This is a genomic window from Pseudomonas sp. NFACC04-2, from assembly GCF_900119265.1.
GTDB classification, from domain to species: Bacteria; Pseudomonadota; Gammaproteobacteria; order Pseudomonadales; family Pseudomonadaceae; genus Aquipseudomonas; species Aquipseudomonas fluorescens_AA.
Genome location: NZ_FPJC01000007.1, coordinates 57,477 through 172,819, shown reverse-complemented (window position 1 = coordinate 172,819; position 115,343 = coordinate 57,477). Strand labels below are relative to the sequence as shown.

Below are 115,343 nucleotides of genomic sequence, written 5' to 3'. Positions count from 1 at the left end.
AACGGCGAAATCGTCTCCCAGCCCAAGGTGGTGACGTCCGACAAGGAGACGGCAAAGATCCTCAAGGGTACGGAAATCCCTTACCAGGAAGCCAGCTCCAGCGGTGCCACCTCGGTGTCGTTCAAGGAGGCCTCGCTGTCGCTGGAGGTGACCCCGCAGATTACCCCGGACAACCGCATCATCATGGAGGTCAAGGTCACCAAGGATGAGCCGGACTACCTGAACAAGGTGCAGGAAGTGCCACCGATCAAGAAAAACGAAGTCAACGCCAAGGTCCTGGTCAATGATGGCGAGACCATTGTGATTGGCGGAGTTTTCTCAAATACTCAGAGCAAGGTCGTAGATAAGGTGCCATTTCTTGGCGATGTGCCGTATCTTGGCCGCCTTTTCCGGCGTGATGTGGTTTCGGAGAAAAAATCCGAGCTGCTGGTGTTCCTCACTCCGCGTATCATGAATAACCAGGCGATTGCTGTGAGTCGTTGATTCTGTGCGAAATTTGATTCTTGTTGGGCCGATGGGCGCTGGAAAAAGCACCATCGGCCGTTTGCTGGCCAAAGAGCTGCGCCTGCCGTTCAAAGATTCCGACAAGGAAATTGAATTGCGCACGGGTGCCAATATCCCATGGATCTTCGATAAGGAAGGCGAGCCGGGCTTTCGTGACCGTGAGCAGGCGATGATCGCCGAGCTGTGCGCGTTCGAGGGTGTGGTGTTGGCCACCGGCGGCGGCGCGGTGATGCGCGAAGCCAATCGTCGGGCGCTGCATGCCGGCGGACGAGTGGTCTATCTGCACGCCTCTGTCGAGCAGCAGGTCGGCCGCACCGCTCGGGATCGCAACCGGCCGCTGTTGCGCACCGCCGACCCGGCCAAGACCCTGCGGGACTTGCTGGAGCTGCGTGACCCGCTGTATCGGGAGATCGCCGACCTGGTGGTGGAAACCGACGAGCGGCCGCCACGGATGGTGGTGCTGGACATTCTCGATCGCCTGCAGCAACTGCCGCCCCGTTAATGCGCCTGGCGAAATGCGCTATCCTCGACGTCCCGTCATGGCCCGCCTGGAGCGTGGCGGATGGCCATCCCATGGTGTCATGGCAAGCACTGAGACCTGTGGCGAGGGGATTTATCCCCGTTGGGCACTTTCGTTAATTGCAGGCAGGACGCCTGATTCCATCTTCACTGTGGGGACACATGCAGACACTTAAGGTCGACCTGGGCGAGCGCAGCTACCCGATTCATATTGGCGAAGGCTTGCTGGACCAGCCCGAACTGCTGGCGCCGCATATCGCCGGGCGGCAAGTGGCGATCATTTCCAATGAAACCGTCGCGCCTCTGTATCTGGAACGTCTGACCCGCAACCTGTCGGCTTTCTCGGTCATTTCTGTGGTGTTGCCCGACGGCGAAGCCTTCAAGAACTGGGAAACCCTGCAACTCATTTTCGACGGCCTGCTGACCGCACGGCATGATCGCCGCACCACGGTGGTTGCCCTGGGCGGTGGCGTGATCGGCGATATGGCCGGTTTTGCCGCCGCTTGTTATCAGCGCGGCGTCGACTTCATCCAGATCCCCACCACGCTGTTGTCCCAGGTCGACTCGTCGGTGGGTGGCAAGACCGGGATCAACCATCCGCTGGGCAAGAACATGGTCGGTGCGTTTTATCAGCCCAACGTGGTGCTGATCGACACAGCCACCCTCAATACCCTGCCGGCCCGCGAACTGTCCGCAGGGCTGGCGGAAGTCATCAAGTACGGGCTGATCTGCGACGAACCGTTCCTGGGCTGGCTCGAAGAGAACGTAGACCGCCTGCGTGCGCTGGATCAAACGGCCCTGACCTACGCCATCGAACGCTCCTGCGCCGCCAAGGCCGCCGTGGTGGGGGCCGATGAGCGTGAATCGGGAGTGCGTGCCACGCTCAACCTGGGCCACACCTTTGGCCATGCCATCGAAACCCACATGGGCTATGGTGTCTGGCTGCATGGCGAGGCCGTTGCGGCCGGTACGGTCATGGCCCTGGAGATGTCTGCGCGCCTGGGCTGGATCAGCGAACAGGAGCGCGATCGCGGTATTCGTCTGTTCCAGCGCGCCGGGCTGCCGGTGGTTCCGCCTGAAGAAATGACCGAGGCGGATTTTCTTGAACACATGGCAATCGACAAAAAAGTGATCGACGGTCGTCTGCGTCTGGTGCTGCTGCGCCACATGGGCGAAGCGGTGGTGACCGACGATTATCCGAAAGAAGTTCTACAGGCCACGCTGGGAGCGGACTACCGCGCCCTGGCTCAGCTTAAAGGTTAATAAGATTCCGATGACTAGTTTGCATGCCGACGAGGCTTTCCTCGGCCATTTCCAGTTGAGTCATGACCCTTTCGCTCCGCGGGTCCCAGGCTTCAAATTCTTCCCTGCCCAGCGCAAACCCGTGCTGGGCCAGTTGCATCACCTGGCCCGCTACAGTCAGTTGCTACTGGTGGTCACCGGTCCTCAAGGCAGTGGCAAGACCTTGCTGCGCCAGGCCCTGGTGGCCAGCACCAACAAACAGTCGGTGCAAAGCGTGGTGGTGTCGGCCCGCGGTGCCGGCGATGCCGCCGGTGTACTGCGTCAGGTGGCCCAGGCGCTGAACGTCGAACAGGCCGAAATCGGTGCAATCCTCGATCAGATCGTGCAACTGGCGCTGACCGGACAGGAAGTTTATCTGCTGGTGGACGATGCCGAGCAACTCGACGAATCGGCCCTCGAAGCCCTGCTGGCCTTGGCGGCCGGTGCGCCGGAGGGCAGGCCTCACGTGTTCCTGTTCGGCGAGTCGTCGCTGATCGCCGACCTGGACCAGTTGAACCTCGAGGAAGAGCGCTTCCACGTCATCGAGCTGGCGCCCTACACCGAGGAAGAAACCCGTGAATACCTGGCCCAGCGTCTTGAGGGCGCGGGCCGGGGTATCGAACTTTTCACCGCCGATCAGATCTCTGAGATTCACGAAAGCTCCGACGGCTGGCCTGGCAACATCAATCAGGTTGCCCGCGATGCTCTGATCGAAGTCATGATTGCCAGCCGCTCAGCGGTGAAGCGTCCAAGTATGGGGTTCAACATGCCGAAGAAACACGTATTGGCAATTTCCGCCGTCGTCGTGGTCGCGGTTGCCGCCGCCTGGCTTATGCCGGGTCGCACCAAGGCACCTGCCACGGGGGCCCCTGCCAACGAACAGGCGCAACTGCCCCTCGGCCAAGGTACGCCGCAACCCAACGGCGGCGCGCCGGCCGTGGAATTCGCCGGTAACACCCAGCCGATGCCGCTGCCGCTGGTCGGCCAGTCGCAGCCGGTCATGCGCGGCCCGCTGGCCGAAGCGGCCGGCGGTATCACCGAAGGCGACGACGGCGCAGCGCCACCGATCGACGACAGCAGCGACACGCCGCCGACTGTGACCACCACCGCACCGCCTGTGGGCGTGCCGGCCGGCGCGGCGCCAACGCCTGCCCCGACCGCCAAGCCGACTCCGGCGCCGACCCAAGTGGCCACCGCCAAGCCGGCACCGGTTCCGGCGCCTGCGGCCAAGCCAGTGGCGCCAGCAGCACCGGCGGCCAAGCCTGCTGCTGCCCCAGCCAAGGCCGCGGGCGGTAGCTGGTACGCCGGCCAGGCGCCGGGCAACTATGTGGTGCAGATCCTCGGCACCAGTTCCGAAGCCGCGGCGCAGAACTTCGTCAAGGAGCAGGGTGGCGAGTACCGTTATTTCAAGAAAGTGCTCAACGGCAAGCCGCTGTATGTCATCACCTACGGCAGCTTTGCCAACCGTGATGCGGCTGTTTCCGCCATCAAGGCCTTGCCAGCGAAGGTTCAGGCTGGTAAACCTTGGCCTCGCACTGTCGCCAGCGTCCAACAGGAACTGGCAGCAACTCGCTGAAGATTCGGCGGCCTTACCCAGGCCGCCTCTCCCGGCAACCTCAAAATTTCCGCAAGGGCGGGCGACCTTTCAGGCCGCGCGCCTTGTGGTGTCTGCGTCACAGTAGCGTTTGAGTCGTAGCGGTCAAACCCAAAAAAGTTTTGACTAGCACAGCATATAGCTTTAAACCTTTCACAAATGCGACATGGATTTGCGACAGTTCGTCGTCAAATTTGTGAGCCCCTGTGTCGGTGTGTACAATGACCTCCCTTTTGCCCCCGCAAAGCTGGCGTACGTTCGGCGCGGCATGCAACCGGTTGAATTGAAAAGAAATTTGCCTCGATTAGAGGCAGCCTGGTGAGAAAGTGTCTATGAAAGCAGGTCTGTACCAACCAGATGAATTCAAGGATAACTGCGGTTTCGGCCTGATAGCTCATATGCAGGGCGAGCCCAGCCATACCCTTTTGCAAACGGCCATTGAGGCCCTGACCTGCATGACCCACCGCGGTGGGATCAACGCCGACGGCAAGACCGGCGACGGTTGTGGCTTGCTAATTCAAAAGCCCGACGAGTTCCTGCGTGCCGTAGCCCAGGAAACGTTCGGCGTGACCCTGCCCAAGCAGTACGCCGTGGGCATGGTGTTCTTCAACCAGGACCCGGTGAAGGCGGAGGCGGCTCGCGAAAACATGAATCGCGAGATCCTGGCCGCCGGCCTGCAGCTGGTCGGCTGGCGCAAAGTGCCGATCGACACCAGCGTCCTCGGTCGTCTGGCGCTCGAGCGTCTGCCGCAGATCGAACAGGTGTTCATTGCTGGTGATGGCCTGAGCGACCAGGAGATGTCGATCAAGCTGTTCAGCTCCCGTCGTCGTTCGTCCGTGGCCAATGCCGCCGACACCGATCACTACATCTGCAGCTTTTCCCACAAGACCATTATCTACAAAGGCCTGATGATGCCGGCGGACCTCACCGCCTTCTATCCGGACCTGAGCGACGAGCGCCTGAAAACCGCGATCTGCGTGTTCCACCAGCGCTTCTCCACCAACACCCTGCCGAAATGGCCGCTGGCCCAGCCATTCCGGTTCCTCGCCCACAACGGCGAGATCAACACCATCACCGGCAACCGTAACTGGGCCGTGGCCCGTCGCACCAAGTTCGCCAACGACCTGATGCCGGACCTCGAAGAGCTCGGCCCGCTGGTCAACCGCGTGGGTTCGGACTCCTCAAGCATGGACAACATGCTGGAGCTGATGGTGACCGGTGGCATCGACCTGTTCCGCGGCGTGCGCATGCTGGTGCCGCCGGCGTGGCAGAACGTCGAGACCATGGACCCGGACCTGCGGGCCTTCTACGAATACAACTCCATGCACATGGAGCCGTGGGACGGCCCGGCCGGTATCGTCATGACCGACGGTCGCTACGCCGTTTGCCTGCTGGACCGTAACGGTCTGCGTCCGGCGCGCTGGGTCACCACCAGCAACGGGTTCATCACCCTGGCGTCGGAAATCGGCGTCTGGAACTACCAGCCCGAAGACGTCATCGCCAAGGGCCGCGTAGGCCCGGGCCAGATCTTTGCCGTGGACACCGAGACCGGTCAGATCCTCGACACCGACGCCATCGACAACCGCCTCAAGTCCCGTCATCCGTACAAGCAATGGCTGCGCAAGAATGCCCTGCGCATCCAGGCGACCATGGAAGACAACGACCACGGCTCGGCTTTCTATGACGTCGACCAGCTCAAGCAGTACATGAAGATGTACCAGGTGACGTTCGAGGAGCGTGACCAGGTCCTGCGCCCGCTGGGCGAGCAGGGCTACGAAGCGGTCGGCTCCATGGGCGACGACACGCCGATGGCCGTGCTGTCGCAACGCGTGCGCACGCCGTACGACTACTTCCGCCAGCAGTTCGCCCAGGTGACCAACCCACCGATCGACCCGCTGCGCGAAGCGATCGTGATGTCCCTGGAAATCTGCCTGGGTGCCGAGCGCAATATTTTCCAGGAGTCGCCGGAACACGCCTCGCGGGTGATCCTCAGCTCGCCGGTCATTTCCCCGGCCAAGTGGCGCTCGCTGACCAACCTCGACCGTCCAGGCTTCGCACGCCAGGTCATCGACCTGAACTACGACGAAAGCGTCGGCCTGGAAGCGGCGATCCGCAACGTGGCCGATCAGGCTGAAGAAGCCGCGCGCGCCGGGCGTACCCAGATCGTCCTCAGCGACCGTCACATCGCCCCGGGCAAGCTGCCGATCCACGCCTCGCTGGCCACCGGTGCGGTGCACCATCGCCTTACCGAAAAAGGCCTGCGCTGCGACTCCAACATCCTGGTGGAAACCGCCACCGCCCGCGATCCGCATCACTTCGCGGTGTTGATCGGCTTCGGTGCTTCGGCGGTGTATCCGTTCCTGGCCTATGAAGTGCTGGGCGACCTGATCCGCACCGGTGAAGTCCTGGGCGACCTCTACGAGGTGTTCAAGAACTACCGCAAGGGCATCACCAAGGGCTTGCTCAAGATCCTGTCGAAGATGGGCATCTCGACCATCGCCTCGTACCGTGGCGCGCAACTGTTCGAGGCCATCGGCCTGTCCGAGGAAGTCTGCGAGCTGAGCTTCCGTGGCGTGCCGAGCCGCATCAAAGGTGCGCGTTTCGTCGATATCGAAGCCGAACAGAAAGCCCTGGCCGCCGAAGCCTGGAGCCCGCGCAAGCCGATCCAGCAGGGCGGCCTGCTGAAGTTCGTCCACGGTGGCGAATACCACGCCTACAACCCCGACGTGGTCAACACCCTGCAAGCGGCCGTGCAGCAGGGCGACTACAGCAAGTTCAAGGAATACACCTCGCTGGTGGACAACCGTCCGGTGTCGATGATCCGCGACCTGCTCAAGGTCAAGACCCTCGACACGCCGCTGGACATCAGTGAAGTGGAACCGCTGGAATCGGTGCTCAAGCGCTTCGATTCGGCCGGTATTTCCCTGGGCGCCTTGTCCCCGGAAGCCCACGAAGCCCTGGCCGAGGCCATGAACCGCCTCGGTGCGCGTTCCAACTCCGGCGAAGGCGGCGAAGACCCGGCGCGCTACGGCACCATCAAGAGTTCGAAAATCAAGCAGGTAGCCACCGGCCGCTTCGGTGTGACGCCGGAGTACCTGGTCAACGCTGAAGTGCTGCAGATCAAGGTTGCCCAAGGCGCCAAGCCCGGCGAGGGCGGTCAGTTGCCCGGTGGCAAGGTCAACGGCTTGATCGCCAAGCTGCGTTATGCGGTCCCCGGCGTGACCCTGATCTCGCCACCGCCGCACCACGACATCTATTCGATCGAAGACTTGTCGCAACTGATCTTCGACCTCAAGCAGGTGAACCCCAAGGCGCTGGTCTCGGTGAAGCTGGTGGCGGAAGCCGGCGTCGGCACCATTGCCGCCGGTGTGGCCAAGGCCTATGCCGACCTGATCACCATCTCCGGCTACGACGGCGGCACCGGCGCATCGCCGCTGACCTCGATCAAGTACGCCGGCGCGCCGTGGGAACTGGGCCTGGCCGAAACTCACCAGACCCTGCGCGGCAACGATTTGCGCGGCAAGGTCCGGGTGCAAACCGACGGAGGCCTGAAAACCGGCCTGGACGTGATCAAGGCGGCCATCCTCGGTGCCGAGAGCTTCGGCTTCGGCACCGCGCCGATGATCGCCCTGGGCTGCAAGTACCTGCGCATCTGCCACCTGAACAACTGCGCCACCGGCGTTGCGACCCAGAACGACAAGCTGCGCAAGGACCACTACATCGGTACCGTCGACATGGTGGTGAATTTCTTCACCTACGTGGCCGAAGAGACCCGTGAGTGGCTGGCCAAGCTGGGCGTTCGTTCGCTTGAAGAGCTGATCGGCCGCACCGACCTGCTGGAAGTGATCGAGGGCCAGACCGCCAAGCAGCAGCACCTGGACCTGACCCCGTTGCTGGGCAGCGATCTCATCCCGGCGGACAAGCCACAGTTCTGCCAGGTCGACCGTAACCCGCCATTCGACAAGGGCGAGCTGGCCGAGAGGATGGTCGACATGGCCGCCGCGGCGATCAACGACCTGAGCGGTGCCGAGTTCGACCTGGATATCTGCAACTGCGACCGCTCCATCGGCGCGCGGATATCCGGCGAGATCGCCCGCAAGCACGGCAACCAGGGCATGGCCAAGGCACCGATCACCTTCCGCTTCAAGGGCACCGCAGGCCAGAGCTTCGGCGTCTGGAACGCCGGCGGCCTGAACATGTACCTGGAAGGCGATGCCAACGACTACGTGGGCAAGGGCATGACCGGCGGCAAGCTGGTCATCGTTCCGCCCAAGGGCAGCGTCTACAAGACCCAGGACAGTGCCATCATCGGCAACACCTGCCTTTATGGCGCTACGGGCGGCAAGCTGTTCGCCGCCGGCACCGCGGGCGAGCGTTTCGCCGTGCGTAACTCCGGGGCCCACACCGTGGTGGAAGGCACCGGCGATCACTGCTGCGAGTACATGACCGGTGGTTTTGTCTGCGTGCTGGGCAAGACCGGTTATAACTTCGGCTCTGGCATGACCGGCGGTTTCGCCTATGTGCTCGACCAGGACAACACCTTCGTTGATCGGGTCAACCACGAACTGGTGGAAATCCAGCGGATCAGCGGCGAGGCGATGGAAGCCTATCGCAGCCACCTGCAAAACGTGCTGAACGAGTACGTCGCGGAAACCGACAGCGAGTGGGGGCGTGAACTCGCCGAAAACCTCGACGACTACTTGCGCCGTTTCTGGCTGGTCAAGCCCAAGGCTGCCAACCTGAAATCGTTGCTTTCCAGCACTCGTGCCAACCCGCAGTGATATGCGCCTGAAGAGTTTGATGAGGTTTTAACAATGGCTGAACGTCTGAATAACGACTTCCAGTTCATCGATGTCGGGCGCAAGGATCCGAAGAAGAAACTGTTGCGTCAACGCAAGAAAGAGTTCGTGGAAATCTACGAGCCTTTCAAACCCCAGCAGTCGGCCGACCAGGCCCACCGCTGCCTGGGGTGCGGTAACCCGTATTGCGAATGGAAGTGCCCGGTGCACAACTTCATTCCCAACTGGCTGAAACTGGTGGCCGAGGGCAACATCCTCCAGGCCGCCGAGCTGTCCCACCAGACCAACACCCTGCCGGAAGTCTGCGGCCGGGTGTGCCCGCAGGATCGCCTGTGTGAAGGTGCCTGCACCCTCAACGACGGTTTTGGCGCGGTGACCATCGGTTCGGTGGAGAAATACATCACCGACACCGCGTTCGCCATGGGCTGGCGCCCGGACATGTCCAAGGTCAAACCGACCGGCAAGCGCGTGGCGATCATCGGTGCCGGCCCGGCGGGCCTGGGCTGTGCCGACGTGCTGGTGCGCGGTGGAGTGACCCCGGTGGTGTTCGACAAGAACCCGGAAATCGGCGGCCTGCTTACTTTTGGCATCCCCGAGTTCAAGCTGGAAAAGACCGTGCTGAGCAATCGTCGCGAAGTCTTCACCGGCATGGGCATCGAGTTCCGCCTGAACACCGAGGTGGGCCGGGACGTGACCATGGAGCAACTGCTCGAGGAATACGATGCGGTCTTCATGGGCATGGGCACCTACACCTACATGAAGGGTGGCTTTGCCGGTGAGGACCTGCCGGGCGTCTACGACGCACTCGACTTCCTGATCGCCAATGTCAACCGCAACCTGGGCTTTGAAAAGTCGCCGGAAGATTTCGTCGACATGAAAGGCAAGAAGGTCGTGGTGCTCGGCGGTGGCGACACGGCGATGGACTGCAACCGCACGTCGATTCGCCAGGGCGCCAAGTCGGTGACCTGCGCCTATCGTCGCGACGAAGCGAACATGCCCGGTTCGCGCAAAGAGGTGAAGAACGCCAAGGAAGAAGGCGTGAAATTCCTTTACAACCGCCAGCCGATCGCCATTGTCGGTGAAGACAAGGTCGAAGGCGTGAAGGTGGTCGAGACCCGTCTCGGCGAACCGGACGCCCGCGGTCGTCGCAGCCCCGAGCCGATCCCCGGTTCCGAAGAGATCATCCCGGCCGACGCCGTGGTCATCGCCTTCGGCTTTCGCCCGAGCCCGGCCCCCTGGTTCGAGCAGTTCAGTATCCAGACCGACAGCCAGGGCCGCGTCGTGGCCCCGGAGCAGGGCCAGTACAAGCACCAGACCAGCAATCCGAAGATCTTCGCCGGTGGCGACATGGTCCGGGGTTCCGACCTGGTGGTGACGGCGATCTTCGAAGGCCGCAATGCGGCGGAAGGGATTCTGGATTACCTGCAAGTCTGACCGCTGTTGATCGTTCCCACGCTCTGCGTGGGAATGCAGCTCGGGACGCTCTGCGTCCCCCTGGAACGCGGAGCGTCCCTTGAGGTATTCCCACGCAGAGCGTAGGAACGATCATTTCAACCGCGACAAATTGCCCCGATAGATAAAAGGCACGGCTCTTGCCGTGCCTTTTGCGTCGCGCTCTGAGAAAATGCCCGCACTTTTTTTCCGGATGCCGACATGACTGCCCTGAAGAACGACCGTTTCCTTCGCGCCCTGCTCAAGCAACCCGTGGACGTCACCCCCGTCTGGATGATGCGCCAGGCCGGTCGCTATCTGCCGGAGTACCGCGCCAGCCGCGCCAAGGCCGGTGACTTCATGAGCCTGTGCATGAACCCCCAGTTCGCCTGCGAAGTCACGATGCAGCCGCTGGACCGTTATCCACAGCTGGACGCGGCGATCCTGTTCTCCGACATCCTCACCATTCCCGACGCCATGGGGCAAGGCTTGTACTTCGAGACCGGCGAAGGCCCGCGTTTCAGGAAAGTCGTCAGCACCCTGGCCGATATCGAGGCCCTGCCGATTCCCGATCCGCAGAAGGACCTGGGCTACGTCATGGACGCGGTCAGCACTATTCGTCGTGAACTCAACGGGCGCGTGCCGCTGATCGGTTTCTCCGGCAGCCCCTGGACGCTGGCGACCTACATGGTCGAAGGCGGTTCGTCGAAGGACTTCCGCAAAACCAAGGCGATGCTTTACGACAACCCGCAAGCCATGCACCTGTTGCTGGACAAGCTGGCCCAATCGGTCACGTCCTACCTCAACGGCCAGATCCTCGCCGGTGCGCAAGCGGTGCAGATCTTCGATACCTGGGGCGGCAACTTGTCGGCGGCGGCCTACCAGGAATTTTCCCTGGCCTACATGCGCAAGATCGTCAGCGGCCTGATCCGCGAGCACGAAGGTCGCAAAGTCCCGGTGATCCTGTTCACCAAGAACGGCGGCCTGTGGCTGGAAAGCATCGCCGAGGCCGGCGCCGACGCCCTGGGCCTGGATTGGACCTGCGACATCGGCAACGCCCGCGAACGTGTCGGTCACAAAGTCGCCCTGCAAGGCAACATGGACCCGACCGTGCTCTACGCCAAGCCTGAAGCCATCCGCGCTGAAGTCGGACGCATCCTGGCCAGCTACGGCAGTGGCAGCGGTCATGTGTTCAACCTTGGACATGGCATCACCCCGGAAGTCGATCCGGAACACGCAGGCGCCTTCCTGCGGGCGGTGCATGAGTTGTCGGCGCAATTTCACGTCTGATTGCGGCCCCTGTCACCCAGCCTGTCCGGACCTGTGCCGGACAGGCTTTTTATTGTTCGCTTGTTTAACGAGCCGACATAAACCCCAGTTGTTGGTTATGCCTGACGTGTTTGTTTGTGTTTATTTGTCTTTTTCTAGATAGCTATTTCTATTCGTAAGAAGTTTCTCAAGTTATGTAGGGGGAATTGATTCAGAGATCATTCCTTCTGCGTTGAGAGATTTGTCCTACACATGAAACATTAAACTTTCTATAAGGTTCCGGGCACTTGCAAGGGCAGGCGCTGAGCGGTCTGGCGCACCTTTCAAGAGGACGGTGATACGTCTTTCATTTTTTGATGACTAGTCTGGAATTTTATATGAAGAACAACTTCAACAAGAGCAAAGTATTAACGGGGTGTGCGTCCTCGCTAGTTCTGTTGTCGGCCATGGCGGCATCCCAAAGTGTGCTGGCTCACGGTTTCGTCGAAGTACCGCCTTCTCGCGCATTGTTGTGCCAGAAAGGTGTCAACCAGAACTGCGGCGACGCGCAATACGAGCCGCAGAGTACCGGCGAAACCTTCAAGGGTTTCCCGAATGGAGCCGGCGGCGGGCCATTGCAAGGCCCTATCGATGGCAAGATCGCCAGCGGCGGCAGCGCCCTGTTTTCTGCCCTTGATGCGCAATCGGCTTCGCGCTGGCACCTGACTGAAATCAAGGACCGCAACATTGCTTTCCAATGGCAATACTCGGCCGCGCACCCGGCGACCAAACATGAGTATTTCATTACCCGCGACGGTTGGAACCCGAACGAAGTGCTCAAGCGTGCCTCGTTCGACAACACGCCGTTCTGTACGGTGGATGGCGGTAATCAAGTCCCGGTAGGAGGTGCCCCGCACAACTGTGTCATTCCCGACAGCAAGACGGGTCATCACGTCGTCCTGGCGGTCTGGACCGTGGGCGACACCGACAACGCGTTCTACAACCCGATTGATGTGAACATCCTCGCCGAAGCCGCGTTGCCGGGCGGCTGGTCGGCGGTGGGCAGCATTACGCCATCGACCACGCTGCTGGTGGGCGACAAGGTCAAGGCCCGGGCATTCTCCGCCACTGGCGAAAATGCCGAGTACAGCCTGGAAATCAGCATCGACAACGCTGAGGAAGGCAAGGCGGAAAACTGGTCGTTCAAACTGGCCGAGGCCCTCAACAGAGCCTATCCGCTCATTCGGGCCGGTGTTCGGGACGAGGACGGCAACATCGCGCCAGTCAAGGGCGCCAACAGCCTGTATGCCCAGAAAGAAAGCGGTGTGACGCGCTACGAAGTGCAACTGGACATGCGCGAAGACGCCGGCGCCAACATGGAGATTGCTTCCCTGCAGCCAGAGTACGTCCTCGATAAAGGTCGGGTCAGCATGGCGTTCACTGCGCAGACCAACCGCAGCATGAATCTGGAAGCCACTTTGTTCGATGAGAAGAACAAGCAGGTGGGTGTCGTCAGCCAGACCGTGGGCGCAGGCAGCACCGGCCTGAACCTGGACGTGCGCAGCGCCCCGGGCGCGCACACCCTGACGCTGGTGGGGACTACCGAAGACGGCCGCACCACTCGCCAGGAGACCCAGGCGGTCACCCTGACCGGCGAGGGCGCAGGCATCGAGTATGACTTCATCTTCCCTGATGGCATCAGCGAGTACACCGCCGGCACGAAAGTGCTGCAGCCCAAGACTGACGAAGTCTTCGAATGCAAGCCGTTCCCAGCGTCCGGCTACTGCAAGCAATACACCCCGACGTCGAACGGTTTCGAGCCAGGTGTCGGTGCGTCGTGGCAAAGCGCCTGGGACAAGCTGTAAGTCCTGACAGGCACGGCCCCGGGCGACCCGCACAGGTAGCCTGGGGCCTTCAGACGAGAACGCAGTGATGTCTATCAATTACTCAAGGCGGCGTGTGCTGCTGCACTGGCTGTCGGCGGTCATTATCCTGTGGGCGTTGGCGTCCGGTTTTTATGTGGCGTTCAACCCGGTGTCAGCTTCGACCCAACAGTGGGTCGGGTCATTCAATGTGTCGCTGACCACACTGTTCATTCCGTTTTTCGTATGGCGGACCTGGTTGTTCGTGTGTGAACGGGAGGCCCATGGGACGGCGCTTTCATTGAACAAGAGGCTGGCCTTGGCGGTGCACGCGCTGATCTACCTGGTGATCGGCGTTGTGCTGGTGACCGGCGTGCTGATGATGAAAAGCCCCATCAGTGTCTTCGGCCTCGTTCGATTTCCTCAGCCATTGGCTGATCCGGCGTTGATCGAACGGGCCAACACGATCCACGCATTGTCTTGCATGGTGCTTTCGATGCTTGTCGCGTTGCACCTGTGCGCGGTGCTCTGGCATGAGTTTTCCGGGCGCAGGGTGGTGCGACGGATGTCCTTCGCCAAGCCGGCGATCACACTCACGCGAGCGCAAAGTTGAGCCTGTTTTCTTTGCGGGTAGGCAGCCGTTTTCCGACGCTGGCGCTGGTGCTTGTGCTGCTGCTCTACGGGGCATTGCTGGCCGGGCAGGAGTGGCGTTTTCGCCAGGCATTGGGCCGTGACGTGCCGGTGGTGAACGCCTCGCCGGTGGTGCCGTATCGCGACTTGCCCAACGTCCAAGCGGTGGCGACTGTGCTCGGCCTGGCGCCCGAAGGTGCCCAGGCTCCAAGCGCCGAACCGATCACGTTGCAAGCCAGTTTTGTCGCTGGCCAAGGTTTGTCGCGGGCATTGCTGGCGGACGCCGCTGGCCCGCGTATTTACCAGGTGGGCGAGCGTTTGCCGGGTGGCAGCGTGCTGCGCCGGGTCGAGGCCAGCCATGTGACGTTGTGGCGCAACGGACGTGAAGAGCGCTTGGCCCTGCAACCGGCAGCCAAACCCTTGTTGCGCCGGCTGAGCCTCGAAGACGGGGGCCATGCCGCGCCGCATTCCTCGCAATACCTACGCCCGGTGGCCGGGCAATCAGAGTGATCGAATTCATGAACAGCTTTATCCGGGACCGTGTTTCGCGTGTCCTGTTCTGCCTCGCCGTGTCTTGCCTGCTGACGCCCGCCGGTTGGCTGCAGGCCGAAGAGGCCCAGTGGCAACTGGCGATGAACAACGCGGAACTGCGCGACGTGGTCGAAGAGTTCTCCGCGATCCTGGGCAAGACCGTGGTGCTCGATCCCCGGGTGTCGGGGCGCATCACGGTCATGTCCCGGGAGGCGCTGGACCGCGAAGGCGTGCGACGGTTGTTCTATTCGGTACTCGATGCCCATAACTTCACCGTGATCGACGAAGGCGAGCGGATCCTGATCACGCCGGTCAGCGATGCCAAGACGCGTGCCGGTGTCGCCGATGAACACAGCGCCACGCCGTCGCAGTTCGTCACCCGGGTCCTTGACCTGCAATCGAGCATCGCCGCCGATGTTGCCGGGCTGATCCGCCCCCTGGTATCGGCCAATGGTTATGTCGGCCCCTCGGTCTCGTCCAACGCCTTGGTGGTCACCGACACGGCGGCCAACGTCCAGCGCATCGCCGGCGTGGTGCAACGGTTGGATTCAGGACACAACCGCAATCACGTGGTGGTGCGTTTGAAGCACGCCCAGGCCGGGGACATCGCCCCACTCGTGGAAGCCTCCGGCGGCAGGCGCGAGGGGGATACGGCGGGGGTTGTGATCGCCGATGCCCGCAGCAATCGGCTGGTGATCATCGGCGCGCCTGCGGTGCGTCAACGCCTGGTCGACCTGGCTCGGACCCTGGACGTGCCGGCAACCGCTTCCCAGGACAACGCGCGGGTCATTCGTCTGCGTCACAGCGATGCCAAACAGTTGGCCGAGGTACTGGAGGGTGTCGGGCAGGACAGGAAAACCACGCCGGTCCTCGCTGGCCAGCGGGAAACCGCGGGAGCCAGCCCGTTCAGGATCAAGGCCGATGAAAGCCAGAATGCCTTGGTCCTGATCGCCGAACCGGCCCAGGTCCGCCTCATCGAAAACATCGTCCGGGAGCTGGACCAACCCCGGGCCCAGGTGCTCATTCATGCGGCCATCGTCGAGGTAAGCGGAGATATTTCCGAAGCGCTGGGAGTGCAGTGGGGACTCAAGAGCGGTAGCGCGGCAGGGAGCATCAACTTTCCGGGAACCGATATCCCGATCATCGGCCTGGACTTCAACAAGCTGGATAAAACCAAGGAAAGCGCATTCCTGCGGCTGGGGGGCGATCGCTTCAGTGCGCTGGTCTCGGCGTTGGCGAGCAATGCCCACAGCAACCTGCTTTCCACCCCCAGCCTGCTGACCCTGGATAACCAGGAAGCGGAAATCATCGTGGGCCAGAACGTTCCGTTCAAGACGGGTTCCTACGCCACCAGCGGCAACGGTGCGGACAATCCGTTCACCACTGTGGAGCGCAAGGACGTGGGTATCAGCCTCAAGGTCAAGCCTTACATCAACGAAGGCTCGACCTTGCGCCTTGAAGTCGAGCAGGAGGTGTCGGACATCGCGCCGTCAGTCTCCGGCGTGGACTCCTCGGACCTGATCACCAACAAGCGCGCCTTGAAGAGCACGATCCTGGCGGACGATGGCGAGATCATCGTGATCGGTGGCCTGATCCGCGACAGTGTCCGCAGCCAGCAAAGCGGTGTGCCGCTGCTGCGCAGTATTCCCTACCTGGGCGCGTTGTTTCGCTGGAGCCGCGACACCCAGACCAAAAGCAACCTGATGGTGTTCCTGCGCCCGACCATCGTGCGCAGCAGCGAAGACCTGGCCGATGTGAGCCGGCAACGCTACGACGCGCTCCGGGAACTGAGCAAACCGGGTTCGCGGAAAAACAATTCGCTGCTGCTGCCCCGGGACGCCCGCCAGTTATTCGAAGCGTCTGCGCAGGAGCCGGCGGTCGATTTGCGTCCACTGCAGCCGGAGGGCCTGTGAGCGAGCCGTTGCCCTTTGGTTTCGCCAGGCGTCTGGGCGTGCTGCTGGAAGGCGCGGGGCCGACCTTGAGCCTGGCGATGCGCAGCGACACGCCACTGACTGCGGTGGCTGAAGTCCGGCGCCTGTGTGGGCGGGATCTACCTATCCAGGTCCTGGAGCCGGCGCAGTTCGCCGCGCGCCTGGCCAGCGTCTATCGCCAGGGCCAGAGCGCCGCCGAGCAGGTGGCCCAAGGCCTGGACGAGGAGCTGGACCTGCTCAGCCTGGCCGACCAAATGCCGCAGACCACCGACCTGTTGGAGCAGCAGGGGGATGCGCCGATCATCCGCTTGATCAATGCGCTGCTCAGCGAGGCGGTCCGCGAGCACGCCTCGGATGTGCACCTGGAAACGTTCGAGCAATACCTGTCGGTGCGCATGCGCATCGATGGGCAATTGCAGGAAATGCTGCGCCCGCGCCGGGAACTGGCGAACCTGTTGGTGTCGCGGATCAAGGTCATGGCGCGCCTGGACATCGCCGAAAAACGTGTGCCGCAGGACGGCCGGATGGCGCTGCGCCTGGCCGGGCACGAGGTCGATGTGCGGGTCTCGACCCTGCCTTCGGCCCATGGCGAGCGGGTGGTGTTGCGCCTGCTCGACAAGCAGGCCGGGCGCCTGGACCTGCAACGCCTGGGCCTGCCCGACGACACCTTGGCGAGCCTGCGCCAGTTGCTCGGCAAGCCCCACGGCATCGTGTTGGTCACCGGGCCCACCGGGTCGGGGAAGACCACCAGTCTGTACGCGGCGCTGAGCAGCATCAACGACCAGAGCCGCAACATCCTCACTGTCGAAGACCCCATCGAATATCACCTGCCGGGCATCGGCCAGATGCCGGTCAACCCGAAAGTCGACATGACCTTCGCCCGCGGTTTGCGGGCCATTTTGCGCCAGGACCCGGACGTGGTGATGGTCGGCGAAATACGCGACCGCGAGACCGCCGAAATCGCCGTCCAGGCATCGTTGACCGGGCACCTGGTGCTCTCGACCCTGCACACCAACACCGCCGTCGGCGCGGTCACGCGGCTGGTGGACATGGGCGTGGATGCGTATCTGCTGGCATCGTCCCTGGTCGGCATCGTCGCCCAGCGTTTGTTGCGCTGTCTGTGCCTTTCCTGCAAAGCCCCTTATGTGGCCGACGCCGCCACGTGTCGGCGCCTGGGTCTCGATGCCGATGCGGCGCCCAGGCTGTTCAAGGCCCAGGGCTGCGAGCAATGCCAGAAAGGCTATCGCGGGCGCTTCGGCATCTATGAGCTGGTGCATGTCAACGCTGCGCTGTCGCAGCTGATTCACCAGGGCGCCACCGAGCAGGTGCTAGCCGCCGAGGCCCGCAAGACCTCCCGCAGCCTGTTCCAGGACGGTCGCCAGCGCGTGCTGGAAGGCTTGACCAGCGTCGACGAATTACTGCGCATTACCCAGGAGGATTAGCGCCATGCCGACCTTCGATTATCGGGCCGAAAACACCCAGGGCCGACGCTGCAAAGGCCGCGTGGAAGCCGACAGCCCCCGGCATGCTCGCCAGTTGTTACGCGAGCGCGGTTTGCTGCCCAGCGAGCTGGCGGAAGCCAAGGAACAGCGAGTCCTGGGCGGGCGCCATGCCGGGGGGCGCCTGGGGCCGGCGGATCTGGCCTTGCTGACGTTGCAGCTGTCCACCTTGATCCAGGCCGGCCTGCCCCTTGAGGAATCCCTGGGGGCGGTGGCGCAACAGAGCCAGAAACGGCGCGTTGCCCACCTGCTGGCGGCGGTGCGCAGCCGGGTGATGGAAGGCCACGCGCTGGCGACGGCACTGAGGGCCTTCCCTCAGGCGTTCCCCGAACTGTTCTGCGCCACGGTCGCGGCGGGCGAGCAGTCGGGTCACCTGGGGCAGGTGTTGGAGCAACTGGCGAGCTACACCCAGGCGCGCCAGGCCTCGCGCCAGCATATTCAACTGGCGTTGGTGTACCCGCTGATCCTGATGCTGGCCTGTGTCGCGATTGTCGCGTTCCTGCTGGGTTACGTGGTGCCGGATGTGGTGAAGATTTTCATCGACAGCGGTCAGCCATTGCCCTGGCTGACCCAGGCGCTGATCGTCGTGAGCGATGGCTTGCGCCGCCATGGCCTGGTGCTGCTCGGTGCCCTGGCCGGGCTGTTCGGGTTGTGGCGCTGGAGCCTGCGCCAACCGGCGTGGCGCCTGCGCTGGCACCGCTGGTTGCTGCGGTTGCCGCTGCTGGGCGAGGTGTTGCGGGCGATGGAAGCGGCGCGATTCGCCAGCACCTTGGCGATCCTGAGCAAAAGCGCGGTGCCGCTGGTGGAGGCCTTGCACATCGCCGCCCAGGTGATCGGCAACCTGACGATCCGCGCCCGCATGGCTGACGTTGCACGTTCGGTACGTGAGGGCGGGACCCTGACCCGTGGCCTGGAGCAGGGCGGTGATATTCCGCCGCTGATGCTGCACATGATCGCCAGCGGTGAACGGGCCGGCGAACTCGACAACATGCTGGCCCGGGCCGCCGAACAACAGGAAGCCAGCCTCGCGGCGCGCATCGCGCTGGTGGTGAGCCTTTTCGAACCGGCCATGTTGGTACTGATGGGCGGCGTCGTGCTGCTGATCGTCATGGCCATTCTCCTACCGATCCTGAGCCTCAACCAATTGGTGAACTGACCGATGAAACTTCAAAGCAACCGACCCACACGCCATCAACAACGTGGTTTTACCCTGATCGAAATCATGGTGGTGGTGGTCATCATTGGCGTGCTGGGCGCTATCGTGGTGCCGCAGGTCATGAGCCGACCCGACCAGGCCAAGGTCACGGCCGCCCGCACCGACATCCAGGCGATCGCCACGGCCCTGGAAATGTACCGCCTCGACAACTTCCAGTACCCCTCGACCCAACAAGGGCTGGAGGCGTTGAGCAAACGCCCGTCCGGTACCCCTGCGGCCAGGAACTGGAACCCCCAGGGTTATCTGAAAAGCTTGCCGGTCGACCCTTGGGGCACGCCCTATCAGTACCTCAACCCTGGGCACAAATCCCTCGATGGCGGTTATGACCTCTACTCCCTGGGCGCCGATGGCGTGTCAGGTGGTGAAGGGATGGCGGCCGACATCGGCAATTGGGCCGAGTGAACATGCCGCGTCGTTGCCGGGGCTTCACCTTGTTGGAGCTGATGGTCGTTATCGTCTTGATCGGCGTCCTGGCGGGCATGGTCCGCTTCGCCACGGGGCCGGGCCCGGCGCGTGAAGCCCGCCAGCAAGCCCGGGACTTCGTTGCGCTGGTGCAACAGTTGCGCGAGCGGGCGGTACTGGACGGGCAGGAATATGGTGTGCACGTACAGCCCGGCGGTTATCAGGCGTTGCGACTCGGAGTCCAGGGCTGGGCGGCCGTGTCGGTGCCGCATCGATTGCCCGAGGGCTTGACGCTCGGGTTGGAGCTGGACGGTCATGTCCTGTCGCTCTATGCCGTTCAAGACTCACCTCAGTTACTGATGCTCAGCAGTGACGAGATCAGCCCGTTCAAGCTGTTCATCAACGTCGCTGGGCAGACGGTTGTCCGGGTGTCGAGCGATGGCCTGGCGGAGCCGCTGATCGATGAGTAATGCACGCAGGCAGGCCGTCGGTTGCCAGGGTTTCACGTTGTTGGAAGTCATGATCGCCCTGGCGATTTTCGCGACGCTGGCGGCGGCCGTACTCTCGGCCAGCCAATTCGTGCTCAAGCAAAGCGCCGGGCTTGAGGAGCGTCTGTTCGGCGCTTGGCTGGCGGACAATCAACTGAGCGAACTGCGCCTGGAAGTCGTCACGTCTCCCGGACAACAGCGACTGAGCCGGTACCTGGATCGCCGCGATTGGGTCTTGCAGCAGCGTATTGCCCCGGCCCGTGATGGGCGTCTGTTGCAGGTCGAGATCCAGGTCAGCCGCGACGACAGCGCAACCGTCGCGCACCGCACCATCGGGTGGATCCGCAGCCATCATGAATAAGCAATCGGGTTTCACCTTGTTGGAGCTGGTCGTCGCCATCGCCATTTTTGCCTTGCTCGGCCTGGCCAGTTGGCGGTTGTTCGATGGGGTCGTGCGGACCCAGCGGGGGGCCGGTCAGCATGAGCGCGACATCAGGGCCTTGCAGCGCGCTGTCGGCGTGATCGAACGGGATGTGTGGCAGGCGGTTGCCGGCTCGGTCGCGCTCGCGCCCGGGCATTTGCAGTTGCAGCGCAGTCATTGGCGCAACCCACTGGACCAGCCTCGCAGCGAACGGCAGACAGTGAGCTATCAGCTCGAGGGCGGCACGTTATGGCGCGAGAGTATCGGCGAAGGCATGACGCTTGTGCAGCGGCAGATATTGCTCGACGACGTCCGCAGCCTGAGCTGGCGCGTATTCGACCGGCAACGGGGCTGGCGCGGCGAAACCGCGAGCGGCACCGCGCCTTTGGCGTTGGAGTTGAGCGTGTCTGTGGGGCGTTTCGAACAGATCCGCCGGGTGCTGCTGTTGCCGGAGGCGTTGCCATGAAGTGCCAACGCGGCGTGGCGCTGATCAGTGTGCTGCTGGTGTTGAGCCTGGCATTGCTGCTGGTCGGTGGGCTGTTGCGCAGCCATCGCCTGCTGTTGCACAGCAGCGCGCAGCAACTGCAACAGGTCCAGTTGCGGCAATTGGGATTGGCTGGGGAAGACTGGGCGCGGGTGGTGTTGGAAAGCAGTGGGATAACGCCGTCCGGGCCCGTTGACCTGAGCCAGGATTGGGCCTGGCTCGGGCCTGTCGTGGAAATGGACGGTGCCGAGTTGCACATCGGTATCGAGGATTTGTCCGGGCGCCTGAATCTCAATGGGTTGCTGGCCTTGGGGCAAATCGATCCGGTCACCCTCGGTCGCTGGGCCCGCTTGCTGGCCTCGCTGGATCTGCCGCCGCTGTCGTTGCCCCAGGTCGGACCGATACAGGAGTTGAGTCAACTGCGCCTGTTGCCGGGCATCGACGGCCCGACGCTACGGCGCCTGGAGCCCTGGGTGGCGTTGTTGCCCAAGGACGCGCGGATGAACATCAATACCGCCCCGCAGCGCGTTCTGATGACCCTCGATGGCATGGAGGCGGGGGCCGCCCAGGCGTTGATCAACCAGCGGCGCCAGGCGCCATACCCCAGCGTGCAGGCGTTTACCAACGACCCGTTGCTGTCCGGCATGGGCCTCAGCAGCCATGGGTTGGGAGTGGGCAGTCGCTGGTTTCGAATCACCGTGAGCGTGATCCATGCCGACAGCCGTCTGCGCCTGGCCTCGGATATCGAGCGTGATTCTGTCAGCGGGCGCTGGACGGTTCGCCAGCGACGTTTCTTACCCTTCAGCCCCAGTGAGCTTCCTTGATGAAAACCTGGCTTTACCTGACCGCCGAGGGCCTGTCCGCGCCTTGTGCCAACTGGCCGTGCTGCGTGTGGTCGCCCAGCGGCGAGCGTCGTCGCCTGCCGTTGCACGAGGCGGCCGGCGAGTTGAGCGGCCGGCCCGTCGATGTGCTGTTGCCGATGGAAATGTGCAGTTGGTTGCGCAGCGATCCGTGGCCCTCCCGACGCCGGCCCCGGCCCCAGGCCCTGGCATTCGCCATCGAAGAGCAGTTGAGTGAAAACCTGGAGGCGCTGCACATCAGCGTCGGCCCGCGGGACCGTGAGCACCGCTATCCGCTGATGGTGACGGAGCGCGCCCGGTTCCAGGCGCTGATGGCGCTGCTCGCCGAACAAGGCATCGATACACGGGCAGTGCATGTCGACGCCGACCTGCTTGCCGATGAGCAGGCATTGGGTGTGCGTTGGTTCGGGCGCTGGTTGTTGGGCGCTGGGCTGCCGGCGCGGCTGGCGTTGTCGGCACGGGCCCTGGCGACGCTCAAGCCCGGCTTGCCCGAGGACATTCACTGGCTGGACGAAGAGCGCGATTGCCCTGGCATCGATGAGTGGCTGCTGAGCGCGGGTGGACGTCCCATCGACCTGTTGCAAGGTGAGTTCCGTCGACGTGGTCGAGCGCTGCCATGGCGTGGCGTTTCGGCGGTGGCACTGGGCATGTTGGTGCTCAACTGGGCTTTCTGCGACGCCCGCGTACGTTTTCTTGAAAGTGAAACCCGGATTTTGCATGCCCAAAGCGAACAGCGGTTCAGGTCGCTGTATCCCGGGCAGGAGCGGATCGTCGACCTGGCGGCGCAGTTCCAGGCATTGCAGAGTCGGCGTGGGCAAAGCCACGACACTCAGGTCGCGCGCCTGACCCGTCTGACCGAGCAGGTCATTGGCGCCAGCAACGTCGAGGTGCAGCGCATCGATTTTCGTGAAGGCGAAGGCTGGAAGATCCAGTTGACGGCGAACAGTTTCGTCGAGCTTGAACAACTGCGTGAACGCGGGCAGCAAAACGGCTTGCCCGTCACCCTGGGCAGCGCGAGTAAACAGAGCAATCGGGTGCAGGCCATCCTCACACTGGAGAACAGTTGATGAACGTCGATCGATGGAGGGTCTTGAAACAGACGTGGGGAAACCTATCGCGCCGAGAACAAGGGCTGTTGCTGGGGCTTGCCGGGGTGTTGTCGGTGGCGTTGGCCTACAGCGCGATCTGGCAACCGACCTGGCAACGACGGGAGGTTGCCGAACGCCGGTATCAACAACAGGCCGAACTGAACGCCCGGATCCAGCGTGCCGAACCCACCCGGGACATGACTGTCGCCGCGCGGCCCTTGTCGGTGCGCGTCAATGAAAGTGCGACAGCGGCGGGGTTGGACATGGCGGAAATGGAGGTCGACGGCGACTCGCTGCGACTGGCCGTCCGTGGTGACGCGAGTGCGTTGCTTCATTGGTTGGATCAACAGGAGCGAGAGGGCGCGGTGCTGCGGTCGCTGACGTTGGAAGTGGAGAATGGTGTGTTGGGCGCGCGAGTGGTTTTGCGCCAATGACACACGGCAGTTTTGATCAGGGCACAAAGTGTCCACTTTGTTCCCGATGTGGATAGCGATGGCTAGACCTGCACATTCCCCGGCAACAACGGCAATTTCGCCAGCTTCACCGCCACCCACAACGCAATCACCAGCAAGCCACCGATGAACAGGCCGATCCCGTTCCAGCCGCCCAGGTGCCAGGCCACGCCGCCGGCTGTACCCGCCACGCTGGATCCGGCGTAGTAGCTGAACAGATAAAGCGACGAAGCCTGGCCCTTGGCCCTGAGGGCGCGGCGGCCGATCCAGCTGCTGGCGACCGAATGAGCGCCGAAGAAACCGAAGGTGAACACCAGCATGCCCAGGACCACTAGCCACAGCGGGGTGGCCATGGTCAGCACGAGGCCGGCCAGCATCAGCGCGATGGTCGCCCAGAGCATTTTGCGGCGACCGAGTTTGTCCGCCAGTGCGCCGACTTTGGCCGAGCTGTAGATGCCCGACAGGTACACCACCGACAGCAACCCGACGAAGGCCTGGTCCAGATGATAAGGCTCGGCCAGCAGGCGGTAGCCGATGTAGTTGAACAGCGTCACGAACGCGCCCATCAGCACGAAGGCTTCGAGAAACAGCAGCGGCAACCCGGCGTCGCGAAAGTGCAGGGTGAAACCCTCCAGCAGACTGCGTGGGTGCAGCGAACGGGGACGGAAGTTGCGTGACTCGGGAAGGATCCGCCAGAACACCGCTGCCGCGATCAACGCCAGGCCGCCAATCACCAGCATTGCGGTGTGCCAACTGACGAAGTCGATCAAGACCCCGGTAATCAGGCGCCCGCACATGCCGCCGATGGCGTTGCCAGCGATATACAACCCCATCGCCAGACCGATGTGCTTGGGATGAATCTCTTCGCTCAGATACGTCATCGCGACCGCCGCCAACCCGCTCAACGACAGCCCGACCAAGGCGCGCAGCACCAGGACGCCTTGCCAGGTCGGCATCATGGCGCTGGCAATCGTGCACACCGACGCGGCGAACAGCGCCGTGACCATCACCGACTTGCGGCCGATGCGGTCGGAAATCGGGCCGGTGATCAACAGGCCGATGGCGAGCAGGCCGGTCGCCACCGACAGGATCAGGCTGCTCTGCGCCGCGTTGATGGAAAACTCCCTGGACAGCAGCGGCATCATCGGTTGCACGCAATACAGCAGGGCAAAGGTCGCAAATCCACCGCAGAACAGCGCCAGCACCGTGCGCATGAACATCGGCGTGCCTTTCTCGATGTAGATGTCCTTGAGTTCGGCGACGACATCGTCCTGCGCACGCGGCGGGATTTCATGGGCCAATGGAGCGACAGCAGTTTTCACGGTGGACCTCGCAAGGACACGATCAGACAGGCAATGAAAAAAGCATATAGCTGGCTAATGTTTCTATCCAATATATTATTCGACCTGTTTAAGACGTTTTACGACCTATTGGAGGGCCCATGGAACTGCGACACTTGCGTTACTTCATCGCCGTGGCCGAAGAACTGCATTTCGGCCGCGCCGCGCTGGCCCTGGGCATCTCCCAGCCGCCTTTGAGCCAGCAGATCCAGGCACTGGAACAGGAGATTGGCGCCCGATTGTTCGAGCGCACCAATCGTCGAGTCGAATTGAGCGAGGCCGGACGGCTGTTCCTTGAAGAAGCGCGACGGGTGTTGATCCAGGTCGACAAGGCCGCCGACGTGGCCCGCCGTGCCCAACTAGGAGAACTGGGTGAGCTGAAAATCGGTTTCACCTCCTCGGCGCCGTTCAACTCCACCATTCCCCAGGCGATTTTCTCGTTCCGTCAGCGTTTCCCCGCGGTGCACCTGAACCTGCGGGAAATGAGCAGCACCCAAGTGGCCGACGCATTGCTGGATGAGGCGATCGAGGTCGGCATCATGCGGCCCTTGCCGCTGCCCGATGCCCTGAGGGAAATCGAACTTAGCCGCGAACCCCTGGTGGCCGTGCTCAGCGCCAAGCATCCCCTGGCCCAGGGCGATGAAAAAGGCCTGTTCCTCTCAGCGTTGGCCCAGGAGCCGTTCGTGTTTTTCCCGCGCAGCTACGGCAGCGGACTCTACGCGCAACTCCTGAGCCTGGCCCGCGACGCCGGCTTCAGCCCGCACTTCGCCCAGGAAGCCGGTGAGGCCATGACCATCATCGGCCTGGTCGCGGCAGGGTTGGGTGTCTCGGTATTGCCGGCGTCCTACCAACGCATGCGTATCGATGGGGTAGTCTATCGACCGCTGCTCGACCCGGCGGCGGTCTCGGCCGTGTGGCTGGTGCAGCGCAAGGAACAGCGTTCGCCGATGGCGAAGGCGTTTGTGGATTTATTGACGCAAGACACTTGCCGTTAATCCCAAACACTCGACCTCGATTAGATCGGCCTATCCTTCCCAGACCGTCGCGGGCCTATTGCCGTGGTAATCATAAAAACCCTGGAGTATCCAGGTGTCGCCCTGGCGTTCGAACGCGGCGCGCCATGCGCCTTTGCCACCGCCGGGGGACAGTTGGGCCATGGTGTACCAGTAATATCGATAGATTCGCTTGGTGGTTATCCTGCCGGCGCGGATATCTGCCAGGATTTCCCCGACCTTGGCTTCAGCCTCCTTGGGAAAGCTGGCGTATGACATCTGTGTTTCGGCCAACGCGCTGGTGCTGGTTTTGAATTTATCCGGTACAGGCTCCGGAAGGGGTGAAACCATGGGGGCGGTGGGTGAGGGTGTCCCTGTCACTTTGTTGGACTTGGCCTGTGTAACGATTTCGATGTCGAAGGGTTCATAGTTTGCGAGCGAACTGGTGAAGTTTGTAATGTCTTCGCCGGTGAGCAGCATGGTGTTTCGCTGGGTCTTGCCTTTGTTGAGAATGAGATAAGGCACGCGATTGTTCCTTATTTCCGTCAACAGGCCTGGCTTGTGCAGACGCTGCTTCTCTTCCCGAAGCGCAGTGATCATCTCGTTGTAATAATCCTCTGAAGCCATGTAGTTTTCTCGGGCGGCCTGCTCTTGCGGCCTGTCCCCCGGATGTAACGCCTGGGCCTTGGCATTCAATTTGGCTTCCACGGTCTTCAACATGGCCCGGGTGTCCTTGGATATCTTATCCATGGCCACTCTTTTCCTGCCTTTATGGGGCGTGAAGGTCATGAAGACCGCGCCGGTAAGGTTGTCCGTGATCAGGGTGGTGTGCACCTGGATTCGATCTTCAGTAAAGAACACTTTTTTGTGTGAAAGGATCGTGTCATATATCTTTATTTTTTGTGTTTCGCTCAGTTCGACGTCAGGCATGTTGGCTTCGATGTCCTTATAGCTAAGGGTCACGATTCGCCATGTGTTCATCTTGTCCAGCAGCTCGTCGTGGGAAGCCTGATGCCGGGACAGATTGCCCCGGCCCTGGGTCAGGTCCCTTATTTTCGAGAGATAGGCGTTGATGTCGAGCGCGCCTATATCGGCCATGCTTTCGTCCAGTAGGCGTTCGAGCAGCGTGTCGGGCATGGAGTGGAAAATCTCCTTTGCCGTGTTGACGGCTTCAAGGGTGGGGTAGCGATTGTTGACCAGCACCCCTTCTACCAATGCATTGAAATTGCGCTCTCGCGGCGTCTGCGGGGCTCGTCTGAACAGGCTCTGAAGCGCGCCGCCTCCGCGTAGGCGCTGCCGTTCTTCAACCTGCCAACGATCATTCTCCCAAATGACAGTCCGTTGGTTCGAGCGGTTGTTGGGCGCGTAGATGATTTGCTCGCCTGCCTGGACCGCCGTCTTGTAATAGCCGTTCTCCAGCATCAGGTAGCCTTGCCCGCTTGCATCCCGGTACCGGTGGCGACCCTCGTGGATCAATCCATGGCCGTCGAATCCTTTGAGCAGGTACGGCCACAGCTCCGGGTCCGTCATGGGGGGAAGCGCCGATAGCGTCGGGCGTGCTTGTCTGCGACGGCGTCCGGCGCGGGCCATGATCAAATCCTGTCCCGCCTCGGCGATGACCTCTCCCAGCCCGCCGACAAAATCAAGGGTCCACTGCTCCAGGCTGCCGTTCTCATCGTCTATCGCTGACACCGCGGCACCGCCGGCCATGGTCGGCAGGATCGCCCGTCCTAGCAGGCCGCCCAGCCGGCCAGCCGGGAACATCGACATCGCCCCCGTCAGCAGCATGAGGGCGCTGCGGCGTCCCTCTTGGGCGCCGGTACTGTCGCGCTCGGCATGGGTCACCGTCAACATGTCCACCGTCTTGATCCCATGGGCGATTTGCGTCTCATGCAACGCTTTGAACACATCCCCCTCGACGATGGGCGAAGCGATGGTCTTCGCGAAGTCATCCTGTGCCCTGTCCTTGGCCCACGCGAAGACAGACTGTGTGACTTTCTTGATTTTTTCCTCCAGCGTCAGGTTCTCCGAGGTCGATACCATGCTGGCAAGTTGCTCGGCCTGTTTGAGCAGCGGCAGGTGCGAAATGAGCCAACGGGTCATCTCCGGCGTGGCAGTAAGTGTTTGCGTCAAGGTTGTTTCCAACGCCCGCGCGCTTGGCGCATCCACGTCCCTGAACGTCTTGCCATCGGGGGCGCCTGGTGTGTACAGCGTCAACGAGGGGCGGCTCGCCGTCGCCTTCACCCCAAACGCCAGCAATTCCTTCAGCACGCTGTCGCCCCATTGCAGTTGGCGGACCACAACCTGGTGCCCGTTGACCTTCTCGCGCGCCGCCGCGGTCGGGCCGTCCAGTGCCGCCAGCACCAGCTTCAAACCGATATTGTCCCGGTCGTGCCGCAAGTCTCCCGAAATATGCGCGGCCCACACTTGGGCGCGCATCTGTTGCGCTTTCAAGGCCATCCACTGCGCCTGCTGTGCCCGGGCCACGCGTTGCAGCTCGGCCGGAAGCCGGGCGCCGATGTTCGCCCTTTCAATGACGTCCACAATTTGCGCGAAGCTCAGCGGCCCTTCCACGGTTGGGTGAGGGGCATTGCGTTCATCCTGGGTCAGGTTGGACATCGCCCACTGCATCAGGGAGCGACGGTCATCGACGATCCCCCTCACGCTGCCTTGCGAGACCCCGGAACCAAACGGCGAGCTGCCCGTCGGTGCGTGGGGGTCGCTCACGGTTCTTCTGATGCCCAGGGACACGTCCTCAGGGTCGACCGGCGGGTATTTCGCCTTGATGACATCGGCGAGCAACTGACGGGTCCGGTCCCGAAGAGCGTCCATGGTGGCCAGCGTCACCGGGTCCGGCGGCGGGGGCAGATCCGTCAGGGCTTTGTGCAGGTCCCGCGTCGCTGCCCACCATGCCAGGCGATCGCTGGCGGTAACGTGCGGGTTGCCGTGCAGCCAGTCATTGAGTCTCTTGAGGTTTAACCGCAGTTCGCGCTCGCCCATGGCGTTCGCCAGGTCCAGCTTGTGGCCGATGTCCGCCGCCACATCGACCCTGTTCATCCAGGCGCTGATTTCTTCCGCCGCCGCGGGACCATCCAGTACGGCATCGCACACGGCGGTTTTCTGCTCCGCCCGCAGTTCCGTGACCAGGCGAGCGAGGAAGTGCCCGGTCACGGGCGCGGTGTCGACTTCATCCCCAGCGTTGCCGTCTTGCGCCAGGCCGGCCTTGAGCGCCACCAGCGTGTCGTACAGTTGCAACGGCTGGCCCGGGCGGTACAGCACGGCATTTCCTGAATCGCTGGCGTTGTCATACCGCGACAAGGCCACGGCGCCCGACACCGGTACGCTGAAGCTCCACCGGCGGGGTGTGATCTCCAGGCTGAACACCCCGGGTCGGAGCCGTTCCGCCAACTGTGCACGAGACGCTGCGTCCGGCGCCGACAACGCATAGTCGGTCAGCGCCTGGTGCATCTGCGGGCTCATTGTCGTGTCCAGCCGATGCAGATCGGCCTGGGCCTTGAGTTGCCTGGCGAGCTCGTCCGCCAGCCAGTCGCCGACGTTGCGGTCCTGGCTGAAGTCGGCCGGCTTGTTCCAGAACTCATCTAGTGCATGGGTGAGCAGTCGTTCATAAAGCGCCGGTGTGGCGCTGATCAGCCGCTTGATTTCAGCTTTTGCGGCGCGCTCGTTCAGGGCGGCGGGCGCTGCGGTGGTATTGTCCTGGCGCGTGACAATCTCGATGTGGTCCAGGTCATGGAAGAATGCGCGCGGATCGATCCTGCCGGCGACGACTTGCAGCAAAAGGGTTTCGAGCGAGAGAGTGTCCGTCACCGTCTTACCGGTTGCCGGCTCATCGGCTGTGTGCTGCACAGGCGCGATCGTCTCTTCTCGCCGCGTACGCACGGACAGCTCGTGTACCGTCATGCTGCCCGCCAAGGCAGGGAAGGTTCTCCTGAACCAATAATCCAGGTGTTGCCTCATCACGTTGGAAGGCCGTGGGATGGCGTCGTTCAGGCGAATCATGTGTTGCTGCGACGCCTTGAGCTGGCTGATCAGCGAGGCATCCGGCAGCGTGGCGCTGTCGGCGAGCGGTAAGTCATGAGACCTTGTAAGAGGGGTGTGTTCCACTGCTTTTCTTCCTGGAGGAATGTTGGCAGCACAACCTATTCAGGAAAAGTTCGGGCGGGTGGTATATAGGTACCGCATGCGGGGAGGGGCGATAGGGTAGGAACGATCAATGAGCGCTATGACTTGGGCGCTTTCGGATCATTGAGTGGTTGTGAAGATTGCCAAATAATAGCTTCGCGAGTCGCCTGCGATTGTTTCTCCAGCACCCAATGCCCGATATCTACCAATATCAATGAGTGCGGCTGCGTCGCAATGTACTAGATCTGTTCGGCCAAGGTTTTTCCTCTCGAGTGGTCCCTGCCGAGGGTGAGTACTGGCTGTAGGAAAACGCGCATTTCAAGTTGAGACACTTCCTATTCCTTCCAGGTACCACGCCGTTGGGATTGCCACTCGCCTGCGCTGCGACGTCTTATTCATCACTCCGAATCGTCCGGCTCAGCGCTCCTTCCCAGCGGCAAGGGGTGCAGCCTGAAGCCCATGAATAAGGCCCCTGGAAATGCACTCATCTTTGGATGCCCTCTACACCAACGAAATCTCCCGTGAATCTCTCCGTCATTTGGATGACTTGTACTTGGAGCAACGCCACCTGGAGGGTTACGGCGAAGAAGTCGCGGCATTCGTCAATCGACAAAAAGCATTCGTCCAAGCGCATCCGCCAATCGCTATTTATCGAGTGGCCACCGAGGGCAGCCAGACGCGGTACGGCGGAACGATCCAGCAGGTGTCATCTTCGTTGACGTTCACCTTGGATAATGGCTGGAAAGTGTGCGCGGCGCAGAAAGGCGACCAGGTGGTGTACGCCGATGGCAGCACGGCACGGATCATCACTGGGGCCGGGGAAGCCAATAGCAATATCGCGCTGGTCGGCAGTCGTTTGAGCAATGGCGACGAAATCATCAATACGCTTCAGAAACGTTTCCTGATCATCGTGCGTGAAGGCGTGCCGATGGCGGAGGATTTCTTGCCTGCTCTTAAACGGGCGGATGTTCATCGCCTGCACTCGAATGCGATGAAGGAAGACAGCCAATGAACGAGGGGCTGCTGCGCAGCCCAGCGGGAGCACGCTCCCTCGCCACAAGGTTCATGCTGAACACGCAAACAGAGTGAAGATGATCTACCTGATGCCTGTGAAAGCGAGGGTGCCGGTAACATCCGGGTCTGCCATCAAACCCTGTGGGAGCGAGCTTGCTCGCGATGACGGCGGCACAGCCCGCATCACCGGCACTGACCCAGCGCTATCGCGAGCAAGCTCGCTCCCACCTGAGGGGTGTTGGATGGCCTGGCATCAATTGCCAGGCTTCCCTAATGGCTCCAAAGGCGCTTTTTACTGCACCTTCGCCAAATCCCCTTTCAACGCAACACCGGCCATGATCGCGCCGGCGTGGCATTCATAGGTGGTGGGGTCTTTGCGTTCGTTGCTCTTGTAGAAGCTGACGATGTTGGTGACGGCGTTGGCGCCAGCGTTCTTGGCGGCCTGGTGCAGACTGATCAGGGCTGATTGCAGCACCCATTCGCAGGCCACTTCATCGGACTTGTTGAAGGCGTTGGTTTTCTTGTTGGTCACGGCGCCGGGGCTGACCACGGTGACGTTGCCAGCCGGTTTGTTACCGGCCAGGTAGAACTTCACGCTGCCGTCGATCTTGCCGGTGCGGATGGCTTCGGCGACGACCTTGTCGAATGGCAGGAACAGCGCGGTATCACGGGCCTGGCTGAGGCTTGGCAGGGTGCTGAGCAACAGGGCGGCGGTCACGACGATTTTCTTCAACGACATCAGGGTCTCCTTGACGCAGGGGTAACGGGTTTTGAATTCGAGTCAGCGCCAGCGGCGGAAGATCAGCGAGGTGTTGACCCCACCGAAGGCGAAGTTGTTGTTCATCACGTATTCGTTGCTCATCGACCTGAATTCGTTGCGCAGGTAGTCGAGCTGGCCGCATTGAGGATCAACCTCATCGAGGTTGAAGGTGTGCACGTACAGGTCGCTTTTCAGCATTTCGATGCTGAACCAGGACTCCAGCGCCCCGCAGGCACCCAGGGTGTGGCCGAGGAAGCTCTTCTGCGAGCTGATGGGCATGTGCTCGCCAAACAGGCTGCTGGTGGCCAGGGTTTCGGCAATGTCGCCCTGTTCGGTGGCGGTGCCATGGCCATTGACGTAGCCGATGGCCGAGGGTTCGAGGCCGGCATCTTCCAGGGCCAGTTCCATGGCCCGGCGCATGGTGACCAGTTCGGGGCGGGTTGCGTGCTGGCCGTCGGCGTTGCTGCCGAAGCCGACGATCTCGGCATGAATCCGTGCGCCGCGGGCCAGGGCGTGTTCCAGTTCCTCAAGCACGAGCATGCCGGCGCCTTCGCCGATCACCAGGCCATCGCGGCCCTTGTCGTAGGGACGCGGGCTGGTTTGCGGCGCATCGTTTTTCAGGCTGGTGGCGTAGAGCGCATCGAAGACCATCGCTTCGGTCGGGCACAGTTCTTCCGCACCGCCGGCCAGCATCAACGGCAGGCGCCCGAACTTGATGGCCTCGTAGGCATAGCCGATGCCGTGGCTGCCACTGGTGCAGGCACTGGAAGTGGGGATCAGGCGTCCGGTCAGCCCGAAGAAGATGCTGATATTGGCCGCCGTGGTGTGGGGCATCATGCGCACATAGGAGTTGGCGTTCAGGCCCTCGGCCACGCTGTTGAGCAGCATGTTGCCGAATGCCTTGATCTCGTCGGTGCTGCCGGTGGATGAACCGCAGGACACGCCCATGCGCCCGTCCTTGATCGATTCGTCGCCCAGCAGGCCGGCGTCGGCCAGGGCCTGTTCCGCCGACGCGACTGCCAGGCGCGAGACTCGCCCCATGCTGCGCAATTGTTTGCGGGTCCAGTGGGCTGGGACCTGGAAGTCGTCGATGGGGCCGGCCAGGCGCGTGTTCAGTTCGGTGAAACGGTCCCACTCATCCATGCGCCGGATGCCGCTGCGGTTGGCGGCGAAGTTGGCTGCGATGGTTTCCCAGTCGCTGCCCACGGAGGTGATGCCGGCCATGCCGGTGACGACGACGCGCTTCATCAGCACAAGCCTCCATTGACGGCCAGCACCTGCCGGGTGATGTAGCCGGCTTCGGCGGACATGAGGAAGTTCACCGCGCCAGCCACTTCTTCCGGGGTGCCCATGCGTTGGGCGGGGATCATTTTCATCAGTTCTTCCACGGGTACGTTTTCATCGAGCATGGCGGTGTCGATCAACCCCGGCGCGACGCAATTGACGGTGATCTTGCGCTTGCCCAGCTCGATTGCCAACGCCTTGGCCGCGCCGATCAAACCGGCCTTCGAAGCACTGTAGTTGACCTGGCCGCGATTGCCGATCAGCCCGGAAACCGAAGTGATGCAGACGATCCTTCCGGCGGCGCGACGACGGATCATCGGCATCATCACCGGGTGTAGCACATTGTAGAAACCGTCGAGGTTGGTGCGCATCACCACATCCCAGTCGTCTTCGCTCAAGGCCGGGAAGGCGCCATCGCGGGTCAGGCCGGCATTGAGCACCACGCCGTAATAGGCGCCGTGGGCTTCGACATCGGCTTCGAGAATGGCCTTGCAAGCGGCGCGGTCGGCCACGTCGAATTGCAGCACCCGGACGTTGCGGCCCAGGGCCTGGATTTGTGCCTGGACCGCCTCGGCCTCGGCGCGACCGCTGCGGCAGTGCAGCACGATGTCGTGCCCGGCCTGGGCCAGGCGCAGGGCGATGGCGCGGCCGATGCCACGGCTGGAGCCGGTGACCAGTACGGATTCAGTCATGGCGGGGTTCCTGTTGCGGACGGTTCATGAAGGTAATGGGCGGCCTGGGGCGGGCGGAATACATTGAGCCGGGCCGTGGCATGGATGCCGGGGGCGTGGATGTGGCATTCGAACACGCCCATGCCGTTGTCGTCTTCCAGGGAGCGCACGCCATGGATGCTCAGCTCGATACCGACGGGAAAGCAGTCGACGTTGCATTCGAACTTGCGGGTGCCGAGCAAGAAGCCCAACTCCACGGCATCGCCGCGTCGGCGGGCGTGGCAACCGGCAAACGCCGCGACACTCTGGGCCATCAGTTCGATGCCGACCCAGGCCGGCAGTGCGCCGTCGTCGCGGTTGAACAAACCGCCGGGCTTGACGGTGGCGTGGGTGTGGATCTGTTCGTCATCGAACGACAGGATCCGGTCGATGAGGATCATATCGCCGGCATGGGGCAGCAATTCGGCGAGCGGCCAGTCAATCATGGGGCATCTCCGATAATCAGGCTGACGTTGTTGCCGCCGAAGGCAAATGAATTGCTCATCAGGCGGCGGGGGGTGAACGGGTTCAGGCGGGTGCTGGCGGTGACCCAGTTCAGCGCTGGCAGGGCAGGATCGGCCTGGCCGTCCCAGACGTGCGGCGGTAGGGCCTGGGCGGTGTTTTGTGTGCTCAGGGCCAGCCAGCAGAACGCCGCTTCCAGTGCCCCGGCCGCGCCAAGGGTATGGCCGGTCATGGGTTTGGTGGACGAGCAGGGCACGCCCGCCGGGAACAGCCCGGCCACGGCCTGGCTTTCCATGGCGTCATTGTGTTGCGTGGCGGTGCCATGCAGGTTCAGGTAGTCGATCTGGCGAGCGTCGAGGCCGGCACAGCGCAGGGCTTTTTCCATGGCCTGGCGCGCGCCGCGACCGCTGGGTTCGGGCGCGGAGATATGGTGGGCATCGGAACTGGCGCCGTCGCCGAGCAAGGCTATCGGTGTTCCCTCGCCTGGCGTCTTGCTCATGAGGAACAGCACCGCCGCTTCGCCAATGTTGATGCCGCTGCGGTTCACCGAGAACGGATTGCAGCGTTCGTTCGACACCGCTTCCAACGCGGAGAAACCGTTGAGGGTCAGTTTGCACAGGCTGTCCACGCCACCGCACAGCACCGCATCGCACAGGCCCAGGTCCAACAGGCGCCGGGCGCTCATCAAGGCGCGGGCGCTGGAGGTACAGGCCGTGGAAATCACGTAGGACGGGCCGCTCAGGCCGAGCCAGTCGGAAAGAAAGTTGGCCGGCGCGCTGAGCTCCTGTTGCTGGTAGTCGTAGCCGTCGGGGAAGCGCTGCTCGCGCAGGTAGTGGGCAATGCCCTGGCTGGCCTCGTCGATGCCCGACGTGCTGGTGCCCAGAACGATGCCGATGCGAGCGCGACCGTAGGCCTGGATGGCCAGGTCGATCTCGGCGCGAATCTGCAGCCCCGCTTCCAGCAGCAGTTGATTATTGCGGCTGCGTTGCGCCGCCAGGGCAGGGGGGATGGGCGCGAGTTCACCCGGCACCGCGGCGACCGGCAAGGCCCGTTCGGCCACCCAGCCATCCTCGCTGCGCACGCCCGAGCAGTCGCCGGCAAACAGGTTGCGCGCGACAGTGTGCTTGTCGCGGCCCAGGGCGCAGATCACCCCGAGGGCATTCAGGTAGGCGGTCATGGGGCGTTCTCGGTCAACGGTGTGATGCGGTAGCGGGGGCCTTGGGGCAGGCTCATTTCGAAATCCAGCGGCTGCGTGTAGCGCACCTGCCAGCGATCATCGAGGGCCCGTTGCGACGCCTGTCGCCGGGCCGCCGGATAGTTGCCGGACAGCTCGGCTTCGGGGGTCAGGGCGAACAACAGCGCGGCGAACAACTCCCGGGCCTCGGCATTGGGTGGCAGCAGACCGTCGGCCTGCCACTGGCCGTCGACCAGTCGCTGACGGGCCACGGGAATGCCCAGGGGGTCCATCATCGACCAACGGATGCCGGTGTCTTCGCGCTGGATCACCAGCAACCAATCCTGGCGTTGGCCGGCCAGGGTCCGCTCGATGTGCAGTTGCATCGGCAACGCCAGGGTCGGCGTACGGGCGGGCAGCGGCGCCTGGCTGGCGCAGGCGCTGAGCAGCAACACACAGGCGATCAGCAGGCTACGGATCATCCGGCAGCCCCTTCGCCAGGCTTGCGCGCCACCACATTGACCAGGGTTTCCTCACGCTCGCCAAATGGCTTGGGCCGGCGCAGGCCAAAGCGTTCCAGCAGGCCGAAATCCTTGGCACGGCTCCACCACAGGTACGGGTAGGAGACGTTGCGGTCTTCGAACCGGAACCCTTGATCGCGGATCATCTGCAGGTACTGCGCGGCACTTTTCTGCACATGCATGGGATGACGGAACAGCCAGCGGATCACCCAGGTATCGATGTAGGCTTCGGTGGATTCGGCGAACATCAAATAGCCGCCGGGCTTGAGTACGCGGTAGAACTCGGCGAGGGCTTTTTCCTGCTCCACCAAGTGATGGAACGTCTGGTGGCAGAACAACAGGTCGACGCTGGCGTCGGGCACCGCCAAGGTCGCGCAGTCGCTGCCGATCAGTTCCACGCTCATGCCTTGGCGCGTGGCTTCCTCCCGGCTCAGGTCCAGGCTGTGAGGGTCGGCATCCACGCCGATCAGGCATTGTGGCGCGAACACTTGGCGCAGGTACTGGAATGATTTGCCCTGGCCGCAGCCGGCGTCCAGCAGCACCGGGTTGGCCGGCAGCGCGGTGCTGAACAGGCTGCGCAGGTCGTTGATCGCCACGCGCAACACGTGGTGCTGCCAGGTGTGGCTGCGCAGGAACCAGAAGCCGAAGCGGGTTTCTTCGACGTAGTTGTCGCTCAGGTAGCTCATGGTTGCTGACTCGGCGCCGGGCTTGCGCAGATTTCCGAGAGCATGCGCAGGCGCCGCTTGGGTTCGCTGACAAACGGGTTGCGCTGATCCCAGGCGTAGCCAGCCAGGATCGAACTGATCATGCGGCGGATGTCGTCTGAGCCTTCGGTGTAGAAAATCACGTCCTGGAAGGTGCCGGCGTACCAGCCCTCGACATAGCAGCGGAAGGTGTCGACGCCGCGCTTGAGCGGCTCGGCGAACTCGCTTTGCCAATCGACACTTTCACCTTGCAACTGACGGTGGAGCACGTCGGCGGCCATGCTCGCCGAACGCATGGCAATGGTTACGCCGGAGGAGAACACCGGGTCGAGGAATTCCGCGGCGTTGCCCAACAGGGCAAAGCCCGGGCCGTGCAGGGTCTTGACGTTGGCCGAGTAGCCGCCGATGGTCCGCGCCGGGGTGTCCCACTGCGCATTTTGCAGCACGCCGGCCAGGCTTGGGGTTTCGTCGATGAAACCACGCAGGCAGGCATCGAGGTCGTCGGTGCGGCCGGCGAAATGTTCCGCCGCCGCGACCACGCCCACCGAGCAGCGCCCGCCGCTGAACGGAATGGTCCAGAACCACACGTCACGTTTGCTCGGGTGGGTGGTGATGAGGATCTTTTCCCGGTCGAACGCCGGAGCGTCGATGCGATCCTCGATGTGCGTGAACACCGCCTGGCGCAGCGGGAAGTTCGACGGCGCCTCAAGGTCCAGCAGGCGCGGCAGGACGCGACCATAGCCGCTGGCATCGAGCACGAAGTCGGTTTCGACGCAGTACTCGCTGCCGTCTTCACGCTGCACGCCCAGTCGTGGTTTGGCAAGGGTGAAGTCGGCACTGGCAATCGCTTGGCCGTAGCGGATCTCCACACCTTGCAGGGCGGCCTGGTCGGCCAGCAACTTGTCGAAGTCGGCCCGTTGCACTTGGAAAGTGGTGGGCTTGCCGTTGCTGAAGGTATCGCCGAAGTCGAAGGCGCTGTAGCGCTCGCCCCAGGCAAATGCGGCGCCGTTCTTGCGCTGGAACCCGGCGGCATTCACCGCGTCGAGCATGCCGGCTTCTTCAACGAAATCCAGGCAATGGGACAACAGGCTTTCACCGATGGAGAACCGTGGGAAATGCTGGCGCTCGATGACCAGCACGTCGTGGCCCTTGCGCTTGAGCAGCGCGGCGGCGATGGCCCCGGAGGGGCCGGCACCGATGATGACGACCTGGCGATATTCCGTTTCAGTCACAGGCATTGGGATTCCTTGAATATCCGTAATCATCGTTGGTCTTCTTGAGCGGGTGTGGGGTGTTCGTGACGCCCGGCCCATGGCGCCAGCATGAAACTGAAGGCCAGCCCCAAGCTCACCGCCAGGCCGAAATTACTTACGGCCGGTGTGCTGGAAAGCGCCAGCAGGCCGAACGACAGCCAGGTGGTGATCGCTGCCAGGAAAGTGCCCAGCAGGCTCACCGCCGCGCCACCAATCTGCTCGCGCATCAGGATCGCGTAATCGACGCCAATGGCCGTCACCAGCAGCAGGCCGAACAGGCTGAACAGGGTCAGTGGCTGCCCCAGCCAGCCGAGGCTCGCCAGGCTGCACAGCGCGGCCAGCAACGGCAAGGCGACGATGCGCAAGGCCGCACCGACCCCGAACGGCCAGATCAGCACCAGCACGATCAGCACGCAGGAGGCCAGTTTCAACTCGGCGGCGCTGATCTGCGTGGCGGCGAAGACCCGGTTCAGGTCGCCCAGGCGATCCACCAGTTGCACCCCCGGAAGGTCCACGGCTTGCACCCGCAGCAGCGCGGCATCGTTCAAGCCTTGCAGGCTGATCATGGCGGCCACGCCTTGGGCGGTGGGGCCGAGCCAGAGCGTGCGGTACGGCTCGGCCAGGGGGCCGGCCAGCGCGGCATCGATGTCGGTCACCGGCAAGGCCTGCAATTGCGCCAGTTCCGCTTGCAGCGCGGCGACCGGCACGCCCAGGTCCAGCAACGGCTGCCAGACAGCCGGCAACCGGGCCAAGGCCTCACGCACCTTCTGTTGATCGGCGGGCGGGCTCACCAGTTGGTTCAGCGACAGGTAGCCCTGGAGTTTTTCCAGGGCGATCAACTGATCCAGCCGCTCGTTGAGAGCGGTCTGGCGCTCCAGCAGTTGAGACTGATTGTCGGCGCGGATCAGGAAGAACTGGCTGGTGGGCTGGAAGCCTGTGATGCGCGCGATGTCGCGGGCTTCGTCGGTGAGGTGCTGAGGCGTGCCGATCCACTGGCGGATGTCGTTTTTCGTGGTCAGGTGCCAGAGGCCGCCGGCGCAGAAGCTCAGCAGCAACACCAGCAGCACTGGCGTGGGCACCCGTGCCAACAACGCCTGGCGGATCTGGAGCAGGCATTCGCACAGCCGCAGCGGCCACTGGGCCGGACGCAAATCCGCACCGTTGAGCAGCGCCGGCAACAGGCACACCGCGGTCAGGTAGGCACCCACCAGCCCGGCGGCAGAAAATATCGCGATCTGGGTCAGGGCCGGGAACGGCGTCCAGGCCAGGGCCAGGTAGCCGATGCAGGTGGTCGCCAGGCTCAGGCTCAGCCCCGGCAGGGTCAGGCGCAAGGCCGGCCAGCTGCGCCATGGCTTGAGGCTCCAGCTCTTGGACAGGTAGTGCAGGGGGTAATCCACCGCGACGCCGATCAGGCTGGAACCCAGTACCAGGGTCATGACATGCATGCGCCCGAACAAGGCCACGCACGCCACGGCGCCGAACAGCATGCCCACCAGCACCGGCACGAACGCCAGCCACACGCGCAAGCGTCGGAAGGCCAGTAACAGCAGCAGCAAGATGCCGACCGTCGCGCCACCGCCGACCCAGGTGATTTCCCGCGACGCCTGTTGCTGGCCGCTGGCGGCGTACAGCAGGCCGCTGGCCGCCAGCAGTTGCCCTTGGGCCTGGCCCGCCTGGTCGCGGCCGCGTTGCAGCAGCTCGGCCACTTGCAGCGGCAGGTTCATATCGAAGGCGGTGCCCTGGGCACGGGCCCGCAGCATCACCCAGCTTTTACCGTCGGCATCGGCGACCAGGGCCCCGCTGCCGATGTCGAATTTGATCGCGCCGCGTTGGGGCTGGCTGTTCTGGATGCGCCCGGTCAGGCCTAGCCAATCGTCCTGGTTCGGCACCAGGCTGAAGCCGCTGAATGGGTCGAACAGGGCCTGCACCCGTTGCTGGATGAACGCCTGGGGCTGTTCGATCAGTTGCTGCCGGTCCGCCGCCGAGAGCATCGCCAACCGCCCGTTGAGCAGTTGCGTACGCAGCGCCGGCAAGTCGGCCTGCAATGTCCACTGCACCTTGTCGAACAGGCCGCTGGCCTGCCATTGCTCGCCCAGGGTTTGCGCCAGGGCGATGGCTTGCTGGCGATCGGCATGACCCACCAGCACCAGCACCTCGCGATTCAACGGTTCCTGCATGCGCTGCTCGGCGATCAGTTCCAGGGCATCAGGCGACGTGCCCGGCACCAGCTCCATGAGATTGGCCGACAGCGGCGCGCCGTTGCGCCACTGCCAGCCGGCGAGCGCGAGCACTGCCAGCAGCAGGATCAGGAACAGCCGTGGCAGCATCCGTTCACTCGGCAAAATCATGTTGCTCCGTTTCGCTCAAGGGCTGTGCGCTGGTGCTGTCCTGCATGCGCAGTACAGTGCTGTCGCCCTGGGTTTCCAGCAGTTCGATGCGCTGGACCAGTTCGCCGCCATCGATGTTGATCTGCTTGAAGACCTGTTTGAGCAGCACCGAGCGCGGGGTCAGGGTGAGTTTCCACTGCTGTGGCTCGCCCGACAGGCTCAGCTCGAAATCCCGCTGCAAGCCACTGCTATCACCCTGCAGGACCGCCAGGAACAGACGGTTCTGCTCGGCGCCAGCGCTCTTGTTCGGCAGCATCTGCCAGGCATTGCCGTCCCGTCGGGCGATGCCTTGGGCGGTGATGCGGTAGTCCTGTTGCAGCGGGGTTTGCAGCAGCCACAGCAGGCCGTGGTTTTTCGCCAGCACGAAGCGACCCTTGCTGGTGAGGGGTTGGGGCAGGGCGCGCAGGTGTTTTTCCTGGATGAACTGGCCGTGGATCACCTCCGGGCGGGCCAGTTGGTCGCTCAATTGCTGCAGGTCGAAGGCCTGGGCCAACGGCGCCAGGCAACACAGCAGCAGGCAGATCGACAAACGTTTCATGGCAGTTTCCTTTCGACGGCTTCGACAAAGACCCGGGGCGAGGCCAGCAACATTTCGCGGCTGGCGAGGTCCACGGCCACCTGCACCGAACTGGCGCGGGTCAAGCGTTCGCCGGTGGCTGCGTCGCTGATCAGGTAATTGATCTTCAGCCGGTTTTCCCACTCCACCAGGCTGGCACGCACGGTCAGGGCCTGGCCGAACACGGCGCTGCGCACGTAGCGCAGTTGCAGGTCGATAACCGGCCACGCATGGCCGGATTCGAGCATGTCGTTGTAGTTGTGGCCGATCAGGTCGAGCAGCGCACAGCGAGCCACTTCCAGGTATTTGACGTAGTGGCCGTGCCAGACCACATTCATCGAATCGACGTCGAAAAACGGCACCACGATGTGGGTGTCGACGTGCAGAACGCCTTGGCTACGCATGCAGCCTCCAATGTTGTTCGGCGATGCGTTGCAGGCACAGGCGCAGTTCGCCTTCCAGGGCGCGGTCTTCGATGACCGGGGCGAAGTCCTCGGCCAGTTGCTGGTGCATGGCGGCCAGGGCCGGCGGCAGCGGCCGCGCGTCTTCGGCACGACTGCGCAACCATACGCCCTGGTTGGCCGCCAGCAGCGTGGCGGCAGCGACTTGTTCGGTCAGCTCCAGCACGCGGATCGCGTCCCGGGCGGCGATGGTGCCCATGCTCACCTTGTCCTGGTTGTGACACTCGGTGGAGCGTGAGAACACGCTGGCCGGCATGGTGTTTTTCAGGGCCTCGGCGGTCCAGGCGCTGGTGCCGATCTGCACAGCCTTGAAGCCATGGTTGAGCATCGCCCGCTCGGCGCTGGCGCCGGACAGGTTGCTCGGCAGGCCATGGTTGTAGCGCTCGTCCACCAGCAGCGCGAGTTGCCGATCCAGCAAATCCGCGACGTTGGCCACCAGATTCTTCAGGCTGTCCATGGCGAAGGCGATATGCCCGCCGTAGAAATGTCCGCCGTGGAGCACGCGCTCGGCTTCGGCGTCGATGATCGGATTGTCGTTGGCGCTGTTGAGTTCGGTCTCGATGAACGAACGCAGCCAGCCCAGGCTGTCGGCCAGCACGCCGAGTACATGGGGCGCGCAGCGCAGGGAGTAGCGATCCTGCAGGCGATGCAGCGGCGCCGTCGGCGCATCGATCGCCAGGTCCTTGCGCAGCCACGCGGCGACTTGCATTTGCCCTGGGTGTGGCTTGGCGGCGAACAGGCGCTCGTCGAAATGTTCCGGGTTGCCTTGCAGGGCGACGACATTCAACGCGGTGATACGGGTCGCCAGTTGCAGCAGGTAGTCGGCCCGGGCGAAGGCCAGGCAGGCCAGGCCGGTCATCACAGCGGTGCCGTTCATCAGCGCCAGGGCTTCCTTGGGCCGCAGCACCAGTGGGGTCCAGCCCAGTTCACGGTGCACGTCGGCGGCCAGGCGCCGCTCGCCGCGGAACATCACTTCCCGTTCGCCGGACAGCGTGGCCGCCACATAGGACAGCGGCGTCAGGTCGCCGCTGGCGCCCACCGAGCCTTCTTCCGGAATCAGCGGCAGGACGTCGTGTTTGAGAAAGGCCTGGAGCCGCTCCAGCAGTTCCACCCGCACCCCGGACACGCCTTGGCACAGCGACTGCAAGCGCGCCGCCAGCACCGCGCGGGTGGCCTGGGCGTCCAGCAGCTTGCCCAGGCCACAGCCGTGGAACGTGTACAGATGACGCGGCAGGGCCTCGACGTGGTGCAGCGGCACCGCCACCACGCAAGAGTCACCGTAGCCGGTGGTCACACCGTAGATCACGCCTTCCTTGTCCAGCAAGGAGTCGAGGAATTGCGCACCCTTGGCGATGCGCTGGCGGAACGCCGGATCCTCCTGCAACTGCGTCGGGGCCTGACGGTTGGCCAGGGCCAGCACATCTTCGATGCGCAGGGGGCGTTCGCCGAAAGTTACCGGCTCAAGAGTGGGCATCGTCATCGGTCTTCCAGAAAGGGTAAAAGTTGAACCACTGTTGGGGCCCCTGGAGGCAGTACTGCGCCAGGCGCTCGGCATAGTGGCCGGCCCAGTGGGCGATCACTTGCTCGCGGTCGTTGCGTTTCCACACCACGGCCTCGGCGAAGGGTTCGAGGGTGACGCGATAGCGCCCCTCGTGCTTGAGGCACATCAGCAGGTTGACCGGGCATTTCAGCAGGCCGGCCAGCAACCAGGGCCCTTGGGGGAATGCCGCCGGGTGGCCCATGAAGTCCACGGTCACGCTACGACCGCCATGCAGCGGCACGCGGTCGCCGGCAATCGCCAGCCACTCGCCGCGCTCCAGGTGCTCGCTCAGTTGCAACATGATCACCGGGTTCAGCTCGCTGACCTGGATCAGCCGCAAGTGCGTGGCGCCGGCCTCGCCCAGCAAACGGTTGAACTGCTCGGCATGCTTGGTGTGCACCAGCACGTTCATGGTCACTTTCTCGCCCAGCTCGGCCAGGGCCCGGCACATCTCCAGGTTGCCCAGGTGCGCGCCCACCAGCATTTGCCCGCGGGCATCGCGCAGGTGATTGCGCAGCAGCGCCGGGTCGACGATTTCGATCTGGTCGATGCTCAGCTTGCCGTTCCAGACGTCGAGCTTGTCGAGCAAGGAATCGGCGAACGCCATGAACTGCCCGAACACCCGCCAGCGGGTCGGGCGCAGTTCGGGGCGTGCGCTCCAGTCGGCCAGGCGTTGCTGGTATTGCCAGGCTGCCTGGCGCGCGCTGCGGCCGAAAATGAAAAAGTACAGGACGATGCCGTACAGCACCGGGGTCAGCAAGCGTCGGCCGAGCACCTTGGCGGCGAGCGCGGTGAGTTTCATCAGCCAGAAACTGCCGCGTTCCTGGCGGTCGGCCCAATGTTGTTTGTCTGCCTGAAGGCTCATGCCCGCCACCGTCGCCAAAGAATCAGGGGGGCGCGCACCAGCATGCCGAAGAACAGCCGGGTGTGCATGCTGGAAATCAGCACATTGTCGTGGAACAGGCGAAAGTGCGAAACGCCGTCCTGAGGGTAATGGACCCGGGTGTGCAGCCAGTGCATCGGCTGGTTGCGCCAGGCCAGGCGCACCAGGATGTCCGAGTCGAAATCCATGCGCTTGCCGATATTGGCCGAGTCGATCAGCGCCAGGGTCGGTGCCAAGGGGTAGACCCGAAAGCCGCACATCGAGTCGCGGATTTGCAGGGAGAGGCTGTTGATCCAGACCATGACGTGGGTCAGGTAGCGCGCGTACAGGCGACCTTTCGGCACGCTGGCGTCGTAGTGCGGATAGCCGCAGATCACTGCGTCCGGGTGGGCACGGGATTGCTCGATGAAGGTCTTCACGTCGCCCAGGTCGTGCTGCCCGTCAGCGTCCACTTGCAAGGCGTGGCTGAAACCCAGGCGCGACGCTTCCCGCAGGCCGGTCATCACCGCGCCGCCCTTGCCCTGGTTGACGGCCAGCCTGACCAGATGCACGTGCGCGCCCTCGGCCAGCCGTTCCAGTACGGCGGCACATGCCCGGTTGCTGGCGTCATCCACCAGCACACAGGGCAGGCCGTTGGCGAGCAATGCCTGGACCACCGCCGAAATGGCGGTTTCGTGGTTGTAGACCGGGATGACGGCGCAGGGGTTATGCATCTTGCCTGTCCTCCATCGATCCATTGTCACCAGGAAGCTTATCGTGGCGAGGGAGCTTGCTCCCGCTGGGCTGCGAAGCAGGCCCCTGTGTTTGAGAACGCTGGGCGAGCGCTGCGCGCTCGAGCGGGAGCAAGCTCCCTCGCCACAGGGATTTGATTGCAGGCCTAGGCATTGTTTTCCCCCAACACAATCCGCCCGCTGGAACAGGCCGCCGTGGCATTGCGGTAGGCAAAGTACAGCTTGCCGCGTTCGCGGTCGAAGCGCAGGTGCAGTTGAAGGTCATCGCCGGGGCGCACCAGTTGCTGGAATTTCAATACTTCCATGCCGACGAACCGGGGCGGCAGATTCAGCAATTGGCGGCCGATGCTCAAGGCCCAGTCGACCTGTACCACGCCGGGCAATACCGGTGCGGTGGGGAAGTGGCCGCTGAAGTATGCAAGGTCAGGCGGCACGACCAGTTGCAGGCTCCACTCACCGTCGGTTTCGACTTGCTCCAACACGTCAGGGGCTTTGGGGCGTGGCGCGAGCAGCAGCGCCTCGACCTCGGCCTGGGGCAGCTTGCCCTGGGCGTTGAGCGGCAACTGCCGTACCCAGCGCCAGCGCCGTGGCAGAGCCAGGGTTTCGCAATGTTCGCTCAGGTGGCGGCGCAGGCCCTCGGTTACGGCGCGCCGGCCCTGGTTACGCAAGGCTCGCAGGCCTGCGTCGCTCAGCACCAGTAGCGCGCCGAGGGAGGCGCGATTCTCCTGCACGACGCCCAGCCGCGCTTCGCTGACCCAGTCGTGGGTTACCAACGCCTGTTCGAGCATGGGCAGGGAGATGCGCTTCTCTTCGAGCTTGACGATACGGTCCAGTCGCCCCAGCAGCTCGAAGCGCCCATCTTCGGCGATTCGCGCCGCGTCGGCGGTGTGTTCCACATGCCCGGAGGGCAGATAGGGCGAAGCGATCAGCAAGGCGCCGTCGCTGTCCTGGCTCAGCTCGACGCCGGCAAAGGGCTGCCACCATGGGTCACCCTGGCGCCAGGCGATGCCGCCGGTTTCCGAGCTGCCGAAAATTTCCGTCGGCCATTGCCCCAGGCGTTGCTGCAAGCTTTGCGCGGCCTCGGTTGGCAAGGCGCCGCCGGAGGTGAACACCCGGCGCACGCTGCTCAGTGCCGGCCAATCGAGGTTATCGCCCATGCGCTTGAGCAACGCCGGGCTGGCGACCCAGGCGAACACCGGCTGCTCGCGGCTGGCGCGTTGCAGGTCTTCGGGAAACGCCAATTGCCTGCGCCCGAACGGACGCCCGGCGCACAGCGGCCACAGCACTCGGAACAGCAGCCCGTAGATATGCTGGGTGGCAACGCTGCCGATCATGCAGGCCGGGCCCAGGTCGGCGCCCCACAGCTGTTCCAGGGCCTGGACTTCATTACTCAACTGGCGCAGGGTTTTCTCGATGCGCTTGGGCTCGCCGCTGGAGCCGGAGGTGCACAGGCTCAGCCAGCAGTGATCGAGGTCCAGTACGGCGGCGTCCATCGGCGCGTGTTGCACGTCGTCGGGATGGGTGTCGCCGGGCTGGTCGGTCAGCCACAGGTCCACCTCCGACGCCCAGCGCTGGCGTGTCTGCGCTTGCAGGTCGGCGGGAAGCAGGACGCGCACCCCGGCATGCCATGCACCGAGCAGGGCGGTGGCCAGGTCGGCTGCATCTTCCAGGTGCACCGCCACATGGCGCACGCCCCGGGCTTGCAGGCCGGCCGCCAGGCGCAACGCCGCGCCCCGCAGTTGCGAATGATCCAGCGCCGGTTCGACCGCGACGACGCGTTCCGGCTGAGCCCTGAGCAACATCCGCTCAAGTGTTATCCAATTCATGGGCGGCCTCTTACCCGTTGTCGTATGAGCCATTCAATGGCAAACAGCAGCCCCATCAACCCGTAGGAAATCAGGCCGGTGTACAACATCCACCAGCTCAGCGGCGCCCAGAGGGTCAGGGCGGCGGCGAGCAAACCGTTACACAGGAAAAACACACTCCAGGCCACCGTGACCTGACGCGTATAGACCACCGCCTTGGCCGGCAGCTGCGGTTCGCGCAGGCGGGCCAGGCGTTCGATCATTGGCGGGCCGTATTTCAGGCTCAGGGCGAACAGCCCGAGCATGAACCCGCTGATCAGCACCGGGTACCAACGCAGCAGGAGCGGGCTGTCGAACAGCGCGAGCAACACGCAAAACACGATCGCCGTGGTCGCCATCCAACGGCTGCCGTCGCCGCCCTTGCCTAGCAACGCCCGGGCCAGCCAAAGGCTACCGAGCAGCAACCCGAACTGCCACGGGGCGAAATGCTCCATGCCGAAATACACCGCAAAGGGGTACAGCAGGCCTGCCAGCAGCAGGCCGAGGCCAATCAGCCGAGTCATGCGGCCGGTTGAACCAGTCGATAGACCGCCTCGACCACGTCATTGACGGTGCGCACCGACTTGAATTCTTCGGCGGCGATTTTCTTGCCGGTCTGGCGTTTGATGTGGTCGATCAGGTCAACCGCATCGATGCTGTCGATTTCCAGGTCTTGGTACAGGTTCGATTCCAGCGTCACGCGCTCTGGGTCCAGCTCGAAGAGCTCAACCAGGGCGTCACGCAGGGTGTTGAAAATGTCATCACGAGTTTGCATGGTCCGGTCTCAGGGGCGTTTTGCAGTGACGAAGGCCGCAAGGCTTGCCACATTGCTGAAATGGTTACGAGTGTCCTTGGCGTCGGCATCGATCTTGATGCCGTACTCCTTCTGGATCGCCAGGCCTAGCTCCAGGGCATCCACCGAGTCCAGGCCCAGGCCTTCGCCGAACAGGGTCTGGTGGTCGCCGATGTCGTCGATGCCGATGTCTTCCAGGCCGAGGGCGTCGATGATCAGCTGTTTGATGTCACGGTGCAGATCGCTCATCTTCGGCGAGCTCCTTGATGAAATAGTGATGCAAGAAATCGTTGAGCCTGCGCGAAGCCTGGGGAGGCGGGCCGAGCGCGGCGAACGCCTGTGGGTCTATATCGGCCCCGACCTGAAAACTGAAGTGCACGCGGCGTCGGGGGATGCGATACCAGGGTTCGGCCTTGGTCAGGGTCGTGGGGTTGACCTTGATCGTGACGGGCGTGAGGATTTTCGCACCCCGCAGGGCGATGGCCGCGGCCCCCCGATGAAAGGCCGGTACTTGGCCTGGCTGGGTGCGGGTTCCTTCGGGAAACACGATCAGCGTCTGGCCATCTCGCAGGGTATCGCTGGCGGCATCGAGCATATCCATGCTGCCGTCGTTGCTGATGTACTGGGTTGAGCGCAATGGACCACGGGTAAAGGGATTGTCCCACAGGCTTTGCTTGACCACGCAGTTGGCGTTGGGCACCAGCCCGATCAGGAACACCACGTCGATCAGTGAGGGGTGATTGGCAATGATCATCTGCCCGGGGCGACCGAGTCGTTCGGCGCCATCGATCTGGTAGGTGAGCACTCCAGTACGGGCCATGAACCGGATAAAAAACCAGAACAACCGCCCGACGGTGCGGCGAGCCCTTTGTCGGTGGGCCTGGGCATCGCCGGGCAGCCAGGCCAGCAACGGAAAAACCAGCAAGCGCAGGCACAGCCCGCCCAGCCCGAACAGGGCGAAGCTTGCGGCGGTCGCGATCAGGCGCCAGTAATAGGCGTCGCGATGTTTATCGGTCACCGGTTGCGTTGCCAGGTCCATACACGATTCTTCCAGGCATGTTGGCAGGTGGTTTCGTTGTTCAGCAGGGTACGCAACAGGTCCAGGGCATGGGGCCAGTCGCTGCCAGAACGTTGGCCGGCCTGTGCGGACAGGTCCAGTTGCCAGTCGTCGCCCGGCGTCAGCAGCAGGCCCACGGCATAGGGGAAAGGCACGTCATCGACCCACGGTGCGTAGACTTGCGGCGGTTGTTCTTCGGTGATCACCAGCAACACTGCCGGCGAGCCTTCATTCAACAAGGCGGCGGCCTCCAGTACGCCGTGTTCCAAGCCGTCGCCGGTGGCGGCCAGGGCGGTCATTTCGCTGGTTTCGCCGCGCATGATCGACCACAGGCCGATCACGGCGTTGTGCACCGACAGGCTGAACTGGGTTGGCGACAAGGGCTGATCGGCCGCCAGGTCCTTGAGAATCTCGAACGTGCGCGGGGTTTCGCCGTGGCGGGAAATAAAGACCAACGGTAGGTCCGGCTGGCCTTCGGCCAGTGGCCAGCCGACACTGAAGGCCATCCGGGCCAGGCGGCTAAGGCGGCGACGCTGCATGGCGGGTAGGAACGATACGTCAGGGGCGGCATCGCTGGCCGGCAATACAACCGGCTGTCGGCTCCAGGCCTGCCAGTCGTCCACGCTTTCGAGCCCAGGGGCCCACGCGCGCCATTGGGCGATATTGAAATTGATCAAAACTCATCCCACCCCTGCGGGGCTTTTATTGTCACGGTTCAGTGGTTTGACCCGCGTCCTACCCTGCATGGCCTTGCGACCCAAGTGGCGCGCATTATCCCGGTGCGGTTGGCTTGTAGCAAATACTGGTTACATTTTGCCCAGCAAAATGTACGGGTCGGTCCGCTCAATGCCTGGCTTGGACCATTGTCGCGATCTTCACGGGCTTGTCTGTCGGTTGTTTGTGTCTTTATCCGGGCACAATTGACGTCTGAATCGTTGGAAAAGCCACTGCTGCTGTAGTCCTTCTGCGCAGAAGGTAGCTAAGCAGTGTCGCGGCCTACTACACTCGGGAATCTTTGATACACGGAGGTTTTGACATGCGGCGTGTGGTGTTCAATCAGAAAGGTGGCGTGGGCAAGTCCAGCATCGCCTGCAATCTGGCGGCAGTGAGCGCCAGCGAGGGCTATCGCACGCTGTTGGTGGACCTGGATGCCCAGGCCAATTCCACTCAATACCTGACTGGCCTGACCGGCGACGATATCCCCATGGGCATTGCCGACTTCTTCAAACAGACCCTGTCGTCCGGGCCTTTCTCGAAAAAGAACAAGGTGGATATCTACGAAACGCCGTTCGACAACCTGCACGTGATCACCGCCACGGCGGAGCTGACGGACCTGCAGCCCAAGCTTGAGGCGAAGCACAAGATCAACAAGCTGCGCAAATTGCTCGAAGAGCTGGAGGAGGATTACGATCGGATTTACCTGGACACCCCGCCAGCATTGAATTTCTATGCCGTTTCAGCGTTGATCGCCGCTGATCGGGTGCTGATCCCGTTCGACTGCGACAGCTTCTCCCGTCAGGCCTTGTACGGCTTGCTGGCGGAGATTGAAGAACTCAAGGACGACCATAACGAAGGCCTGGAAGTCGAAGGCATCGTGGTCAACCAGTTCCAGGCCCGTGCCAGCCTGCCGCAGCAGATTCTCGACGAACTGATCGCCGAAGGCCTGCCGGTATTGCCGGTGTACCTGAGCAGTTCGGTGCGCATGCGCGAATCCCACCAGGCCAGCCTGCCGCTGATCCACCTTGACCCGCGGCACAAGCTGACCCAGCAGTTCGTGGAGCTGCATGGATTGCTGGAAAGCTGAGGGCTGGCCGCCGACTGTGGGCGATCAACTGATTTTGCTCAGGTAGGGTGGCAAGTCCTGCTCAGGCACTACCGATAGTACCTTGAGGCGTTGCAACATGCGTTGCCGGGCGCGTTGCAGATGCTCCTTGAGGTTCAGGGCGGCGGCGTCGAAGGCACCGTGTAGCAACAGTTCCAGGATCAAACGGTGCTCGGCCAGCATGGCGGGGTCCGCGCCGATTCCCAGCAGTCGGGAAAAAATCCGGCTGATGATCATCGGGCTTTGGGCCTGGCGAATCAGTGCTGCCATCTTGCGATTTTGCAGGCCGCTGAGGCAGTGCTGGTGCAGGTCTTCCTCAATGCGCTGGATCGTCTCTTCCGGGCAATGCTCAGCCTGTTGCGCTTGGGTGACCCGTTCCAGCATGGCTTTCAGTTGCTCGCGGCTCAGGCCTGGCGCACTTTGACGTAGCGCTTCGGGCTCCAGGCAGGCGCGCAACTCATAATCTTCGGTGACTTCCCGGGCAGTGAGCGGGCCGGCGAGCCACTGTGAGTAGGGCTCTTTTTCCAGCAAGCCCCGGTCCCTCAGGCGCATCAAGGCTTCTCGCACCACGGCCCGGCTCACGCCGTAATGCTCGGCGGCGGCTTGTTCATCGAGGCGGTAATGGCCGAAGGTAATGCAGGTCAGCAGCGCGCTGCCGATTTCTTCGTGGATCCGCTCGCCCAGTGGCCGCGTGTCCACCAGTTCTTCGCCACTCGCCAGACCCAGGTGAACATGGCTCAAGGGCAGGCGCAGCGGCTCGATGTCCAGGCCCAGGGGATTGATCAAGTACCCACGCCCGTCAAAACGACTGATCAACCGCTCTTCGTGCAACAGATCCAGCGCCTTGCGCACCGGCACACGACTGGTGCCGAACAGCTCGGCCAGCGGTGCTTCCAGTAACACCAAGCCCTGGAGTGCGGTGCCCTCGGTGATTGCATCACGCAATACCTGATGAATCATTGCGTAACGAGACGCGGTGCGCGGGTCTTGGGCTGTCGCTGCTTTCATCGATTCCTCTAGGCATGACGGCGATGGAGGGATTCTCTCACAGTGTCCTGTGTCACTGAGGGTCACATTGGCGCGCCCTTTCATGGGGCTCGCCCCATCAAAACGTTACTTTTATGCACTTAAATGTATCTTTTATAAAAATATACATTAGACAGATATCCCATCCGGGCATTGCCCAAGGCCCCGCTCATCAAGTCACTCACACCGCTCTAAGCCGATATCTCCAGCCCCTTTAGGGACTTCGGCGCTCGGCGGCTATCGACTGCGCAAACGTAGCTGGCACGGAATCTGCTCCAGATAAAATGTATATTTTAATAATAGATACGTTTTTGGATGTCATTGCCCATGAGCTCATTTTCCTCGCTGGATGCCATTGCTCTCGCCGAAGCCTTCGCGTCAAGGCGCACCGATCCGGTCCAGGTGGTGGAGCAAGCGCTGGAGCAAGCCGCGCGCGCCGAACACGTGTTCGTGTCGCTGACTGAGGCCCGGGCCCGGCGTGAAGCGCAGGCGTCGGCGGCGCGCTGGCGTGCCGGGCAACCGTTGAGCGGCTTTGACGGTGTACCGTTGGCTTGGAAGGACTTGTTCGATGTGGCCGGTAGTGTCACCACCGCGGCAGCGGCGGTGCGCCGGAACGCGCCGCCCGCGTTGCTGGACGCGGCCAGTGTCAGCCTGCTCAGCCGAGCCGGCATGGTCTGTCTGGGCAAGACCAACCTCAGCGAGTTCGCTTATTCAGGGCTTGGCCTCAACCCGCACTTTGGCACGCCGGTCAACCCGTTCAGCGATGCACAACCGCGGATCCCCGGCGGCTCCTCCAGCGGTTCGGCGGTGGCGGTCGCGGCGGGGATCGTGCCGATTGCCATGGGCACCGATACCGCCGGCTCGATTCGCGTCCCGGCGGCTTTCAACGCTTTGGTGGGGTTTCGCGCCAGTTCCCGTCGTTACAGTCGCGACGGGGTATTTCCCCTGGCCCACAGCATCGACAGCGTCGGCCCGTTGACTCGTAGCGTGCGTGACGCCTGGATGATCGACGAGCTGCTTCAGGGGCGCGACCCACGACAAACGCCACCGGTGCGCAGCCTGGCCGGGCAGCGTTTCTGGGTCGAGCAAGCGGTGCTGGAGGATACCCGTGTCGAGGCTGCGGTTCGGGCCAATGTGCTGGCCGGTGTCCAGGCGTTGCGCACCGCTGGGGCGCTGGTGGAGATTCGGCCATTGCCGGCTTTCCAGGCCAGCCTCGCACTGATCCGCGACCACGGCTGGCTGGGGGCGGCCGAAGCATTCGCCTTGCACGAGACTCTGCTCGACAGCGCCGATGCCGAACGCCTCGACCCGCGGGTTCGCCGGCGTCTCGAAGCGGCGCGGCCCATGACCGCCAGCCAGGTGCTCAAGCTTTACGACGCGCGATCGACCTTGCAGCGCCAACTCGTCGAGGAACTCGACGGCGCGGTGCTGCTCACGCCGACCGTGGCCCATGTCGCCCCGCCGCTGGCGCCTTTGGAGGCCGACGACGAACTGTTTGTCCGTACCAATCTCGCCACCCTGAGCCTGACGATGCCCGGCAGCTTGCTCGACATGCCCGGCATCAACCTGCCCAGCGGTCGTGACAGCCAGGGGTTACCCACTGGCCTGCTGCTCAGCGTGCCTCAAGGCGAGGATGCCCGGCTCCTGCGAGTCGCGCGCTCGGTCGAAGCGACGCTGGCCAATTCCTGATTGATGTTTGAACAACCACCACAACCGGAGGCCGATCATGGCTAAAGATATTCTTTGTGCATTTGGGGTCGATGTCGACGCCGTGGCGGGCTGGCTCGGCTCCTACGGCGGTGAAGACTCACCCGACGATATTTCCCGCGGCCTGTTTGCCGGTGAAATCGGCTCGCCGCGGCTGCTCAAATTGTTCGAACGCTACGGCCTGCGCACCACCTGGTTTATCCCCGGGCATTCCCTGGAGACCTTCCCCGAGCAAATGAAAGCCGTAGCGGATGCGGGCCACGAGATCGGCGTGCACGGCTATAGCCACGAAAACCCCATCGCGATGACCCCGCAACAGGAGGAAGCGGTGCTCGATAAATCCATCGAGCTGATTACCCAGGTGACCGGCAAGCGGCCTACCGGCTATGTGGCGCCCTGGTGGGAATTCAGCAAAGTGACCAACGAGCTGCTGCTCAAGAAAGGCATCAAGTACGACCACAGCCTGATGCACAACGACTTCCACCCCTACTACGTTCGCGTCGGCGACAGCTGGACCAAGATCGACTACAGCCAGCACCCGGACACCTGGATGAAACCGCTGGTGCGTGGCCAGGAAACCGATCTGGTGGAGATCCCAGCGAATTGGTACCTCGACGACCTGCCGCCGATGATGTTCATCAAGAAATCGCCCAACAGCCACGGTTTCGTCAACCCGCGGCACCTCGAAGAGATGTGGCGCGACCAGTTCGACTGGGTCTATCGCGAACACGAGCATGCCGTGTTCACCATGACTATCCACCCCGACGTCTCCGGGCGTCCCCAGGTGCTGCTGATGCTGGAGCGCCTGATCGAACACATCCAGGGCCATGCCGGCGTGCGCTTTGTCACGTTCGATGAAATCGCCGATGACTTCATTCGTCGCAGCCCCCGCAGCCGCTGATCCTGCATTTATTCGAGGCGTGTTCTCATGTCCATCTACAACAAACTCGACCTGACTGGTTGGAAACCCGAGCAATTGACGCCGGCCCAGGTGCGCTTCGCCACCTGGATCGCTTTTTTTGCCTGGGTGTTTGCGGTCTATGACTTCATTCTGTTCGGCACGTTGTTGCCGGAAATCGGCCGGCACTTCAATTGGAGCGAAGTCGAGCAAGCCGAAATCGCCACCTGGGTGGCGGTCGGCACAGCGGTGGTGGCATTGGCCATCGGTCCCCTGGTGGACCGCTTGGGCCGGCGCATGGGGATCATTTTCACCGTCAGCGGCGCGGCGATCTGCTCGGCGTTGACGGCCATCGGCGGTGCCTGGGGCAAATCCCCGTTGATCCTGATCCGTTCCCTGGGCGGGTTGGGTTACGCCGAGGAGACCGTCAATGCCACCTACCTGAGCGAGCTTTACGCCGCCTCCGATGACCCGAGGCTGGCCAAGCGACGTGGCTTCATCTACAGCCTGGTGCAGGGTGGCTGGCCGGTGGGCGCATTGACCGCCGCCGGTTTGACGGCGGTGTTGCTGCCGACCATCGGCTGGCAGGGCTGCTTTATCTTTGCGGCGATCCCGGCCATCGTCATTGCGATCATGGCGCGCAAGCTCAAGGAAAGCCCGCAGTTCCAGATCCACCAGCGTATCGGCCAGTTGCGCAAGAGCGGTGCGGTTGCTGATGCCCAAGCGGTAGCGTCCACCTACGGCGTTGATTACGAAGAACACAGCAAGGCTGGCCTCGCGGCGGCCTTTCGCGGCACATCGCGGCGCGCGACGTTGGTGATCGGTGCGGCGATCCTGCTCAACTGGGCGGCGATCCAAGTGTTCAGCGTACTCGGCACCACGGTGATCGTCAGCGTGCACCATATCTCCTTCGAAAACTCGTTGATCATCCTGGTGCTCTCCAACCTGGTGGGCTACTGCGGTTACCTGAGCCATGGCTGGATGGGCGACAAGATCGGCCGGCGCAATGTCATCGCGTTGGGCTGGATGCTGGGCGGGCTGTCGTTTGCCGGCATGCTCTACGGTCCGAGCAACCTGCCGATGGTGGTCGGTCTTTACAGCCTGGGTCTGTTCTTCCTGATCGGTCCCTATTCGGCGGCGCTGTTTTTCATCGGTGAGAGTTTCCCCACCAGCATCCGCGCCACGGGCGGCGCGATTATCCATGCCATGGGGCCGATCGGCGCGGTGGTGGCCGGGTTCGGTGCCACCCAGGTGCTGGCGGCAGGCGGCAACTGGCAGACCTCGGCGCTGTACTTCGGCGCGCTGCCTTGTTTCCTCTCCGGTGCGCTGATGTTCGCGGCGCGCCACGTCCGTCCGGAAACCGTGAAATAAGGAGGCCCCTCATGACCCGTAGAGTTGCATTGATTACCGGTGCCGCCAGCGGCATCGGCCAGGCCCTTGCCGTGGCGTATGCCCGCCACGGTGTGGCCGTGGCCGCAGGCTACTTGCCGGCGGACCCTCACGACCCGCAAGACACCCGCCAGCAAATCGAGGCGTTGGGTGGCGAATGCCTGATGTTGCCGCTGGACGTGACCGACACTCGCTCGGTGGATAACCTGGCCGAGCAGGCGTTCAGCACCTTCGGGCGTCTCGATTACGCGGTGGCCAACGCCGGCTTGCTGCGCCGTGCGCCTCTGTTGGACATGAGCGACGAGGCCTGGAACGCCATGCTCGATGTCGATCTGACCGGGGTGATGCGCACCTTCCGCGCCAGCGTTCGCTACATGACCGAGGGCGGTGCATTGGTGGCGATTTCTTCGATCGCCGGCGGCGTATATGGCTGGCAGGACCACGCCCACTACGCCGCAGCCAAGGCCGGTGTGCCAGGGCTATGCCGTTCGCTGGCGGTGGAGTTGGCTGGGCAAGGCATACGCTGCAATGCGGTGATCCCGGGCCTGATCGAGACGCCGCAGTCCTTGGACAGCAAAAACTCCCTCGGGCCCGAAGGCCTGGCCAAGGCGGCCCGGGCGATTCCGCTGGGGCGAGTCGGCCGGGCCGATGAGGTGGCGTCGCTGGTGCGGTTCTTGACCGGCGATGAGTCCAGCTACCTGACGGGCCAGAGCATCGTCATTGACGGCGGCCTGACCGTGCGTTGGCCGGATTGACGCCGGGCGTCACGGTGGTGTTTTCAATTGATGGCCGCCCATGTTTGCCGCGGATCTGGAGGATTGTCCCATGCAACAATTGTTTAATCGCCGCGCCGTGATCACCGGCGCCGGCAGCGGCATCGGTGCCGCGATTGCGCGGGCTTATGCGACGCAAGGCGCGCGCCTGGTGCTGACCGATCGCGATGCGCGACGCTTGTCCGTCATTGCACAGGACTGTCGCGCGTTGGCTGTCGAGGTGTACGAGTGCGTGGCCGACGTCGGCACGGTCGAAGGGGCCCAGGCTGGGGTCGATGCGTGCGTCGAGCAGTTCGGCGGTATCGATATCCTGGTCAACAACGCCGGCATGCTGACCCAGGCGCGTTGCACCGAGCTGAGTATCGACATGTGGAACGACATGCTCAGGGTCGACTTGACCGGCGTGTTCATCGCCAGCCAGCGAGCCTTGCCACATATGCTGGCGCAGCGCTGGGGGCGGATCATCAACGTCGCCTCGCAATTGGGCATCAAAGGCGGGGCCGAGCTCAGCCACTATGCGGCGGCCAAGGCCGGGGTGATCGGTTTTACCAAGTCGCTGGCCCTGGAAGTGGCCGCCGACAACGTGTTGGTCAACGCCATCGCCCCCGGACCGATCGAAACACCGCTGGTGGCCGGCATCAGCGAAAGTTGGAAACAGGCCAAGTCCGCTGAGTTGCCTTTGCGACGCTTCGGCCTGGCCACGGAAGTGGCGCCCACCGCTGTACTGCTGGCCAGTGACCCGGGAGGGAACCTGTTTGTGGGGCAAACCCTGGGACCGAACGCTGGCGACGTCATGCCATGAAGGAGTGCTGAAGCATGTGTGGCTTGTGCGGTCTATTGGGCGAGAACGTGCATTGGAGCGATCCGCTGGGTGATGAACTGCCCCGGCGTCGTGAGCGGTTGCGCCGGATTACTGCGATTAATCGCGTGTTGGCGCCATTACGGCTCAAGGTCGAGGATTTCCAGGGCACGGCGTATCTGCTGATGGGCGCCACCGGGCGGCAGGAACTGGCCAGCGGGCTCGACCAGTTGTGGAGCCTGGCTGAGTCGATGGCGGGCCGGGCAGCGGATCCTCTCGATCCGGCCCTCCTGCGGTCTCTGGAGCATGGCTCATGAGCATCGCCTTGAACGTCATGACTGGCTTTCTCGGCAGCGGCAAGACCACCTTGCTCAACCGTCTGTTGCAAGGCGAAAGCCTCGGTGACACAGCGTTGTTGATCAATGAGTTCGGTGATATCGGCATCGATCACTTGTTGGTCCGGGAGGTGGCGCCGGACACGGTGCTGTTGCCCAGCGGCTGCGTCTGCTGTTCCATTCGCGGCGAGTTGAAAGACGCGTTGCTCGATCTGCTGGCACGGCGTGACCGAGGAGAGATCCCGGCTTTTCGACGGGTGATCCTGGAGACGACCGGGCTGGCCGATCCGGCGCCGATCCTGGCGACACTCAACAACGACGTGCAGTTGCGCGGACGCTTCCACATTGGCTTGGTCGTGACGCTGGTAGACGCCTGTCACGCCGAGTTGCAAGCGCGCATCCATCCGGAGTGGCTGGCCCAAGTGGCCGCCGCGGACCGCCTGCTGCTGAGCAAGACCGATCAGGCCGCTGCGTCGGCTGTCAGCGCGTTGCGTCAGCGGCTGCAAACGTTGAACCCGGGGGTGCCGCTGTTCGACACCCACGACGTGCTCAGTGGCGATCAATTATTGTTGGGCGAAGGCCTGCGTGGCGCCACGCCTGAAGTCGAGGTGGCCCATTGGCAATTGCATCGTCCACAGGGCCAGGCTACGCCGCACGGCCAGGCCCAGGTTTGCTGCCTGACCTTCGATCAGCCGCTGGACTGGATCGGCTTCGGGGTCTGGTTGTCGATGCTGCTAAGATGCCACGGCGAACGCATTCTTCGCGTCAAGGGATTGCTCAACGTGAACAGCCTCCAGGCCCCAGTCGTCATCCATGGTGTGCAGCATTGCCTGCACGCGCCGGTGCACCTGCCCCGCTGGCCCAGTGCCGAGCGCCAATCGCGCTTGGTATTTATCGTCAGGGGCCTGGACCCGGAGCGGTTGCGGCATTCGTTCGATGTCTTTGCTCGTTGCTTCGCGCCGGCGGCTGAGGTGAGTGCCTGATGACCAGCGGCACGCCCATCACATTGCGGGTGCTTGGCACCTCCGTCACCTTGCTCGAATCCCTGCGGGTTCGCGCCGAACAGGACCTTGGTATTCGCCTGGTCTATCAGGTCCACAGCGTCGAGCAGGCCCAGCGCATCGCGGTGATGCAACCGGACAGCTACGACCTGTACGACCAGTGGTTTCACAACGTTGATTTCGTCTGGCCGGCAAGAGCGATCCAGCCCATCGACACCCGGCGCATCGCGCTGTGGCACGAGATCAACAACCTGCCCAAGCGCGGCCGGTTGTCCGCCGCGGATCGCCCGGTCAGCGGCAGCGTGCCCAATGAGCGCTTGTACGTGCAACACGACGGCAGCCTGGGCAGCACCGTCAGCGACTACATCAGCATGTTACCGTTGACCCATAACGCCGACAGTTTTGCCTATCGTCCGGAACGCTTGCCGACGGGGTTTTCCCGTGACAACGAGAGTTGGGGCTGGCTGCTCGATCCGGCCTGGAGCGGGCGTACCGCACTGCAAAGCGACGCGGCGATTGGCGCCATCGACGCGGCGTTGGCGATACAGGGCATGGGTTTGGCGTCGTTCAAGGACATCGGCAATCTCAGTATCGAAGAGATCGACAGCCTGGCCGACGTGTTGGTGCGCAAGCAGCGCGAAGGTCATTTCGCGGCGTTCTGGTCGGATGACGAACAGGCGGCGCAACTGATGCTCAGCCCGACTATCGACATCGAGAGCCTTTGGTCTCCGACGCTCCTGCGCCTGCATCGAGCCGGGATCAAGTACCGCCTTGCCGTGCCCCGTGAAGGTTATCGCGCCTGGTTCGGTGGGTTGTCCGTGTCACGCCATGCCCGGGGAGCGGTGCTGGATGCCGCCTATGCGTTCCTTAATTGGTGGCTCTCGGGATGGCCTGGCGCGGTCATGGCGCGCCAGGGTTATTACATCAGCAACCCGCCCCGCAGCCGCGACCATTTGAGCGATGCCGAATGGGACTATTGGTACGCCGGCAAACCGGCCCGTGAAGTGTTGCCAGGCAGCGATGGCGAACCCTTGATCGACATCGGCGAAATGCGCGACGGCGGTTCGTATGAGCAACGCATGGGCCATATCGCCGTGTGGAACTCGGTGATGGACGAACACAACTACCTGGTGCGGCGTTGGGGGGATTTTTTGCGCGCGGCCAACAAAGGCCGCTGAACATCAAATGCCCTGGCTGCGCAACCAGCTCATCAACTGCGGCAATGGCAATGCCCCGCTCTGGCGCGCCACCTCCCGGCCGTCCTTGAACAGAATCAGGCTGGGAATCGAACGGATCCCCAACTGCGCCGACAGTTGCTGGTTGGCCTCGCTGTCGAGCTTGGCCAACCGGCATTTGCCCGTCAACTGCGCGGCGGCCTGTTCGAACACCGGTGCGAAGGACTTGCAAGGCCCACACCAATCGGCCCACACATCCACCAGCAGCGGCAGGTCACCCTTGATCTGGCTGGCGTAGTCGCCTTGCTTGAGTTCGAACGGTTTGCTCAGTAACACCTGGGCCTTGCAGCGCCCGCACTTGGGCTGGTCGCCCAGGCGTTCGGCGGGTATGCGGTTGAGCCCGTTGCAATGGGGGCAGGGGATCAGCATCAGGTCAGTCTCCAGGAAAATCATTGGCACAGATTGAACACTATATAGAAACCACCACAAAACCCTGTGGGAGCGAGCTTGCTCGCGAAGGCGATGTATCAGACACATAGATGTCGACTGATACACCGCCTTCGCGAGCAAGCCCGCTCCCACATTTTGTACTACGTCGCTGTTATTTAGCGTTGGTCAGCGTGTTGTAGCTGGTCATCAGGTTGCGATAGTCCGGGATGTGGTTGGAGAACAGGGTCGCCAGACCTTCCACGTCGTTGCGCCAGTCGCGGTGCAGTTCACAGGCCAGGCCGAACCAGGTCATCAGTTGCGCACCGGAGGACGACATGCGGTCCCAGGCCGATTGGCGGGTCAGTTCGTTGAACGTGCCGGATGCATCGGTGACCACGAACACTTCGAAACCTTCGGCCAGGGCCGACAGGGCCGGGAAGGCTACGCAGACTTCGGTGACCACGCCGGCGATGATCAGTTGCTTCTTGCCGGTGGCCTTGATCGCCTTGACGAAATCTTCGTTGTCCCAGGCGTTGATCTGGCCAGGGCGAGCGATGTACGGCGCGTCCGGGAACAGGGTCTTGAGCTCCGGCATCAGCGGGCCGTTGGGGCCGGTTTCGAAGCTGGTGGTGAGGATGGTCGGCAGTTGGAAGTACTTCGCCAGGTCGGCCAGGGCCAGCACATTGTTCTTGAAGCGGTCCGGGTCGATGTCGCGTACCAGAGACAGCAGGCCGGCTTGGTGATCGACCAGCAGAACGGCGGCGTTATCTTTGTCGAGACGGTTGTAGGAAGTGGTCATGGCGTAGCCCTCATTAAGTTTTGGTTGCCGAAGGTTTCGGCGTGGTTAAGGTTTTTAATGTCGGTGTAGCGATTGATCAGTGACTCATCCGGTCGAAGCGCCCCGGCTTCGATCCGTGTTGCGTTTCGATGGGTGTAGATTAAAACTGGCACCTTTGATGCGCTAGACTGCAAAAATCCGCCTTAGCGTTCTATTTGGAGAACGATCATCGAAGACCTCAACACGCTTTACTATTTCACCCAGGTGGTCGAGCACCGGGGGTTCGCCGCGGCGGGCCGGGCGCTGGACATGCCCAAGTCGAAGCTCAGCCGCCGTATCGCCCAGTTGGAAGATCGGCTCGGGGTACGCTTGCTCCATCGCACCAGCCGCCACTGTACGTTGACGGAAATCGGCCAGGCCTATTACCAGCGTTGCCTGGCGATGCGGGTCGAGGCCGAGAGCGCGGCCGAGGTGATCGAGCGCAACCGGTCCGAGCCCCAGGGGCTGGTGCGCATCAGTTGCCCGACAGCGCTGCTCAATAGTTGGGTCGGGCCGATGCTGACCCGCTACATGCTCAAATACCCACGGGTTGAGTTGTTCATCGAGAGCACTAATCGGCGGGTCGACCTGATTCACGAAGGGTTCGATATCGCCTTGCGGGTGCGCTTTCCTCCCCTGGAAAACACCGACATGGTGATGAAAGTGCTGAGCAACAGCACCCAATGCCTGGTGGGCAGCCCGGCTTACCTTGAGCGCTTGTCTTCACCCGCTTCGCCGGCGGACCTCAACGGCTTGCCGAGCGTGCACTGGGGTGGGGCGCAACGGGAGTACCAATGGGAGCTGTTCGGCCCGGACGGCACCCGCGCGCTGATTCGCCATGAGCCGCGCATGGTCACCGACGACCTGCTGGCCCTGCGGCACGCGGTGCTGGCCGGCATCGGCATCGCTCATTTGCCCACCGTGGTGGTGCGTGAAGACATAGCGGCTGGCCGGTTGGTGGAACTGGTGCCGGGCTGGACGCCCAAGTGCGGGATCGTCCACGCAATCTTTGCCTCGCGACGCGGGTTGCTGCCGTCGGTGCGTACGCTGATTGATTTTCTGGCCGAGGAATTCAGTCACAGCGACATGGCGTAGCGTGGAGGCAGCCATGCCTGCGGACTCTCCTTGTGGGAGCGGGCTTGCTCGCGAAGACGGTGTGCCAGTCAACATCTATGTGTCTGATACGCCGCATTCGCGAGCAAGCCCGCTCCCACAGGGACTCACACTCCAGGCTTTTCCAAGGACGTTTATCAAGGCTGCCATTCATCAGGTGCGCCGCACTGAAAAGCTGTCAGGGCCTCAAAAAGACACCACGTATCTGTTTGCAGACTCAGGAGGTCCCATGAGCCATCCTCAAGACCCAGCCACTCCCCAAGCAGTGGACAACCCCAACGACGACGGCTTCGTCCTCGGCACCGCCGGCCGCGACGAAGACCCCAACGCCGCCCCGGCCTACGCTATCGACCGCCGCCACGACCGGGACGAGCTGACCCCCGAAGACGCCCGCGGCATGCCCGGCTATCCCGAGGAAAAACCACCGGCAAAACCGACTGACAAGGACAATGCCGAAGCGGAGCCGGGAATCGAGACGCCCGAGCAGGGGAACGATAAGGTGGGGTGAGCTGGGCTCACATCCGTTCACATTTTTTTACCGAAGCCTTAAGGGTTGGCTGGCTAGGCTAATAACGTATTCAGGCAACCCTTAGTCTGTTCGTTGCTATCGCAATTTGCGATGGCTGTAATCTGTATTTAAATCTTCCATATCAAAATGCGATAAGGACATTGCATGCATGTGATCACCGAGAACGCATTTGGGAGGCCAAGGAGAAATGGCCACGCTCAGCCAGTGCGCTGGATCAATGGTATCGACTTATCAAGCGCAACAGCCCTGCTGACTTCGCTGCGATGAAGTCCATTTTTCCCGCAACCGACAAGGTGGGCCCGTTACATGTGTTCGATATGGGTGGCAACAAGCTGCGATTGATCGCAGTGGTCCGTTACCGACCTCAGCGCTTGTACATCAAATGCGTACTGGATCATCAGGAATACGATAGAGGTAAGTGGAAGGAGGAAAAGGGATGAGTGCACTGATTGAACAAGCCGCTGCCCATTGGGAGTTTGTATCGCCCCTGCTGAGAAAACCCAGGAGCGAAGAGGATTATGACCGATTGGCGAGTGCTCTTGATGAGCTGTTGGCGTTGGTGGGCGAAGACGAAACCCACCCTCTCATGAGCCTGGTGGATATTATCGGCGAATGGATCGAGGCATGGGACCAGCAGCACCGGCCGATGCCCAAGACGAGCGGTGTCGAGGCGCTGCGTTATCTGATGCGTGAACATGGCATGAGCCAGAGCGACTTGCCGGGCGCTGGTACCCAGTCGGTGGTATCGGAGGTATTGAGCGGTAAGCGTCAGCTCAATTTGAGGCAGATCCGCTGGTTGGCCGAGCGCTTCGGTGTATCGGTGGAAACCTTCATTTGATGGTTCGGTGTAGCGCTGTGAAATACCGACCTGCTTTTGTGGCGAGGGAGCTTGCTCCCGCTCGGCGGCGTAGCCGTCGTAAAGCCGGTTGACGCGGTCTGTCTGGAAGACCGCGTCAGTCCATCTTGGGGCGGCTGCGCCGCCCAGCGGGAGCAAGCTCCCTCGCCACAGTGTTAACCATGCCCCCGAACAGTATGTGTTGGGCGGGAAGATGATTTCAGCCGTGGCGCCGCGTTACGACGAGCAACTGATTTCCAGGTGCTTGCCCCACTCCGGCGGACGTTGCGCGTAACTGTCCATGCCCGGTTGTTCCTCGAACGGCTTACTCAGCACGGTGTGCAGGCGGCGGACTTCGTCGTAGTCGCCTGATTCGGCGGCGTCGATGGCTCTCTGTGCCAGGTAGTTGCGTAGCACGTACAGCGGATTGACGGCGTGCATGCGCGTGCGGCGTTGGTCTTGATCGACGGGGCCTTCGCGGTTGACGCGGGCAACATACAGTTCGCCCCAGGCGTCGAAGCCCTTGAGGTCGACGAAGTCATCGCGCAGGGTGGTCACGGCTTGCTCGGGTGCCTGGTCGCCCAGTCGGCGGAAGAACAGGCTGTAGTCGACGCCGCTGTTTTGCATCAATTGCAGCAAACGCTCCAGCAGTTTCTGGTCGTCTTCTTCGGCGCGGGTCAGGCCGAGGCGGCGGCGCATCAGGTCCAGGTAATGGGCCTGGTACAGCGGCAAGTACAACCCGAGGGTCTCGCGCAGGGCTTCGACGCTGATGAACGGCGTCAGGGCCTGGGCCAAGGCGCTGAGATTCCATTGGCCGATGGGCACCTGATTGCTGAAGGAGTAACGGCCCTGATCGTCGGAGTGGTTGCAGATGAAGTTGGCATCGAAGTCGTCAAGGAAGGCGAACGGTCCGAAGTCGAAGGTGATGCCCAGGATCGACATGTTGTCGGTGTTCATCACGCCATGGCAGAAACCGTAGGCCTGCCATTTGGCAATCAGCTCGGCATTGCGCTCGACGATTTCGCGGAACATCGCCAGGTACGGCTCCGGTTGTTCGCGGCACTCGGCAAAGTGCAGGTTCAACACGTGCTCGGCGAGGACCGCATGCAGTTCGGGTTTCTTGGTGTAGTAGAAGTATTCGAAATGCCCGAAGCGCACATGGCTGGGGGCCAGGCGCAGCACCATGGCGGCGCGCTCCTGCTTTTCCCGCCATACCGGGGTGTCCGAGCCGATCACGCACAAGGCCCGGGTGGTGGGAATGCCAAGGGCGTGCAGGGCTTCGGAGGCGAGGAATTCGCGGATCGAGGAACGCAGCACCGCGCGTCCGTCGCCCATCCGTGAAAACGGCGTCTGGCCGGCACCCTTGAGGTGCAGGTCCCAGTGCTCGCCAGCCTCGTTGTACACCTCGCCCAGCAGCAATCCTCGGCCGTCGCCCAGTTGTGGGTTGTAGTGACCGAACTGATGCCCGGAATACACCATCGCCCGTGGCTCGGTTTCGGCCCAGAGCTTGTGGCCGCCAAAGATCTCGGCGAACAGCGGTGCCTGGGCTTGCGCCGGGTCCAGGTCCAGCAACGCCATGGCCGCCGCACTGGCGACCACCAAGCGTGGATTGTCGATGGGCTCGGGCAGCACATGGGTCGAGAGGCCGTCGCCCAGGCGGGCGAAACGGTTATCGAAGGTCAGGGTTTCCAGCGTTTTCATGGCCGTCTCCGGCGGGACGCCCGCAGGCAACCCGCGATCAGTCGAGTTTGCCTTGCGGTGGCTCGGACACCGGCTTGATGCTGGCGACAGCCGAAGGCACGGGCGGGATGGTCTTTTTATCAGGCTCGGCGGGTACCAGTTTGTACTCCTGGCCTTGCATGTTCTTCAGATAGATTTCCATCTGCCGGAAGGAGATGTTGATGTGTTCTTTCTTGAACTCACGGTTGATGAAGCGGTTGATCTCGTCCAGCACCGGGTTGCGGTCACCGAGGTCGCGCACATGCATGCGCAGCTCATGGTCCAGGGTGCTTTCACCGAAGTTCAGGAAGTACACGATCGGTTCCGGCTCCTTCAGTACCCGTGGGTTCTCGCGGGCGGCCTTGAGCAGCAGTTCGCGTACCCGATCCAGGTCCGAGCCGTAGTCCACACCCAGTTTCAGGGTTACCCGGGTGACGGTGTCGGTCAGCGACCAGTTGATCAGTTGCCCGGTGATAAAGGTCTTGTTCGGGACGATGATGTCCTTGCGGTCGAAGTCGGTGATGGTGGTCGCACGAATGCGGATCTTGCTCACCGTGCCCGACAGGTTGCCGATGGTGATGGTGTCGCCGATGCGCACCGGGCGCTCGAACAGGATCATGATCCCGGAGATGAAGTTGGCGAAGATCTCCTGCATGCCGAAGCCCAGGCCCACCGACAGCGCGGCCACCAGCCATTGCAGTTTGTCCCAGCTCACGCCCAGGGTGGACAGGGTGGTGACGAAACCGACGCCGGCGATCACATAGGACAGCAGCGTGGTAGTGGCATAGGCACTGCCCTGGGCCAGGTTCAGCTTCGACAGCACGAACACTTCCAACAGGCCCGGCAGGTTGCGCGCCAGGGCGAAGGTGATGCCGATGATGATCAGCGCCCCGAGCATGTCGCCGATGCTGATGGGCACCATGCTCATGTTGGCGCCGGTGCCGCTGGTGTATTCGTAGAGGGTGATGTTGTCCAGGTACGAGAACACGCTGATCAGGTCCGACCAGACCCAATACAGCGCGGCGATGAAACCACCCAGCAGGGCCAGGCGGATCAGACGCAGGGACTGTTCGTTGACCTTCTCGATGTCCAGCGTCGGCTCCTCGACCACCGCTTCGCCATCGCCGGCTTCCTTGGCCGCCTGACGCTTGGCCAGGGCGCGCTGGTAGGCCAGGCGCCGCGCCGCCACCGACAGGCCGCGGACGAAGGTCGCCTCGATCACCAGCCAGAACATCAGCAGGTACAGGGTATTGATCAAGCGGTCGCTGAGTTTCAGCGCGGTGTAGTAGTAGCCAAAGCACACCGCCACGAACAGCGCGATTGGCAGCGCGGTGAACAGCACCCCGACGGCCTTGCGGAACAGCGAAGTGTTCCTGTGCGTCGGACTGCTGAGCAACAGGCGGCTGAGCAACCACGCCATCAGCGCGTAGCAGGTCAGTACCACCGGCATGCCGAGTACGTCATCGGCCAGGCTCGAGGGTTGCAACTCGGCCACGGCCACCACGGCCACCAACGCCAGCACCACCAGCCCGAGCCGGCGGATCCAGCCCTGGAGGAATTCGACCTGGGGTTTCTCCCAGCGGAAATGCAACTCGGCCACGCCGCCCGGCGACAACACTCGATAGGCGGTGTAGAAGACCAGCCAGGCCTGGCCGATCTGCAGCAGCGCCGCGCCGAGGTTGGCGTTCTGGCCACGGGCGTCGATCTGCAAGGCATAGCCGCAGAGGGTCAGCGCCAGGGCCACGGGCATGGCCAGCAGAATATTGATCAGGATCGCCTGGGGGGTGTGCCACTGGCTGTCGCGCTTGAAGTGGCCAACGTCTTGGTGAACCTTGTTCAGGCGGGCATAGAGATGCTTGCGCCGCCACAGCAGCGCACCGATCAGTAGTGCCAGGGGCAGGAACAGCAGCGGTCGCTGGGTCAGGCCATCGGCCAGCTCGCTGAGGCTGGAGGCCCAGGGCAGCGAGTCGATCTGTTTTTCCAGGCGCGTCGGGACGGCACGCATCCATTCGAAATCCAGCGGTTTATTGCTGGGAATCCAGAACATCTGCTCTTCGAGGGTCGCCCGCAGGTTCTGGGCGGTGCTGAGCAGTTGTTTCTGGTTGAGCTGCAAGGTGATGGATTCGTTGAGTACCGCGCTCAACTCACGGTTCAGGCGTTCCAGCAGGTCGACACGGGTCAGGGCCAGTTCCAGCAAGGTCTTGCGCAGTTGCGGCGTAACCTGCTCCGACGGCTGGGAGGCCAGCAGGCTGTCGACGTAGGCGCTGGGGTTGCTCAGCAGCTCACGTTGCTGGCTGACTTCGAACTGGTACAGGCGGATGTCAGCGATCTGGTCGGCCAGGTTCTGGTCGAGCTTCAGGCGCGGCAAGGTCTGGCGCTGCTTGTAGAGAATCTTGGAGAGCAGCAGGCTGCCCTTGAGCACGCTGATCTGCTCGTCCAGGGCAGCGTCGGTCTGGGTCACGCTGTCCAGCAGTTGCTTGGTCTGCAGGTTCTGTTGGGTGACCTCGTTGAGGCGGTCGGTGCTTTTGAGCAGATAGTCGGAGAGCTTCAAGTTGGCCGCGCTTTCGGTCGCCAGCAAGCTGCTGCCACCGGCCTTCTGGGCTTCGATGGATTGCTGGGTCACCGTCTCCTGGGATTGGGCCAGGCGCTTCTGGTTGATCAGGTTCTGCAGGTCCTGGATTTCCTGCTCCATGCGGGCGATTTTTTCCATCAGCAGATCGTGCTGACCGTTGCCCAGGTCCTGCAGTTGGCTGTTGCCGGCCAGTTCCTGGCGGCGCAGTGGGATCAGTGCATTGAGCGCCGCCGATTCGGCGTTGAGCTGGTCGCGCTGCTCGCCGCTCAGGGTCTTGCCGGCGTCCCGGCCGGCCTTGAGGATGGCGTTGATCTGCTGGATACGGGTCTGACTGTTGGAAATTTCCGCCTGGGCACGCTCGGGACGGGTCTGGGCGGTGATGATCAGGCTGTTGGCATCGGCCAGGGCTTTTTGCAGATCACTCTGCTGGGTGGAGCGATCCGTGAGCATTTGCTCGAGCTGGGGAATCGGCAGGTTGGCGTAGCGTTGCGCCACGGGCACCACCGTGGTGCCCTTGAGCCGCGCCAGTTCGCGCTGGTTCTCGATGTTCTGCTTGGGCGCGGTGGCCAGTTGCTGCTTGAGCGCCTGCAGCTTCTGTTCGTAATCGGCCTTGTTGTTGAGCTGGGTCAGCGTGCTCTGCAAGACGGCCTGCAGGGCTTTCTGGTCGGCCTCCGGCAGCTTGCTTTCGGCGATCTTGTCCAGGCTGGCCTGCACCGAAGCGCTGGTGGGAAGATCAGCGGCTTGCAGCGTGCAGACGGAGAGACTCAGGCCCAGCAGGGCGGTGGCGAAAAAGGAGCGCAGGGTAGGCATAGAGACCGGTCAAGCAAATGAGAGTGGGAGCAGTTTAGAGGAACAAGCCGGGACCCGGGCGACTTCCTTCGGGGAATCTGACGCCCACTTTGCCGATCTTGTTCCCGTCCATGGCCGCGACGGTCCAAAGGGTGTTGTTCCAATCCACCTGGTCGCCGACCACTGGCGCGCCGCCCACTTTCTGGGCGATGAAGCGGCCTAGGGACATGTCCGGATCGATGCCGTCCAGCTTCAACCCGTACAGCGCGGCAACCGCGGCCAGCTGGGCGTCTCCTTCGAGTACGAAGTCGCCGAAGAAGCGCAAATCCAGGCCCCGTTGCGGCGCTTGGCTGAACAGTTTTCCAAGGGCCGGCAAATCGTGTTCATGGCCGATAACACACAGCAAATCATCGACTTCCAACACCGTACTACCCGACGGATGGAGCAGTTGCTGGCCACGAAACAGGGCGGCGATGCGGGTGCCTTCGGGCATTTTCAAGTCCCGCAGGGGCGAGCCGATGCACCATTTTTCCGCACCCAGGCGATAGATGAACAGCTCCCACTCGCTGGTGACGTGCACTTCCAGCGCGGCCCGGGAAATCGGCAGCGGCTCGGGCGGGACGGTCACGTGCAGCAACTTGGCGACCCATGGCAGGCTCGTGCCCTGTACCAGCAGCGAGACCAGCACGATAAAGAACGCGAGGTTGAAATAGAGCTGGGCGTGGGGCAGGCCGGCCATCAACGGGAACACGGCCAGGATGATCGGCACCGCGCCGCGCAGTCCGACCCAGGAAATGAAGGCTTTCTCGCGTCCATGGAACGCCTTGAACGGCAGCAGGCCCACCATGACCGACAATGGACGGGCAAACAGGATCATCCACAGCGCCAGGCCCAGGGCCGGCAGGGCGATCGGCAGCAGGTCGTGGGGCGTGACCAACAGCCCCAGCACCAGGAACATGCCGATCTGGGCCAGCCAGGCCATGCCATCGAGCATGTGCAGGATGCCGTGGCGGCTGCGCACCGGGCGGTTGCCGATCACCAGGCCGCACAGGTACACCGCGAGGAAACCGCTGCCGTGCAGGGCGTTGGTCAGGGCGAACACGGCCAGGCCGCCACTGATGACGAGGATCGGGTAGAGGCCGTTGGCCAGATTGATGCGATTGACCAGCTGCAGCATCAGCCAGCCACCACCCAGGCCGAGTACCGAACCGATGCCGAACTCACGCAGCAGGTGCCCGAGCAGGCTCCAGTGCAGGCCGGTTTCACCACTGGCAAGCATGCCGATCAGGGTGACGGTGAGGAACACCGCCATGGGGTCGTTGCTGCCGGACTCGATCTCGAGAGTGGCACTGACCCGCTCGTTCAGGCCCTTGCCGCCCAGCAGCGAGAACACCGCCGCGGCATCGGTCGAGCCGACGATGGCACCGATCAGCAGGCCCTGGATCAGGTTCAGATTGAACAGCCAGGCCGCCGCCAACCCGGTCAGCCCGGTGGTGATCAACACACCGACCGTGGCCAGGGACAACGCCGGCCACAGCGCCACGCGGAAACTCGAGACCCGTGTGCGCAAGCCGCCGTCCAGCAGGATGACGGCCAAGGCGAGGTTGCCGACCAGATAAGCCGTGGCGTAGTTATCGAAAAGAATACCGGCGCCGTCGACACCGGCCACCATGCCCACGGCCAGGATGATCACCAGGATCGGGATGCCCAGGCGGGATGAAAGAGAACTGACCAGGATGCTCGCACCTACCAGCAACGCGCCGATCAAGAACAGGCTGTTGATGGTCGTTGCAGTCAAAGGCGTTACTCCGGGAAAACTGAGGGGCGGGCACAGACTGACCATGCAGTCTGCGTGCCAGCGATTCTAACCTGTTGAAATGTGATGCTGTCAAAAAAGGTTTGGGGTTGGGGGGCTGAACAAGCCCCTTCACTATTGATTAACAGCAATGGATTGGACATAGCCCTTGTGGCGAGGGGATTTATCCCCGTTCGAGTGCGAAGCGCTCGCCTTCTGATTGCATGGCAGCACAGTTGGGGGCTGCTTCGCAGCCCAGCGGGGATAAATCCCCTCGCCACAGGAAGCTCTCGCCTCAAAGGCAGGTGAAGCCTTAAAGGCTGAACCGCCCGACCATGCTATTCAGGTCCACGGCCAGGCGCGACAGTTCGGCGCTGGCGGCACTGGTCTGGTTGGCACCGGTGGCCGATTGCACCGACAGGTCGCGGATGTTCACCAGGTTGCGGTCCACTTCACGGGCCACCTGGGCCTGTTCCTCGGCGGCGCTGGCGATCACCAGGTTGCGTTCGTTGATCTCGACGATGGCCGTGTTGATGGTGTCCAGGGACAGGCCGGCGCCACGGGCGATGTTCAGGGTCGATTCGGCGCGCTCGGTGCTGTTGCGCATCGAGTCCACGGCGTGTTCGGTACCGCTCTGGATGCTGCCGATCATGCGTTCGATCTCGCTGGTCGACTGCTGGGTACGGTGGGCCAGGGCGCGGACTTCGTCGGCCACCACGGCGAAACCACGACCGGCCTCACCGGCGCGGGCGGCTTCGATAGCGGCGTTAAGGGCCAGCAGGTTGGTCTGGTCGGCCAGGCCGCGGATCACATCCAGCACTTTGCCGATGTCACGGGACTCATTGGCCAGGTTACCGATCAGCGTGGCGGTGCTTTGTACGTCGGCACTCATGCGTTCGATGGCACCGACGGTTTCCTGCACCAGATCGCGGCCGTCGCCAGCGGACGTGGTGGCGTGTTTCGACGCTTCCGACGTGCTGACCGCATTGCGTGCGACCTCTTCCACGGCGCTGGTCATCTCGTTGACCGCTGTTGCGGCCTGTTCGATTTCGTTGTTCTGCTGGGTCAGGCCCCGGGCGCTTTCGTCAGTGACGGCGTTGAGCTCTTCGGCCGCCGACGCAAGCTGTGTGGCCGAACCGGAGATCCGTTGCAAGGTATCGCGCAGCTTTTCCTGCATGGTCGACATCGCCCGCAGCAGGCGACCGGCTTCGTCGCTGCCGTCAATGGTGATCGGCCGGGTCAGGTTGCCCTTGGCGATTTCTTCGGCGGCATCCAACGCGTTGGCGATCGGCTTGGTGATGCTGTTGGTCAGCAGCCAGGCGAACAGCAGGGTCAGGCCGGTGGCGATGACCAGCAGGGTGACCACCCAGATGAAAGCGCTTGAATATTGTTGCGCCGCGCCCTTATTGAGCGCCTCGGCTTGCAGGTTGTTGATCTCCAACAAACGGCCGATTGCGGCGTTGATGGCATCGGAGTTGCTCAGCAGTTCAGTGTTGAGCAACGTGCGCAGCTCATCGACCTGATTGTTGCGTGACAGGGTTTTCATGCGCTCTTCGAGCTGACGGTACTGCCCGAGCAGTTGCACATACTGATCGTAGGCGGCCCGTTCGTCAGGGGCGCTGATGAGCTTTTCATAGGCGGCCTGGGCCGCGCGGATCTGTTGGCCGCGTTGTTCGAACAGATCGTAGGTTTTCTGCTGGATGTCCGGCTCGCGGTTGACCAGCAAGCGATAGGACAAGACGCGCAGGCGCAGGGTGAGTTGGGTGAACTCATCCAGGGCCTTGATACTGGGCACGCTGTTCTGGGCGATGATTTCGCCGGAGCCGCGGATTTTGCTCATCTGGGTCAGGGCGAATACCCCAAGGGCCAGCATCAGGGCGCCAATCAAGGCAAATCCGAGGAACGCCCGCGGCGCGATGTTCATATTACGTAGGGACATGGAAAATACCGAAAATAGATGCGTCCGTGCGGGGCTGAGACTGCTGTTAGCTGGCTTATCGGTCATGCGCCCGAAGTCTTGAGGCGTTGCGGGCTTTTGTCGCAGGGCAACGCCTGCCACGCGACGAAGGGTAGGAACCAGATTCTTGAATCGCAGTCTCTACAGCTCGCGAGCCAAGCACCGTCACCTTGTAAAGCGTGGCATCGGCGGTGACTTTTCTTTATCGTACGCGCCCCTTGGAAAAGCCTGGAAATCAATATGTTGGAAACATCCCTCAGCCAACTGGAGCAACTGGTCAACGACCTGGTGCAACAGAACCTGCACCTTACCGGCCTGAATAAAACCCTGAGCGCGGAACTTGCCAGGGCCAAGGATGAAAACGAAAGCCTGCAACTGAGCCTGATGGAGCAGGAAGAACTGCACGGCACCACCGCCGCGCGCATCCAGGCCCTGATCGAGCGCGCCAGCGCCGGCCCTGTCAGCGCATGAAGCACGGCGCCGATGGGGTGACGGTCATCTCGATCCTGGGAGAAGACTATTCAATCAAAGCGCCGGCCGGGCAGGAACAGACCCTGTTGGACGCCGCTTCGATGCTCAAGGCCGCCCTGGCCGACACCAAGAGGAAATACCCGACGCTGATCGGCGATCGCCTGCTGGTGCTGGCGGCGATGAACCTGTGTTCGCAGCAGTTGGAAATGCAGAAGCAACATCAAGCGGAACTCGACCGTTATCAAGAGCAAGTCAGCGCCACGGTCGAGGTGATTGCCAAGACGATCCAGCAGGCCTGAAGTCTTTTAGGACCCAGGGTTGGCGGTGATCTAATTGTGGGAGCGGGCTTGCTCGCGAAGGCGGTATATCAGTCACAATTGATTTGTCTGATCCGCCGCTTTCGCGAGCAAGCCCGCTCCCACAGGATATTTCTGTGGGCACGGAGTTGTGTTCACTGCCGATCAAATGTGGGAGCGAGCTTGCTCGCGATTGGTTTTTAGCCGCACCGCAAGACTCGCCTCAGAACCACTCTTCCCGCATCCCCAGGCACGTATCATCCCGCGCCTCGAGAATCGCCAGCTCATGATGACACCCCGGCACCTCCCAGGTCAGGAAGTAGCGCGCCGCTTGCAGCTTGCCTTTATAGAAGTCGCTGTCCGCGGCATTGCCCCTGGCCAGGCCCTCCTCGGCACGAATCGCCTGTTCCAGCCAGCGCCAGCCGATCACCATGTGCCCAAACACTTTCAGGTACAGCGCCGAGTTGGCGAGGCTGCTGTTGACCTTGCCCTGGGCCAGGTCCGTCAGCAGGCCCAGGGTGACGGTTTGCAGGCGCGCCACCAATGCTTCCAGCGGCTGGCGCAATGGCGTCAATGATGGGTGCGCCTGGGCCCGTTCAGTGGTGTCGGCCACCAGGCGGTTCAACTGCTTGAGCCCGGCGCCGCCGTTCTGCGCCAGCTTCCGCCCCAGCAGGTCCAGGGACTGGATGCCGTGGGTGCCTTCATGGATCGGGTTCAGGCGGTTGTCGCGATAATACTGCTCCACCGGGTATTCGCGGGTGTAGCCGTGACCGCCCAGGATCTGGATCGCCAGTTCGTTGGCTTTCAGGCAGAACTCCGAGGGCCACGATTTGACGATGGGGGTCAGCAGGTCCAGCAGTTCATGGGCGCGCCTGCGCTCGGCTTCGCTGTCCAGGGTGGTGGTGTCGTCGAACAGCCGCGCGGCGTACAAGCCCAGGTCAAACGAACCCTCGACGTAGGCCTTCTGGGTCAACAGCATGCGGCGCACGTCGGCGTGCTGGATGATCGCCACCGGGGCGGTGGTCGGGTCCTTGCTGTCGGGCACGCGGCCCTGCGGACGTTCGCGGGCGTATTCAAGGGAATACAGGTAGCCGGCGTAACCCAGCATCACCGCGCCCATGCCGACGCCAATGCGCGCCTCGTTCATCATCTGGAACATGTAACTCAGGCCGTGGTGCGGTTTGCCTACGAGGTAACCCACGCATTCGCCGTTGTCGCCGAAGTTCAACGCGGTCGATGTGGTGCCGCGCCAGCCCATCTTGTGGAACAGCCCGGCCAGTAGTACGTCGTTACGCGGGCCGAGGCTGCCATCGTCGTTGACCAGGAACTTGGGCACGATAAACAACGAAATGCCCTTCACGCCCGGCGGCGCGTCCGGCAGTTTCGCCAGGACCATGTGCACGATGTTCTCCGACAACGGATGATCGCCGCCGGAGATGAAGATCTTGTTGCCCTTGAGTCGATAGGTGCCATCGGAAGCAGGCTCGGCGCGTGTACGAATATCCGACAGCGAAGAACCTGCGTGGGGCTCGGTCAGGGCCATGGTGCCGAAGAAGCGGCCGTCGATCATCGGTTGCAGGAAGCGTTGCTTCTGCTCATCGCTGCCGAAGCTTTCGATCAGGTTCGCCGCGCCCATGGTCAGGAACGGGTAGGAGGTCGACGCGGCATTGGCCGACTGGAAGTGTGCGAAGCAGGCTTGGGACAGCAATGTTGGCAATTGCATGCCACCGGCGTCGAAGCTGCGCGCGGCATTGAGAAAACCGGCCTCCAGAAAGGCATCCACAGCCGGCTTTACCTCGGGAATCAGGATTGCCTGGCCGTTCTCGTAGCGCGGTTCGTTTTCATCGTTCTTGCGGTTGTGCGGCGCGAAATGTTTTTCGGCGATTGTGCGGGCGGTGGCAATGGCCGCGTCGAAGGTCTCGCGATTGTGTTCGGCAAACCGCTCGCGCTGGGTCAGGCCCTCGGCATCGAGGACTTCGTACAGCTCGAAAGCCAGATTGCGGGAACTGAGCAACGTCTCGGACATGGCGGCCTACCTTTTTTTGGAGTGGGCCGAGTCTAGACGTGGCAATGGAGGCTGAACAGGATGATTGATTTGAGTGATGGAGGAGCGAGGGTGACGCTAATCAAAATGTGGGAGCGAGCTTGCTCGCGATAGCAGTGTCCCAGTCGACAACATTCCTGACTGAACCACCGCTATCGCGAGCAAGCTCGCTCCCACAGGGATTGGATAGCCAGGCACCCATTGCAGGTGCCTGGTCTACAGCGGGTTTAGCCGATGGTCATCAGGCTGGCGTTACCCCCCGCCGCAGCGGTGTTGACGCTCAAGGCCCGCTCGATCACCAGACGCTCCAACGCGACGTTGGTCTCGCCCTGGGACAAACCATGCACCCCGACGATAGCGCCGGCACGCTTGGCCACTTGCTGGCAAACGCCCCGCAGTTGATCCGAGTCGCCGTGGTGCAGGACCGCGTCGAACAGCACATCGTCCTTGGTCCAGTCGGCAACCCGCTGGATGCGTACCTGAATCTCTTTCGGCAAGCGGGCGAACAAGGCCTTGCTGGTGTCGGTTTCCGGCCACACGGCCGAGCCGCCCACGGCCAGTACGGCCGCCAGTTGCGTCAGCAGGTCGCCTTCCACGTCGGCCAGGCACAGCACGTGCTCGCGCGGCAGGATGGCATAGCTGTTGCGTTCGCCGGTCGGGCCGGTCAACTGGCGGGTGATGCCGCTCTGCGATTGGGCCGCGAACTGCACGCACAGGGCACTCAGTTCGGCGAGCTTCTGGCTGTCGGCCCAGGCTTGCAGGGCGGTCAGCGGTTTGCTCATGGCATCGCGCAAGCGCAGGTCCGGCGCAACCAAGGCATCGCCGCGCACGAAGGACTGCTGGATCGCATCGGTAGGACGAGTCGACAGCAGGCGGTACAGGTACAGCGGGCCACCGGCCTTGGGACCGGTGCCCGACAGGCCTTCGCCACCAAACGGCTGTACACCGACCACGGCACCGACAATGTTGCGGTTGACGTAGACGTTGCCGGCATGGACGTTGTCGATGACCTTGGCGATGGTTTCGTCGATGCGCGTGTGCACGCCCAGGGTCAGGCCATAGCCGGAGGCGTTGATCTGGTCGATCAACTGACCCAGTTCCTTGCGCTTGTAGCGCACCACGTGCAGCACCGGACCGAAGATCTCCCGCTGCAGCTCGTCGAAGCTTTCCAGCTCGATCAAGGTCGGCATCACGAAGGTGCCGCGCTTGCACTCGTCGCTGTCGGCGATTGCCATCTGGTAGACGGTGCGACCTTTGTCGCGCATGGCCTGGATGTGTTTCTCGATGCCGGCCTTGGCTTCGGCGTCGATCACTGGGCCGATGTCCACCGACAGGCGCTCGGGGTTGCCGAGGCGCGATTCGGCCATGGCACCCTTGAGCATTTCGATGACGCGGTCGGCGGAGTCTTCCTGCAGGCATAGCACCCGCAGGGCCGAGCAACGCTGGCCGGCACTGTCGAAGGCCGAGGACACGACGTCGATGACCACTTGTTCGGTCAGGGCCGAGGAGTCGACGATCATGGCGTTCTGGCCGCCGGTCTCGGCGATCAGCGGGATCGGCCGGCCCTGGTTGTCCAAGCGTCCGGCGATGTTGCGTTGCAGCAGGCGGGCGACTTCGGTGGAGCCGGTGAACATCACGCCTTTGACCCGCTCGTCACCCACCAGGCGGGCGCCGACGGTTTCGCCGCGACCCGGCAGCAGTTGCAGGACGCCTTCCGGAATGCCGGCTTCGAGCATTAGGCGCACCGCCTGGGCTGCCACCAGCGGCGTCTGCTCGGCGGGCTTGGCCAATACCGGGTTGCCGGCGGCCAGTGCGGCGGCAACCTGGCCGCTGAAAATCGCCAGCGGGAAGTTCCATGGGCTGATGCAGACCACCGGGCCCAGAGGGCGGTGGGCGTCGTTGGTGAAATCGTTGCGCGCCTGCACCGCGTAGTACCGCAGGAAGTCCACGGCTTCACGCACTTCGGCGATGGCGTTGGCGAAGGTCTTGCCGGCTTCGCGGGCCAGCAGGCCCATCAGTGGCTGGATCTCGCCTTCCATCAGGTCGGCGGCACGTTCGAGGATCGCGGCGCGTTCGGCCGGTGGCGTGGCCTGCCAGATCGGTGCGGCGTTGAGGGCGCACTGGATAGCGTTGTCGACGTCGGCAACCGTCGCTTCCTGCACATGACCGACCACATCGCGGTGATCAGACGGGTTCAGCACCGCTGCCGGGGTTTCTTCGCTGGCAGCGCAACCGAGCATCGGCGCGGCTTTCCAGTCGTTATGGGCGGTGGCCAGCAGGGCGCAGGACAGCGACGCCAGGCGATGCTCGTTGGCCAGGTCGATGCCGCTGGAGTTGGCGCGGTCGCTGCCGTACAGGTCGCGCGGCAGCGGAATACGCGGGTGCGGCAGGCCGAAGCCGCCTTCCAGGGTTGCCATCTGCTCGATGCTGGCCACCGGATCGGCCACCAGTTCCTGGATGGAAATCGACTGGTCGGCGATGCGGTTGACGAACGAGGTGTTCGCGCCGTTTTCCAGCAAGCGGCGTACGAGGTAGGCCAGCAGTGTTTCGTGGGTGCCGACCGGGGCGTACACACGGCACGGTCGGTTCAGCTTGCCTTCGGAGACCTTGCCTACAACTTGTTCGTACAGCGGTTCACCCATGCCGTGCAGGCACTGGAACTCGTACTGGCCCGGGTAATAGTTCTGACCGGCGATGTGGTAAATGGCCGACAGGGTATGGGCGTTGTGCGTGGCGAACTGCGGGTAGATGACTTCCGGCACCGACAGCAGTTTGCGCGCGCAGGCGATGTAGGACACGTCGGTGTACACCTTGCGGGTGTAGACCGGATAGCCTTCCAGGCCTTCGACCTGGGCGCGCTTGATCTCGCTGTCCCAGTACGCGCCTTTTACCAGGCGAATCATCAGGCGGTGGCGGCTGCGCCGGGCCAGGTCGATGACGTAGTCGATCACGTACGGGCAACGCTTCTGGTAGGCCTGGATCACGAAGCCGATGCCGTTCCAGCCGGTCAGCTGCGGCTCGAAGCACAGGCGCTCCAGCAGGTCCAGGGACAGTTCGAGGCGGTCGGCTTCCTCTGCGTCAATGTTCAGGCCGATGTCGTATTGCTTGGCCAGCAGGGTCAGCGACAGCAGGCGCGGGTACAGCTCGTCCATGACGCGCTCGTACTGGGCGCGGCTGTAGCGCGGGTGCAGGGCCGAGAGCTTGATGGAAATGCCCGGGCCTTCATAAATCCCACGGCCATGGGACGCTTTGCCGATCGAATGGATGGCTTGTTCGTACGAGGCCAGGTACTTCTGGGCGTCATGTTCGGTGAGCGCGGCCTCACCCAGCATGTCGTAGGAATAGCGGAAACCCTTGGCTTCGAACTTGCTGGCGTTGGCCAGGGCTTCGGCGATGGTTTCGCCGGTGACGAACTGTTCGCCCATCAGGCGCATGGCCATGTCGACGCCCTTGCGGATCATCGGCTCGCCGCTCTTGCCGATGATGCGGCTCAGGGAGGAAGTCAGGCCCGTTTCGTTATGGGTGGCGACCAGCTTGCCGGTCAGCAACAGGCCCCAAGTGGCGGCATTGACGAACAGCGACGGGCTGTTGCCCAGGTGCGGCTGCCAGTTGCCGGTGCTGATCTTGTCGCGGATCAGCGCATCACGAGTGCCTTTGTCCGGGATGCGCAGCAGCGCCTCGGCCAGGCACATCAGGGCTACGCCTTCCTGGGACGACAGGGAAAATTCCTGCAATAAGCCCTGAACGATACCGGCACGGCCGCCGGCACTTTTCTGGTTACGCAGTTTTTCCGCAATCGAAGCCGCCAGCTTGTTGGTGGCTTCGGCCATTTCCACCGGCAGGCGGGCCTGCTCGATCAGCATCGGCACCACTTCCGGCTCAGGGCGACGGTAAGCGGCGGTGATGGAGGCACGCAGGACCGATTGCGGCAGGATGCTCTCGGCAAATTCGAGGAAGCATTGGTGAGCGTGGTCGACCTGTACGTCGCCGGCATCATCGCTGTCGGCGCGGGGTGAACCGTTCAGCTCGGTCAGGGTTGCACCACCCTCGAGTTTTTCCAGGTAATTGAAAATTGCCTGCTTGATCAGCCAGTGCGGCGTGCGATCGATCGAGGTTGCGGCCGCCTTGAGGCGTTCGCGGGTCGGGTCATCGAGTTTGACCCCAAGGGTGGTGGTAGCCATATTTTTATCCTCATGTTTACCACGTATGGCGTGGCATCAGCTGGCGGCAAGATTAGCTGTGCGATGATTGAGGTGCAACCGGGTGCAACCCTTTTTTTCTTGAAATGACAGGCAGCTCATCCGGAAGCCAGCGCGCCTCCGCCAAACCTGCACCGGCTTAGTGCTTTGGCTTCTAGTGAGACGCTACAGACTGCACTAAAAGGGAGCAAAAAACGGCGATTTTTCGATAAAACCGATCAGGTGCAACTTATTCGAGCGAAACTGGTTGCACCTTATTTGATTTGTTGAATAGCATTCGCGGCCAAGGTGCAACCGGCTCCAAGCCGAGGGGCATCGGCTGATGGCTTTCCTGGGGAAACATCAGTCATAAATTCGCGGGACTGCAAATCGTCGCTACAACGTCTGCGTTGTCGGCGCTTCCAACTGCCACCGCACCATAAAAACAAAGCCAGGGCGTAACTCATGAGTGTTAGTAATCCCACCTTGATCACTTTCGTGATCTACATCGCAGCCATGGTCCTGATCGGCCTGATGGCTTACCGCTCCACCAATAACCTGTCCGACTATATCCTGGGCGGTCGCAGCCTGGGCAGCGTGGTCACGGCCTTGTCCGCCGGTGCCTCCGACATGAGCGGTTGGTTGTTGATGGGTTTGCCGGGTGCCATCTATATGTCTGGCCTGTCGGAAAGCTGGATCGCCATCGGCCTGATCGTCGGCGCCTACCTGAACTGGCTGTTCGTGGCCGGTCGCCTGCGGGTGCAGACCGAGCACAACGGTGATGCCCTGACGCTGCCGGATTACTTCTCCAGCCGTTTCGAAGACAAGAGTGGCCTGCTGCGGATCATCTCCGCGGTGGTGATCCTGGTGTTCTTCACCATCTACTGCGCTTCCGGCATCGTGGCCGGTGCCCGTCTGTTCGAAAGCACCTTTGGCATGTCCTACGAGACCGCGCTGTGGGCCGGTGCCGCAGCGACCATCGCCTACACCTTCGTTGGCGGTTTCCTGGCCGTGAGCTGGACCGACACCGTACAAGCCACCCTGATGATCTTCGCGCTGATCCTGACGCCGATCATCGTGCTGCTGGCGACCGGTGGCGTGGACACCACGTTCCTGGCCATCGAAGCGAAAGATCCTTCGTCCTTCGACATGCTGAAAAACACCACCTTCATCGGCATCATCTCGCTGATGGGCTGGGGCCTGGGTTATTTCGGCCAACCGCACATCCTGGCTCGCTTCATGGCAGCGGATTCGGTCAAATCGATCGCCAATGCCCGTCGCATCTCCATGACCTGGATGATCCTGTGCCTGGGCGGCACCGTGGCCGTGGGCTTCTTCGGTATCGCTTACTTCTCGGCCCACCCTGATGTGGCCGGTCCCGTGACCGAGAACCCTGAGCGTGTGTTCATCGAGCTGGCAAAACTGCTGTTCAACCCATGGATTGCCGGAGTACTGCTGTCGGCCATCCTGGCGGCGGTGATGAGTACCTTGAGCTGCCAGTTACTGGTGTGCTCCAGCGCCCTGACCGAAGACTTCTACAAGACTTTCCTGCGCAAGAGCGCTTCCCAGCTGGAACTGGTCTGGGTCGGTCGCGCCATGGTGTTGCTGGTGGCCTTGGTCGCCATTGCCCTGGCAGCTAATCCGGAAAACCGCGTACTGGGTCTGGTGAGCTACGCCTGGGCCGGTTTCGGTGCTGCCTTCGGCCCGGTTGTCCTGATCTCCGTAATCTGGAAGAACATGACCCGCAATGGCGCGCTCGCCGGCATTCTGGTAGGTGCAATCACCGTGATCGTCTGGAAGCATTTCGCGTTGCTGGGCTTGTACGAAATCATCCCGGGCTTCATCTTCGCCAGCCTGGCCATCTACTTTGTCAGCAAGATGGGCTCGCCTACCGCCGGTATGCTGCAGCGCTTCGACGCGGCGGAAAAAGATTTTCGTCTGAACCAGTAAGGCCTTCAGCGCGGCTTCGAGCCCGCAGGTGATCCATTGTGGCGAGGGAGCTTGCTCCCGCTGGGCTCTGTAGGAGCTGGCGAAGCCTGCGATCTTTTGATCTTTCACTTGAGGCTCAAGTGTTTGGAGAAAGATCGCAGCCTCGCTCCACTCGACAGTTCCTACCGCTGGGCTCTGTAGAAGCCTGCGAGCTATAGAAACTGAACATAGCGTCCTGGCCCCAGATCTCTGATTGCCACACCAGGAACCATTCGCCGCCAGATCGAGCACGTCGCAAGAAATTGCTGATTCATGTGCAGGACGGCGACGATGCTTCGAATGTCTATCGGAAAATGCATCACGCTTTGCAGCTTTTACCTTCTTGGATGTAGGGCAAATCTGTTTTTCCTGACCTCCCGTACACGTCCCCTACTGCTCGTGCAGAATCGCCCGCCTCCATTCAGCAGAGGCACATCGGATGTTCCCGCCTGCCAACCCACCGCGTTTCACGCTGACGCTCGACAGCGGGCCTAATGAATTCAAGGTGCTCGAGTTCAAGGGCAAGGAAACCATCAGCCAGCCCTATCGCTTTGACGTGGAACTGGTCAGCGAGCGCTGCGACCTGGTGCTGGAAGAACTACTGCATCGCCAGGCATTCCTGCGATTCGATGGCCGGGGAGGGGGTGTGCACGGTCAGGTCTATAGCGTGGCCCAAGGCGATTCGGGTAAACGCCTGACCCGTTACCAGGTCAGTCTGGTGCCGCGCCTGGCCTACTTGCGCCACCGTATCAACCAGCGGATTTTCCAGCACTTGAGCGTGCCCGATATCGTCGCCCGGGTGTTGAAGGAACATGGGGTCCTGGAGGGAGCCTTCCAGTTCATCCTGGGAGGGCACTATCCCGAGCGTGAATACTGTGTGCAGTACGCCGAAAGCGACCTGGCGTTCATCGAGCGGATCTGTGCCGAAGTCGGTATCCACTATCACTTTCGGCACCGCCCTGACGGCCATCTGCTGGTTTTCGGTGACGATCAGACCGGGTTCCCCCGCCTGCCCGACTCGACGCTGTACCTGGCGGACAGCGGCATGGCTGCCGACGCGCCGGCCATCAAGCGTTTGGCGGTGCGACTGCAGACTCGCACCACGGCCGTAACGTTGCGCGACTACGACTTCCGCAAGCCCGGCCTGTTGTTGCAGACCCACCTCGACAATCGGCAACTGCCGGCGCTCGAAGACTATCGCTACCCCGGTGGGTTCTGCGACCGGGACGATGGCAAGCGCTTGACCCGGCGTGCCCTCGAGCGTCATGGCGCCGATCATCGCGTGGCGCAGGGCAGCAGCGATGACAGCGCTTTCGTCAGCGGACATTTCATGCGTATCGAGGGCCATCCCAGGGAACAGTGGAACGATCTCTGGCTCCTGACGCATATCGACCATCATGGCCGCCAACCCCAGGTGCTGGAAGAAACAGCCTCCGCCGGCCCGGATGAATTCCAGGGCTACAGAAACACCTTTCTCGCTACACCGTGGGAGGTGTTTTTTCGGCCGCCCTTGCACCCTGAAAAGCCCCGTGCCCACGGTTATCAGTCAGCGGTGGTGACCGGGCCGGTGGACAGCGAGATCCATTGCGATGAATTCGGGCGGGTCAAGGTGCAACTGGCCTGGGATCGCGACGGCCAGCGCGACGAGCATTCCAGTTGCTGGCTGCGAGTGGCCTCGGGTTGGGCCCATGATCAATATGGTGCCGTGCTGATTCCCCGGGTCGGCATGGAAGTCCTGGTGGGGTTCATCGATGGCGACGTGGACAAGCCATTGGTGGTGGGTTGCCTGCCCAACGGCGCCAACCCGGTGCCGTTGGACCTGCCGGCGGACAAGACTCGCAGTATATGGCGCAGCCAGAGCAGTCCCGGTGGGGAAGGCTACAACGAGTTGCGCGTCGAGGACCGCAAGGGGGCTGAGGAAATCTACCTGCGGGCCCAGCGAAACTGGACCCAGCACGTGCTGCACGACCAGCGGGTGCAGGTCGATCACGAGCGCAGCATCGTCGTCATCGGCACCGCACGGCACGAACTCAAGGCCGATGAGCAGCGCGTTACCCATGGCCGGCGCCAGGCTGAAGTCCGCCAGGACGATCATTTGCTGGTGGGCGGCGAGCGACATGTTCGCGTGACCAGCCAAGTCCTGAGCGCCAGCCGGCAGTTTCATGTCAGCGCCGGCCAGCAAGTGGTGCTGGAGGCTGGCGCCAGTGTGACCCTCCAGGCTGGCGGTCATTGGATCAACATTGGCGCCGGCGGAATTTTCAGCAGCGTGCCGATCGAGGTCGGTGGGGCGCCGATGGCGGTCATGGGGGCGATGGCGGGTTCGTCGGAGGGCTCCGGGACGCAGGTCGCTGCGCCGGCCCCTCGGCTTTCCCTGGCGCAAATCCTCAGTTTCCAAGGCTCGGCGCCGTTCTGCGAGGAGTGCGAGCGTTGCAGAAACGGCGTCTGCGCAGGGCCATTGGCCTTCCACAAAACGGTCGACATACAGGAGCGCCCATGAACAGTGGTCAAACGCCCCGCGTCTGGCTTGAGCACCATCCTTTGCAGTTGCCCGAGCAACTTTTCGCCATTTTCAGCAACGCCAGTAGCGCTGGGGCATTGGCGGCCTGGCGGCGTTCGATGGCCGCGACACCCACGGCGATCTGGGCCGACACGCCGTACGCCGAGTGGGAGGCGGTCATGCCCTATGTAGGGCTTGTTCGCGCAGACTGTGGGTTTCTTGATTGGATAGCGGCCACCGACTCGCTCGACTGGGGTTGGCTGGCGGTGTCGTGTGCCAGCCAGGAAACCCTTGCCGAGCATTTGCGTGGGTTGACGCAGGTGCTGTTGCCAGGTGGTAAGCCGGTTTTTCTGCGTTTTTGGGATGGGCGCTTCATGGGACAGATCCTGCGATCGACAGTGGTGGATGCCGGGGAGCTTCTGCCGGTCATCAATCGTTGCCTGATCAACGCTCAATCCCTTGAGTTCGTCGGAAACGTCCAGCGGCCGGCGCGGATTTTTCCTTGGTGGGAAGTGCCGGTGGCGCTGCTGGACGCCATGACCGAGGCCCCGACGAATTGTCTGGTAGATAACTTGCTCACGTGGCTTGGCCAAGAGCATCCGTCTCTGTGCGAGCGGGTCGACCATCGCGTCCTGCGGTGCAAGATTGCTCACTTTCTTGAGCGATCGAAGCCGGTTGTCGCGCCAAAGGCGCCCTTGCAGGCGTACTTGCTGCGGGAGCTGGGCTGATCGTGGCGTGCCCGCCGGGCTGCCAACCCCTGACGTTCGACGCGCTTCAAGGTAAACTCGTCGCCCTTCGCAGGAGCCGCCATGAATTATCGCCACGCCTTCCACGCCGGCAATCACGCCGACGTGTTCAAACACCTGACCTTGACCCGCCTCATCGCGCTGATGTCGCGCAAGGAGCAGCCCTTCGCCTACCTCGACACCCACGCGGGCATCGGGCTGTACGACTTGCAGGGTGACCAGGCCAACCGTACCGGTGAGTACCTGGAAGGCATTGCGCGGTTGTGGGGCGAGGGCGACCTGCCGCCGTTGACCGCCGATTACATGAAGGTGCTGCACGAGATGAACCCGGACGGGCAGTTGCGCTACTACCCGGGCTCGCCGGAACTGGCGCGGCGCCTGACTCGGCCGCAGGACCGAGTGCTGCTCAACGAAAAGCACCCTGAAGACGGCGTGTTGCTCAAGGACAACATGAAAGGCGACCGTCGCGTGGCGGTGCACCTGGGTGAAGGTTGGCATGTGCCGCGGGCGTTGCTGCCGGTGGCCGAAAAGCGTGCCCTGATGCTGATCGATCCGCCCTTCGAGCAGCTTGACGAGATGCAGCGCTGCGCCGCCTCGCTCAAGGAGGCCGTTGGCCGGATGCGCCAGACGGTGGCAGCCATCTGGTACCCGGTGAAGGACCAGCGGATGTTGCGCCGCTTCTACCAGGACCTGGCCGGCACGGGAGCGCCGAAGCTGCTGCGCGTGGAACTGCTGGTGCACCCATTGGCGACGCCCAACAGCCTGAATGGCTCCGGCCTGGCGATTGCCAATCCGCCGTGGGGGCTGGAAGAAGAGTTGCGTGAGCTGCTGCCGTGGCTGTCGAAAAAGCTGGGGCAGACCCAGGGCGGGTGGCAGATGGATTGGTTGATCGCTGAGAGCTGATCATTGAGCCGATGTATTCAGGTTGTCTGGAAGGACGCCTTCGCGAGCAAGCCCGCTCCCACACTGGATCTGAGGCGTACGCAAGAGTCGTGTACGCCGCCAGACCTGTGGGAGCGGGCTTGCTCGCGAAGCTTTTCAGGGCCCGACAGTCAGATCGGGCAGGTCACGCCGGTGCCGCCAATCCCGCAATAGCCTTCCGGGTTCTTCGCCAGGTACTGCTGGTGATAGGCCTCGGCGAAGTAGAACGTCGGTGCTTCTTCGATTTCGGTGGTGATGGTGCCTTTGCCGGCCTTGGTCAACTCGGCCTGGAAGACTTGCTCGCTGTGTTTGGCCGCCGCCAGTTGGGCCGGGGTGGTGGCATAGATCACCGAACGGTACTGGGTGCCGATGTCGTTCCCCTGGCGCATGCCCTGGGTCGGGTTGTGCAGTTCCCAGAACATCTTCAGAAGCTGTTCATAGCTGACTTTCGCTGGTTCGTAGACCACCAGCACCACTTCGCTGTGGCCGGTCAGGCCCGAGCAGACTTCTTCGTACGTCGGGTTCGGTGTGAAACCACCGGCGTAACCCACCGCGGTACTGACCACGCCTTCGCGCTGCCAGAACTTGCGTTCCGCGCCCCAGAAGCAGCCGAGGCCGAAGATCGCGAAATCCACGTCCATGGCAAATGGGCCCAGCAGGGGCGCGTCGAGGACGAAGTGTTTGTCCGGCACGGTCATCGGGGTTTCACGGCCAGGCAGGGCTTGTTCTTGAGTAGGAAGCACGTTTTTATTCACCAGGATTTCCGAGCGCAAGACCATTATCAGTCCTCTCAGTCAGATTGAATTGAGCGAAATAGACCGCCAGTGTGCCTCAGAAAAGCCGCCGCAAGCTATACGCAGCTGTCAGACCAGAGGCCCGCGCGGGTAGCGCTTGAGCTTTTCGATCAGCTCCGCGCCGGGGATTGGCCGGTCGAACAGGTAGCCCTGGCCGACGTCGCAGCGGTGACGCCGCAGGAACGTCAGTTGCTGGGCGGTTTCGATGCCTTCGGCCACGACCTTGAGTTTCAGGTTATGAGCCATGGCGATCACCGCCGAGGTGATTTCCATGTCGTCCTGGTTGTCCGGGATCTCATGGATGAAGCTGCGATCGATCTTAATGATGTCGATCGGGAATTTTTTCAGGTAGCTCAGGGACGAATACCCGGTGCCAAAGTCGTCCATGGCCAGGGTCAGCCCCAGGCGCTTGAGCTGGTCGAGTTGCAAGTGGGTGTCTTCGGTGGCCTCCAGCAGCAGGCCTTCGGTCAACTCCAGTTCCAGCAGGCGGGCCGGCAGTTGTTCTTCCTTGAGGATGCTGGCGATGGAGGCGACCAGGTCCGGGTCGGAGAACTGCTTGGGCGACAGGTTGATCGCCACTTGCAGGTTGCCCAGGCCTGCCGCGGTCAGCTGTTTGCTCATCCGGCAGGCCTGGCGGGCGATCCATTTGCCAATGGGGATGATCAGGCCGGTTTCTTCGGCCACGCTGATGAACTGGTCCGGGCGGATCATGCCCTTTTCCGGATGGTTCCAGCGCAGCAGTGCCTCCATGCCCAGCAGACGGCCGCTGCGCAGGCACAACTTGGGCTGGTAGAACACGTCCAGTTCGTTCTGGGTCAAGGCGCGACGCAGGTTGTTCTCCACGAACAACTTGTAGCTGGCCTCGGCATTCAGCGCCTCGGTGAACACCTGGACCTGATGCTTGCCGTTGGCCTTGGCCTTGTGCAGGGCGAGGCCGGCGTTGCGCATCAGGGTCTGCGGATCACGGCCGTGCAGCGGCGCGCAGGCCAGGCCCACGGAACCGGTCACGCTGATCAACTGGTTGTCGACGAACATCGGTTTATCGAGAGTCATCAGCAATTGGCTGGCGATCTGCTGCCCGGCCTCCAGGCTCGTGTCGTCCAGCAGCACGGCGAACTCGTTACTGGCGAATCGCGCCAGGCTGCCGCTGGGGCTCAGGCTATTGCGCAGGCGCCGGGCCAGGCTGATCAGCAGCTTGTCACCGGTCTGGTGACCGAGGCTGTCGTTGATGCGCTTGAAGTTGTCGATGTCCACCAGCAGCAGGCTGATGGGCGAATCACTGTCCCGGGCGAAGCGTTCATCGAGGTTGCGAATGAACGCCGGGCGGTTGCCCAGGTTGGTCAGGTTGTCGGTGTAGGCCAGGCGCTCGATGCGCTGCTGGGCCAGTTTGGTCTGGGTGATGTCTTCGTAGATGCCGATGTAGTGGGTCAGCTCGCGGTTGTCGCCGTAGACCTTGGAAATCGACAACTGGCCCCAGTAGGGTTCCAGGTTCTTGCGCCGGCTCTTGAACTCGCCCTGCCAACTGTTGCTCTGGGCCAGCGCCGAGGGCGCGTCGAACAGCAGCTCGCTGAGGTTCTCCAGGGCCGGCAGTTCCGAGAGGCGTTGGCCGTGGACTTCCTCGGTGGTGTACTGGGTGATGGCGGTGAAGCTTGGGTTGACGTACTCCACCACACCGTCGCAATTGACCAGCAGGAACGCGTTGGCGCTTTGCTCCACGGCGCGCTGGAACAAGTGCAGGGCGCTGGTGGCGGTGCGGCGGTTGTGGTTGTTGATGACCTGGGCGAACTGGTCCGCCAGCTCGCCGGCAAAGGCGATTTCATCCGACTGCCAGGCGCGGGTGGCCCCCACTTGTTCCAGGCACAGCACGCCCACCACTTGGCCGTCGATGCGCACGCTGGCGTCGAGGATGGCGTTGACGTCGCGAGCGCGCAGGCTCTCGGCCATTTCCCGGGTGCGTGGGTCGCGCATCGCATTGTGGGCGTCGATGGCACGACAGGTCTGCAGCGCCTCCATGTAGTCGGGAAACTCGTTGACGTCGATGACCGCCGGCAGAAAGTATTCCTGGGAAGCGCGGTTGTAGGCGGAAATCGGCACCAGTTTGCCGTCGTCCAGGTTCCAGATACTGGCGCAGTCGATCTGATAGATGTCACAGGCGCTGCGGGTGATGAGTTCGGCCGCTTCGAGCAGGGAGTTGTTGGCGCTGTAGCGTTGGCGGGTCAATAGCAGGATGAGGTCTTGTTGGGCACGTACCCGGTCCAGATGCTGGAGCTGCTCCTGCTGGGCGCGCTGGTTCAGTTCCAGGGCGATCTGCAGGCGCGAATTCTGGGTTTCCAGGTCCAGGGCCGGCATGGAAGGTTCGCTTTGCAGCAAATTGTCCACCACCAGCAGGTAACCGCGCAGCAGATGACGATTGTGCTGTTTGTAGGCTTCGCCCGTCTCCAGCACATTCATCGGGCCCTTGACGGTGTGGAGCGTGTAGCGAATCTGGTAATGCGCGGCCTGGGCCAATTGCTGCTGGATGGCGTCGTGCAATTGATAGCGCGCTTCGGGTTCCATCAGGCTGGCGTAGGGCGAGCTGACCAGCGAGCACAGTTCTACCGCCGGCAGGCCGAAGTGTCGCTCGCAGTTGGGGTCGAGAAACAACAGCGCCCAGCTAGCTTCATTCAGCCGTTCGAAACGCAGCATACCGAGCCGCGCGGGCACCGGTAACTGCGTCACTACCTCGGCCGCCATACGGCTGGCGGCATCGGGTTGGCTTTTCATGGGGAAACTCGCTTCGAAAATGCTGATCGCGCCGGGCTGACGCCCTCGTTATTACGGATTGGCGCAAGGTTGCATCATTGCGGCACTGGCTGACAAGAGAGATGAAGGCCAAGTGCTATAAACCTTTTATCGGCCGACAAAGGGATTTCTCCAGTCGCCAGCCGATCAGAGGGCATGGAAGTTCATCGCAGCGCAATATCGAGTGTCTGCAAGGGCTCGCCGTCACGGTCGTGGAAGGTGACGTGAAGGCTCTGTGCCGTGACCTGCAGGCGGGCGAAGTTGTCCTGGCTCACCACTTCGCTGGTCAGTTCATAGCGGTACTCACCGCTGTCCGTGCGAGCCATGGGCCTGTGGAAAATAAAATCCGCGGCTTTTGCAAAAGGCAACAATTTGCTGTTGTAGAACGGCGAGGAAACGACGGTGTTGACCTCGAAATCAGGATCCTGAGTGTGCCGCAGGCGGCTGGTCATCGAGCCGTGGACGTCACCCGAGATGAACACCACGTTTTTGATCCGATAGCGGCGGATGGTTTCCAGCAAGCGCAGGCGTTGTTCCGGGAAGGCCTGCCAGGCATCGCCGTCATTGCGCTGGCGGTCAGGGAAAAACATCACGCTGGTGACGACGAGCTTGACCCGGGCGGGGCTGCGGACGAGCCACTCGAGCAGGGATTTTTCCTGGTCTGCGTCGAGGATGCGCCGATCGTCCGCCGACAGATTGCGTTGCGTCCGGCTGTCGGTGACGAACCAGTGGATATCGCCATGGGCAAAGGTGTACCAGTAGCGGGTCAACGACTTGTTCAATGTTCCGTCGCTCGACAGTTCATGGGCGGGCCCATGGCTGGCCTGGTAAAGCCGATAGGCGCTCATGGCATTGGCATACAGGACGTCGTTGTGACCAGTTTTCCTGGCGGGCCAGTTGTCTTCGATTTCATGGTCGTCGAGGATCATGTAGGTCGGCGTGCCAGACATCAACTTGCTGATGTGCGGCTGGGTAAATACCGTTCGGTATCTGAAAAGGATCTGCTTATAGGTTCGGTCCGGGCCGATGATATTCAAGTCATCGAGATAAACCTGGTCTCCGGTCATTAACACCGCGCTGATCGGCGGGGCGGCCTGTTCGACGATGCGATTGATGCCGGCAAAGGTGCGATCTCCAAGGCCGGGGAGTAGCGGGGTGCTGGCGGCGATCCGCAAGTAGCGACATGAGCCCACGATATAAGCACGTGGCGCATCGGGTTTGTCGGCCGGCGTGTGCAAACAATAGGTGTGCCGAGGCCATTGCAGTGGCAGTTCCTGGATGGTTTCCACGGTATGGGTCGGGCTCAAGGGGCTGAGCCAGCCGGCCTGGTATTCGTAGGCGGTGTCGGGCTGAAGGTCTTTCAACACGATCACATCGGACATGTCGCGGTAGGCCTTCAATTGGACAAAGTGCCCTTTTGACCAGCGTGTATCCCCTCGACGCCGGTGTCGTATACCGGCGAATACCCGGTTGTTGCCGTGATCGCCCCGCAGGAATATCCGGGCGTGGTCAGTGGTCGTGTGCCCGACAATGGGGCCGACAGTAGGTTTGAACATGTTCGAGTCCATTCGAAGTTTTAGTCGGTGGGTGCAAGCATCAAGTGGCCTTGGCGGTTTTGATGCTAAAGCCCGGCGCGCCATAAATATCGACAGGGAAGGGGGCGCAAGTTGTGGGCAATGACTAATAGGGGGTGTAGTCATTTAAAACTTGCGGGGTAGGAAATACCGCTATCGCGAGCAAGCTCGCTCCCATGGGGCACCGCAAATCCACTGTGGGAGCGAGCTTGCTCGCGATGAGGCCGCCACATCCAACATCCATGCACCTGGCTTGAATTCCAGGCAAAAAAAGCCCCGCCAAACGGACGGGGTTGAGGTACGAGCGTGGCGCTCGGAAAACAGTGCTCCGAATGGCCCCCCCCGAGGGAGGGCCACCCGGTGTTACAGCAGGATGGTGCGAATGTCGCCCAGCAAGTCGCTCAAGCGCTTGGTGAAGCGTGCAGCGGCGGCGCCGTTGATCACACGGTGATCGTAGGACAGCGACAGTGGCAGCATCAGCTTCGGCTGGAAGGCTTTACCGTCCCAGACCGGCTGGATGGTGGCCTTGGAAACGCCCAGGATCGCCACTTCAGGCGCGTTGACGATCGGCGTGAAGCCGGTGCCGCCAATGTGACCGAGGCTGGAGATGGTGAAGCAGGCGCCCTGCATGTCGTCGGCGGTGAGCTTCTTGTTCCGGGCTTTTTCGGCCAGGGCAGCGGCTTCGCCAGCCAGTTGCAGCAAGCTCTTCTGGTCGACGTTGCGGATGACCGGTACCAGCAGGCCTTCCGGGGTGTCGACGGCAAAGCCGATGTGCACGTATTTCTTGCGGATCACAGCCTTGCCGCTTGGGGCCAGGGAGCTGTTGAAGTCCGGCAGTTCCTTGAGCAGGTGCGCACAGGCCTTGAGCAGCAGTGGCAGCACGGTCAGCTTCACGCCGGCCTTTTCCGCCACGGCTTTCTGCGCGACGCGGAAAGCTTCCAGCTCGGTGATGTCGGCCTGGTCGAACTGAGTCACGTGTGGAATGTTCAGCCAGCTACGGTGCAGGCTCGACGCGCCGATCTGCATCAGGCGAGTCATGGCCACTTCTTCGGTTTCACCGAAGCGGCTGAAGTCCACCGCCGGGATCGGCGGGATGCCCGCGCCGCCGGTGGCGCCTTCGGCCGGTGCGTTCTTGGCCTTCTGCATCATGGCCTTGACGTAGGCTTGCACGTCTTCCTTGAGCACACGACCGTGCGGGCCGCTTGGGCCAACGGCCGACAGCTCGACACCGAATTCACGGGCCAACTGACGCACCGCCGGGCCGGCGTGCACCTTGGCACCGCTTGGCGCAGGCGCGGCGGCGACAGGGGCAGGCGCAGCTTCGGTCTTGGCGGCAGGCGCGGCGGCTGGCGCTGGAGCTGTTTCAGCCTTGGCGGCAGGTGCAGCGGCCGGGGCAGGCGCGGCAGGTGCCGAGGCACCCGCCACTTTGAGCTTCAGGATCAGATCGCCGGTGCCGACTTCGTCTTCCAGCTTGATCTCGACGCTTTCCACCACACCGGCGGCTGGCGATGGGATTTCCATGCTGGCCTTGTCGGATTCCAGGGTGATCAGCGACTGGTCGGCTTCGACGGTGTCGCCGGCCTTGACCAGCACTTCGATGATCTTGGCCTTGCCCGATGAACCGATGTCCGGGACATGAATGTCCTGGACCGTGGCTGCGGCAGGAGCAGCGGCCGGAGCGGGAGCCGCTTCGGCAGCCGGTGCGGCGGCAGGCTTTTCAGCTGCGGCCGGGGCAGCGGCGGGAGCGGCCGCTTCAGGCGCCGCAGCGGCGCCCTCGACTTCCAGCTCCAGCAGTTCGTCGCCTTCTTTCAGGCGATCGCCCAGCTTCACTTTCAGGCTCTTGATGACACCGGCCTTCGGCGCGGGCACTTCCATGCTGGCCTTGTCCGATTCAAGCGTCAGGATGCTCTGGTCGGCTTCGATACGGTCGCCGACCTTCACAAACAGTTCAATTACTTCACCTTCACCGCTGCCGATGTCAGGTACGCGAATGAGTTCGCTCACGAAAATTCTCCTCAGCAGTCCAGTGGGTTGCGTTTTTCCGGATCGATGCCGAACTTGGCGATGGCTTCGGCCACCACTTTAGGTTCGATATCGCCACGGTCAGCCAGGGCTTCCAGGGCTGCCAACACAACGAACTTACGGTCGACTTCGAAGAAGTGACGCAGCTTCTTGCGGCTGTCGCTACGGCCGAAACCGTCGGTGCCCAGGACTTTGAATTCCTTGGAAGGAACCCACTGGCGGATCTGCTCGGCGAACAGCTTCATGTAGTCGGTAGAGGCGATGACCGGACCTTTGCGGCCGTTCAGGCACTCTTCGACGTAGCTCAGCTTTGGCTTCTGGCCAGGGTGCAGACGGTTGCTGCGCTCTACGGCCAGGCCGTCGCGACGCAGTTCGTTGAAGCTGGTGACGCTCCAGACGTCGGCGCCGACGTTGAACTCTTCACGCAGGATCTTCGCTGCCTCGCGCACTTCGCGCAGGATGGTGCCCGAACCCATCAACTGGACGTGGTGCGCCGCTTCGCGGGTGTCTTCCTCGAGCAGGTACATGCCCTTGACGATGCCTGCCTCGACGCCGGCCGGCATGGCTGGCTGCTGGTAGGACTCGTTCATCACGGTGATGTAGTAGAAGACGTCCTGTTGTTCTTCGGTCATCTTCTTCATGCCGTCCTGAATGATCACCGCCAGCTCGTAGCCGTAGGTCGGATCATAGGTGCGGCAGTTCGGGATGGTCCCGGCCAGCATGTGGCTGTGGCCGTCTTCGTGCTGCAGGCCTTCACCGTTGAGGGTGGTCCGGCCGGCGGTGCCGCCGATCAGGAAGCCACGGGTACGGCTGTCGCCAGCGGCCCAGGCCAGGTCGCCGATGCGTTGGAAGCCGAACATCGAGTAGAAGATGTAGAACGGCAGCATCGGCTGGTTGTGGCTGGAGTACGAAGTACCGGCGGCAATGAAGGAGCTCATAGCGCCCGCTTCGTTGATGCCCTCTTCGAGGATCTGGCCCTTCTTGTCTTCGCGGTAGAACATCACCTGGTCTTTATCGACTGGCTCGTAGAGCTGGCCGACGGACGAGTAGATGCCCAACTGACGGAACATGCCTTCCATACCGAAGGTACGGGCTTCGTCCGGGATGATCGGGACGATGCGCTGACCGATTTCCTTGTCCTTGACCAATTGCGCGAGGATTCGCACGAAGGCCATGGTGGTGGAGATTTCACGGTCGCCCGAACCGTCCAGGATCGCCTTGAGGGTCTCCAGTGGCGGGGTCGGAACGCTGAAGCTCTTGGCGCGACGCTGGGGCACGAAGCCGCCCAGTGCGGCACGGCGCTCGGCCAGGTAACGGGCTTCGGCGCTGCCTTCTTCGGGCTTGAAGAACGGCAGGTTTTCCAGCTCGCTGTCCTTGACCGGGATGTCGAAGCGGTCGCGGAACAACTTCAGGCTGTCGACATCGACTTTCTTGGTGTTGTGCGCAGTGTTCTTCGCTTCGCCGGCACCGGTGCCATAACCCTTGATGGTCTTGGCCAGGATGACGGTCGGCTGTTCTTTGTGGTTGACCGCCTGGTGGTACGCCGCGTAGACCTTGTACGGGTCGTGGCCGCCACGGTTGAGCTTCCAGATCTCGTCGTCGGACAGGTCGGCAACCATGGCCTTGAGTTCAGGCGAGTTGAAGAAGTGCTCGCGGACGAACGCGCCGTCCTTGGCCTTGTAGTTCTGGTACTCGCCGTCGATGACTTCGTCCATGCGGCGTTGCAGGATGCCGTCGACGTCCTTGGCCAGCAGTGGGTCCCAGAAGCGGCCCCAGATGACTTTGTTGACGTTCCACTGGGCACCACGGAACACGCCTTCGAGTTCCTGGATGATCTTGGCGTTGCCGCGAACCGGGCCGTCGAGGCGCTGCAGGTTGCAGTTGATGACGAAGATCAGGTTGTCCAGCTTCTCGCGGCCGGCCAGGGAGATCGCGCCCAGGGATTCCGGTTCGTCGCACTCGCCGTCACCCATGAAGCACCAGACTTTCTGCTTGCCTGGCTGGATGAAGCCGCGGGCTTCCAGGTACTTCATGAAACGCGCCTGGTAGATCGCCTGGATCGGGCCCAGACCCATGGACACGGTCGGGAACTGCCAGAAGTCCGGCATCAGCCAAGGGTGCGGGTACGAGGACAGGCCGTTGCCGTCCACTTCCTGGCGGAAGTTGTTCATCTGGTCTTCGGTGATGCGGCCTTCCATGAACGCACGGGCGTAGACGCCTGGCGATGCGTGACCCTGGAAGTAGATCAGGTCGCCGCCGTGCTCGTCGGTCGGGGCCTGGAAGAAGTAGTTGAAGCCGATGTCATACAGCGTCGCGCTGGAGGCGAAGCTGGAGATGTGACCGCCCAGGTCAGAATCTTTCAGGTTGGTACGCATGACCATGGCCAACGCGTTCCAGCGTACCAGCGAGCGAATGCGGCGTTCCATGAACAGGTCGCCAGGCATGCGTGCTTCGTGGGTAACGGGGATCGTGTTGCGGTACGGCGTGGTGATGGCGTAGGGCAGTTGCGAGCCGCTGCGGGTCGCGAGTTCGCCCATGCGGGTCATCAGATAATGAGCGCGGTCTTCGCCTTCTTTGTCGAGAACCGATTCCAGGGCGTCCAGCCATTCCTGGGTTTCGACGGGATCGAGGTCTTGCATGGCTTGCTCCAGGGCGGAAAGGCTACCAGAATCGGTTGCCTGAGTTTGCGACTGGCCTTGTGGGCAGACGGTATAAATTCTTGGATTGCCGAAGGTTGTTTCGGCGGCGTGTAGTTTTACTACAAATCGTCGGCCGTTTCAGCCTTTCGAATGTATAGACGAGTAGTGAAACTACACATGAGCGGCGTATGGCCCCTCATTTCGTTGTGAGAATAATCGTTACTGTTGGTCTTTAGCCAACTCGAACAGGTAAAAACTTGATGCCGGCTGCCAATAAAATCAGATTTTCAGCTATTTATCATCTTTGTTCGACAGTCGATCAGGTAGTGTCTTGTGAAAAAACACTACATCCAGCTTCTCCCGCGCCGATCAAGGATAGACCATGAGCCTGCCCTCGCTTGCCCCGATACCGGAAATGGTACCGGCCATTCTCCAGTCATTGGTCAGTCGTGCCGAGCAGTCGTTCCGTGCGGCGGTCGCCTCCCTCGACGATGATCGCGGGCTGTCGGCCTGGACCCCGCAACGCTGGGAGGCGTTCAACCGTATTGCCGCCGCCAGCGACTTTGTCATCGAACAGAGTGTGCGTGACCCTGCGATGCTGCTGGAGCTGGTACGCAGCGGCGAACTGGACCGCAGCCTGGCGCCCGGTGAAATGCGCGCGCAGATCGCCGCCGCCGTGCAGGCCGCCGAAACTGAAGACGAATTGGGCCGCGTCCTGCGCCGCCAGCGTACTCGCCAGCAGGTGCGGATCATCTGGCGCGACCTGAACCGTCAGGCTGATCTGGTCCAGACCTGTCGCGATCTTTCGGACATGGCCGACACTTGCATCGACCAGGCTTACCACTGGTTGTACCAACGCCTCAGCCAGCAATTCGGTACGCCCACCGGGCGGCGCAGCGGCGAGCCGCAGCAGATGGTCATCCTGGGCATGGGCAAGCTGGGTGCCGTGGAGCTGAACCTGTCGTCGGACATCGACCTGATCTTCGCCTACCCCGAGGGCGGGGAAACCGTAGGCGTCAAGCGGCCGCTGGATAACCAGGAATTTTTCATCCGTGTTGGCCAGCGCCTGATCAAGGCCCTGGACCCGATGACCGTCGACGGCTTCGTGTTTCGCGTCGACATGCGCCTGCGCCCCTACGGCTCGGCCGGTGCGCTGGTGTTGAGCTTCAATGCCCTGGAGCAGTATTACCAGGACCAGGGGCGCGACTGGGAGCGCTACGCCATGATCAAGGCGCGGGTGGTGGCGGGCGATCAGGTGGCCGGCGCGCAATTGCTCGACATGCTGCGCCCGTTCGTCTATCGGCGTTACCTGGATTTTTCCGCCATCGAAGCGCTGCGCACCATGAAGCAACTGATCCAGCAGGAAGTGCGGCGCAAGGGCATGGCCGACAACATCAAGCTGGGTTCTGGCGGCATTCGCGAGGTGGAGTTCATTGCCCAGGCGTTCCAACTGATCCATGGCGGTCGGGACTTGAGCTTGCAGCAGCGCCCGCTGCTCAAAGTGTTGAGCACCCTGGAGGGCCAGGGGTACCTGCCGGCCCAGGTGATCGATGAGCTGCGCCAAGGCTATGAGTTCCTGCGTTATACCGAGCATGCGATCCAGGCCATCGCCGACCGACAGACCCAAATGCTCCCGGACAGCCCGCAGGATCAGGCACGCATTGCATTCATGCTGGGGTTCGCCGACTGGTCGGCCTTTCACGAGCAGTTGATGTACTGGCGCGGGCGCGTTGCCTGGCATTTCGGCCAGGTCATCGCCGACCCGGATGAAGAAGAGGGCGGCGAAAGCGAAGTGGTGGTGGGCGGCGAATGGTTGCCGTTGTGGGAAGACAGCCAGGATGAAGGGGCGGCGTGCCGTCAGTTGGAAGAGGGCGGCTTCGCCGATGCGCCCAAAGCCCTCAAGGCCCTGGCCGCCTTGCGCGGCAGCCCGCAATTGCGCGCCATGCAACGCTTGGGGCGCGAGCGCCTGGATGCGTTCATTCCGCGTCTGCTGGCCCAGGCCGTGGAGCACGCCGATCCGGACCTGGTGCTGGAGCGGGTACTGCCCTTGGTGGAGGCCGTGGCCCGCCGCTCGGCCTACCTGGTGTTGTTGACGGAAAACCCCGGCGCCCTGCGGCGCTTACTGACGCTGTGCGCGGCGAGCCCGTGGATTGCTGAGCAAATCACCCGTTTCCCGTTGCTGCTCGATGAGTTGCTCAATGAGGGTCGGCTGTTCAAGCCACCCCTGGCGCCGGAGTTGGCTGCGGAGTTGCGTGAGCGCCTGACGCGCATTCCCGAGGATGACCTGGAACAGCAAATGGAGGCGTTGCGGCATTTCAAGCTGGCGCACCGCCTGCGGGTGGCTGCTTCGGAAATCGCCGGCAGCCTGCCGCTGATGAAGGTCAGCGATTACCTGACCTGGCTGGCCGAGGCGATTCTCGAGCAAGTGCTGGCCCTGGCCTGGCGCCAGACGGCCGCCAAGCACGGCGTGCCATTGCGCACCGACGGCAGCCTGTGCGATCCGGGCTTCATTATTGTCGGTTATGGGAAAGTCGGCGGTCTGGAATTGGGGCATGGTTCCGACCTGGACCTGGTGTTCATCCATGATGGCGACCCGCAGGCGGAGACCGACGGCCCGAAACCCATCGACGGCGCGCAGTTCTTCACCCGCCTCGGTCAACGGATCATTCACCTGCTGACGGCCCAGACCAACTCCGGGCAACTATATGAAGTGGACATGCGCCTGCGACCTTCCGGGGCGTCGGGGCTGCTGGTCAGCTCCCTCGGGGCGTTCGCCCGTTACCAGGAGAACGAGGCCTGGACCTGGGAGCATCAGGCGCTGGTGCGAGCCCGTGTGCTGGTGGGCAGCCAGGATGTGGGCCAAGCGTTCGAGAAGGTCCGCGTCCAGATACTGGGACGCAAGCGTGACTTGCCAACGCTGCGCCAGGAAGTCAGCGAGATGCGCGCCAAGATGCGCGACAACCTTGGCAGCAAGGCCACTGCCGCCGGGACCGCGGAGAATGCTTTCGAGGCCACGGCGCCCTTCGACCTCAAGCAGGATGCCGGAGGTATCGTCGATATTGAATTTATGGTGCAATACGCGGCCCTGGCGTGGTCCCAAGAGCATCCATCGCTAGTGCGCTACACCGATAACATCCGCATCCTGGACGGGTTGCAAGAGCTCGGGTTGATGCCGGCCGAAGATGCCACGCTATTGCGCGAAGCCTACAAAGCCTACCGCTCCGCCGCCCACCGCCAGGCCTTGCAGAAAGATGCCGGGGTGATCGCAGGCGACCAGTTCGTGGATGAGCGTCGGCAGGTATTGCGGATCTGGCGGGAGCTGGGGCTGCGCTGAAGCTTTAAATGTGGGAGCGAGCTTGCTCGCGATAGCGGAATGTCAGGCGACATTGATGTTGGATGGGCTGGCCTCTTCGCGAGCAAGCTCGCTCCCACAGTGGATGGGTGGTGCTGCACGGTATTTGAAGCCTATGCAGGACCCTTGTGGGAGCGAGCTTGCTCGCGATAGCGGAACGGCAGGCAGCATGGATGTTGAATGTCATGGCCCTATCACGAGCAAGCTTGCTCCCACAGTTGTAGATTAGGGCAACAGGCAACGACCTAAGCCACAGTGATTCTCGAGGCGGGGAGGCGTAGGCCTCCCCGTATCGTTTTTGGAAAGCACATGAATATTTTGATCGTTGGGCCCAGTTGGGTCGGTGATATGGTGATGGCGCAGACACTGTTCCAGTGCCTGAAACAGCGTCATCCGCAGTGCGAAATCGACGTCCTGGCCCCCGAGTGGAGCCGGCCGATCCTGGAGCGCATGCCCGAAGTGCGCAAGGCCTTGAGCTTTCCGCTCGGCCACGGTGTGCTGGAGCTGGCGACCCGTCGACGCATCGGCAAATCCCTGGCCGGTCAGTACGACCAGGCGATCCTGTTACCCAATTCGTTGAAATCGGCGTTGGTGCCGTTCTTTGCCGGTATTGCCAAGCGCACCGGTTGGCGTGGCGAGTTTCGATACGGCCTGCTCAACGACGTGCGCGCCCTGGATAAAGACCGTTACCCGCTGATGATCGAACGTTTCATGGCCCTGGCCTACGCGCCGGGGGCCGAGTTGCCCAAACCGTATCCGCGGCCGAGCCTGCGGATCGACCCGGTGACCCGTGACGCAGCGCTGGCCAAGTTCGGCCTGAGCCTGGACCGTCCGGTACTGGCCTTGTGCCCAGGGGCCGAATTCGGCGAATCCAAGCGCTGGCCGGCGGAGCATTACGCCCAGGTGGCCGAAGCGAAGATTCGCGACGGCTGGCAAGTCTGGCTGTTCGGCTCGAAAAAAGATCACCCGGTGGGCGAGGACATTCGCTCGCGATTGATCCCGGGCCTTCGGGAAGAGGCCGTGAACCTCAGTGGCGACACGTCCCTGGCCGAGGCCATCGACCTGCTGTCCTGCGCCGATTCGGTGGTCTCCAACGACTCGGGCCTGATGCATGTGGCCGCAGCCCTGAACCGCCCGTTGGTGGCGGTCTACGGTTCCACCTCGCCAGGCTTCACGCCGCCGTTGGCCGACCAGGTCGAAGTCGTGCGCCTGGGCATTGAATGCAGCCCGTGCTTCGACCGCACCTGCCGTTTCGGCCACTACAATTGCCTGCGCCAGCTCATGCCACCGTCGGTGAACGAGGCGCTGGAGCGTTTGCAGGGCACCCCCGTGGAGGTTCGGTAACTTGCGGGTACTGCTGATCAAGACCTCTTCGCTGGGGGATGTGGTCCACACCCTGCCGGCGCTGACCGATGCGGCGCGGGCGATTCCGGGCATCAAGTTCGATTGGGTGGTGGAAGAAGGCTTCGCCGAAATCCCCACCTGGCACCCGGCCGTGGGCAAGGTCATTCCGGTGGCGATCCGGCGTTGGCGCAAGAACCTCTGGCAAACCATCAAGAGCGGCGAATGGCGACGCTTCAAGCAGAGCGTGCGCGCCGAAAAATATGACTTGGTGATTGACGCCCAGGGCCTTCTGAAAAGCGCCTGGCTGACCCGTTACGTCAAGGCGCCAGTGGCCGGTCTGGATAAAAATTCGGCGCGTGAGCCCCTGGCGGCGCGCTTTTATTCCCGGCGCCTGGCGGTGGCCCGTGGTCAGCATGCGGTCGAGCGCGTGCGCCAGCTGTTTGCCGTGGCGCTAGGGTATGACTTGCCGCAGACGCTGGGTAACTATGGCCTCGATGTCGACCGGCTGGTGGAGTTGCCACGTCCCTATCCCTACGTGGTGTTCCTGCACGGCACCACTTGGGAGTCCAAGCATTGGCCCGAACTTTACTGGCGCCAGCTCACCGAACGCATGGGGCAGTTCGGCGTGGTCGTCAAGCTGCCGTGGGGCAACCCGGCCGAAAAGGCCCGGGCCGAACGCATCGCCAGCGGGCTGCGCAATGCCTTGGTCCTGCCGAAGCTGAACCTCGGCGGCATGGGCAAAGTGCTTGCCGGCGCCCAGGCCTGCGTGGCCGTGGATACCGGCCTCGGGCATCTGGCCGCGGCCTTGGACGTGCCGACCATTTCGCTGCTCGGCCCGACCAATCCGGTGCTGACCGGTGCCTATGGCAAGGGCCAGATTCACCTCGCCAGTGATTTCCCTTGCGCGCCGTGCATGCAGAAACATTGCACTTATCCGCCGACCGCCGAAGATGCCCGGCGGTTTGACCTGAAACGCGAGCAGCCCTTGTGCTTCACGCGTCTGAACCCCGAGCGTGTTGCCAGCCACCTGAGCACGTTATTGGCTGAGGAGCCGCGCTGATGCAATTGGCTTTTGTCCTTTACAAATACTTCCCCTTCGGTGGCCTGCAGCGTGACTTCATGCGCATCGCCCTGGAATGCCAGCGACGCGGTCACCAGATCCGTGTCTACACGCTGATCTGGGAAGGTGACGTGCCGCCCGGCTTCGAGGTGCTGGTGGCACCGGTCAAGGCGCTGTTCAATCATCGCCGCAACGAGAAACTCAGTGCGTGGATGGAGGCCGATCTGGCCAAGCGCCCGGTGGATCGTTTGATCGGCTTCAACAAAATGCCTGGCCTGGACGTGTACTACGCCGCCGACGGCTGTTTCGAAGACAAGGCGCAGAACCTGCGCAACTCGCTGTACCGGCGCTGGGGCCGCTACCGGCATTTCGCCGAGTACGAGCGGGCCGTATTCGCCAAGGATGCAAAAACCGACGTACTGATGATTTCCGAAGTCCAGCAGCCGCTGTTCATCAAGCACTACGGCACACCGCTGGAACGCTTTCACCTGCTGCCACCGGGCATCGCCCAGGACCGCCGGCGGCCCGCCGATGCCGATGAGATCCGCGCCGCGTTCCGGGCCGAATTCGAACTGGCCGACGACGACCTGCTGCTGGTGCAGATTGGCTCCGGGTTCAAGACCAAGGGCGTGGATCGCAGCCTCAAGGCCCTGGCCGCGTTGCCAGCCGACCTGCGAAAACGCACCCGGCTATTTGTAATTGGCCAGGACGACCCCAAGGTATTCCAACTGCAGAGTGCCGCGCTGGGTCTGGGCGACAATGTGCGGTTCCTCAAGGGCCGCAGCGACATCCCGCGCTTCCTGCTGGGCGCCGATCTGTTGATCCATCCGGCGTACAACGAGAATACCGGCACCGTACTGCTCGAAGCGCTGGTGGCCGGGTTGCCGGTATTGGTCAGCGCGGTGTGTGGGTACGCCCATTACATCGCCGAGGCCGACAGTGGCCTGGTACTGGATGAGCCGTTCGAACAAGCCCAGCTCAACGAATACCTGGGCCGCATGTTGAACGATGCCGATGCCCGGGCGGCCTGGAGCCGCAACGGTCTGGTCTTCGCCGAGACGGCCGACCTCTACAGCATGCCGCAGCACGCGGCCGATGTGATATTGGCGGAGCACGCACAATGAAGTTGATGCTGGCCGAACCGTTCAAGAGCCTTTGGGCCGGGCGCGATGCGTTCACCGAAGTCGAAGCGCTCGAGGGCGAGGTCTATCGTGAACTGGAAGCCCGGCGCACCTTGCGCACGGAGGTGGACGGTCGCGGCTTTTTCGTGAAGATCCACCGTGGCATCGGTTGGGGCGAGATCTTCAAGAACTTGTTCACCGCCAAGCTGCCGGTCCTCGGTGCAGGGCAGGAGTGGAAGGCTATCCAGCGTTTGCAGGAAGCCGGCGTGCCGACCATGACCGCTGTCGCCTACGGCGAAAAGGGCGGCAACCCGGCGGACCAGCACTCGTTCATCGTCACCGAAGAGCTGGCGCCGACTGTCAGCCTCGAAGATTTCAGCATTGACTGGGTCAAGCAGCCGCCGCAGCCGACGCTCAAGCGTGCGCTGATCGCCGAAGTGGCGCGTATGACCGGCATGATGCACCGCGCCGGCGTCAACCATCGTGACTGCTACATCTGCCACTTTCTGCTGCACACCGACAAGCCGGTGACCCCTGGGGACTTCAAACTCTCGGTGATCGACCTGCACCGCGCCCAGACCCGTCCCGCCATCACCACTCGCTGGCGCAACAAGGACCTGGCGGCGCTGTATTTCTCGGCGCTGGACATCGGCCTGACCCGCCGCGACAAGCTGCGTTTTCTCAAGGGGTATTTCCAGCAGCCGCTGCGGCGGATCCTCGCCGATGAGGCTCCGTTGCTGACCTGGCTCGAAGGCAAGGCCAACAAACTGTATGCCCGCAAGCAGCGGTACGGGGACGCGCTCTGATGTCGGGTTGGAATCTGGAACCGGAATACGTCGAGCTGGCCGAGGACTTTGGCAGCCTTGAAGCGGTGTTTGCGTTACAAGGGGAGCGTTTGACCCGTGACCCGTTGTCAGAGGTGATCCGGGTGCAGCGCAACGGCGTGAACTATTACGTCAAGCGCTACGTCGGGGCCGGCAAAGGCTTGCGGCGCTACCTGGGCAAGCCACGGGTCAAGTCCGAATGGCAGAACCTCAAGCGCTTCGCCAAATGGGGCATTCCCACCGCCGAGGTCGTGGGCTGGGGCTTGGAGCGAAACGGTGCGAGCTACGCCCGTGGCGCGCTGATCACCCGCGAGCTGCCCCACACCGAAGACCTCTCGGCGCTCGCCGAGCGTCACGATTCGCGGCTGGCGGACCGTGCCTGGGTCGATCATGTCAGCCGGCAACTGGCCGGCTATACGCGGACCATGCATGACCACCGCTTCACCCATAACGATCTGAAGTGGCGCAACCTGTTGATCGACGACCACTCGCAGCTGTTTCTGATCGACTGCCCGAACGGGGACTTCTGGCGTGGTTTCTGGCTCAAGTACCGCATCACCAAGGACTTGGCGTGCCTGGATAAAGTGGCCAAATACCATTTGTCGGCCACGCAGCGCCTGCGTTTTTACCTGCAATACCGCCAGCGCGACCGACTCGATGCGTGCGACAAGAAACGCATCCGTCACGTGGTGAGATTTTTCGAGGGGCGTGAATGACTGACTTTCTGGCCGCTGAAGACCGAGCGTTGCTGCAACGCCATGGCCTGGACAGCTTCGAGGCCTTGTGGGCGCGGCAACTGGATGCGGTGGACGAACCCAACACCTCGGGCGACGGCTGGAGCAGCGTGTTCCGGCTGGAGCTGGACGGGCAGGGTTATTACCTCAAGCGCCAAAGCAATTACCTGACCCGGACCTGGTCCCACCCTTTCGGCGAGCCGAGTTTTTCCCGGGAATTTCGCAACATCAGCCGTTATCGGCAGTTGAGGATTCCGGCCCTGCAAGCGGTGTTCTATGGTCAGCGCAAGGTGGAGGGCGAGGTGCGGGCGATCCTGCTGACCCGGGCCCTGGATGGCTGGGACGACCTGGACTCGCTGTTGCAACGCTGGCCGAGCCTGACGGCGACGCAGCGCACCACCGTCCTCAACGCCTGCGGGCAGTTGGCGCGGCGCCTGCATGGCATGCATCAGGTGCACGGTTGCTTCTATCCCAAACACATCTTCCTGCAAGCCACCGCCGACGGTTACCAAGCGCAACTGATCGACTTGGAAAAGACTCGGCCGCTGCTGTTTGGTCGGCGTGATCGGGTCAAGGACCTGGAGCCGCTGTTGCGGCGCGCGTCCATCTGGAGTGATGCCGATGTACGCCAGCTGTTGTCTGCCTACCTGGCTCAACCGCTCGACGCCGGGCTGGTCGATAGCTGGATGGACCGCCTGAGCGCCCGGCGCAGCCACAAGGGAGCTCGTTGATGCACTTGTCCGAATTGAAGAATGCCGGCCGCAGCCCCAGCCTGCCATTGAGCCTGGAACTGGCCGACGCCGCCGGCCCGGCGCAATTGCAGCTGCTTTCGCTGTTGCGGGTGTTGCCGGGGCAGCGCTATGTCGGGGCGGGCATCTGGCGTGGTCGGCCGGTGCTGGCCAAATTATTGGTGGGCAACAAGGCTGCCCGGCACTTCCAGCGGGAGCTGCAAGGTGTGCGCTTGCTGGCGGAACAAGGGCTGACGACGCCGTTGTTGCTCGCCGATGGCTTGAACGAGGCTGAAGGTGGCTGGTTGTTGTTCGAATTGCTCGAAGACGCCGAGAGCCTGGGGGATGCCTGGCAACAGGTCGAACACCTACCCTTACTGGCCGACGAACAAACGGCGGTGCTGGCCGAAGCCCTGGGCGCCATTGCGCAACTGCATGGTAAAGGCCTGTGGCAGGAAGACCTGCACCTGGACAATCTGCTGCGCCACGACGGCAAGCTCTACTTGATCGACGGTGCCGGCATCCGCGCCGAAACCCCAGGGCAACCGTTGTCGCGGCAGAAAGTCCTGGAGAACCTGGGGGTGTTTTTCGCCCAGCTTCCCAAAACCCTCCAACCGTTCAACGAAGAGCTGTTGGTGTATTACCTCTTGGGCAACGCCGAACACGCGCTGCCCATGGAAGCGCTGCAAAAACAGATCGACAAGGTGCAGGCCTGGCGCCTGAAGGATTTCCTCGAAAAAGTCGGGCGCGAGTGCAGTCTGTTCAGCGTACAGCGCGGGGCGTTCGGCTTACGGGCGATCCGTCGGGATGAAGAAGCGGCCATGACGCCGGTGCTGGAGCGGGCCGATGCGCTGCTCGACCAGGGCCATCTGTACAAGACCGGCGGCGCGGCCAGCGTCGGTAAAGTCGAGGTGAACGGTCGCACCTTGGTGATCAAGCGCTACAACATCAAGAACTTCGCCCACTGGCTCAAGCGCTTCTGGCGCCCGAGCCGGGCCTGGCATTCCTGGCGCGAAGGCCATCGCCTGGCCTTCCTCGGCATTGCCACGCCCAAGCCGCTGGCCTTGCTGGAAAAGCGTTTCCTGTGGCTGCGCCGTGGCGCCTACCTGGTCACCGAACACCTGTCGGGACCGGACATCATCGAGCGCTTCGGCCCTTACGTGGAAAGCGGTGAAGCCCCCGAAACTGAGTTGCTGGCGCTGGATCGCTTGTTCGCCGACCTGATCCGCGAGCGCATCAGCCATGGCGACCTCAAGGGCCACAACCTGTTCTGGCAGCACGACCGCTGGGCGCTGATCGACCTCGACTCGATGTGCCAGCACCGCACTCGGGCCAGCTTCGCCCCGGCCTACGCTCGGGATCGCGCACGGTTCATGCGTAATTGGCCGCAGGACAGTGCGTTGTATCGGGTGATCGATCAGCGGGTGCCCAAAACGGTCGATAGCACCTCGTAGAGTCCTGTGGCGAGGGAGCTTGCTCCCGCTGGGCCGCGCAGCCGCCCCAAAAGCCATCCAATGCGGTGCGCCAGGAAGAAAACGGCGGGCAGGTTTTACGACTGCTGCGCAGCCGAGCGGGAGCAAGCTCCCTCGCCACAGGGGCAGTGCTCTGCCTACCCAATTAACACCGGACAGCGGCCCGCACTCACCGCTAGAGGCTTAAGATCGCTTTTAAGCTATAATCCCGCCCTTTAGCTGCCCCGCACCCCTGGCGCGCGGCACATCCATTTTTCGCGGCGCTTGTCGCCCGTATGCAGACATAAGAGGCTAGACCCTGTGGCATTGACGATTCTTGGCCTGTCCGGCGCCCTTAGCCATGATCCTTCCGCAGCGCTGTACATAGACGGCAAGCTGATCGCGGCGGCGGAGGAAGAGCGCTTCGTACGCGATAAACATGCAAAGAACCGCATGCCCTACGAGTCGGCGAAGTTTTGCCTGGAACAAGCCGGCATCAAGCCTTCCGACGTCGATGTGGTGGCGATTCCGTTCGCCCCGATCAGCCTGTTCGGCGAGGCGCGTTGGCACTACGCCAAGCGTTACTGGTACGCCCCGGACCGGGCCCTCGACGCGATTCTGATGGGCAACCGTCGCTACAAGCGCTATCGCCGCAAGATCGTCTGGTGCCTGGAACAACTGGGCTTCGATCCGAAGAAAATCAAGATCGAGCCGGTCGAGCACCACCTGGCCCACGCCTCCAGCGCCTACCACTGCTCCGGCTTCCAGGAAAAAACCGCGATCCTGGGCATCGACGGCAAGGGCGAATACGCCACGACCTTCTTCGGCTATGGCGAAAACGGCAAGATCCACAAGATCAAGGAATTCTTCGACCCGGACTCCCTGGGCGGCCTGTACGGCGCGATCACCGAGTTCCTCGGTTTTGAAATGCTTGACGGCGAATTCAAGGTCATGGGCATGGCGCCCTACGGCGATGCCAGCAAGTACGATTTCTCCCGCCTGGCTTCGTTCGAAAACGGCGAACTGGTGATCAACACCGACTACGCCAACGTGATCGGCCTGCGCCGCTATAAAGAGAAGGGCAAGGGCTTCTACTTCTCGCCGAAGCTGATCGAATGGCTCGGCCCGAAGCGCGAAGGCGACATCGCCGACGAGCCGTACATCCACTACGCGGCGAGCATGCAGGCGCTGTTCGAGAAGCTCGCGCTGCAAATGATCGACCACTACCTGGGCGACGTGCTCAAGGAAACCGGCAAGCTGGCCTTCGCCGGCGGCTGCGCGTTGAACGTCAAGCTGAACCAGAAGATCATCGCCCGTGACGACGTCAAGGAGCTGTTCGTGCAACCGGCTTCCGGTGACGCCGGTACGGCGGTGGGGGCGGCGGCGTATGTGTCCCACGCCCGTGGCGTGCCGGTGGAGAAGATGGAACACGTCTACCTCGGCCCGGCCTACAGCAACGAAGACGTGATTGCCGCGTGCGCCCGTCATCCGAGTAAGCCTGCCTGGCGCAAGATCGACAACACCCCTGAGCGCATTGCCAGGATCATGGTCGACGGCAACCCGGTAGCCTGGTTCCAGGGCCGCATGGAGTTCGGTCCGCGTGCCTTGGGCGGTCGCTCGATCATCGGTTGCCCGAGCGCCAGCGGCGTGGCCGACCGCATCAACGAGCAAATCAAGTTCCGCGAGCGTTGGAGGCCTTTCTGCCCGTCGATGCTCGACACTGTTGCGCCGCAGATGATCAAGGTCGATCACCCGGCGCCGTTCATGACCTTCACCTTCGAAGTGGCCGAGGAATGGAAGACCCGCGTGCCGGAAGTCGTCCATGAAGACGGCACCTCCCGGGCCCAGGTGCTCAAGCGCGAATACAACCCGCGCTACTACGACATGATGAAGGCCCTGGAAGTGTTGACCGGCAACGGCGTGTCGCTGAACACCTCGCTCAACCGTCGTGGCGAACCGATGATCTGCTCGCCGACCGACGCGCTGAACATGTTCTTCGGTTCCGACCTGCAGTACCTGATCATGGAAGACATCCTGGTGGTCAAAGACGGCGTGGACGCTTATGACACGCTCGGCTGAGCGACATGTTCTGCAGTTCTGCCACGGTTATGACGGGCCGTTCCTGGACTGCGCCCGTCAGTACGCCAGCTTGTTCGCGGGCACCGGCTATCGCGTGACCACGGTGTTCCTCACCGGGGCGGCCGATGCCGAAGTCGCTGCTGCCTGTGCTTCGGACGAGGTGCTGTTCATGGAGTACAGCTCCAGCGCCATTCGTGGCCTGAAGCTGGGCGCCATCGGCGATCTGCGCAAGATCGCCGCCTCGCGCAATTTCAGTTTCTGCATTGCCCATCGCTTCAAGCCGATCTACATCGCCCTGCTGGGTACTCGCTTGCCGGTAATCGGCGTGCATCATGCCTTCGGGGACTACCAGCGGCGCACTCGCCGGTTGTTCGCCCACGTTTACCGCAAGCGCCTGAGCCTGCTCGGGGTCTCCGACGCTGTGCGTGATGACATGCGCCGTTGCCTGCCGAAATGGCCGGCTGCCCGGATCCAGACCCTTTATAACCGCATCGACCTTGATGCCGCCCAGGCCAGCCTGGTCTCCCGGGAGGAGGCGCGGCATACGCTGGGGCTGGATGTGGACACCTGGATTGTCGGCAATGTCGGTCGTCTGCACCCGGACAAGGACCAGGCCACACTGTTGCGCGGCTTTGCCGCAGCGCTGGGGCATCTGCCGGCCAACAGCCAGTTGGCCATTCTCGGCAAGGGCCGCCTGGAGCAGGACCTCAAGGCACTGGCCCGAGAGCTGGGTATTGCTGATCGTGTGCTGTTCCTCGGCCAGGTGCCCGAAGCGCGCCGTTATTTCCGTGCTTTTGATGTGTTCGCCCTGAGCTCCGACCATGAACCGTTCGGCATGGTACTGCTCGAGGCCATGGCTGCCGGGGTACCGTTGCTGGCTACGGCCTGCGGTGGGGCCAAGGAAGTGGTCGAAGGCGTTGGCATCCTGTTTCCGCTGGGCGACGCCGAGCACATGGCCCAGGGGCTGCAGCACCTGGCGGCCATGGACGATCTGCAGCGTCGCCAATGCGCCGAGCTGATGCTCGATCGCTTGCGCGAACGTTTTTCGGATCGCACCGTACGCGAGGCATTCTGGCGTTTGCCCCAAGTCACCGAACTGGCGCCGAGGGCCTGATGTTCAACCGATTCCAAGGCTGGCGCGAGCGTGGCTGGACCGCCGTCGATGCGTCGATGTATGCCCAGGCCTGGCAGCGTTTTGGCGGTAGCGTGGCCACTCATCCCCTGGTGGTCGAGCGCCTGGCGGCCCTGGCCGGGATTCCCGTGCGTTACCTGGCGTTCGAGCAGGACGGTGAGCTCAAGGCGGCCATACCGACCTGGGGCCGCGACCTGGCGCTGTCCAAAGACGTGCTCAAGCGCCACGGCAAGAAGGGCTTGTTCGACCTGGGCAATGCCGAGCTGATCCTGCCAGCGGCGCCCGATGCACAAGCGCCGTTGCGTCATCGTGGACGTTACCTGTCGGCCCTCAACGAGGGGCGCTTCAGCGGTTTGAAGTTGCAGCAGGAACAACTGGCCATGGCCCGCACGCCGGAAGAGCTGTCCAAGAAGTTTCGCTACAACCAGCGCCGTGAACTGCGTTTGCTGGAAGAGGCGGGCGGGGTGGTGCGGCCGGTCGGCGAGTTTTCCAGCGCCGAGCTGGCCTCGATCTACTGCGACCTGTTCCTGCGTCGCTGGGGCTTTGCGGCCACCGGTGCCGAACGCATGGGCGAGGTGATCGAGCTGCTGCGCGAATGGCTGATCGGCTCGGTGATCTTTCTCAACGATGCGCCGATTGCGATCCAGTTGGTGTATCGCGTCGAAGCGCCCGAGTGGATCAGCGTCGAGTACATCAACGGAGGCGTCGACCCGCAGACCCGCGAATTCAGTCCTGGCAGCGTGTTGAGTTTCCTCAACACCCAAAGCGCCTGGGAACACGCCCGTGCCGCCGGCAAGCCGTTGCGTTTTTCATTCGGCCGGGCGGACCGGGAATACAAGGACCGTTGGTGCAACCCCGTGCCGGTGTTTACCGTATGAACCCACCTATGAGTCGCAAGCAACAGTTACTCAGGCGCCACCGGCGCAACAAGCGCGTAGGGTTGTTGCTTACCTTGGTGGCGTTGGTGTCGCTGGGCATCGGGGTGGCCTGGTGGCTACCCCTGGTACTGGCGGTGCTGGGCTGGATCGCCCACGAGGCGTGGTTCGCCGATCACCTGTTCTATTCGCCCCGGGACGATTACCAATACAGCTTCCCGCCGTTCACCCAGCAACCCAAGGTGCATTTGAATGCCGGGCGGCTTCGGTTGGACGAAGGCGTGATTCTGGATGATGGCGCGACGCTGATCCTCGCACTGCGGATCAAGAGCACCTGGCTGGGACGCTTCATCGATCCGCTCGTCGAGTTGTCGGGTGATGAAAGAGACCTGCAAACCTTCGAGCGCGGGGTCAATGGCCTGCGCTATCTCAACCTCAGCGAGCAGGGCCCGGCGTTGTCCCGGGGCGAGCTGCGCCTGCGCGGACGTCATTGCCGTTTGCTGGGCGAGCCGACGTTGTGGTCCTTCACGCCGCCGCCAGTGCAGCATCAGCGGGTAATGGTCATCGCTCCCCACGCCGATGATGCGGAGCTGGCTGCCTACGGTTTGTACAGCCAGGCTGACGAGGCCTGGATCGTGACGCTGACAGCGGGTGAAATCGAGGCCGGGCATTATCGGAAGATGGGCCTGGACAGCGTCGAAGCCGCGCGACTCAAGGGCCGTTTGCGAGCCTGGGACAGCATTGCCGTACCCCGCTGGGCCGGAGTGCCTGAAGCACACTGTGTGCAGTTGGGTTATTTCTGTCTGCAACTGGCGGCCATGCAAGCCGCGCCGAACCAGCCCCAGGGCTCTCGCGAGGCGGGCCTGAGCGATACCCGGCTGTTCCGCCAGTTGAACCCGTTCGCCCTGCCCGGCGATGACGACGGCGCGCCGACCTGGAACAACCTGCTGGCAGACCTGCGCGAGCTGCTGCTCATGGCGCGTCCCGAAGTCATTGTATTGCCACATCCGACCCTTGATCCGCACCCCGACCATCTCTGTGCCCATCAGGCCGTCCTGCAAGCCCTCGAAGGCCTGGAGTGGCAACCGACCACGCTGCTGGGCTATGCCAATCACCTGCACGACAATGACCGCTGGCCCATGGGTGATGCGGGTGCGGGCATTGCGTTGCCGCCGTATTTCGACCCGGCCCGGCCGATGCATCCCGTCAGCCTGCCGCTGGCATTGTCCGGCCAGCGCGACAAGGCCATGGCGTTGGGCATGATGCATGACCTGCAACCACGCGCGCCGTTCAAGCGTCGGCTGCGCCGTGGCATCCAGTGTCTGCTGGCGGGGCGCACGGGCTCGGCGTATGGCGAGAACGAATTTTTTCGCAAGGCTGTGCGTCGTCATGAACTGTTCTGGCGGCTGTAGAGGCCCAAGGCGGGGCGTCTTTGCGCTACGGCGCAAACCGGCCTCCGGTTATTTATCAAGTCGTTCGGTGCCGCAAGGAAAACGATGAAAGTTCTGTTTCTGGTGCAGAAAGAACAGCGGGCCATCCTGGACCGACTTTACGAAGGCGTGGCCGCTCATTGCGAGTGCGACCTGCGCTGGCTCGACAGCAAGGAACAACGCAACCTGCGGGGGTATTTCCGCCACCATGTGGACGTATCGCGTTATGACCGGATCATCTTTTTCCTGCGTTTCAAGCAGGAAATTCGTCAGGCCGGCTTCATCCGCACGATCCCCAACCTGGTGATCCTCGAGCACGATGCCTACCAGAATTACATTCCGTGCAAATACACCGGAAAATTCAGTGCGCATTACCGTCGCATGCCGTGGGTGCGGGTGATCAGTTCCGGCTTCATGGTGACCGAACGTCTGCGCGGCGAAGGTTTCGATGCGGTATTCGTGCCCAAGGGCTACGATCAGTCGTTATTGCAGGATCTGGGGCGTGAGCGGGATATCGAGTTGGCCTTCGTCGGCAGCACCAACAGTGTTGCCTATAGTGGTCGCAAGGCGCTGCTGGATGAGCTGGGCCGGGTTGAGCCACTGGTCGTGACCCGGACCAAGTCCGGCGAAGAGTATCGCGAGACCCTCAACCGTATCCGCTTTTTCGTCAGCGCCGACGTGGGCATGGGCGAATTCATGATCAAGAATTTCGAAGCCATGGCCTGCGGCTGTGTGCTGCTGGCCTTCGATCAGGGCATCGACGAGGCACGGGCGCTGGGGTTGCAGGACATGCATAACGTGGTGTTGTACCGTGACATCCCGCAACTCCAGGAAAAGCTTTCCCGGCTGCGCGCCGACCCCGAGCTGGCGCGCAATGTGGCGAACAACGGCCAGAAGCTGGCGCTGGAACAGTTCAGTTTCGCGCGCATCGGGCAGAAAATCGTTGAAGCATTGGAGCCGCCGCTGCGGCCTCGTGCCCCGTTGAGTCTGCTGGAGACATTGCGCCTGAAGCTGGGCGTTTGATACGAACCGTTGAGCCATCCGGTGTTCAGATGGCGTTTGACTAAATGGTATTTCAGTGCAGTTTTCCGACGATAGTGACATTACCCTGGTGGTAACCAGTTGCGGCCGGCTCGATCTGCTCAAGCAGACCCTGGAGAGCTTCGACCGTTTCAACACCGCGCCGATCCGTGAGGTCTTCATTACCGAAGATGCCGGCGACGAAGGCGTGCACGCCGTCATTCCCGCTCACTGGAAGGACCGCACGACGGCCTTCGTCAATCGACCGAAGCTGGGGCAGCTGGCTTCGATCGACCTTGCGTACGAGCATGTCAAGACAGCTTATATCTTTCATTGTGAGGACGACTGGGCGTTCTATCGCCCGGCCTTCGTGGAAGATTCGCGCACGATCCTGGAGCAGCGACCGGATATTCTTCAGGTGTGGTTGCGCAACTATGTCTACGATTTGTGCGTACACAGTCCCTACATTCGTTTGGGCGAACGTGAAGTCATCGGCGGCGTGCCCTGTTACCCATTGATTTCAGACAAACCCGAATGGCAAAGCTTCTCTCTCAATCCCGGCCTGCGACGGTTGAAGGAGTATCGGCTCTGTGCCCCTTTCGCCGGTTTCGGCGGTGAAAAAGCCTTGTCTCTTCGTTATGCCGAGCTGAACTTGACGGCAGTCACGCTCGAAGGGGATGCTGTTTTGCATACCGGATTCGGGGTCCATGTGGAAGTGCCCGTGGAGCGCCAGCGCAAGGCTCGCCGCAAGCGCCGCGAGCAGATCAAGTTGTCCTTGGTTCTCTTGCTTGGAGTCTGTATTGGTTGGCTTATCAACTACTGAATGCCGCGAAGCATGAATCCTGGTCCGCGATAGAAGGTTTGCTGCTCGATGAGCATTATCAATGTCATGTGGGCGGGCGGTACACCGTTCGCTTCGGTACACAAGGTCCATAATCAGATTCTCTCGCGGATGGAACCAGCGATGCCTGTCAAGACATGGCTCTTGCAGGGGGCGGCGGCTGCCTGCCAGATTGATGTCGGGGCGACGCTCGAGTGGAATATGACATCGGCCCGGCTCAAGGGCCGACACGTTTGGCGTCTGCTCAAACCCCTGATGCACAGTCGTTTCCGTCGGGCGTTGCTCGACAGCGATGCACGTGTGGTATTGCTCGATGGCATCGGTGTGGCCCGTACCTTGTTGCCCGTCCTCAAGGCTATGCCACAGATCCGCGTGGTGGTGATTTTCCATGGTGCGACACGGCTCAATCCTGCGGGGCGCGAACTGTTGTGCGGCTTCCCCGCCTCCCGCCTGACCCTGGCAGCGGTCTCCCAGACCCTGGCGACGTCGCTCCAGGATGAATTGGGCATGCAGGTCGCTGCGCTGCGTAGCGCCTTCGATCCGGCGCAATTCCAGGCTGCGCTGTTGCCTCGCGAAGCGGCACGTGCCCGACTGGGTTTGCCTGGCTCGCAGATGCGCATATTTGGCGCGGTGGGACGGTTGGTGGACAGCAAGGGGTTCGCCTGTCTGTTGGAGGCTTTTGGCCGGGCCGCGACCCACCATCCCGATTGGCGCCTGGTGATTGTCGGCGAGGGGCCGCGGCGCGAAGCGCTGCAAGCGCGGATCGCCCGGCCGGACCTGGTCGACAAGATCTTGCTGGTCGGACATCTGGAGGATGTGGCGACGCTCTATCGGGCATTTGACTGGGTGCTGATCCCGTCCCTGGACGAGGGCCTTGGGCTGACCCTTCAGGAAGCTGTCCTGGCTCGTGTCCCGGTGCTGGCCAGCGAACTCGCGGTCTTTCGTGAACAGTTGGGCGACACCGGTTGGTATGCGACGCCCAACGACGAAAATGGCTGGAGCGAGGCGATCGAACGAGCGGCGCAGGCTTCGGCCGATACGGTCGCAGCGGCCCAGTACCGGGCACTGAATCCTGACGAGGCCTGGTCTAGCTTCAGTCAGGTCGCGCGGCAATTGATTTCAGGCAGCCAGTAGGGCGTTTTCCAATGCTTGCATCGGAAAGCTCCCGTTCAGGTTCTCCCGGGCAATATAACGAGCGAAATGCTGTAGGTTGCGACGTGCCAGGTAGCGTGGCAGCGGCGAGCGCAGGAAGCGCATGTCGGCCACATCGATCAGCCCCAGTTGGTTTTCAGGCGTGACAACGATGTTGCCCAGGTGCAGTGAGCGAAAATAAATACCGCTGGCATGCAGGCTGCGGATCAACTCGACAAGTGCTGGAAGAGTATGCTGCCAGCTGAAATTTTCCTGATTCGATAATTGACGCAGGGTTTTACCGGGAAGTGGTCGATACAGTACGGCGGTCATCCCGGGTTTTTGCAGTTTGTAGAAGGCCAGCACTTCGAGGGTCGGTACGCCGAGCTTCTGCAGGCGGGCTGCATTATTGATGAATCGCGTTGAATAAGGCCTTAGCAGGGCCGAAGAAAAAAGCCGCTTGCGGCGAAACAGCTTGAGGATATTCCCATCCTGCAGCAGATAGACTTTTGGGCCGTAGCTGTCGGCCTCCAGAATAGTGGCGCCTTCAATCAATTGATTCAAAGCGGCTTGGGGAAGCCGTGAGGATTGCATCGTAGGGAAACCTTGTTGAAAGAACCGGTGCCGTGGCGGGCCATGATGCCCAAAAGTTTTTGTTTTCACCATGCCGGTTTGGCTGGTAGACCGTTTAGGAGCGTTAGATGCAGGCAACACGTTGGGCGCAAGGCTGGATGGCCTTTGGCTTGTTATGGTTCTTGCTGGCGATAGCCCTGGCACCGACCAACAAAGTGTATCAACAAGGATTGGTTGCCTTTGTCTGGTTGCCGGCGATCATCTTCGCCTGGCCGGCTCGTCAACGACTGCTGGAGTTGTGGCGCGCACAATGGTTGATCTACGTGGCGTTGCTTGCGCTGATGGCTTGGGCGTTGATCACGCTGTACTGGGCCGACGCGGCGGAGCCGGCCCGCGAGGCCAAGCGACTGCTGTATATCCTGGTATTTCTCATATTTTTCCCGATTTTCGCCGACGGCCAGCCCGAACGGCTGATTCGCATCATGCAATGGGGGGGGCTGGGGCTGGCGCTGACGGCGCTGATGGCAATCGTTCGTTTCTACGGTATGGCAAACAATCCATGGGATGCGCGCCTGGAAGGGTTGGGGGAGCTGTCCCATCCAATCCTCGGTGGCTACGTGATCGGCCTGGCGGCGATCTGGATGCTGCATTGGATACCGCGTCACCGCGGCCTGCAAGTGCTTTGGGCGCTGGCCCTGGCGCTGCTGGGGATCTTCGTGGTGGCGAGCCAGAGTCGCGGCGCTGCGCTGGCCTTGCTGCTCAGCGTATTGGCCATGCCGATCTATTGCCGGGACCAGCGGGTCCGGATTATCGCCGCCACGACCCTGGTGCTGGCCATGCTGACCTTCTGGTTGCTTGAGCCGTTGCTCATGGCGCGCGGTGCTTCCTATCGACCCGAGATTTTCATGTCGAGCCTGCACATGATTGCCGAGCGCCCATGGGGTGGTCTTGGCGTGGCGGCCGACTATCGGGTTATCATCCACGGCCTCAAGTTCGATCACGCCCACAATCTGTTCAGCCATGTCGCCATTCAACTCGGGCTGCCTGGGCTGCTGCTGTGGTGCATTGTCTGGTTCGGGGTGTTGCGCGAAGCCTGGCGCGCCCGGGAAAGCCTGCTGGGCCGTGGCATGCTCGGCATGTGGGTGTTTTCGTTCCTGGCGATGCAGTTCGACGCCGCGAGCCTGACCGGAACCCCCCGCGCCGAATGGTTCATTACCTGGCTGCCGATTGGCCTGGCCAGCGTTTTGACCTGGGCGCAGGCCAATGCCGGTGGCTGTGATAAAATTCCGCGTTCTTCCTAACCAGTGAGCCCGACGATGAGTGACGCACCGCCCAAAGCGGAACAGGATTCCAGCCTGAAGATCTATTTTCGGTTGCTGGGATACGTCAAA

95 protein-coding genes (2 of these 95 cut by a window edge) are annotated in these 115,343 nt (G+C 62.5%); 58 read left to right on the top strand and 37 right to left on the bottom strand.

Annotation, left to right across the window (positions count from 1 at the left end; all coding sequences use genetic code 11):
* The 20 genes from pilQ to gspM all read left to right on the top strand — a co-directional run.
* A protein-coding gene (pilQ, locus tag BT125_RS12495; protein ID WP_072407340.1) for a type IV pilus secretin PilQ crosses the window boundary here: on the top strand, positions 1-483 show its 3' portion. Its footprint begins 1,620 nt before the window's first position; only the last 483 of its 2,103 coding nucleotides appear in the window; its start codon lies beyond the left edge, outside the window; its stop codon occupies positions 481-483.
* A 4-nt stretch (positions 484-487) separates the two neighbouring features.
* The gene (gene aroK, locus BT125_RS12490; RefSeq protein ID WP_060739556.1) at positions 488-1,006 is read left to right on the top strand and encodes a shikimate kinase AroK; all 519 of its coding nucleotides are present in this window, start codon (positions 488-490) and stop codon (positions 1,004-1,006) included.
* Between the two features lie 179 nt (positions 1,007-1,185).
* A complete protein-coding gene (gene aroB, locus BT125_RS12485) occupies positions 1,186-2,286 on the top strand; it encodes a 3-dehydroquinate synthase (protein ID WP_072407338.1) in 1,101 nt (366 codons plus the stop codon).
* Positions 2,287-2,296: 10 nt separating this feature from the next.
* Positions 2,297-3,880 carry an AAA family ATPase gene (locus BT125_RS12480; RefSeq protein WP_072407336.1) on the top strand — a complete coding sequence of 528 codons (1,584 nt, stop codon included), beginning with the start codon at positions 2,297-2,299 and terminating at the stop codon, positions 3,878-3,880.
* A 350-nt stretch (positions 3,881-4,230) separates the two neighbouring features.
* Positions 4,231-8,679, top strand: a complete 4,449-nt coding sequence (gene gltB / locus BT125_RS12470) for a glutamate synthase large subunit (protein ID WP_072407334.1) — start codon at positions 4,231-4,233, stop codon at positions 8,677-8,679.
* 33 nt (positions 8,680-8,712) lie between these two features.
* Entirely contained in the window at positions 8,713-10,131 is a 1,419-nt protein-coding gene (locus BT125_RS12465; RefSeq protein ID WP_024779900.1) for an FAD-dependent oxidoreductase, read from the top strand.
* Positions 10,132-10,350: 219 nt separating this feature from the next.
* Positions 10,351-11,418 carry a uroporphyrinogen decarboxylase gene (gene hemE / locus BT125_RS12460; protein ID WP_072407332.1) on the top strand — a complete coding sequence of 356 codons (1,068 nt, stop codon included), beginning with the start codon at positions 10,351-10,353 and terminating at the stop codon, positions 11,416-11,418.
* 356 nt (positions 11,419-11,774) lie between these two features.
* On the top strand, positions 11,775-13,241 hold the full coding sequence (gbpA, locus tag BT125_RS12455; protein ID WP_072407330.1) for an N-acetylglucosamine-binding protein GbpA: 1,467 nt from the start codon (positions 11,775-11,777) through the stop codon (positions 13,239-13,241).
* Positions 13,242-13,308: 67 nt separating this feature from the next.
* Positions 13,309-13,851, top strand: coding sequence for a cytochrome b (locus BT125_RS12450; RefSeq protein WP_072407328.1), 543 nt, complete (start codon positions 13,309-13,311; stop codon positions 13,849-13,851).
* Positions 13,848-14,378, top strand: coding sequence for a type II secretion system protein N (locus BT125_RS12445; protein ID WP_072407324.1), 531 nt, complete (start codon positions 13,848-13,850; stop codon positions 14,376-14,378). Before BT125_RS12450 ends, BT125_RS12445 begins: the two co-directional genes overlap by 4 nt.
* Before the next feature lie 8 nt (positions 14,379-14,386).
* The gene (gene gspD / locus BT125_RS12440) at positions 14,387-16,312 is read left to right on the top strand and encodes a type II secretion system secretin GspD (protein WP_072407463.1); all 1,926 of its coding nucleotides are present in this window, start codon (positions 14,387-14,389) and stop codon (positions 16,310-16,312) included.
* A complete protein-coding gene (gspE, locus tag BT125_RS12435; protein ID WP_072407322.1) occupies positions 16,309-17,772 on the top strand; it encodes a type II secretion system ATPase GspE in 1,464 nt (487 codons plus the stop codon). The genes gspD and gspE overlap by 4 nt, the downstream gene beginning before the upstream one ends.
* A gap of 4 nt (positions 17,773-17,776) precedes the next feature.
* The gene (gspF, locus tag BT125_RS12430; protein ID WP_072407320.1) at positions 17,777-18,985 is read left to right on the top strand and encodes a type II secretion system inner membrane protein GspF; all 1,209 of its coding nucleotides are present in this window, start codon (positions 17,777-17,779) and stop codon (positions 18,983-18,985) included.
* A 3-nt stretch (positions 18,986-18,988) separates the two neighbouring features.
* Positions 18,989-19,447 carry a type II secretion system major pseudopilin GspG gene (gene gspG / locus BT125_RS12425; protein ID WP_072407319.1) on the top strand — a complete coding sequence of 153 codons (459 nt, stop codon included), beginning with the start codon at positions 18,989-18,991 and terminating at the stop codon, positions 19,445-19,447.
* 2 nt (positions 19,448-19,449) lie between these two features.
* Positions 19,450-19,917, top strand: coding sequence for a type II secretion system minor pseudopilin GspH (gspH, locus tag BT125_RS12420; RefSeq protein ID WP_072407318.1), 468 nt, complete (start codon positions 19,450-19,452; stop codon positions 19,915-19,917).
* Positions 19,910-20,296 carry a type II secretion system minor pseudopilin GspI gene (gene gspI, locus BT125_RS12415; protein ID WP_072407317.1) on the top strand — a complete coding sequence of 129 codons (387 nt, stop codon included), beginning with the start codon at positions 19,910-19,912 and terminating at the stop codon, positions 20,294-20,296. Before gspH ends, gspI begins: the two co-directional genes overlap by 8 nt.
* Positions 20,289-20,822 (top strand): type II secretion system protein GspJ, encoded by a 534-nt coding sequence (locus tag BT125_RS12410; RefSeq protein ID WP_072407316.1) that lies wholly within the window; start codon positions 20,289-20,291, stop codon positions 20,820-20,822. Before gspI ends, BT125_RS12410 begins: the two co-directional genes overlap by 8 nt.
* Complete coding sequence (locus BT125_RS12405; RefSeq protein ID WP_072407314.1) at positions 20,819-21,664, top strand: type II secretion system protein GspK; 846 nt, start codon at positions 20,819-20,821, stop codon at positions 21,662-21,664. The genes BT125_RS12410 and BT125_RS12405 overlap by 4 nt, the downstream gene beginning before the upstream one ends.
* Entirely contained in the window at positions 21,664-22,767 is a 1,104-nt protein-coding gene (gspL, locus tag BT125_RS12400) for a type II secretion system protein GspL (RefSeq protein ID WP_072407301.1), read from the top strand. The genes BT125_RS12405 and gspL overlap by 1 nt, the downstream gene beginning before the upstream one ends.
* Positions 22,768-22,790: 23 nt before the next feature.
* Positions 22,791-23,222, top strand: a complete 432-nt coding sequence (gspM, locus tag BT125_RS12395; protein ID WP_371857802.1) for a type II secretion system protein GspM — start codon at positions 22,791-22,793, stop codon at positions 23,220-23,222.
* Positions 23,223-23,284: 62 nt separating this feature from the next.
* Here gspM and BT125_RS12390 read toward each other — a convergent pair whose 3' ends face one another.
* Positions 23,285-24,460, bottom strand: coding sequence for an MFS transporter (locus BT125_RS12390; RefSeq protein WP_371857805.1), 1,176 nt, complete (start codon positions 24,458-24,460; stop codon positions 23,285-23,287).
* A gap of 221 nt (positions 24,461-24,681) precedes the next feature.
* Between BT125_RS12390 and BT125_RS12385 the strand changes: the two genes are divergently transcribed.
* Positions 24,682-25,575, top strand: a complete 894-nt coding sequence (locus BT125_RS12385) for a LysR family transcriptional regulator (protein WP_072407293.1) — start codon at positions 24,682-24,684, stop codon at positions 25,573-25,575.
* 30 nt (positions 25,576-25,605) lie between these two features.
* Here BT125_RS12385 and BT125_RS12380 read toward each other — a convergent pair whose 3' ends face one another.
* Entirely contained in the window at positions 25,606-29,694 is a 4,089-nt protein-coding gene (locus tag BT125_RS12380; protein WP_072407291.1) for a dermonecrotic toxin domain-containing protein, read from the bottom strand.
* 496 nt (positions 29,695-30,190) lie between these two features.
* Here BT125_RS12380 and BT125_RS12370 point away from each other — a divergent pair, with 496 nt between their 5' ends.
* Positions 30,191-30,724 carry a PAAR domain-containing protein gene (locus BT125_RS12370; protein WP_072407289.1) on the top strand — a complete coding sequence of 178 codons (534 nt, stop codon included), beginning with the start codon at positions 30,191-30,193 and terminating at the stop codon, positions 30,722-30,724.
* A gap of 294 nt (positions 30,725-31,018) precedes the next feature.
* On the opposite strand, the gene BT125_RS12365 is transcribed toward BT125_RS12370, so the two are convergent.
* The 20 genes from BT125_RS12365 to BT125_RS12270 form a co-directional block, all read right to left on the bottom strand.
* Positions 31,019-31,465, bottom strand: a complete 447-nt coding sequence (locus BT125_RS12365; RefSeq protein ID WP_072407287.1) for an excinuclease — start codon at positions 31,463-31,465, stop codon at positions 31,019-31,021.
* 42 nt (positions 31,466-31,507) lie between these two features.
* The gene (locus tag BT125_RS12360) at positions 31,508-32,734 is read right to left on the bottom strand and encodes a beta-ketoacyl-ACP synthase (protein ID WP_072407285.1); all 1,227 of its coding nucleotides are present in this window, start codon (positions 32,732-32,734) and stop codon (positions 31,508-31,510) included.
* Positions 32,734-33,462 (bottom strand): 3-ketoacyl-ACP reductase FabG2, encoded by a 729-nt coding sequence (locus tag BT125_RS12355; RefSeq protein ID WP_072407283.1) that lies wholly within the window; start codon positions 33,460-33,462, stop codon positions 32,734-32,736. Before BT125_RS12355 ends, BT125_RS12360 begins: the two co-directional genes overlap by 1 nt.
* Complete coding sequence (locus BT125_RS12350; protein ID WP_072407280.1) at positions 33,459-33,926, bottom strand: hotdog family protein; 468 nt, start codon at positions 33,924-33,926, stop codon at positions 33,459-33,461. The genes BT125_RS12355 and BT125_RS12350 overlap by 4 nt, the downstream gene beginning before the upstream one ends.
* Entirely contained in the window at positions 33,923-35,119 is a 1,197-nt protein-coding gene (locus BT125_RS12345; protein WP_072407278.1) for a beta-ketoacyl-[acyl-carrier-protein] synthase family protein, read from the bottom strand. Before BT125_RS12345 ends, BT125_RS12350 begins: the two co-directional genes overlap by 4 nt.
* Positions 35,116-35,598, bottom strand: coding sequence for a DUF3261 domain-containing protein (locus BT125_RS12340; protein WP_072407277.1), 483 nt, complete (start codon positions 35,596-35,598; stop codon positions 35,116-35,118). The genes BT125_RS12345 and BT125_RS12340 overlap by 4 nt, the downstream gene beginning before the upstream one ends.
* Positions 35,595-36,323 carry a class I SAM-dependent methyltransferase gene (locus BT125_RS12335; protein WP_072407275.1) on the bottom strand — a complete coding sequence of 243 codons (729 nt, stop codon included), beginning with the start codon at positions 36,321-36,323 and terminating at the stop codon, positions 35,595-35,597. The genes BT125_RS12340 and BT125_RS12335 overlap by 4 nt, the downstream gene beginning before the upstream one ends.
* Entirely contained in the window at positions 36,320-37,579 is a 1,260-nt protein-coding gene (locus BT125_RS12330) for an NAD(P)/FAD-dependent oxidoreductase (RefSeq protein ID WP_072407273.1), read from the bottom strand. Before BT125_RS12330 ends, BT125_RS12335 begins: the two co-directional genes overlap by 4 nt.
* 23 nt (positions 37,580-37,602) lie before the next feature.
* Positions 37,603-39,942: an MMPL family transporter gene (locus BT125_RS12325; RefSeq protein WP_072407271.1), complete on the bottom strand. Its 2,340-nt coding sequence runs from the start codon at positions 39,940-39,942 to the stop codon at positions 37,603-37,605.
* Complete coding sequence (locus BT125_RS12320) at positions 39,926-40,519, bottom strand: outer membrane lipoprotein carrier protein LolA (protein WP_072407269.1); 594 nt, start codon at positions 40,517-40,519, stop codon at positions 39,926-39,928. The genes BT125_RS12325 and BT125_RS12320 overlap by 17 nt, the downstream gene beginning before the upstream one ends.
* Positions 40,516-40,941: an acyl-CoA thioesterase gene (locus BT125_RS12315; RefSeq protein WP_072407267.1), complete on the bottom strand. Its 426-nt coding sequence runs from the start codon at positions 40,939-40,941 to the stop codon at positions 40,516-40,518. The genes BT125_RS12320 and BT125_RS12315 overlap by 4 nt, the downstream gene beginning before the upstream one ends.
* Complete coding sequence (gene hutH, locus BT125_RS12310) at positions 40,934-42,478, bottom strand: HAL/PAL/TAL family ammonia-lyase (protein WP_072407265.1); 1,545 nt, start codon at positions 42,476-42,478, stop codon at positions 40,934-40,936. Before hutH ends, BT125_RS12315 begins: the two co-directional genes overlap by 8 nt.
* Entirely contained in the window at positions 42,459-43,403 is a 945-nt protein-coding gene (locus BT125_RS12305) for an LpxL/LpxP family acyltransferase (RefSeq protein ID WP_072407263.1), read from the bottom strand. Before BT125_RS12305 ends, hutH begins: the two co-directional genes overlap by 20 nt.
* A complete protein-coding gene (locus tag BT125_RS12300; RefSeq protein WP_072407261.1) occupies positions 43,400-44,134 on the bottom strand; it encodes a glycosyltransferase family 2 protein in 735 nt (244 codons plus the stop codon). The genes BT125_RS12305 and BT125_RS12300 overlap by 4 nt, the downstream gene beginning before the upstream one ends.
* Before the next feature lie 164 nt (positions 44,135-44,298).
* Complete coding sequence (locus tag BT125_RS12295) at positions 44,299-45,978, bottom strand: acyl-CoA synthetase family protein (RefSeq protein WP_072407259.1); 1,680 nt, start codon at positions 45,976-45,978, stop codon at positions 44,299-44,301.
* On the bottom strand, positions 45,975-46,520 hold the full coding sequence (locus BT125_RS12290) for a COG4648 family protein (protein ID WP_072407257.1): 546 nt from the start codon (positions 46,518-46,520) through the stop codon (positions 45,975-45,977). The genes BT125_RS12295 and BT125_RS12290 overlap by 4 nt, the downstream gene beginning before the upstream one ends.
* Complete coding sequence (locus BT125_RS12285; RefSeq protein ID WP_030140951.1) at positions 46,517-46,771, bottom strand: acyl carrier protein; 255 nt, start codon at positions 46,769-46,771, stop codon at positions 46,517-46,519. Before BT125_RS12285 ends, BT125_RS12290 begins: the two co-directional genes overlap by 4 nt.
* Before the next feature lie 9 nt (positions 46,772-46,780).
* Positions 46,781-47,038, bottom strand: a complete 258-nt coding sequence (locus tag BT125_RS12280; RefSeq protein ID WP_014336216.1) for a phosphopantetheine-binding protein — start codon at positions 47,036-47,038, stop codon at positions 46,781-46,783.
* Positions 47,019-47,828 carry a lysophospholipid acyltransferase family protein gene (locus BT125_RS12275; protein WP_072407255.1) on the bottom strand — a complete coding sequence of 270 codons (810 nt, stop codon included), beginning with the start codon at positions 47,826-47,828 and terminating at the stop codon, positions 47,019-47,021. Before BT125_RS12275 ends, BT125_RS12280 begins: the two co-directional genes overlap by 20 nt.
* Complete coding sequence (locus BT125_RS12270) at positions 47,804-48,523, bottom strand: beta-ketoacyl synthase chain length factor (RefSeq protein WP_072407253.1); 720 nt, start codon at positions 48,521-48,523, stop codon at positions 47,804-47,806. The genes BT125_RS12275 and BT125_RS12270 overlap by 25 nt, the downstream gene beginning before the upstream one ends.
* Positions 48,524-48,882: 359 nt before the next feature.
* Here BT125_RS12270 and BT125_RS12265 point away from each other — a divergent pair, with 359 nt between their 5' ends.
* Positions 48,883-49,650 (top strand): ParA family protein, encoded by a 768-nt coding sequence (locus tag BT125_RS12265; protein WP_063323262.1) that lies wholly within the window; start codon positions 48,883-48,885, stop codon positions 49,648-49,650.
* Positions 49,651-49,674: 24 nt separating this feature from the next.
* Here BT125_RS12265 and BT125_RS12260 read toward each other — a convergent pair whose 3' ends face one another.
* On the bottom strand, positions 49,675-50,676 hold the full coding sequence (locus BT125_RS12260) for a GntR family transcriptional regulator (protein WP_072407251.1): 1,002 nt from the start codon (positions 50,674-50,676) through the stop codon (positions 49,675-49,677).
* Positions 50,677-51,021: 345 nt separating this feature from the next.
* Here BT125_RS12260 and BT125_RS12255 point away from each other — a divergent pair, with 345 nt between their 5' ends.
* The 8 genes from BT125_RS12255 to BT125_RS12220 all read left to right on the top strand — a co-directional run bounded on the left by BT125_RS12255 (position 51,022) and on the right by BT125_RS12220 (position 58,774).
* Positions 51,022-52,383, top strand: coding sequence for an amidase (locus BT125_RS12255; RefSeq protein ID WP_139271724.1), 1,362 nt, complete (start codon positions 51,022-51,024; stop codon positions 52,381-52,383).
* 37 nt (positions 52,384-52,420) lie between these two features.
* Entirely contained in the window at positions 52,421-53,302 is an 882-nt protein-coding gene (locus tag BT125_RS12250; RefSeq protein ID WP_072407247.1) for a polysaccharide deacetylase family protein, read from the top strand.
* A gap of 27 nt (positions 53,303-53,329) precedes the next feature.
* Positions 53,330-54,670, top strand: coding sequence for an MFS transporter (locus BT125_RS12245; RefSeq protein WP_072407245.1), 1,341 nt, complete (start codon positions 53,330-53,332; stop codon positions 54,668-54,670).
* Positions 54,671-54,681: 11 nt separating this feature from the next.
* The gene (locus tag BT125_RS12240; RefSeq protein WP_072407243.1) at positions 54,682-55,443 is read left to right on the top strand and encodes an SDR family NAD(P)-dependent oxidoreductase; all 762 of its coding nucleotides are present in this window, start codon (positions 54,682-54,684) and stop codon (positions 55,441-55,443) included.
* Positions 55,444-55,513: 70 nt separating this feature from the next.
* Positions 55,514-56,263, top strand: coding sequence for an SDR family NAD(P)-dependent oxidoreductase (locus BT125_RS12235; protein ID WP_072407241.1), 750 nt, complete (start codon positions 55,514-55,516; stop codon positions 56,261-56,263).
* Positions 56,264-56,277: 14 nt separating this feature from the next.
* Positions 56,278-56,577 (top strand): hypothetical protein, encoded by a 300-nt coding sequence (locus tag BT125_RS12230; protein ID WP_072407239.1) that lies wholly within the window; start codon positions 56,278-56,280, stop codon positions 56,575-56,577.
* Positions 56,574-57,578 carry a CobW family GTP-binding protein gene (locus tag BT125_RS12225; RefSeq protein ID WP_072407237.1) on the top strand — a complete coding sequence of 335 codons (1,005 nt, stop codon included), beginning with the start codon at positions 56,574-56,576 and terminating at the stop codon, positions 57,576-57,578. The genes BT125_RS12230 and BT125_RS12225 overlap by 4 nt, the downstream gene beginning before the upstream one ends.
* On the top strand, positions 57,578-58,774 hold the full coding sequence (locus tag BT125_RS12220) for an ABC transporter substrate-binding protein (protein WP_072407235.1): 1,197 nt from the start codon (positions 57,578-57,580) through the stop codon (positions 58,772-58,774). Before BT125_RS12225 ends, BT125_RS12220 begins: the two co-directional genes overlap by 1 nt.
* Positions 58,775-58,777: 3 nt before the next feature.
* Here BT125_RS12220 and trxC read toward each other — a convergent pair whose 3' ends face one another.
* Together trxC and ycaC are read right to left on the bottom strand one after the other, a co-directional pair.
* Positions 58,778-59,200 (bottom strand): thioredoxin TrxC, encoded by a 423-nt coding sequence (trxC, locus tag BT125_RS12215; protein WP_025211468.1) that lies wholly within the window; start codon positions 59,198-59,200, stop codon positions 58,778-58,780.
* Positions 59,201-59,372: 172 nt separating this feature from the next.
* Positions 59,373-59,999: an isochorismate family cysteine hydrolase YcaC gene (ycaC, locus tag BT125_RS12210; RefSeq protein ID WP_018603387.1), complete on the bottom strand. Its 627-nt coding sequence runs from the start codon at positions 59,997-59,999 to the stop codon at positions 59,373-59,375.
* Between the two features lie 207 nt (positions 60,000-60,206).
* Here ycaC and BT125_RS12205 point away from each other — a divergent pair, with 207 nt between their 5' ends.
* The 4 genes from BT125_RS12205 to BT125_RS12190 all read left to right on the top strand — a co-directional run bounded on the left by BT125_RS12205 (position 60,207) and on the right by BT125_RS12190 (position 62,497).
* Positions 60,207-61,112, top strand: a complete 906-nt coding sequence (locus BT125_RS12205; RefSeq protein ID WP_187330174.1) for a LysR substrate-binding domain-containing protein — start codon at positions 60,207-60,209, stop codon at positions 61,110-61,112.
* A 247-nt stretch (positions 61,113-61,359) separates the two neighbouring features.
* Entirely contained in the window at positions 61,360-61,638 is a 279-nt protein-coding gene (locus BT125_RS12200; RefSeq protein ID WP_072407229.1) for a hypothetical protein, read from the top strand.
* 161 nt (positions 61,639-61,799) lie between these two features.
* Positions 61,800-62,099, top strand: coding sequence for a type II toxin-antitoxin system HigB family toxin (locus BT125_RS12195; protein ID WP_083564489.1), 300 nt, complete (start codon positions 61,800-61,802; stop codon positions 62,097-62,099).
* Complete coding sequence (locus BT125_RS12190; protein WP_072407225.1) at positions 62,096-62,497, top strand: helix-turn-helix domain-containing protein; 402 nt, start codon at positions 62,096-62,098, stop codon at positions 62,495-62,497. Before BT125_RS12195 ends, BT125_RS12190 begins: the two co-directional genes overlap by 4 nt.
* Before the next feature lie 234 nt (positions 62,498-62,731).
* On the opposite strand, the gene selO is transcribed toward BT125_RS12190, so the two are convergent.
* The 4 genes from selO to BT125_RS12170 form a co-directional block, all read right to left on the bottom strand.
* A complete protein-coding gene (gene selO, locus BT125_RS12185; protein WP_072407223.1) occupies positions 62,732-64,195 on the bottom strand; it encodes a protein adenylyltransferase SelO in 1,464 nt (487 codons plus the stop codon).
* Positions 64,196-64,232: 37 nt separating this feature from the next.
* A complete protein-coding gene (mscK, locus tag BT125_RS12180; protein ID WP_072407221.1) occupies positions 64,233-67,595 on the bottom strand; it encodes a mechanosensitive channel MscK in 3,363 nt (1,120 codons plus the stop codon).
* 34 nt (positions 67,596-67,629) lie between these two features.
* Positions 67,630-69,372, bottom strand: a complete 1,743-nt coding sequence (locus BT125_RS12175) for a potassium/proton antiporter (protein ID WP_072407219.1) — start codon at positions 69,370-69,372, stop codon at positions 67,630-67,632.
* Positions 69,373-69,682: 310 nt separating this feature from the next.
* On the bottom strand, positions 69,683-71,308 hold the full coding sequence (locus tag BT125_RS12170) for a methyl-accepting chemotaxis protein (protein ID WP_072407217.1): 1,626 nt from the start codon (positions 71,306-71,308) through the stop codon (positions 69,683-69,685).
* A gap of 258 nt (positions 71,309-71,566) precedes the next feature.
* Here BT125_RS12170 and BT125_RS12165 point away from each other — a divergent pair, with 258 nt between their 5' ends.
* Positions 71,567-71,797: a hypothetical protein gene (locus BT125_RS12165; protein ID WP_072407215.1), complete on the top strand. Its 231-nt coding sequence runs from the start codon at positions 71,567-71,569 to the stop codon at positions 71,795-71,797.
* Entirely contained in the window at positions 71,794-72,096 is a 303-nt protein-coding gene (locus tag BT125_RS12160) for a cell division protein ZapA (protein WP_072407213.1), read from the top strand. The genes BT125_RS12165 and BT125_RS12160 overlap by 4 nt, the downstream gene beginning before the upstream one ends.
* A gap of 220 nt (positions 72,097-72,316) precedes the next feature.
* On the opposite strand, the gene BT125_RS12155 is transcribed toward BT125_RS12160, so the two are convergent.
* Both BT125_RS12155 and putA read right to left on the bottom strand, forming a co-directional pair.
* Positions 72,317-74,119 carry an acyl-CoA dehydrogenase gene (locus BT125_RS12155; RefSeq protein WP_072407211.1) on the bottom strand — a complete coding sequence of 601 codons (1,803 nt, stop codon included), beginning with the start codon at positions 74,117-74,119 and terminating at the stop codon, positions 72,317-72,319.
* A 245-nt stretch (positions 74,120-74,364) separates the two neighbouring features.
* The gene (gene putA / locus BT125_RS12150; RefSeq protein WP_072407209.1) at positions 74,365-78,318 is read right to left on the bottom strand and encodes a trifunctional transcriptional regulator/proline dehydrogenase/L-glutamate gamma-semialdehyde dehydrogenase; all 3,954 of its coding nucleotides are present in this window, start codon (positions 78,316-78,318) and stop codon (positions 74,365-74,367) included.
* A 462-nt stretch (positions 78,319-78,780) separates the two neighbouring features.
* Here putA and putP point away from each other — a divergent pair, with 462 nt between their 5' ends.
* The 4 genes from putP to BT125_RS12130 all read left to right on the top strand — a co-directional run bounded on the left by putP (position 78,781) and on the right by BT125_RS12130 (position 84,429).
* On the top strand, positions 78,781-80,265 hold the full coding sequence (putP, locus tag BT125_RS12145; RefSeq protein WP_072407207.1) for a sodium/proline symporter PutP: 1,485 nt from the start codon (positions 78,781-78,783) through the stop codon (positions 80,263-80,265).
* A 457-nt stretch (positions 80,266-80,722) separates the two neighbouring features.
* Positions 80,723-82,780, top strand: coding sequence for a type VI secretion system Vgr family protein (locus tag BT125_RS12140; protein ID WP_072407205.1), 2,058 nt, complete (start codon positions 80,723-80,725; stop codon positions 82,778-82,780).
* Entirely contained in the window at positions 82,777-83,508 is a 732-nt protein-coding gene (locus BT125_RS12135) for a DUF4123 domain-containing protein (RefSeq protein ID WP_072407203.1), read from the top strand. Before BT125_RS12140 ends, BT125_RS12135 begins: the two co-directional genes overlap by 4 nt.
* Before the next feature lie 81 nt (positions 83,509-83,589).
* Positions 83,590-84,429 (top strand): 23S rRNA (adenine(2030)-N(6))-methyltransferase RlmJ, encoded by an 840-nt coding sequence (locus BT125_RS12130; RefSeq protein WP_072407201.1) that lies wholly within the window; start codon positions 83,590-83,592, stop codon positions 84,427-84,429.
* Between the two features lie 149 nt (positions 84,430-84,578).
* Here the strand turns inward: BT125_RS12130 and msrA are convergent, their stop codons facing one another.
* The 5 genes from msrA to aceE form a co-directional block, all read right to left on the bottom strand.
* A complete protein-coding gene (msrA, locus tag BT125_RS12125) occupies positions 84,579-85,226 on the bottom strand; it encodes a peptide-methionine (S)-S-oxide reductase MsrA (RefSeq protein WP_063323235.1) in 648 nt (215 codons plus the stop codon).
* 84 nt (positions 85,227-85,310) lie between these two features.
* Positions 85,311-88,004 carry a putative bifunctional diguanylate cyclase/phosphodiesterase gene (locus BT125_RS12120; RefSeq protein WP_072407199.1) on the bottom strand — a complete coding sequence of 898 codons (2,694 nt, stop codon included), beginning with the start codon at positions 88,002-88,004 and terminating at the stop codon, positions 85,311-85,313.
* Between the two features lie 182 nt (positions 88,005-88,186).
* Positions 88,187-89,578, bottom strand: coding sequence for an alkaline phosphatase D family protein (locus BT125_RS12115; RefSeq protein ID WP_072407197.1), 1,392 nt, complete (start codon positions 89,576-89,578; stop codon positions 88,187-88,189).
* A 381-nt stretch (positions 89,579-89,959) separates the two neighbouring features.
* Entirely contained in the window at positions 89,960-91,600 is a 1,641-nt protein-coding gene (aceF, locus tag BT125_RS12110; RefSeq protein ID WP_072407194.1) for a dihydrolipoyllysine-residue acetyltransferase, read from the bottom strand.
* An 11-nt stretch (positions 91,601-91,611) separates the two neighbouring features.
* Positions 91,612-94,257: a pyruvate dehydrogenase (acetyl-transferring), homodimeric type gene (gene aceE / locus BT125_RS12105; protein WP_060739476.1), complete on the bottom strand. Its 2,646-nt coding sequence runs from the start codon at positions 94,255-94,257 to the stop codon at positions 91,612-91,614.
* Positions 94,258-94,639: 382 nt separating this feature from the next.
* On the opposite strand from aceE, the gene glnE reads away from it, so the two are divergent.
* From glnE to BT125_RS12030, 15 genes are all read left to right on the top strand, one after another.
* Positions 94,640-97,591, top strand: coding sequence for a bifunctional [glutamate--ammonia ligase]-adenylyl-L-tyrosine phosphorylase/[glutamate--ammonia-ligase] adenylyltransferase (gene glnE, locus BT125_RS12100; RefSeq protein ID WP_072407192.1), 2,952 nt, complete (start codon positions 94,640-94,642; stop codon positions 97,589-97,591).
* A 327-nt stretch (positions 97,592-97,918) separates the two neighbouring features.
* Positions 97,919-98,953 carry a lipopolysaccharide heptosyltransferase II gene (gene waaF / locus BT125_RS12095; protein ID WP_072407190.1) on the top strand — a complete coding sequence of 345 codons (1,035 nt, stop codon included), beginning with the start codon at positions 97,919-97,921 and terminating at the stop codon, positions 98,951-98,953.
* Position 98,954: 1 nt separating this feature from the next.
* Positions 98,955-100,013: a lipopolysaccharide heptosyltransferase I gene (gene waaC, locus BT125_RS12090; RefSeq protein ID WP_060739473.1), complete on the top strand. Its 1,059-nt coding sequence runs from the start codon at positions 98,955-98,957 to the stop codon at positions 100,011-100,013.
* The gene (locus tag BT125_RS12085) at positions 100,013-101,137 is read left to right on the top strand and encodes a glycosyltransferase family 4 protein (RefSeq protein WP_072407188.1); all 1,125 of its coding nucleotides are present in this window, start codon (positions 100,013-100,015) and stop codon (positions 101,135-101,137) included. The genes waaC and BT125_RS12085 overlap by 1 nt, the downstream gene beginning before the upstream one ends.
* Positions 101,134-101,940: a lipopolysaccharide core heptose(I) kinase RfaP gene (gene rfaP / locus BT125_RS12080; RefSeq protein ID WP_072407186.1), complete on the top strand. Its 807-nt coding sequence runs from the start codon at positions 101,134-101,136 to the stop codon at positions 101,938-101,940. Before BT125_RS12085 ends, rfaP begins: the two co-directional genes overlap by 4 nt.
* Positions 101,940-102,674 (top strand): lipopolysaccharide kinase InaA family protein, encoded by a 735-nt coding sequence (locus tag BT125_RS12075; RefSeq protein ID WP_072407184.1) that lies wholly within the window; start codon positions 101,940-101,942, stop codon positions 102,672-102,674. The genes rfaP and BT125_RS12075 overlap by 1 nt, the downstream gene beginning before the upstream one ends.
* Positions 102,671-103,423: a lipopolysaccharide kinase InaA family protein gene (locus BT125_RS12070; RefSeq protein WP_072407182.1), complete on the top strand. Its 753-nt coding sequence runs from the start codon at positions 102,671-102,673 to the stop codon at positions 103,421-103,423. The genes BT125_RS12075 and BT125_RS12070 overlap by 4 nt, the downstream gene beginning before the upstream one ends.
* A complete protein-coding gene (locus BT125_RS12065) occupies positions 103,423-104,874 on the top strand; it encodes a lipopolysaccharide kinase InaA family protein (RefSeq protein WP_072407180.1) in 1,452 nt (483 codons plus the stop codon). The genes BT125_RS12070 and BT125_RS12065 overlap by 1 nt, the downstream gene beginning before the upstream one ends.
* Positions 104,875-105,192: 318 nt before the next feature.
* Positions 105,193-106,950: a carbamoyltransferase family protein gene (locus BT125_RS12060; RefSeq protein ID WP_072407178.1), complete on the top strand. Its 1,758-nt coding sequence runs from the start codon at positions 105,193-105,195 to the stop codon at positions 106,948-106,950.
* On the top strand, positions 106,934-108,064 hold the full coding sequence (locus BT125_RS12055; protein WP_072407176.1) for a glycosyltransferase: 1,131 nt from the start codon (positions 106,934-106,936) through the stop codon (positions 108,062-108,064). The genes BT125_RS12060 and BT125_RS12055 overlap by 17 nt, the downstream gene beginning before the upstream one ends.
* A complete protein-coding gene (locus BT125_RS12050) occupies positions 108,064-108,960 on the top strand; it encodes an antimicrobial resistance protein Mig-14 (RefSeq protein ID WP_072407174.1) in 897 nt (298 codons plus the stop codon). Before BT125_RS12055 ends, BT125_RS12050 begins: the two co-directional genes overlap by 1 nt.
* 8 nt (positions 108,961-108,968) lie before the next feature.
* Positions 108,969-110,369 (top strand): PIG-L deacetylase family protein, encoded by a 1,401-nt coding sequence (locus BT125_RS12045; protein ID WP_072407172.1) that lies wholly within the window; start codon positions 108,969-108,971, stop codon positions 110,367-110,369.
* Between the two features lie 84 nt (positions 110,370-110,453).
* Positions 110,454-111,410, top strand: coding sequence for a glycosyltransferase family protein (locus BT125_RS12040; RefSeq protein WP_072407170.1), 957 nt, complete (start codon positions 110,454-110,456; stop codon positions 111,408-111,410).
* A gap of 55 nt (positions 111,411-111,465) precedes the next feature.
* Entirely contained in the window at positions 111,466-112,230 is a 765-nt protein-coding gene (locus BT125_RS12035) for a hypothetical protein (RefSeq protein ID WP_072407168.1), read from the top strand.
* Between the two features lie 48 nt (positions 112,231-112,278).
* Positions 112,279-113,382 carry a glycosyltransferase gene (locus tag BT125_RS12030; RefSeq protein WP_072407166.1) on the top strand — a complete coding sequence of 368 codons (1,104 nt, stop codon included), beginning with the start codon at positions 112,279-112,281 and terminating at the stop codon, positions 113,380-113,382.
* Here the strand turns inward: BT125_RS12030 and BT125_RS12025 are convergent.
* Positions 113,368-113,973 (bottom strand): BUD32 family EKC/KEOPS complex subunit, encoded by a 606-nt coding sequence (locus BT125_RS12025; RefSeq protein WP_072407163.1) that lies wholly within the window; start codon positions 113,971-113,973, stop codon positions 113,368-113,370. The two genes, BT125_RS12030 and BT125_RS12025, sit on opposite strands and share 15 nt — an antisense overlap.
* 107 nt (positions 113,974-114,080) lie before the next feature.
* Between BT125_RS12025 and BT125_RS12020 the strand changes: the two genes are divergently transcribed.
* Entirely contained in the window at positions 114,081-115,253 is a 1,173-nt protein-coding gene (locus BT125_RS12020) for an O-antigen ligase family protein (protein WP_072407161.1), read from the top strand.
* A gap of 15 nt (positions 115,254-115,268) precedes the next feature.
* Positions 115,269-115,343, top strand: partial view of a lipid A export permease/ATP-binding protein MsbA gene (msbA, locus tag BT125_RS12015; protein WP_072407158.1) — the beginning only. 1,731 nt of this gene lie beyond the right edge of the window; only the first 75 of its 1,806 coding nucleotides appear in the window; its start codon is at positions 115,269-115,271; the stop codon falls past the right edge of the window.

Coding starts and splice junctions, on each gene's coding strand:
- BT125_RS12390 (WP_371857805.1), bottom strand. CDS start 24,460: ATGTTCATGCGCACGGTGCTGGCGCTGTTCTGCGGTGGATTTGCGACC.
- ycaC (WP_018603387.1), bottom strand. CDS start 59,999: ATGACCACTTCCTACAACCGTCTCGACAAAGATAACGCCGCCGTTCTG.
- BT125_RS12200 (WP_072407229.1), top strand. CDS start 61,360: ATGAGCCATCCTCAAGACCCAGCCACTCCCCAAGCAGTGGACAACCCC.
- BT125_RS12250 (WP_072407247.1), top strand. CDS start 52,421: ATGGCTAAAGATATTCTTTGTGCATTTGGGGTCGATGTCGACGCCGTG.
- BT125_RS12360 (WP_072407285.1), bottom strand. CDS start 32,734: ATGAAGCGCGTCGTCGTCACCGGCATGGCCGGCATCACCTCCGTGGGC.
- hemE (WP_072407332.1), top strand. CDS start 10,351: ATGACTGCCCTGAAGAACGACCGTTTCCTTCGCGCCCTGCTCAAGCAA.
- BT125_RS12025 (WP_072407163.1), bottom strand. CDS start 113,973: ATGCAATCCTCACGGCTTCCCCAAGCCGCTTTGAATCAATTGATTGAA.
- BT125_RS12405 (WP_072407314.1), top strand. CDS start 20,819: ATGAAGTGCCAACGCGGCGTGGCGCTGATCAGTGTGCTGCTGGTGTTG.
- BT125_RS12240 (WP_072407243.1), top strand. CDS start 54,682: ATGACCCGTAGAGTTGCATTGATTACCGGTGCCGCCAGCGGCATCGGC.
- gspG (WP_072407319.1), top strand. CDS start 18,989: ATGAAACTTCAAAGCAACCGACCCACACGCCATCAACAACGTGGTTTT.
- rfaP (WP_072407186.1), top strand. CDS start 101,134: ATGAAGTTGATGCTGGCCGAACCGTTCAAGAGCCTTTGGGCCGGGCGC.
- trxC (WP_025211468.1), bottom strand. CDS start 59,200: ATGCTGATCCCCTGCCCCCATTGCAACGGGCTCAACCGCATACCCGCC.
- BT125_RS12325 (WP_072407271.1), bottom strand. CDS start 39,942: ATGATTTTGCCGAGTGAACGGATGCTGCCACGGCTGTTCCTGATCCTG.
- waaF (WP_072407190.1), top strand. CDS start 97,919: ATGAATATTTTGATCGTTGGGCCCAGTTGGGTCGGTGATATGGTGATG.
- gspH (WP_072407318.1), top strand. CDS start 19,450: ATGCCGCGTCGTTGCCGGGGCTTCACCTTGTTGGAGCTGATGGTCGTT.
- BT125_RS12300 (WP_072407261.1), bottom strand. CDS start 44,134: ATGCATAACCCCTGCGCCGTCATCCCGGTCTACAACCACGAAACCGCC.
- BT125_RS12120 (WP_072407199.1), bottom strand. CDS start 88,004: ATGAAAAGCCAACCCGATGCCGCCAGCCGTATGGCGGCCGAGGTAGTG.
- gspF (WP_072407320.1), top strand. CDS start 17,777: ATGCCGACCTTCGATTATCGGGCCGAAAACACCCAGGGCCGACGCTGC.
- gspD (WP_072407463.1), top strand. CDS start 14,387: ATGAACAGCTTTATCCGGGACCGTGTTTCGCGTGTCCTGTTCTGCCTC.
- BT125_RS12330 (WP_072407273.1), bottom strand. CDS start 37,579: ATGCCTGTGACTGAAACGGAATATCGCCAGGTCGTCATCATCGGTGCC.
- BT125_RS12355 (WP_072407283.1), bottom strand. CDS start 33,462: ATGACTGAATCCGTACTGGTCACCGGCTCCAGCCGTGGCATCGGCCGC.
- BT125_RS12260 (WP_072407251.1), bottom strand. CDS start 50,676: ATGAAAGCAGCGACAGCCCAAGACCCGCGCACCGCGTCTCGTTACGCA.
- aceE (WP_060739476.1), bottom strand. CDS start 94,257: ATGCAAGACCTCGATCCCGTCGAAACCCAGGAATGGCTGGACGCCCTG.
- aroB (WP_072407338.1), top strand. CDS start 1,186: ATGCAGACACTTAAGGTCGACCTGGGCGAGCGCAGCTACCCGATTCAT.
- BT125_RS12370 (WP_072407289.1), top strand. CDS start 30,191: ATGCACTCATCTTTGGATGCCCTCTACACCAACGAAATCTCCCGTGAA.
- BT125_RS12045 (WP_072407172.1), top strand. CDS start 108,969: ATGAGTCGCAAGCAACAGTTACTCAGGCGCCACCGGCGCAACAAGCGC.
- BT125_RS12305 (WP_072407263.1), bottom strand. CDS start 43,403: ATGAGCCTTCAGGCAGACAAACAACATTGGGCCGACCGCCAGGAACGC.
- BT125_RS12030 (WP_072407166.1), top strand. CDS start 112,279: ATGAGCATTATCAATGTCATGTGGGCGGGCGGTACACCGTTCGCTTCG.
- BT125_RS12155 (WP_072407211.1), bottom strand. CDS start 74,119: ATGTCCGAGACGTTGCTCAGTTCCCGCAATCTGGCTTTCGAGCTGTAC.
- BT125_RS12320 (WP_072407269.1), bottom strand. CDS start 40,519: ATGAAACGTTTGTCGATCTGCCTGCTGCTGTGTTGCCTGGCGCCGTTG.
- BT125_RS12480 (WP_072407336.1), top strand. CDS start 2,297: ATGACTAGTTTGCATGCCGACGAGGCTTTCCTCGGCCATTTCCAGTTG.
- BT125_RS12345 (WP_072407278.1), bottom strand. CDS start 35,119: ATGACCGCCTACCTGAATGCCCTCGGGGTGATCTGCGCCCTGGGCCGC.
- BT125_RS12285 (WP_030140951.1), bottom strand. CDS start 46,771: ATGCAAACTCGTGATGACATTTTCAACACCCTGCGTGACGCCCTGGTT.
- hutH (WP_072407265.1), bottom strand. CDS start 42,478: ATGACGATGCCCACTCTTGAGCCGGTAACTTTCGGCGAACGCCCCCTG.
- BT125_RS12245 (WP_072407245.1), top strand. CDS start 53,330: ATGTCCATCTACAACAAACTCGACCTGACTGGTTGGAAACCCGAGCAA.
- BT125_RS12365 (WP_072407287.1), bottom strand. CDS start 31,465: ATGTCGTTGAAGAAAATCGTCGTGACCGCCGCCCTGTTGCTCAGCACC.
- glnE (WP_072407192.1), top strand. CDS start 94,640: ATGAGCCTGCCCTCGCTTGCCCCGATACCGGAAATGGTACCGGCCATT.
- BT125_RS12160 (WP_072407213.1), top strand. CDS start 71,794: ATGAAGCACGGCGCCGATGGGGTGACGGTCATCTCGATCCTGGGAGAA.
- BT125_RS12070 (WP_072407182.1), top strand. CDS start 102,671: ATGACTGACTTTCTGGCCGCTGAAGACCGAGCGTTGCTGCAACGCCAT.
- BT125_RS12280 (WP_014336216.1), bottom strand. CDS start 47,038: ATGAGCGATCTGCACCGTGACATCAAACAGCTGATCATCGACGCCCTC.
- BT125_RS12275 (WP_072407255.1), bottom strand. CDS start 47,828: ATGGACCTGGCAACGCAACCGGTGACCGATAAACATCGCGACGCCTAT.
- BT125_RS12140 (WP_072407205.1), top strand. CDS start 80,723: ATGTTCCCGCCTGCCAACCCACCGCGTTTCACGCTGACGCTCGACAGC.
- putA (WP_072407209.1), bottom strand. CDS start 78,318: ATGGCTACCACCACCCTTGGGGTCAAACTCGATGACCCGACCCGCGAA.
- BT125_RS12385 (WP_072407293.1), top strand. CDS start 24,682: ATGGAACTGCGACACTTGCGTTACTTCATCGCCGTGGCCGAAGAACTG.
- BT125_RS12465 (WP_024779900.1), top strand. CDS start 8,713: ATGGCTGAACGTCTGAATAACGACTTCCAGTTCATCGATGTCGGGCGC.
- BT125_RS12315 (WP_072407267.1), bottom strand. CDS start 40,941: ATGCGTAGCCAAGGCGTTCTGCACGTCGACACCCACATCGTGGTGCCG.
- BT125_RS12340 (WP_072407277.1), bottom strand. CDS start 35,598: ATGATCCGTAGCCTGCTGATCGCCTGTGTGTTGCTGCTCAGCGCCTGC.
- BT125_RS12335 (WP_072407275.1), bottom strand. CDS start 36,323: ATGAGCTACCTGAGCGACAACTACGTCGAAGAAACCCGCTTCGGCTTC.
- BT125_RS12130 (WP_072407201.1), top strand. CDS start 83,590: ATGAATTATCGCCACGCCTTCCACGCCGGCAATCACGCCGACGTGTTC.
- BT125_RS12065 (WP_072407180.1), top strand. CDS start 103,423: ATGCACTTGTCCGAATTGAAGAATGCCGGCCGCAGCCCCAGCCTGCCA.
- BT125_RS12165 (WP_072407215.1), top strand. CDS start 71,567: ATGTTGGAAACATCCCTCAGCCAACTGGAGCAACTGGTCAACGACCTG.
- BT125_RS12265 (WP_063323262.1), top strand. CDS start 48,883: ATGCGGCGTGTGGTGTTCAATCAGAAAGGTGGCGTGGGCAAGTCCAGC.
- BT125_RS12085 (WP_072407188.1), top strand. CDS start 100,013: ATGCAATTGGCTTTTGTCCTTTACAAATACTTCCCCTTCGGTGGCCTG.
- BT125_RS12040 (WP_072407170.1), top strand. CDS start 110,454: ATGAAAGTTCTGTTTCTGGTGCAGAAAGAACAGCGGGCCATCCTGGAC.
- gspL (WP_072407301.1), top strand. CDS start 21,664: ATGAAAACCTGGCTTTACCTGACCGCCGAGGGCCTGTCCGCGCCTTGT.
- BT125_RS12255 (WP_139271724.1), top strand. CDS start 51,022: ATGAGCTCATTTTCCTCGCTGGATGCCATTGCTCTCGCCGAAGCCTTC.
- gbpA (WP_072407330.1), top strand. CDS start 11,775: ATGAAGAACAACTTCAACAAGAGCAAAGTATTAACGGGGTGTGCGTCC.
- BT125_RS12135 (WP_072407203.1), top strand. CDS start 82,777: ATGAACAGTGGTCAAACGCCCCGCGTCTGGCTTGAGCACCATCCTTTG.
- BT125_RS12295 (WP_072407259.1), bottom strand. CDS start 45,978: ATGAATTGGATAACACTTGAGCGGATGTTGCTCAGGGCTCAGCCGGAA.
- mscK (WP_072407221.1), bottom strand. CDS start 67,595: ATGCCTACCCTGCGCTCCTTTTTCGCCACCGCCCTGCTGGGCCTGAGT.
- BT125_RS12220 (WP_072407235.1), top strand. CDS start 57,578: ATGACCAGCGGCACGCCCATCACATTGCGGGTGCTTGGCACCTCCGTC.
- BT125_RS12020 (WP_072407161.1), top strand. CDS start 114,081: ATGCAGGCAACACGTTGGGCGCAAGGCTGGATGGCCTTTGGCTTGTTA.
- BT125_RS12170 (WP_072407217.1), bottom strand. CDS start 71,308: ATGTCCCTACGTAATATGAACATCGCGCCGCGGGCGTTCCTCGGATTT.
- BT125_RS12450 (WP_072407328.1), top strand. CDS start 13,309: ATGTCTATCAATTACTCAAGGCGGCGTGTGCTGCTGCACTGGCTGTCG.
- BT125_RS12075 (WP_072407184.1), top strand. CDS start 101,940: ATGTCGGGTTGGAATCTGGAACCGGAATACGTCGAGCTGGCCGAGGAC.
- selO (WP_072407223.1), bottom strand. CDS start 64,195: ATGAAAACGCTGGAAACCCTGACCTTCGATAACCGTTTCGCCCGCCTG.
- BT125_RS12230 (WP_072407239.1), top strand. CDS start 56,278: ATGTGTGGCTTGTGCGGTCTATTGGGCGAGAACGTGCATTGGAGCGAT.
- BT125_RS12235 (WP_072407241.1), top strand. CDS start 55,514: ATGCAACAATTGTTTAATCGCCGCGCCGTGATCACCGGCGCCGGCAGC.
- BT125_RS12290 (WP_072407257.1), bottom strand. CDS start 46,520: ATGACTCGGCTGATTGGCCTCGGCCTGCTGCTGGCAGGCCTGCTGTAC.
- BT125_RS12225 (WP_072407237.1), top strand. CDS start 56,574: ATGAGCATCGCCTTGAACGTCATGACTGGCTTTCTCGGCAGCGGCAAG.
- BT125_RS12055 (WP_072407176.1), top strand. CDS start 106,934: ATGACACGCTCGGCTGAGCGACATGTTCTGCAGTTCTGCCACGGTTAT.
- BT125_RS12410 (WP_072407316.1), top strand. CDS start 20,289: ATGAATAAGCAATCGGGTTTCACCTTGTTGGAGCTGGTCGTCGCCATC.
- BT125_RS12190 (WP_072407225.1), top strand. CDS start 62,096: ATGAGTGCACTGATTGAACAAGCCGCTGCCCATTGGGAGTTTGTATCG.
- BT125_RS12350 (WP_072407280.1), bottom strand. CDS start 33,926: ATGATTGACTGGCCGCTCGCCGAATTGCTGCCCCATGCCGGCGATATG.
- gspI (WP_072407317.1), top strand. CDS start 19,910: ATGAGTAATGCACGCAGGCAGGCCGTCGGTTGCCAGGGTTTCACGTTG.
- BT125_RS12050 (WP_072407174.1), top strand. CDS start 108,064: ATGTTCAACCGATTCCAAGGCTGGCGCGAGCGTGGCTGGACCGCCGTC.
- BT125_RS12115 (WP_072407197.1), bottom strand. CDS start 89,578: ATGTTCAAACCTACTGTCGGCCCCATTGTCGGGCACACGACCACTGAC.
- putP (WP_072407207.1), top strand. CDS start 78,781: ATGAGTGTTAGTAATCCCACCTTGATCACTTTCGTGATCTACATCGCA.
- gltB (WP_072407334.1), top strand. CDS start 4,231: ATGAAAGCAGGTCTGTACCAACCAGATGAATTCAAGGATAACTGCGGT.
- msrA (WP_063323235.1), bottom strand. CDS start 85,226: ATGGTCTTGCGCTCGGAAATCCTGGTGAATAAAAACGTGCTTCCTACT.